General features: G+C 56.5%; 101 protein-coding genes, 1 tRNA gene and 1 pseudogene (1 of these 103 running past the window's edge). 45 read left to right on the top strand and 58 right to left on the bottom strand.

The features are described 5' to 3' along the window. The 8 genes from MQE22_RS09200 to MQE22_RS09165 all read right to left on the bottom strand — a co-directional run. Nucleotides 1-330, bottom strand: partial view of a glycosyltransferase family 2 protein gene (locus tag MQE22_RS09200; RefSeq protein ID WP_215870782.1) — the 5' portion only. It extends 675 nt beyond the left edge of the window; 330 of the gene's 1,005 nt are visible here — the first part of the coding sequence; the start codon lies at nucleotides 328-330; its stop codon lies off the left edge, out of view. Between the two features lie 203 nt (nucleotides 331-533). Further along, on the bottom strand, nucleotides 534-737 hold the full coding sequence (locus tag MQE22_RS09195; RefSeq protein ID WP_438266988.1) for a YgaP family membrane protein: 204 nt from the start codon (nucleotides 735-737) through the stop codon (nucleotides 534-536). Nucleotides 738-817: 80 nt separating this feature from the next. Beyond that, a complete protein-coding gene (locus MQE22_RS09190; protein ID WP_215870781.1) occupies nucleotides 818-1,483 on the bottom strand; it encodes a Crp/Fnr family transcriptional regulator in 666 nt (221 codons plus the stop codon). Between the two features lie 10 nt (nucleotides 1,484-1,493). Beyond that, nucleotides 1,494-4,535 (bottom strand): efflux RND transporter permease subunit, encoded by a 3,042-nt coding sequence (locus MQE22_RS09185; protein WP_215870780.1) that lies wholly within the window; start codon nucleotides 4,533-4,535, stop codon nucleotides 1,494-1,496. Beyond that, nucleotides 4,535-5,569 carry an efflux RND transporter periplasmic adaptor subunit gene (locus MQE22_RS09180; RefSeq protein ID WP_215870779.1) on the bottom strand — a complete coding sequence of 345 codons (1,035 nt, stop codon included), beginning with the start codon at nucleotides 5,567-5,569 and terminating at the stop codon, nucleotides 4,535-4,537. Before MQE22_RS09180 ends, MQE22_RS09185 begins: the two co-directional genes overlap by 1 nt. Next, nucleotides 5,566-6,909, bottom strand: a complete 1,344-nt coding sequence (locus tag MQE22_RS09175) for a TolC family protein (protein WP_215870778.1) — start codon at nucleotides 6,907-6,909, stop codon at nucleotides 5,566-5,568. The genes MQE22_RS09180 and MQE22_RS09175 overlap by 4 nt, the downstream gene beginning before the upstream one ends. Further along, on the bottom strand, nucleotides 6,897-8,261 hold the full coding sequence (locus MQE22_RS09170; RefSeq protein ID WP_215870777.1) for a sensor histidine kinase: 1,365 nt from the start codon (nucleotides 8,259-8,261) through the stop codon (nucleotides 6,897-6,899). The genes MQE22_RS09175 and MQE22_RS09170 overlap by 13 nt, the downstream gene beginning before the upstream one ends. After that, nucleotides 8,258-8,923: a response regulator gene (locus MQE22_RS09165; RefSeq protein ID WP_215870776.1), complete on the bottom strand. Its 666-nt coding sequence runs from the start codon at nucleotides 8,921-8,923 to the stop codon at nucleotides 8,258-8,260. The genes MQE22_RS09170 and MQE22_RS09165 overlap by 4 nt, the downstream gene beginning before the upstream one ends. 341 nt (nucleotides 8,924-9,264) lie before the next feature. Here MQE22_RS09165 and MQE22_RS09160 point away from each other — a divergent pair, with 341 nt between their 5' ends. From MQE22_RS09160 to MQE22_RS09135, 6 genes are all read left to right on the top strand, one after another. Further along, nucleotides 9,265-11,646 (top strand): TonB-dependent receptor, encoded by a 2,382-nt coding sequence (locus MQE22_RS09160; protein ID WP_255789672.1) that lies wholly within the window; start codon nucleotides 9,265-9,267, stop codon nucleotides 11,644-11,646. A 146-nt stretch (nucleotides 11,647-11,792) separates the two neighbouring features. Then, nucleotides 11,793-12,809 carry a YncE family protein gene (locus tag MQE22_RS09155; RefSeq protein ID WP_215870775.1) on the top strand — a complete coding sequence of 339 codons (1,017 nt, stop codon included), beginning with the start codon at nucleotides 11,793-11,795 and terminating at the stop codon, nucleotides 12,807-12,809. 199 nt (nucleotides 12,810-13,008) lie between these two features. Then, nucleotides 13,009-14,274 (top strand): TolC family protein, encoded by a 1,266-nt coding sequence (locus MQE22_RS09150; RefSeq protein ID WP_215870774.1) that lies wholly within the window; start codon nucleotides 13,009-13,011, stop codon nucleotides 14,272-14,274. After that, nucleotides 14,271-15,263, top strand: a complete 993-nt coding sequence (locus MQE22_RS09145) for an efflux RND transporter periplasmic adaptor subunit (RefSeq protein ID WP_215870773.1) — start codon at nucleotides 14,271-14,273, stop codon at nucleotides 15,261-15,263. The genes MQE22_RS09150 and MQE22_RS09145 overlap by 4 nt, the downstream gene beginning before the upstream one ends. Further along, the gene (locus MQE22_RS09140) at nucleotides 15,260-18,352 is read left to right on the top strand and encodes an efflux RND transporter permease subunit (RefSeq protein ID WP_226827030.1); all 3,093 of its coding nucleotides are present in this window, start codon (nucleotides 15,260-15,262) and stop codon (nucleotides 18,350-18,352) included. Before MQE22_RS09145 ends, MQE22_RS09140 begins: the two co-directional genes overlap by 4 nt. Then, a complete protein-coding gene (locus tag MQE22_RS09135) occupies nucleotides 18,322-18,903 on the top strand; it encodes a cytochrome b/b6 domain-containing protein (RefSeq protein ID WP_215870772.1) in 582 nt (193 codons plus the stop codon). Before MQE22_RS09140 ends, MQE22_RS09135 begins: the two co-directional genes overlap by 31 nt. A 162-nt stretch (nucleotides 18,904-19,065) precedes the next feature. Here the strand turns inward: MQE22_RS09135 and vapC are convergent, their stop codons facing one another. Continuing rightward, complete coding sequence (gene vapC, locus MQE22_RS09130; RefSeq protein WP_215870771.1) at nucleotides 19,066-19,467, bottom strand: type II toxin-antitoxin system tRNA(fMet)-specific endonuclease VapC; 402 nt, start codon at nucleotides 19,465-19,467, stop codon at nucleotides 19,066-19,068. Then, nucleotides 19,464-19,694: a type II toxin-antitoxin system VapB family antitoxin gene (vapB, locus tag MQE22_RS09125; protein WP_215870770.1), complete on the bottom strand. Its 231-nt coding sequence runs from the start codon at nucleotides 19,692-19,694 to the stop codon at nucleotides 19,464-19,466. The genes vapC and vapB overlap by 4 nt, the downstream gene beginning before the upstream one ends. A 422-nt stretch (nucleotides 19,695-20,116) precedes the next feature. Between vapB and MQE22_RS09120 the strand changes: the two genes are divergently transcribed. From MQE22_RS09120 to MQE22_RS09095, 6 genes are read left to right on the top strand one after another with little or no spacing between them, the layout of a single operon-like run. Then, nucleotides 20,117-21,988 carry a sensor domain-containing diguanylate cyclase gene (locus tag MQE22_RS09120; protein WP_215870769.1) on the top strand — a complete coding sequence of 624 codons (1,872 nt, stop codon included), beginning with the start codon at nucleotides 20,117-20,119 and terminating at the stop codon, nucleotides 21,986-21,988. Next, nucleotides 21,985-22,557 (top strand): heme NO-binding domain-containing protein, encoded by a 573-nt coding sequence (locus tag MQE22_RS09115; protein WP_215870768.1) that lies wholly within the window; start codon nucleotides 21,985-21,987, stop codon nucleotides 22,555-22,557. The genes MQE22_RS09120 and MQE22_RS09115 overlap by 4 nt, the downstream gene beginning before the upstream one ends. Continuing rightward, on the top strand, nucleotides 22,554-23,894 hold the full coding sequence (locus tag MQE22_RS09110; RefSeq protein ID WP_215885763.1) for a sensor histidine kinase: 1,341 nt from the start codon (nucleotides 22,554-22,556) through the stop codon (nucleotides 23,892-23,894). The genes MQE22_RS09115 and MQE22_RS09110 overlap by 4 nt, the downstream gene beginning before the upstream one ends. Continuing rightward, the gene (locus MQE22_RS09105; RefSeq protein ID WP_215872986.1) at nucleotides 23,891-24,247 is read left to right on the top strand and encodes a response regulator; all 357 of its coding nucleotides are present in this window, start codon (nucleotides 23,891-23,893) and stop codon (nucleotides 24,245-24,247) included. The genes MQE22_RS09110 and MQE22_RS09105 overlap by 4 nt, the downstream gene beginning before the upstream one ends. Then, nucleotides 24,244-26,319, top strand: a complete 2,076-nt coding sequence (locus MQE22_RS09100) for an EAL domain-containing protein (protein WP_215872985.1) — start codon at nucleotides 24,244-24,246, stop codon at nucleotides 26,317-26,319. Before MQE22_RS09105 ends, MQE22_RS09100 begins: the two co-directional genes overlap by 4 nt. After that, complete coding sequence (locus tag MQE22_RS09095) at nucleotides 26,316-26,969, top strand: thiopurine S-methyltransferase (RefSeq protein WP_215872984.1); 654 nt, start codon at nucleotides 26,316-26,318, stop codon at nucleotides 26,967-26,969. The genes MQE22_RS09100 and MQE22_RS09095 overlap by 4 nt, the downstream gene beginning before the upstream one ends. A gap of 75 nt (nucleotides 26,970-27,044) precedes the next feature. Here the strand turns inward: MQE22_RS09095 and MQE22_RS09090 are convergent. The 3 genes from MQE22_RS09090 to MQE22_RS09080 form a co-directional block, all read right to left on the bottom strand. After that, nucleotides 27,045-27,120, bottom strand: a tRNA-Asn gene (locus MQE22_RS09090). A 79-nt stretch (nucleotides 27,121-27,199) separates the two neighbouring features. After that, nucleotides 27,200-27,802, bottom strand: coding sequence for an NAD(P)H:quinone oxidoreductase (gene wrbA, locus MQE22_RS09085; RefSeq protein WP_215872662.1), 603 nt, complete (start codon nucleotides 27,800-27,802; stop codon nucleotides 27,200-27,202). A 19-nt stretch (nucleotides 27,803-27,821) separates the two neighbouring features. Continuing rightward, nucleotides 27,822-28,676 carry a pirin family protein gene (locus MQE22_RS09080; RefSeq protein WP_215872663.1) on the bottom strand — a complete coding sequence of 285 codons (855 nt, stop codon included), beginning with the start codon at nucleotides 28,674-28,676 and terminating at the stop codon, nucleotides 27,822-27,824. 125 nt (nucleotides 28,677-28,801) lie between these two features. Between MQE22_RS09080 and MQE22_RS09075 the strand changes: the two genes are divergently transcribed. The 3 genes from MQE22_RS09075 (at nucleotide 28,802) to MQE22_RS09065 (ending at nucleotide 31,489) form a co-directional block, all read left to right on the top strand. Beyond that, complete coding sequence (locus MQE22_RS09075) at nucleotides 28,802-29,113, top strand: winged helix-turn-helix transcriptional regulator (RefSeq protein WP_215872664.1); 312 nt, start codon at nucleotides 28,802-28,804, stop codon at nucleotides 29,111-29,113. Between the two features lie 64 nt (nucleotides 29,114-29,177). Further along, a complete protein-coding gene (locus MQE22_RS09070) occupies nucleotides 29,178-29,846 on the top strand; it encodes a putative quorum-sensing-regulated virulence factor (protein ID WP_215872665.1) in 669 nt (222 codons plus the stop codon). A 29-nt stretch (nucleotides 29,847-29,875) separates the two neighbouring features. Continuing rightward, nucleotides 29,876-31,489, top strand: a complete 1,614-nt coding sequence (locus MQE22_RS09065; protein WP_215872666.1) for a cation:proton antiporter — start codon at nucleotides 29,876-29,878, stop codon at nucleotides 31,487-31,489. Nucleotides 31,490-31,563: 74 nt separating this feature from the next. On the opposite strand, the gene MQE22_RS09060 is transcribed toward MQE22_RS09065, so the two are convergent. The 3 genes from MQE22_RS09060 to MQE22_RS09050 form a co-directional block, all read right to left on the bottom strand. Further along, nucleotides 31,564-31,824, bottom strand: coding sequence for a hypothetical protein (locus tag MQE22_RS09060; protein WP_215872667.1), 261 nt, complete (start codon nucleotides 31,822-31,824; stop codon nucleotides 31,564-31,566). Nucleotides 31,825-31,872: 48 nt separating this feature from the next. Next, nucleotides 31,873-32,895, bottom strand: a complete 1,023-nt coding sequence (locus MQE22_RS09055; RefSeq protein WP_438266991.1) for a cytochrome d ubiquinol oxidase subunit II — start codon at nucleotides 32,893-32,895, stop codon at nucleotides 31,873-31,875. A 117-nt stretch (nucleotides 32,896-33,012) separates the two neighbouring features. Continuing rightward, entirely contained in the window at nucleotides 33,013-34,485 is a 1,473-nt protein-coding gene (locus tag MQE22_RS09050; protein ID WP_215872669.1) for a cytochrome ubiquinol oxidase subunit I, read from the bottom strand. Between the two features lie 282 nt (nucleotides 34,486-34,767). Between MQE22_RS09050 and MQE22_RS09045 the strand changes: the two genes are divergently transcribed. After that, nucleotides 34,768-35,301: a TlpA disulfide reductase family protein gene (locus tag MQE22_RS09045; protein ID WP_255789671.1), complete on the top strand. Its 534-nt coding sequence runs from the start codon at nucleotides 34,768-34,770 to the stop codon at nucleotides 35,299-35,301. 13 nt (nucleotides 35,302-35,314) lie between these two features. Then, nucleotides 35,315-36,628: an ATP-binding protein gene (locus MQE22_RS09040; RefSeq protein ID WP_215872670.1), complete on the top strand. Its 1,314-nt coding sequence runs from the start codon at nucleotides 35,315-35,317 to the stop codon at nucleotides 36,626-36,628. 8 nt (nucleotides 36,629-36,636) lie between these two features. Here the strand turns inward: MQE22_RS09040 and MQE22_RS09035 are convergent, their stop codons facing one another. The 3 genes from MQE22_RS09035 to gnd all read right to left on the bottom strand — a co-directional run bounded on the left by MQE22_RS09035 (nucleotide 36,637) and on the right by gnd (nucleotide 39,519). Beyond that, entirely contained in the window at nucleotides 36,637-36,930 is a 294-nt protein-coding gene (locus tag MQE22_RS09035; RefSeq protein WP_215872671.1) for a metalloregulator ArsR/SmtB family transcription factor, read from the bottom strand. A gap of 202 nt (nucleotides 36,931-37,132) precedes the next feature. Further along, nucleotides 37,133-38,599: a glucose-6-phosphate dehydrogenase gene (zwf, locus tag MQE22_RS09030; RefSeq protein ID WP_215872672.1), complete on the bottom strand. Its 1,467-nt coding sequence runs from the start codon at nucleotides 38,597-38,599 to the stop codon at nucleotides 37,133-37,135. Next, entirely contained in the window at nucleotides 38,596-39,519 is a 924-nt protein-coding gene (gene gnd / locus MQE22_RS09025) for a phosphogluconate dehydrogenase (NAD(+)-dependent, decarboxylating) (RefSeq protein ID WP_255789670.1), read from the bottom strand. The genes zwf and gnd overlap by 4 nt, the downstream gene beginning before the upstream one ends. Before the next feature lie 73 nt (nucleotides 39,520-39,592). Here gnd and purT point away from each other — a divergent pair, with 73 nt between their 5' ends. Next, nucleotides 39,593-40,786: a formate-dependent phosphoribosylglycinamide formyltransferase gene (gene purT, locus MQE22_RS09020; RefSeq protein WP_255789662.1), complete on the top strand. Its 1,194-nt coding sequence runs from the start codon at nucleotides 39,593-39,595 to the stop codon at nucleotides 40,784-40,786. Nucleotides 40,787-40,795: 9 nt separating this feature from the next. Here purT and MQE22_RS09015 read toward each other — a convergent pair whose 3' ends face one another. Together MQE22_RS09015 and MQE22_RS09010 are read right to left on the bottom strand one after the other, a co-directional pair. Beyond that, complete coding sequence (locus MQE22_RS09015; protein ID WP_255789660.1) at nucleotides 40,796-41,059, bottom strand: hypothetical protein; 264 nt, start codon at nucleotides 41,057-41,059, stop codon at nucleotides 40,796-40,798. Between the two features lie 204 nt (nucleotides 41,060-41,263). Then, nucleotides 41,264-42,541 (bottom strand): hypothetical protein, encoded by a 1,278-nt coding sequence (locus tag MQE22_RS09010; RefSeq protein ID WP_215872675.1) that lies wholly within the window; start codon nucleotides 42,539-42,541, stop codon nucleotides 41,264-41,266. A gap of 197 nt (nucleotides 42,542-42,738) precedes the next feature. On the opposite strand from MQE22_RS09010, the gene MQE22_RS09005 reads away from it, so the two are divergent. Continuing rightward, complete coding sequence (locus MQE22_RS09005; RefSeq protein WP_215872676.1) at nucleotides 42,739-42,942, top strand: TOBE domain-containing protein; 204 nt, start codon at nucleotides 42,739-42,741, stop codon at nucleotides 42,940-42,942. A 1-nt stretch (nucleotide 42,943) separates the two neighbouring features. Here MQE22_RS09005 and MQE22_RS09000 read toward each other — a convergent pair whose 3' ends face one another. The 8 genes and pseudogenes from MQE22_RS09000 to MQE22_RS08965 form a co-directional block, all read right to left on the bottom strand. Then, nucleotides 42,944-44,275 (bottom strand): OprD family outer membrane porin, encoded by a 1,332-nt coding sequence (locus MQE22_RS09000; protein ID WP_215872677.1) that lies wholly within the window; start codon nucleotides 44,273-44,275, stop codon nucleotides 42,944-42,946. Nucleotides 44,276-44,385: 110 nt separating this feature from the next. Further along, on the bottom strand, nucleotides 44,386-45,291 hold the full coding sequence (locus MQE22_RS08995; protein WP_215872678.1) for an extracellular solute-binding protein: 906 nt from the start codon (nucleotides 45,289-45,291) through the stop codon (nucleotides 44,386-44,388). 1,528 nt (nucleotides 45,292-46,819) lie between these two features. Beyond that, nucleotides 46,820-47,776 carry a hypothetical protein gene (locus MQE22_RS08990; RefSeq protein WP_255789659.1) on the bottom strand — a complete coding sequence of 319 codons (957 nt, stop codon included), beginning with the start codon at nucleotides 47,774-47,776 and terminating at the stop codon, nucleotides 46,820-46,822. 295 nt (nucleotides 47,777-48,071) lie between these two features. After that, nucleotides 48,072-49,295 (bottom strand): hypothetical protein, encoded by a 1,224-nt coding sequence (locus tag MQE22_RS08985; RefSeq protein WP_215873106.1) that lies wholly within the window; start codon nucleotides 49,293-49,295, stop codon nucleotides 48,072-48,074. A 545-nt stretch (nucleotides 49,296-49,840) separates the two neighbouring features. Continuing rightward, nucleotides 49,841-50,119: pseudogene (locus MQE22_RS08980) on the bottom strand (DedA family protein); the annotation flags it as partial. 83 nt (nucleotides 50,120-50,202) lie between these two features. Then, nucleotides 50,203-51,329 (bottom strand): IS3 family transposase gene (locus MQE22_RS08975; RefSeq protein ID WP_404813819.1). Its coding sequence is split into 2 segments (ribosomal slippage): nucleotides 50,203-51,060 and nucleotides 51,063-51,329, totalling 1,125 coding nucleotides; the frame shifts between segments, so codons are not numbered across the junction. A gap of 60 nt (nucleotides 51,330-51,389) precedes the next feature. Then, on the bottom strand, nucleotides 51,390-51,629 hold the full coding sequence (locus MQE22_RS08970) for a hypothetical protein (RefSeq protein ID WP_215871758.1): 240 nt from the start codon (nucleotides 51,627-51,629) through the stop codon (nucleotides 51,390-51,392). 561 nt (nucleotides 51,630-52,190) lie between these two features. After that, nucleotides 52,191-52,865, bottom strand: coding sequence for a hypothetical protein (locus MQE22_RS08965; protein WP_215871757.1), 675 nt, complete (start codon nucleotides 52,863-52,865; stop codon nucleotides 52,191-52,193). 275 nt (nucleotides 52,866-53,140) lie between these two features. Between MQE22_RS08965 and MQE22_RS08960 the strand changes: the two genes are divergently transcribed. After that, nucleotides 53,141-53,473 carry a hypothetical protein gene (locus MQE22_RS08960; RefSeq protein WP_215871756.1) on the top strand — a complete coding sequence of 111 codons (333 nt, stop codon included), beginning with the start codon at nucleotides 53,141-53,143 and terminating at the stop codon, nucleotides 53,471-53,473. Nucleotides 53,474-53,700: 227 nt separating this feature from the next. Here the strand turns inward: MQE22_RS08960 and MQE22_RS08955 are convergent, their stop codons facing one another. Together MQE22_RS08955 and MQE22_RS08950 are read right to left on the bottom strand one after the other, a co-directional pair. Beyond that, a complete protein-coding gene (locus MQE22_RS08955) occupies nucleotides 53,701-54,159 on the bottom strand; it encodes a lytic transglycosylase domain-containing protein (protein ID WP_215871755.1) in 459 nt (152 codons plus the stop codon). Between the two features lie 577 nt (nucleotides 54,160-54,736). Further along, complete coding sequence (locus tag MQE22_RS08950) at nucleotides 54,737-55,027, bottom strand: YMGG-like glycine zipper-containing protein (RefSeq protein WP_215871754.1); 291 nt, start codon at nucleotides 55,025-55,027, stop codon at nucleotides 54,737-54,739. Nucleotides 55,028-55,183: 156 nt separating this feature from the next. On the opposite strand from MQE22_RS08950, the gene MQE22_RS08945 reads away from it, so the two are divergent. From MQE22_RS08945 to MQE22_RS08935, 3 genes are all read left to right on the top strand, one after another. Beyond that, complete coding sequence (locus MQE22_RS08945) at nucleotides 55,184-55,351, top strand: hypothetical protein (RefSeq protein ID WP_215871753.1); 168 nt, start codon at nucleotides 55,184-55,186, stop codon at nucleotides 55,349-55,351. Between the two features lie 758 nt (nucleotides 55,352-56,109). Next, entirely contained in the window at nucleotides 56,110-56,313 is a 204-nt protein-coding gene (locus MQE22_RS08940) for a toxin-antitoxin system TumE family protein (protein WP_226827504.1), read from the top strand. 71 nt (nucleotides 56,314-56,384) lie between these two features. After that, complete coding sequence (locus MQE22_RS08935; protein ID WP_226827502.1) at nucleotides 56,385-56,729, top strand: HVO_A0114 family putative DNA-binding protein; 345 nt, start codon at nucleotides 56,385-56,387, stop codon at nucleotides 56,727-56,729. Between the two features lie 464 nt (nucleotides 56,730-57,193). Here MQE22_RS08935 and MQE22_RS08930 read toward each other — a convergent pair whose 3' ends face one another. Next, nucleotides 57,194-57,748 (bottom strand): FUSC family protein, encoded by a 555-nt coding sequence (locus tag MQE22_RS08930; protein WP_215871751.1) that lies wholly within the window; start codon nucleotides 57,746-57,748, stop codon nucleotides 57,194-57,196. A 436-nt stretch (nucleotides 57,749-58,184) separates the two neighbouring features. Here MQE22_RS08930 and MQE22_RS08925 point away from each other — a divergent pair, with 436 nt between their 5' ends. Beyond that, entirely contained in the window at nucleotides 58,185-59,492 is a 1,308-nt protein-coding gene (locus MQE22_RS08925) for a DUF2779 domain-containing protein (RefSeq protein WP_255789656.1), read from the top strand. Nucleotides 59,493-59,563: 71 nt separating this feature from the next. Here the strand turns inward: MQE22_RS08925 and MQE22_RS08920 are convergent, their stop codons facing one another. From MQE22_RS08920 to MQE22_RS08910, 3 genes are all read right to left on the bottom strand, one after another. Beyond that, nucleotides 59,564-59,950 carry a hypothetical protein gene (locus MQE22_RS08920; RefSeq protein WP_215871749.1) on the bottom strand — a complete coding sequence of 129 codons (387 nt, stop codon included), beginning with the start codon at nucleotides 59,948-59,950 and terminating at the stop codon, nucleotides 59,564-59,566. A 32-nt stretch (nucleotides 59,951-59,982) separates the two neighbouring features. Beyond that, nucleotides 59,983-62,391, bottom strand: coding sequence for a DUF262 domain-containing protein (locus MQE22_RS08915; protein WP_215871748.1), 2,409 nt, complete (start codon nucleotides 62,389-62,391; stop codon nucleotides 59,983-59,985). A 183-nt stretch (nucleotides 62,392-62,574) separates the two neighbouring features. After that, entirely contained in the window at nucleotides 62,575-63,558 is a 984-nt protein-coding gene (locus MQE22_RS08910) for a helix-turn-helix transcriptional regulator (protein ID WP_215871747.1), read from the bottom strand. A 75-nt stretch (nucleotides 63,559-63,633) separates the two neighbouring features. On the opposite strand from MQE22_RS08910, the gene MQE22_RS08905 reads away from it, so the two are divergent. The 3 genes from MQE22_RS08905 to MQE22_RS08895 are packed head-to-tail and all read left to right on the top strand — an operon-like array spanning nucleotide 63,634 to nucleotide 66,734. Beyond that, nucleotides 63,634-65,709, top strand: coding sequence for an AAA family ATPase (locus MQE22_RS08905; RefSeq protein ID WP_215871746.1), 2,076 nt, complete (start codon nucleotides 63,634-63,636; stop codon nucleotides 65,707-65,709). 12 nt (nucleotides 65,710-65,721) lie between these two features. Next, entirely contained in the window at nucleotides 65,722-66,363 is a 642-nt protein-coding gene (locus MQE22_RS08900; protein WP_215871745.1) for a trypsin-like peptidase domain-containing protein, read from the top strand. Between the two features lie 38 nt (nucleotides 66,364-66,401). Beyond that, the gene (locus tag MQE22_RS08895; RefSeq protein WP_215871744.1) at nucleotides 66,402-66,734 is read left to right on the top strand and encodes a hypothetical protein; all 333 of its coding nucleotides are present in this window, start codon (nucleotides 66,402-66,404) and stop codon (nucleotides 66,732-66,734) included. Here MQE22_RS08895 and MQE22_RS08890 read toward each other — a convergent pair. Both MQE22_RS08890 and MQE22_RS08885 read right to left on the bottom strand, forming a co-directional pair. Beyond that, a complete protein-coding gene (locus MQE22_RS08890) occupies nucleotides 66,712-67,530 on the bottom strand; it encodes a hypothetical protein (protein WP_215871743.1) in 819 nt (272 codons plus the stop codon). The two genes, MQE22_RS08895 and MQE22_RS08890, sit on opposite strands and share 23 nt — an antisense overlap. A 233-nt stretch (nucleotides 67,531-67,763) precedes the next feature. After that, on the bottom strand, nucleotides 67,764-68,177 hold the full coding sequence (locus MQE22_RS08885) for a hypothetical protein (RefSeq protein WP_215871742.1): 414 nt from the start codon (nucleotides 68,175-68,177) through the stop codon (nucleotides 67,764-67,766). 336 nt (nucleotides 68,178-68,513) lie between these two features. Here MQE22_RS08885 and MQE22_RS08880 point away from each other — a divergent pair, with 336 nt between their 5' ends. Continuing rightward, nucleotides 68,514-69,884 (top strand): DUF2130 domain-containing protein, encoded by a 1,371-nt coding sequence (locus tag MQE22_RS08880; protein ID WP_215871741.1) that lies wholly within the window; start codon nucleotides 68,514-68,516, stop codon nucleotides 69,882-69,884. 161 nt (nucleotides 69,885-70,045) lie between these two features. Here MQE22_RS08880 and MQE22_RS08875 read toward each other — a convergent pair. Then, nucleotides 70,046-71,172 (bottom strand): IS3 family transposase gene (locus MQE22_RS08875; protein WP_404813819.1). Its coding sequence is split into 2 segments (ribosomal slippage): nucleotides 70,046-70,903 and nucleotides 70,906-71,172, totalling 1,125 coding nucleotides; the frame shifts between segments, so codons are not numbered across the junction. A gap of 37 nt (nucleotides 71,173-71,209) precedes the next feature. Between MQE22_RS08875 and MQE22_RS08870 the strand changes: the two genes are divergently transcribed. The 9 genes from MQE22_RS08870 (at nucleotide 71,210) to drmC (ending at nucleotide 87,352) form a co-directional block, all read left to right on the top strand. After that, a complete protein-coding gene (locus MQE22_RS08870; RefSeq protein WP_226827868.1) occupies nucleotides 71,210-71,458 on the top strand; it encodes a type IIL restriction-modification enzyme MmeI in 249 nt (82 codons plus the stop codon). A gap of 71 nt (nucleotides 71,459-71,529) precedes the next feature. Next, nucleotides 71,530-71,742 (top strand): AbrB/MazE/SpoVT family DNA-binding domain-containing protein, encoded by a 213-nt coding sequence (locus MQE22_RS08865; RefSeq protein WP_215871848.1) that lies wholly within the window; start codon nucleotides 71,530-71,532, stop codon nucleotides 71,740-71,742. 178 nt (nucleotides 71,743-71,920) lie between these two features. After that, the gene (locus tag MQE22_RS08860) at nucleotides 71,921-72,118 is read left to right on the top strand and encodes a hypothetical protein (protein WP_215871846.1); all 198 of its coding nucleotides are present in this window, start codon (nucleotides 71,921-71,923) and stop codon (nucleotides 72,116-72,118) included. Nucleotides 72,119-72,427: 309 nt separating this feature from the next. After that, on the top strand, nucleotides 72,428-73,435 hold the full coding sequence (locus tag MQE22_RS08855; RefSeq protein WP_255789653.1) for an integrase: 1,008 nt from the start codon (nucleotides 72,428-72,430) through the stop codon (nucleotides 73,433-73,435). A 405-nt stretch (nucleotides 73,436-73,840) separates the two neighbouring features. Next, a complete protein-coding gene (gene drmD, locus MQE22_RS08850) occupies nucleotides 73,841-77,002 on the top strand; it encodes a DISARM system SNF2-like helicase DrmD (protein WP_255789652.1) in 3,162 nt (1,053 codons plus the stop codon). Further along, the gene (locus MQE22_RS08845) at nucleotides 76,999-81,132 is read left to right on the top strand and encodes an Eco57I restriction-modification methylase domain-containing protein (protein WP_255789651.1); all 4,134 of its coding nucleotides are present in this window, start codon (nucleotides 76,999-77,001) and stop codon (nucleotides 81,130-81,132) included. Before drmD ends, MQE22_RS08845 begins: the two co-directional genes overlap by 4 nt. A 13-nt stretch (nucleotides 81,133-81,145) precedes the next feature. Further along, complete coding sequence (gene drmA / locus MQE22_RS08840; protein ID WP_255789650.1) at nucleotides 81,146-84,697, top strand: DISARM system helicase DrmA; 3,552 nt, start codon at nucleotides 81,146-81,148, stop codon at nucleotides 84,695-84,697. Between the two features lie 10 nt (nucleotides 84,698-84,707). Then, nucleotides 84,708-86,549, top strand: coding sequence for a DUF1998 domain-containing protein (gene drmB, locus MQE22_RS08835; protein WP_255789649.1), 1,842 nt, complete (start codon nucleotides 84,708-84,710; stop codon nucleotides 86,547-86,549). A gap of 5 nt (nucleotides 86,550-86,554) precedes the next feature. Continuing rightward, nucleotides 86,555-87,352, top strand: a complete 798-nt coding sequence (drmC, locus tag MQE22_RS08830) for a DISARM system phospholipase D-like protein DrmC (protein ID WP_255789647.1) — start codon at nucleotides 86,555-86,557, stop codon at nucleotides 87,350-87,352. A 460-nt stretch (nucleotides 87,353-87,812) separates the two neighbouring features. Here drmC and MQE22_RS08825 read toward each other — a convergent pair whose 3' ends face one another. After that, nucleotides 87,813-89,018 carry a carbon-nitrogen hydrolase family protein gene (locus MQE22_RS08825; protein WP_255789645.1) on the bottom strand — a complete coding sequence of 402 codons (1,206 nt, stop codon included), beginning with the start codon at nucleotides 89,016-89,018 and terminating at the stop codon, nucleotides 87,813-87,815. Nucleotides 89,019-89,156: 138 nt separating this feature from the next. On the opposite strand from MQE22_RS08825, the gene MQE22_RS08820 reads away from it, so the two are divergent. Next, complete coding sequence (locus tag MQE22_RS08820; RefSeq protein WP_255789643.1) at nucleotides 89,157-91,559, top strand: type IV secretory system conjugative DNA transfer family protein; 2,403 nt, start codon at nucleotides 89,157-89,159, stop codon at nucleotides 91,557-91,559. A gap of 2 nt (nucleotides 91,560-91,561) precedes the next feature. On the opposite strand, the gene MQE22_RS08815 is transcribed toward MQE22_RS08820, so the two are convergent. Next, nucleotides 91,562-92,146, bottom strand: a complete 585-nt coding sequence (locus tag MQE22_RS08815; protein WP_255789642.1) for a lytic transglycosylase domain-containing protein — start codon at nucleotides 92,144-92,146, stop codon at nucleotides 91,562-91,564. 11 nt (nucleotides 92,147-92,157) lie between these two features. Next, on the bottom strand, nucleotides 92,158-92,826 hold the full coding sequence (locus tag MQE22_RS08810) for a S24/S26 family peptidase (RefSeq protein ID WP_255789641.1): 669 nt from the start codon (nucleotides 92,824-92,826) through the stop codon (nucleotides 92,158-92,160). 152 nt (nucleotides 92,827-92,978) lie between these two features. Here MQE22_RS08810 and MQE22_RS08805 point away from each other — a divergent pair, with 152 nt between their 5' ends. Both MQE22_RS08805 and MQE22_RS08800 read left to right on the top strand, forming a co-directional pair. Then, entirely contained in the window at nucleotides 92,979-93,275 is a 297-nt protein-coding gene (locus tag MQE22_RS08805; RefSeq protein ID WP_255789639.1) for a toxin-antitoxin system TumE family protein, read from the top strand. Continuing rightward, nucleotides 93,253-93,597, top strand: coding sequence for an HVO_A0114 family putative DNA-binding protein (locus MQE22_RS08800; RefSeq protein ID WP_255789638.1), 345 nt, complete (start codon nucleotides 93,253-93,255; stop codon nucleotides 93,595-93,597). Before MQE22_RS08805 ends, MQE22_RS08800 begins: the two co-directional genes overlap by 23 nt. Before the next feature lies 1 nt (nucleotide 93,598). Here the strand turns inward: MQE22_RS08800 and MQE22_RS08795 are convergent, their stop codons facing one another. From MQE22_RS08795 to MQE22_RS13885, 9 genes are all read right to left on the bottom strand, one after another. Then, nucleotides 93,599-93,874, bottom strand: a complete 276-nt coding sequence (locus tag MQE22_RS08795) for a hypothetical protein (RefSeq protein WP_255789637.1) — start codon at nucleotides 93,872-93,874, stop codon at nucleotides 93,599-93,601. Then, nucleotides 93,871-95,010 carry a hypothetical protein gene (locus tag MQE22_RS08790; RefSeq protein WP_255789636.1) on the bottom strand — a complete coding sequence of 380 codons (1,140 nt, stop codon included), beginning with the start codon at nucleotides 95,008-95,010 and terminating at the stop codon, nucleotides 93,871-93,873. Before MQE22_RS08790 ends, MQE22_RS08795 begins: the two co-directional genes overlap by 4 nt. 12 nt (nucleotides 95,011-95,022) lie before the next feature. After that, nucleotides 95,023-96,258 carry an LPD7 domain-containing protein gene (locus MQE22_RS08785; protein ID WP_255789635.1) on the bottom strand — a complete coding sequence of 412 codons (1,236 nt, stop codon included), beginning with the start codon at nucleotides 96,256-96,258 and terminating at the stop codon, nucleotides 95,023-95,025. After that, entirely contained in the window at nucleotides 96,245-96,628 is a 384-nt protein-coding gene (locus MQE22_RS08780) for a hypothetical protein (RefSeq protein WP_255789634.1), read from the bottom strand. Before MQE22_RS08780 ends, MQE22_RS08785 begins: the two co-directional genes overlap by 14 nt. 4 nt (nucleotides 96,629-96,632) lie before the next feature. Further along, entirely contained in the window at nucleotides 96,633-100,955 is a 4,323-nt protein-coding gene (locus tag MQE22_RS08775) for a zincin-like metallopeptidase domain-containing protein (protein WP_255789633.1), read from the bottom strand. Nucleotides 100,956-101,047: 92 nt separating this feature from the next. Further along, complete coding sequence (locus MQE22_RS08770) at nucleotides 101,048-101,941, bottom strand: DNA adenine methylase (RefSeq protein WP_255789632.1); 894 nt, start codon at nucleotides 101,939-101,941, stop codon at nucleotides 101,048-101,050. Then, complete coding sequence (locus tag MQE22_RS13890; protein WP_483190450.1) at nucleotides 101,938-102,183, bottom strand: helix-turn-helix transcriptional regulator; 246 nt, start codon at nucleotides 102,181-102,183, stop codon at nucleotides 101,938-101,940. Before MQE22_RS13890 ends, MQE22_RS08770 begins: the two co-directional genes overlap by 4 nt. Nucleotides 102,184-102,203: 20 nt before the next feature. After that, nucleotides 102,204-103,694, bottom strand: a complete 1,491-nt coding sequence (locus MQE22_RS08765) for a hypothetical protein (RefSeq protein ID WP_255789631.1) — start codon at nucleotides 103,692-103,694, stop codon at nucleotides 102,204-102,206. Nucleotides 103,695-103,754: 60 nt separating this feature from the next. After that, nucleotides 103,755-104,027, bottom strand: coding sequence for a YdaS family helix-turn-helix protein (locus tag MQE22_RS13885; protein ID WP_483190449.1), 273 nt, complete (start codon nucleotides 104,025-104,027; stop codon nucleotides 103,755-103,757). A gap of 83 nt (nucleotides 104,028-104,110) precedes the next feature. On the opposite strand from MQE22_RS13885, the gene MQE22_RS08760 reads away from it, so the two are divergent. After that, nucleotides 104,111-104,737 (top strand): LexA family protein, encoded by a 627-nt coding sequence (locus MQE22_RS08760; protein ID WP_255789629.1) that lies wholly within the window; start codon nucleotides 104,111-104,113, stop codon nucleotides 104,735-104,737. A 263-nt stretch (nucleotides 104,738-105,000) separates the two neighbouring features. Next, entirely contained in the window at nucleotides 105,001-105,639 is a 639-nt protein-coding gene (locus tag MQE22_RS08755) for a J domain-containing protein (protein WP_255789627.1), read from the top strand. Nucleotides 105,640-105,664: 25 nt separating this feature from the next. Here the strand turns inward: MQE22_RS08755 and MQE22_RS08750 are convergent, their stop codons facing one another. The 7 genes from MQE22_RS08750 to MQE22_RS08720 all read right to left on the bottom strand — a co-directional run bounded on the left by MQE22_RS08750 (nucleotide 105,665) and on the right by MQE22_RS08720 (nucleotide 111,602). Then, on the bottom strand, nucleotides 105,665-106,624 hold the full coding sequence (locus MQE22_RS08750) for a 5'-nucleotidase (RefSeq protein ID WP_255789626.1): 960 nt from the start codon (nucleotides 106,622-106,624) through the stop codon (nucleotides 105,665-105,667). Between the two features lie 579 nt (nucleotides 106,625-107,203). Then, nucleotides 107,204-107,380, bottom strand: a complete 177-nt coding sequence (locus tag MQE22_RS08745) for a hypothetical protein (RefSeq protein WP_255789625.1) — start codon at nucleotides 107,378-107,380, stop codon at nucleotides 107,204-107,206. A gap of 266 nt (nucleotides 107,381-107,646) precedes the next feature. Next, nucleotides 107,647-108,408 carry a hypothetical protein gene (locus MQE22_RS08740; RefSeq protein ID WP_255789623.1) on the bottom strand — a complete coding sequence of 254 codons (762 nt, stop codon included), beginning with the start codon at nucleotides 108,406-108,408 and terminating at the stop codon, nucleotides 107,647-107,649. Between the two features lie 412 nt (nucleotides 108,409-108,820). Next, nucleotides 108,821-109,612 (bottom strand): hypothetical protein, encoded by a 792-nt coding sequence (locus MQE22_RS08735; protein ID WP_255789622.1) that lies wholly within the window; start codon nucleotides 109,610-109,612, stop codon nucleotides 108,821-108,823. A gap of 54 nt (nucleotides 109,613-109,666) precedes the next feature. Beyond that, complete coding sequence (locus tag MQE22_RS08730) at nucleotides 109,667-110,182, bottom strand: hypothetical protein (RefSeq protein ID WP_255789621.1); 516 nt, start codon at nucleotides 110,180-110,182, stop codon at nucleotides 109,667-109,669. A 212-nt stretch (nucleotides 110,183-110,394) separates the two neighbouring features. Then, nucleotides 110,395-110,937 carry a DedA family protein gene (locus MQE22_RS08725; protein WP_255789620.1) on the bottom strand — a complete coding sequence of 181 codons (543 nt, stop codon included), beginning with the start codon at nucleotides 110,935-110,937 and terminating at the stop codon, nucleotides 110,395-110,397. Nucleotides 110,938-110,942: 5 nt separating this feature from the next. Then, nucleotides 110,943-111,602, bottom strand: coding sequence for a hypothetical protein (locus tag MQE22_RS08720; protein ID WP_255789619.1), 660 nt, complete (start codon nucleotides 111,600-111,602; stop codon nucleotides 110,943-110,945). A gap of 218 nt (nucleotides 111,603-111,820) precedes the next feature. Here MQE22_RS08720 and MQE22_RS13775 point away from each other — a divergent pair, with 218 nt between their 5' ends. Next, nucleotides 111,821-112,180 (top strand): hypothetical protein, encoded by a 360-nt coding sequence (locus MQE22_RS13775; RefSeq protein WP_304665203.1) that lies wholly within the window; start codon nucleotides 111,821-111,823, stop codon nucleotides 112,178-112,180. A 156-nt stretch (nucleotides 112,181-112,336) separates the two neighbouring features. Here the strand turns inward: MQE22_RS13775 and MQE22_RS08705 are convergent, their stop codons facing one another. Beyond that, a complete protein-coding gene (locus MQE22_RS08705; RefSeq protein ID WP_255789617.1) occupies nucleotides 112,337-113,011 on the bottom strand; it encodes a hypothetical protein in 675 nt (224 codons plus the stop codon). 271 nt (nucleotides 113,012-113,282) lie between these two features. Here MQE22_RS08705 and MQE22_RS08700 point away from each other — a divergent pair, with 271 nt between their 5' ends. After that, nucleotides 113,283-113,633, top strand: coding sequence for a splicing factor U2AF large subunit (locus MQE22_RS08700; RefSeq protein ID WP_255789616.1), 351 nt, complete (start codon nucleotides 113,283-113,285; stop codon nucleotides 113,631-113,633). Between the two features lie 557 nt (nucleotides 113,634-114,190). Next, nucleotides 114,191-115,222: an IS110 family RNA-guided transposase gene (locus tag MQE22_RS08695; protein ID WP_255789396.1), complete on the top strand. Its 1,032-nt coding sequence runs from the start codon at nucleotides 114,191-114,193 to the stop codon at nucleotides 115,220-115,222. The last annotated feature ends 121 nt before the right edge of the window (nucleotides 115,223-115,343 follow it).

The raw sequence follows: 115,343 nt of genomic DNA, 5'->3' as shown, positions 1-115,343 counted from the left end.
GTCCAGAGGAATGGCTACATCGCCGGTAGCATGGTCCAGTCCTGCGGACAATGCCGCTTCTTTACCAAAATTGCGGGAGAGATTGATGATCGTTACCCGATCATCCCGATCTCGGAGCGCGAGCAATTGCAATAGGGTGTCGTCGCTACTGCCGTCGTTGACGAAGACGATCTCCCACCTTTGCGCTAATTTTTGCAGCACCGCCTGGGTACGGTCAAAGAGGGAACTGATATTGGCGGATTCGTTGTAGCAGGGAATCACCACCGATATTCTATAAAGCTCATTCTCTTGCTTTTTTTCATTTTTCAATGGGATGTTCTCTGATTCCATGTGGGCCAGCGGAAGACGCCAACGCTTACTGATCAGTAGAAGAGCGGCAGCAGAGCCTGTTCGACCACTTGAAAGAATAACGCGGCAAGCTTAGGCGAAAATTAGGGAGTCTCCGATCGTGGTGGGAGAAGTGTCGAAAAACGGTCCGTTTGACCTGGCTAGGCGCCCCCTCGACTTGCCGAGGGTGGCGCACCTTTTTGGCTTCAGCGATGCAACTTACAAGTCTTGATTCCAAACAGGGAATAGGCTGGGCACCAGCCAATCAGCCCGGTGACCAATGGGATCACTCCCAACCAACCCCAGGGACTTTGCGGCCCCCAAAATACGAGGCTGATGACTACCGCCCCGATAATGATGCGCATGCCGCGATCCACTCCGCCCTCATTGAGCAATGTTTGCATGTTCATGACCTTACCCTCATTGTCCTTGGAAAGGAGTTCCATGATGGCAGGCCAGGGAGCAATGCGTCGGTGACAATATCACAGAATTAGGAGCCGTTTGCCAGCTCTTTCAGTGCCTCACGGTTCAGTAAATGAATTTCTCGATGTTGCCGAAGAATCCAGCCGCGGGCCTCGAAATCCCGCAAGCTGCGGCTGATTACCTCACGGGCAGAACCCAGCTCGGCGGCAATGGCCTGGTGCGTAATGGATAGCGTATCCCCCTCTGCGCCCTGATGCAGTAGCAGGCGGGCCAGACGGATATCCAGGCGGGTAAAAAGCACTTCTTCGACCAGGGCAAATAGTTGTGTCAGGCGGTCGCCGTAGGCGCGAAACACGAAACTACGAAAATCCGGGTTGTCTGCGATTGCGGCCTGGAAGTGTTGGCGTGAAAACGCCACGGCGCGGCCCGCGCGCTCGCTGATCCCGGTTGCGGGATAGGCGTGCCCATTGAACAGGCAGGCGGTAGTCAGTATGCAGGACTCCCCTGGCCCAATTCGATACAGCACGATCTCCCGGCCACTGACAGAGACCTGCTGCACACGAATCTGACCCTCCTGCACCAGAAGATATTGCTCGCAAAGACTCCCGTTCTGAAAGATAAGGCTACCGGCGGTAAATCGCAGCTGTCTGGCTGCAGCCAACAGCACCGCACCACTTTTCGTCTGCTGCAAAGCACGAAGGTCTGGAAACTGCTCCAGCCAATCGGTGTTCATCTATCGATCGTCATTCATGACCCCTGGATTTGCGCAGCGGGAGAATCTTCTGCAGGGTGACATAGATTCCTGGCATCACCAACAGCACCAGGGGAATCTCGGCCAGCAGACCGGAAATGATGGCAACCGCCAGCGGTGCCTGCATTTCGGCACCGGCGCCAATGCCCAGGGCCAGAGGTAGCAGGGCGAGAATGGCGATAATGGCGGTCATGAGTACTGGGCGTAGGCGCGCGGCGCCGGCGCGCACGAGCTCTTCCAAATTATGGTTACGCAGCTCTGCGAAGTAAAAAATCGCCGTTTCGGTGACGATACCGACAATCATGGTCATACCGATCATGGCAGTGAGATTGCGCTCGGTGCCGGTGAGCCACAAGCCTATGAATACCGCCCCCAATGCCAGTAGCGCGGTGATCAGGATGCTGAACACGACGGCAAAGTTTTCATAAAGGAAGAGGAGTAGCGCCGCAACCAGAAGAATTGCCGCCAGCAGGACCAGGGCCAGGTCGTGCATGGCCTTTTGCTGCTCCTGATAGAGGCCGCCGTATTCCAGATACACTCCGGACGGCAGTTGGAGCTTGGCGAGACGCTGCCGGATTTGCGCGAGGACCGTACCCATTGCATGGCCGTTTTCGATACGTGCGGTGACGGCAACCATGGGCTGCAGGTTTTCTGCATCCAGCTCCGCCTGGCCGGGCTGGATGGAGATCGCCGCTACCTGATTGAGAAAAAAGGTCTGCCCGTTCGCTGCAATCAGCGGCAGGTGGCGCAACTGCTCGATCCGTTGTGCGAGGTCTCGCGGGGCACGCAGACGTACGCCGATCATTTCCTCGCCGTGTGGGATTTTGGTGACCACCTGCCCCTGCAGCAGGGTGCGCAGTTGTTGGGTGACCTCGGCGGGAGTCATGCCGGCAATGGCCTTTGCGCGCAGGGGATCGACGTGGATGTCGATGGCATCCCCGGCAATGGTGATGCCGTCAAAGGCCTCGGTAACTCCGGGGACGCCCTCGATCGACCGGGTGATCTGCCGCGCAATGGGTTCCAATTCCTGGGGATGATTGCCAAAGATCTTGATTTCGATGGGTTGCGGCACGGCGGTGAGGTCGCCGATCAGATCTTCCATGAGCTGCCCCGTTTCCACGCGCAAGCCCGGCACTTGGTCCTTGATCTGCTGCCGCACGCTGTCCATGACCTGCCAGATGTCGCGTTTGCGCTGGCTCTTCAGGCGGATGAAAAAGTCGCCGGCGTTGGCCTCGGTAATCCCGCCACCCAACTGCAGTCCGGTGCGTCGCGAGTAGGCGGCGACCTCCGGGGTCTGTGCCAGAATCTGCTGCACCTGCGCTAATAGGCGATCGGTCTCGGCCAGGGAGGTGCCCGGAGGTGCGCGATAGTCCAGTACAAAGCCGCCCTCGTCCATGGGGGGCAGAAAGCCGCTACCGACCTGGGTATAGGACCAACCGGACAGGGCGATCAACAGGCCCACGGACAGCAGGAGCCACACAGGTCTTTGCAGGAAACGGGCAAGAAACCGTCGATAGTGTTCGGTGGTCCAGCGCTGCAGCGATCCTTGATGCTCGGCCTTGTCGGCGTCTTTCTGCCGCAGCAGCAATTGCGCCAATACCGGGACCGCCAGGAAGGTAACGAGAAAGGAAATGAGGAGAGCAGCGGCAATGGCAATGGCCAAGGCCTGAAAAAACGCGCCGGTGACCCCGGACAGAAAGGCCAGGGGAAGGAAAATGATCAGCGTCGCCGCCGAGGAGCCGGCCAAGGGGGTGCTGAGCTCCTGGGCCAGATGCAGGATGGACCAGTTTTCGCGCTCTTCACTGATCCGGCGCATCAGATGCTCGAGCATGACGACCACGTCATCCACCACCAGCCCGACCGCTGCAGCCATACCGCCCAGGGTCATGATGTTGAAACTCTGGTGCAGCACATAGAGGACCAGTGCGCTGGCGATCAAGACACTGGGCAAGGTGATGGCGACGATCAGGGTAAGACGGAGATTGCGGAGAAAGGCGAAGAGCACCAGGGCGGCGAGGATGGCACCGATGATGATCGCATCGCGTACACTGCCCGCGGCGGCGGTGATGAGTTGGCTCTGGTCGTACCAGGTGCTGATCTGCACTCCCGCGGGCAGCGATGCCACGCTACTTTGCAAGAGTTTGCGCAGGGCCCGGTCGATGGCAACGGTGTTGCCGCCGGGTTGCTGCAGGATGTTGAGGAGTACGGCGTTTTTGCCGTTGGCGGTGACGGTGGTCCAGGCGGGACGTGTGCCCTGCGTGATCTTGGCCACATCGGCCAGATCGACAATGCCTTCGGGACCGCTTTTGAGGATGGTCTTGCCGATTTCCTCGCCATTGACCAGATGGCTCGTGCTGAGGATCTGATACAGGCGATAATGACGCTGACTGCGCCCCACCGCCTCGATGGTGTTGGAACCGGCCAGGGCCTTTTCGACATCGGCATAGGAGAGGCCGTAGTGTTGCAGAAGCCAGGGATCGACCACCACCTGGAATTCTTCTTGGGCGCCACCCTGTACCGTCACTTGCGCTACCCCAGGAATGCTCAGCAGGCGTGGACGCAGTTGATAGTAGGCAACCCGCCGCAAGGCCACGGGGTCCAGTTGAGACGAGGTCAGGGCGAGGCCCAGAATCGGATCGACGGTCGGGTCCATGCGACGAGCGCGGAATTGGGTATCGGCGGGGAGTTTGGGCAGCTCCTGGTTGATGGCGGCCTCGACCTGCAAGAGCGCGCGTTGCATGTCGCTACCCCAGGCGAATTGCACCGAGATATCGGCGGCGCCCCGCGCCGTGGTCGAACGGATCTTGCGGACCCCGGGAACCGCACGCAGGGCCTGCTCCAAGGGTAGGGTCAGGGCGATCTGGGTCTGACTGATGGGCATGTTGCCGGCATCCACCGAGACCTCGATGCGCGGAAAAGAGACTTGCGGAAACAGTGCCACCGGTAGTTTCTGCGCCGCCAGCAGACCACCGAGGGTGAGGAGCAGGAGCAGAAAAAGCAGAAAACGGCGGTGTCGAAGCAGCCAGTCACCCATCAGGCATTCCCCTCCAGACGCAGGGGCATACCCTCCTGCAATTCGTAATTGCCCAAGCTCACGACTGACTCTCCTGCCTGCAGACCCTGCCGCACCTCGATCCATTTTCCGTCCTGCCAACCGGTTTCGATCCAGCGTTTTTGCGCAATTCCGTGCTGATCGACAAAGCAGTAGGACCGTCCATGCTCGCTGAGGACGGCGGAATCAGGAATGGCCAGGGACTGCTGTTGGGCAAGGGTGATCTCGCCACTGAGCAGGGTACCGGGGAGGGCCTGGGCGTTCGCCGGCAGGGGCACGATCACCCCCGCCAGACGGGTGCTGGTATCGACCTGCGCCAAGACCTGTTGCACCTTGGCGGACCAGGGTTGCCTGCGATCTTCCAGGCTACGCAAGACGACCTCAGCTCCCGGATGTACCTGGGCGAGATCCTGCGGCTCCACGCCGAGGGCGACAACGCGTGCCTCCGCTGGATTGATGGTGAGAAAGGACTGCCCAGCCGCGACGGTGTTGCCCGCCTGTACCGGTACGGCGGTGATGACCCCGGAGATCGGGGCGCGGATAGCCCCTCCCTGCAAGGACTGCTGGCGTTGCTGCAGGCTCTGCAGTAGCGCCCTGGCCTTGGCGAGGTTCTGGGCCGCGCTCTGTACCTGGGCGTTGGTGGCCAGTTGTCGTTGCAGCAGATCCTCCTGACGCTGCCATTCGTTCTGCGCAAAACGCAGGTCGATTTTGGCCTGCTCGATCTGCAGTTGCTCGGCAGGCGAGGCGCTGACGCGCAGCAGCACCTGTCCTTTTTGTACCTTTTCCCCTGGGACCACCAGGACCTGTTGCACGACACTCTCACAGCGTGCACTAAGCAGGTCTGCCGCCTGGCTGGCAAAGGCTACCGTACCGTAGGCGCGCAGGGTGTGGGTGAATAGCCTGCTCTGCACCGGACTGACCTGCACCAGGGCCGAGGGCGCAGCGGCGCAGATCAGAGAAGCAAGACCAAGCACGGCGGTGAGGGCGCTGCGTTGCAGCGCGCGCTGCCAGTTCATGGGTTTTTTCTCCATCGTTCCCAGGGAATTCCTACAGCCAGCTCCAAGGCTGCCTGATCTTCTGCCGCTGCCCCTTCCAGGGTCAGAAGCTGCAATTTTTTGTCGAGCAACTGACTGCGTACGCTTTCGTATTCGACGAGGGTGGCATTGTGATCCGCTACCGCTTGGCGCAGCACCTTCTCCGCCTGCGCGAGCCCGGGCAACTGGGTGCGCAAAAGGGCGATTTCCGGATGCAAGCGCTGCAGGTCCTGCACCAGGCTGGCAATCTCCGCCCGCGTTTGGAAGAGCCGGGCGCTATAGGCGGCGTGCAGTTCGGCGCGGGTCGCCTCGCTTTGCCGGATGGCCGCACGATTGCGGTTCCACAGCGGCAGGTCGAAGCTAATGCTCGGTCCCCAGGTGTGGATGTTGGAGGTGTCGGCGGCGTGACTGACGCCGATACTGAAGCCCGGGTATTGACCGAGGATGGCGCGCCGCACCTGCGCCTCCTGGGCGTCGTATCCGGCGCGCAGCGCCGCGAGATCGAGACGATGCTTCAGTGCCTCGTGCACGAGTTCCGCCACTGGGGGCAATTTTGTCAGGGTCCGCGGTGCGGCCAGTTCGAGGTGAAAATCGGGGGGCAGGCCCAACTGTGCATTGAGTTCTTGTCGGGTCTTGGCCACCTGGCGGCGCAGTGCCAGTTCCCGATCCCGGCTGTCCACATAAGCGATCTGGCGTAAGGCATGGTTGGGCAGGGTCGTATCCCCGGCGCGCAGGTTGTCCGATGATTTTTGATAAAGCTCCAGACTCACTTGGGTAGCGGCAGCGGCAATGCCTTCCTGCTGCTGCAGAAAATAGAGTTTGCGCGCCAGAATACGGACCTGATTGGCCAGCAGCCATTCCTGCCAGGCCACGTCATAGCGGACAGAGGTCGCCTGGGCGCGGGCAATGGCAAGATTGGCAGAGCGGGTGAAGAGGCTCGCCAGACTCCATTGTAGGCCCATACTATAGGCGGAATAGTAGCCGGGGGTCGTGGGCAGGTCGGCACTGAGGGAAAGCTGCGGATCGGGCAACAATCCCGCGGCAAAGACCTGGGCGTTGGCTACTCCGAGCTTGGCGCGGGTGGCACGCAGATCTGGATTGAGCAAGACCGCGATTTGGGCGAGGGCGGTACCCGAAAGGGGGGCCTGCAGATCAATCTTGTCGCTGCGTATCGGCGCGCCGGCATCGGCCTGGGCCAGGGCTGTCTGCAGAGTTTTTGGCTGTGACAGCTGCTGGTCGAGGGGCAGGGGCCGGTAACTCGCGCAACCGGCGAGCAGAGTCAACAGAATCCCGCCACAAAATCTTTGCGTCAGCCAGTGCATGTGCCGTCCTCCTGGGTAGATTCCAGAGGCTGCTCATAATGGAATAACAGGCCTCTGCCGGCGCTGCCATCCAGCAGTTGCACCCGCCCTCCCAAGCGTTTTGCCGCCGCGGCAACGATGGTCAGACCTAGACCAGTACCTTCGCCCTGGGCATCAGCGGCACGATGGAAGGCGGAAAACGCCAGCTCGCGTTGGGCCGGAGGAATCCCCGGTCCGTCGTCTTCCACTTCCAGCGTCAGCTTTTCGCCATCGGCAATGGCACGCAGCACGACCGAGCCCTTCGCTGGCGTATAGCGCAGGGCGTTATCGAGGGCATTGCTGATGAGCACGCGCAGGGCCAAGGGATCGGCGGCCAACGGCAGACGGGTAGGGCTGAGCTGCAATTCCAGTTCGATATCCTTGCTTTCGGCCAGAGGGAGGCGCTCACTCAGGAGCTCCCGCAGCAGATCGCCCAGATTGATGCTTTCCTTTTTTGCTGGCCCGGCAAGCTGACGTTCGAGGGTGAGTAGTTGATCGAGCAAATGGCGACTGCGCGCCAAGCCCGTATCGACGGCGAGTAGGCGCTCGCGACAAGCGTACCAGCTTTCTGCATGTTGGGCGTTTTCCACTTGCAGGGAGAGGGCCGCCAGGGGTGTTCGTAACTCATGGGCGGCATCGGCAATGAAGCGACGCTCGCGCTGCAGTAAGTCGGCGACGCGCTGCAGCAATTGCTGGATGGCCAACCAGAAGGGCAGGAGCTCCTGCGGTACATGGGTTTCGGGCAGGTGAATCCGGCTACTCTCGGGCCGCAAAATTGCAAGCTCCCGGGCTAGGCGGCGGAGGGGGCGAAAGACCGCGTAGACCTGCCAGCGCAGGGCAAGCAGGAGTATGGGCAGCAAGATAAGGATGGGCCAGATACTGCGCTGGGCAGCATCCCAGGCGGCTTCCTGCAGAACGGAGGTGGGCTGGGCAACGACAAGTTGGTCACCATCCGGCAGGGCGGCGAGAAATACCCGCCACTGCTTGCCGTTCTTCTCAAGATGATGAAAGCCGGGCCGCCAGTCTCCGGAAATCGGCAAGGGATTTTCTGTTTGGCCAGGGCCGATGCGCTCGACGATGATCGTCCCGAATTCTTCATCGTGCCGGATATGCTTCCCTTTGCCATGAAACCAGGGCACCTCCAGCGGATGGTCGGGCAGGTGGCTGGGATCCACCCAGTTGGCCATTTCCGCCAAGGTAGCGTCCTGCAACTGTTTGGCATCTTCGTAGGCCAGGCCATAATCGACGCAAGCGGCGATAAAGCCACCAAGGAGCAACCAGAAGCTGAGGGTCCAGAACAGGCGTCTTTGCAGCGATGGAATGCGCTTTTTCATCCGTCCTTCTCTACCAGCCAACCCGCCCCGCGCAGGTTTTTGATGCTGTCCGCACCCAATTTCTTGCGCACGCTGTGAATGAGAAAGTCGATGCTGTTGCTCTCCACTTCCTCTCCCCAGCCATAGATGCGGGTTTCCAGTTCTTCGCGACTGAGAATGCGGCCAGGTCGTTGCAGTAAGGCGCTCAACAGGGCGAATTCCCGCGCCGACAGGCGTTGTGCTGGCCCGCCCTCGCGCCAGGCTTCGCGGGTGCTCGGGTCGAGGCTGAGTACGCCATTACTGAGCAGCGGCCCTGCCTGTCCCCCTTGGCGGCGCTGCACTGCCCGTAAGCGGGCGAGTAGTTCCCGCGCCGAAAACGGCTTGATGAGATAGTCATCGGCGCCGGCATCCAGACCGCGCAGGCGCTCCTCCAGGGCATCGCGAGCGCTGAGAATGAGTATGGGCAGGGTATGGCCTTCTGCCCGCAAATCGTGCAGGAGTTGGATGCCGTCGTCGTCGGGAAGGCCGAGATCCAGCAGCAGTACCTCATGTTCGCTGTGCGGAAGAGTGCTGCGGGCCGCCTGTCCACTGCTGACCCAGTCGACCGCATGACCGCCGTCGCGCAGGGCCAGCAAGAGTGCCTCGGCCAGCATCCGATCATCTTCGACTAGTAAGATACGCATCGTTCCTCCCCAGAGTCTCGCTCCTGCACCTGGGACCGAAGCTTAGCAGAGCATTCTTAGCTTGGGATGAGGAGCATGGTGTTGCGCAACGCAAGAGTTCGCCGGCTCGGTTTCCTAAATATAAACCAAATTTGGCCCGAGAACTTCTAATTCTTTCCTAAGAAAGCAGAGGTATTCTGCGGATCGTCTTGCTTTGGAAATTTAGCTCGGTTTTTGGAGGATTTGTCATAAAAGTGTCATAAAAAGTTCATCAAGCTGTAATATTCCTGTGCTACGATCCTAATTAGGTTGTTTAACAACCAGATTGTTCCTAACACGCAACTAGCTACAGGAGATACAACGTGACACCAAAGGACACATCGCGCCATTCTAAATGCGCCTATCCCCATTTTTCCATTCTGCGAGTGGCCTTATTAGCCGCTGGTGTTTTGAGCACCCCTGCCGCTTTCGCTACGGACTCGGTAACTGCCCCAACCCAGTCCGCCATTTCCATTGGTGAGGTCAGCGCCGCGGTAGAGGCATCCACCTACCTCGGCAGCAAAGAGGCCAAGAGTCTCACTCAAAAGCACAATTTCTACTCTGGGCAGTCCATCAAGGTATTGGATAAGGCGCAAATGGCCGCGACGGGCCCAATGGGTGGTAGTGCCCAGGCGCTGAGCTACGCGCCGGGTGTCGGCGTTTCTGGTTATGGTTCCAATGGTGCCACCAAAACCTCCATCAGCATCAATGGCGTCAAGCAGGGTTGGGGTGGTTTTTCCGGTGGCCAGATCGATAATGGTAGCCTTTCCGTCACCTTTGATGGTGTGCCCATGGTCGACCCCTCCACCGGTTTGTGGGAGTCGCCACAGGTGCCGCAGACCGGCATTTTGCAGGGCATCGGCATCACCTATGGCCCGGGAAATCCGCAGGAGCGTTGGTACAACAATATCGGTGGGCAGATCAATTTTGTGCCCTTGCAGCCGACGGCAAAGCCCGGTGGTGACATCAAGCTGACCTATGGCAGCTATGATTCTAAAAACCTGGTTTTCAATATTCGTACTGGTAATGTTGATGGCTGGTCCACCATCCTTGCCGGCGGCGCAGGTTCCTCCAATAGCTACCGCCAAAGTCCGGATGGCTTCAATAACCCCAGTTACAGTTACGCCTGGTTTTTGAAAACGCGCAAGACGTTCAGCAATGGTGATTTCTCGGTGGGAGCATATCTGGCGAAAGGTTCTGGCTATCGTCCGGTGCCTGTCCCAGTCAACCCCATTGCCGGGGTGACTATGGATGGCACCGCTGGCTCTGCGCTCTACAGCCAGGCCAGCAGTGGCTTTTACTCGTCCTTGCCCAAAGATGTCTGGTACAAGCAGGACAGCAACAGCACTTGGCTGCTCTACAGCAAACTGAATGTGGATCTGGACAAGACCTGGTCAGTACACAATATGATCTGGTACCGCTATGGCCATCGTCTGCACTTTCACTACAATAATTATGGATTGTCCAATCCTAGCAATCTGTACGAGTACAACAACCCCCATGACTCGGTCTATGGCGACAAGCTGTTTCTGACGGCCAAATTGCCCTACAACAAGGTCAGCTTTGGCGGCTTCTTCCTGAATAGTAACTACAACACGAGAAATGCCTTCTATAATACCAACGCTCCATATTTTGGCTCGCGTCTGGTTCCGAATGCACATTATCGGAGTGACTATTTCGACCAAACGGATTTGGCCGCGTTTTTCCAGGATCGTATCAGTCCTATAGCGACCCTCGATATCACCCCAGGGGTGCGGGTCATCAATTATCAGACCCGGTATACGCCAGCCGGCCAATCCGATTTTGCCGAGGCCTATGCTTTGTATCCGAAGAATGATCAGGGTGTATTGCCAGCGGCGAATACCAGTTTTACCCAGGTCGAGCCGTCCATCGATTTCAATTGGCGTCCCATGCCCTGGTTGGCGGTGTTTGCCAATTATGCGCAGGCCTACAAGGAACCGCAGGTGGGTGGTGGTGGTGGGCTGTATCAGAAAAAAGCGCCTATCTATAACTTGGAGCGCAGCGCAGATTACAACGCTGGCGTGAAAATCCATTTTGATCATGCGGCGTTCTTGCATCATTTTCTCTTTACTGCGAGCTTTTACCATTTGCATTACAGCAACCAGTACATCCCTCTGTATGACTCCAATGGCAACTATATTGGCGACGCCAATGGCGATTCGATCTATCAGGGTGTGAATCTGGCCCTGGATGACGAGATTTTGTACAACCTCGATCTCTTCATGAATGCCAACTTCGAGAAGGCTGTCTTCGCCCATTATGTGACCAGTGGCGTATCTTATGATGGCTTGCCGGTGTCGAATGTGCCGAACAAGACCTTCAATATTGGCGTGACCTACCGTATGCCGCTAGCCGGAACGGTATTGCAACCGCGCCTGTGGTATCAATATGTGGGAGCGCAGGGCATGTTCAACAACAATACCGGCGCCCCGAGTGCAGAAAAGATGCCGGCCTACGGCACTCTGAATCTAGGTGTTGACGAAAAAATCCCCACGGTAGGCATGGTGCCCTTCCTGCGCCATGTGGATTTGAGTCTCAATATCCTCAACCTCACCAACAACCATTACAACGAGTTCCAGTACATCAGTTCTGGTGGTTTGTTGGGTGGTGATTCGGCCGGTCAGGTGCTGGCGCTTCCAGGTGCGCCCATTACCGTTTACGGCAGTATCTCCGCACATTTCTGATCGCGGATAACTATAGTAGGGCGTCGGCGCAGTGGGTGCCGACGCTCGTTTTTTGCAATGAGGTGGCTGTGCTACGTCGTTGGCCTAACTGCCGGCCAAGAGTTTCTTGTCAAACTTAAAGCGTTATTCGCTATTGAGGATATAAAATGAAACCTTCGCTACTTTCCTGTTGTATGGCGATCGTCATCACCGTTCTACCATTGACATCGTTCGCGTTACCGATTCACTTCCATCTGGTAAGAATAATCACCTTGCCAACGAAGGACGGTCATGGTGATCTCCTTCGCTACGATCCTGGTAATCAAAAAATTTATGCTTCTATGGCGTACAGTGCTGGTGCTGTTATTAATTCAGAAACAAATAACATTGATCGCATCATTCGTGGAGGGATTGAGAATCCATCTGGTATGGCCTGGGATAAAAAATACATTTATTGGACCTCAAATGGTAAGGTTGATGGCCATCCGCATGATCAAGTCTATGTTATCTCCAAGCGCACGTGGAAAATTGTATACAGATTCCGACCTGTGGGATTGACCCCTGATGCCATCTACGCGGACTCGAAGAATCAGCGTCTGTACATCACTATGGATGACAGTAACTGGATAGATATTTATCATTTTGGGGAAAAACCTCGTTATCTCGGGAAAATTATTCTGTATCCAAGTTCTGGCAGCGGTCCCGATGTCGGCACTCTGCTTGCTGCGCAGGATCGGCTCTATGTGCCCGATGATTCCTGGGAAGAAATCGTTGATCTGAAGAATCATAAAATCGTCAATAAAGTCAATATGGATCTGCCCACAGTTGATGGTAAACCGTCGCATACCAAAGGTCAGGTATATGATGAAAAGACTGGAGATCTGTGGGTGGGAACGACCAACAGTGGCATGTTAGTCTTTCATGGGGATGATCTGAAACTTATCAAACGTATATCCTCGAGAAGTGGAATCGATGAGGTCGCTATTGATCCAGGGTATCAACTGATTTACGCCTTCGAAAGTAAAGGCCGAGGATTTGATGTATATAATGCCGTTACGCTACAACCGATCGCATTTGTTAAAACCGGTTACCTCAGTACCCATACGGGTGCAGTTAATCCTCGCAGCCATGAAGTCTATGCTTACGCTGGCATGGACCATGCGATATTCGTGTATAAACCGTAGTCGTTCTGGTTAGATCACCTGCTGCCTGGCGCAATACTTCTGGGCAGCCTCTATGTTGACTACGGGAAAGCGAGCCAGAATGTCGGCGCAGTGGGTGTCTACGCTGCGCTTGCGGCTAATTGTCGACTAAGAGTTACTTGTCATACTCTGAGCTATGATCCGCAAAACATCCCCTTCTGTTGCTTGGCGCCGTTGGGCCATGCCAATCGGTCTCGCCATGACCGCGTTCTGCATCGCGCCAGCGGTGCCGGCGGAGTCGTGGACACTATCGGCAGCGGTGCAGCGCGGGATTGCCGAGCAGGCGCAAGTGGCCGCAGCCAAAGACCGGGCAGAGGGTAGTCGGGATCTGGCCGACGCGGCAGCTACCAATCGCCTGCCGCAATTATCCCTGCGCTTGGGTAGCATCTGGACGGAAAGTCGTCAGGGCCGGCCACTTTTTGTTGCCGCCAATGGGCGTCGGGAGGCGATTGGCCAGCTTGTGATCACCGCCCCCGTGTTTGATGCGCAGTTGCAAGCGTTGGCAAAGGCGGCACGGGCCAGTGCCACCGCTGCTCGGTATCAGGTCCTGCTGACCCAATTACAGACGGCAGCGAGTGTTACCAATGTTTGGTATCAACTTGCCTTGGCGCAGGAGCAGGTCGCCTTTTGGCAGCAGACCGTAGCGTATGACCAGACGCTCGTTGCCCGCAGCGCTAAAGCCTTTCGAGCGGGCGCGGCGGCGCGCATCGACGTCGTGCAGACGCAACTACTGCTGACTCAGGCGCGCGCGCAACTGGATCAGGCCGAGGTGCAGCAGCAGACCGCAGCGCGAGAGCTCAACCTGCAGCTGGGGCTCTCTGCCGAGGAAGCTGCCGCGACGGTTGCAAATCAGCCGATCCCCGCTGCCGGCGCTTTTGGCTCCTTCGCCCAACTTTGGCAACAGATGCAGGCCCGTCAGCCCCTGTTACAGCTCGCCCAAAAACAGATTGGGGTGGCGCGGGCCGCGAAGGCTGTGCAAAAGGCCGCGTATCTGCCGGTAGTAAATGCTCAGCTTGCCTATGGGATTGATGCCAATGGGGTTCCCTCTGGTCACGACCTCGGGTGGCAGGCTGGACTGGGTCTGACGATGCCGTTGTATTCTTTTGGACAGCGTCAGGATCGAGTGGCGGCCGCCAATGCCAATGTGCAGGCACTGCGCGCCGACCGGACGGCATTGCTGTTGCAGATGCATTCGCGCCTCAACCAGGATTGGGGCGCGTATCGTGCCGCCCAGGAAAATGCCCAGCACACCAAAAAGATTGCCAGGGAAGCGAATGCGGTCTACCGCATGACCCAGGAGGGTTTCCGTGCGGGTGCGCTCAACGCCCTCAATCTTGCGCAGGCGCAGAATGCCTGGAATCAGGCACGACTGACGGCCTTACAGGCGAGATTACGTGTGAGTCTTGCGCGTCAGCAATTGCTCCTTGATACAGGGAAACTGCCATGAACTTCGACCGCCACCTCTGGCCCTGGTTGCTCCTCCTGTTGCTGATACCGTCGTCCGGCGTGCTGGCAGCGGAGATCACGGTACAGGTGGCCAGAGTAGAGGCTGGGACGGCGCAGGCCAACGTATCGGCGTTGGGGGAGGTACGCAGCCGTGCGGCTGTCACGCTGGTGGCTCCGGTCACGGGTCGGCTATGCGGGCCATTGCGCGCAGATGGCCCGGTTCGTCAGGGAGCGTTGTTGGGGCGGATACAGGTCGCAGGGTTTACGGCGCGGGTGGCGGCGGCACAGGAGCAGCAGGACTACGCCAAGAACGCGCTGCAACGGGCGCAAAAACTGTTTGACGATGGGGTCATCGCTCGGGAGCAAGTGGATGCGGCGCGCCTGGCGGCACGCCGGGCAGGAGACGCCCTGAGCGCTTTGCAGCAGGAGTCCGCACAACTACAGATCACGGCGCCGGTTGCAGGACTGCTGCAGTATCTGGTCCCGATGGGTACCCTGCTGGCGGCAGGAACACCCATCGCCCGCATCGAGGGACGTGGCAAGCCCTGGATACAGGCTCTGGTCCCACCCCAGGTGGCAGGGACCCTGGTCGTGGGCGATACGGTGCAGATCGAGGTTACGGGCCGCAAGCTTGCCGGCAGCGTGCGCAGCGTGGGGCAAAGCGCGCGCCAGTCGGGCTTGGTAGCGGTGCTCATCAATCTGCCCAGGCAGAGCCATCTGCTCCCGGGAGAATGGGTGGAGCTTCATTTGCCGGTTGCGGTTTCCCGTCCTGCGCGTTTCGCAGTGCCGGCACAAGCTGTCGTCATGCGCGGTGCTGAGGCCTATGTCTGGCGCGTAGATCAGGGCAGGGCGCAGGCAGTACCAGTACAGATCGTCGCGCGGACGGGAAACAGGGTACTGATCCGAGGTGCCTTGCAGAGCGGTCAATCGGTCGTCACCCGTGGCAATACCCGGCTCAGCCCAGGCGTAGCGGTAGCGGTACAACCATGATGCGCCGCTACTTGCAGTTTCTCTGGGAAACGCGCAGTACGCTCTTCCTTCTGGTACTGCTCTTGCTTGCCTCTGGCACTTACGCCTTCCTCAATATGCCCGAAAGTGTCTTCCCTCCCGTCGCCTTCCCCAAGGTGGCAGTGCTGGTGCATACCCAGGACCTGCCGGTGAAGGTCATGCTGCTGCAGGTAACGCGACCTCTGGAAGAGGCGGCCAAGGGGGAGCCCGGCGTTACCCTGGTACGCGCCCAGACCGGCAATGGCTTGAGCAAGCTGCATATCTATTTCCGCCGAGGAACATCCCCGGAACAAGCCTACCTCCTTCTGCAAGCGCGTCTGTCCCAGATCCCGCTCCCCCCGGGGGCGACCCTGTCCGTGCGCTTGATGACACCCAACATCTATCCCCTACTGGAATATGCCCTGGTTTCCCGTCACCTGGACAGCTCCGCGATGATGGCGACCTTTGCTTTCACCCTCCGGCCTGCCCTTCTGTCCCTTCCAGGTGTCTATCATGTCGACGCGACGGGGCGCGGATGGCCCGAGGTTCGGGTGACCCTCAGCCCGCGTCGTCTGGCGCAATACCACCTCAGCAGTACTACGGTCGTAAATGCCTTGCGGGCCTATCAGGGGCCGTATTTTTCCGGCGTCCTGCACGCCTATCACGAGCAATTTCTGCTGACGACGGCACCACGGCCGGAGAGTATCGCTGCTTTGGCCGCGCTTGCTTTGCCCATTGGACCGGCCAATGCCCAGGGTATCCGCGCGCCTCTCGCCTTGGGTAGCCTCGGCCAGATTCAGATTGGACCGCCGCCACGTATGCGCGATGCGGCCGTGCTGGGTTGGCCGCATGCACTGATTCTGGATGTTTCCGCGCAGCAGGGCGCAGATCAGGTCAAAGTGGCAAGCGCAGCGCAGGCAAAACTACGGGAGCTCGCACAGCATCTCCCAGCACAGATGCATCTGGTTCCTATCTATGACCTGAGTCATCTGATCCATTCCAGTCTGCGGGATGTCTGGATTGCACTGGCGTTGGGGACCGCCCTCGCTTTTCTGGTGGTACTGCTTTTTCTCGGGCGCCTGGACGCGGCCCTGTCGACCCTGGCGGTCGTGCCACTTGCGCTGGCGGCCACGTTGCTGACCTTGCATGCCCTCGGCTTTGGCATCGATATCATGACCTTGGGAGGGATTACCGCAGCCATTGGCGCGCTGGTGGACCATGCCATCGTCATCATCGAGCGCGGCATTCACGGCCTCCATGAGGAAGATGCCGAAGCCCGGCGAGCGCGTGCCCTGCAACGGATTCATGACATTCTGCCGCTGATGAGCTTTGCCACCCTCACCGCCTGCGTCGTATTTCTGCCGTTGGTTTTTCTGTCGGGGACCGTAGGGCTCTTGTTCCGCAGTATGGCGCTGGCGATTGTCATTGCCCTGGTTACCTCGCAGATCATTGCGTTGACGGTGACGCCCATTCTGGCCCTGTGGGTGGCGGGACGTGCGCGGCGGCAGCACCGGTTATGGGGCGAGCGCTGGTTGCGGCGCCACTATGGGCACCTGCTGCTTGCTGGCATGCGCCGTCCCTGGCTGGCGGTACCGCTGGTGCTCGCCCTTCTGCTGCTTGCCGGGGTAGGGGGCACGCAGCTTCCCACGGCCTTCCTGCCCCATTGGGATGAAGGAATCTTTGTCGTTCCGTTTCGGACACCCGTCGGTAGCAGTGTTCGCGAGACCACGCAGGTTGGCCGAAAGCTGATGACGATTGCCCAGCGCAACGTTAATGTGGAGCGGGTCTCCCTGGTGGTCGGACGGGGCTTGGGGAATGCCTACGCCACGCCCAACAAGGGTGGTTTGACGATCCTGCTCAAGAATGACCGCAGGCAAACAACCGAGCAGGTCATGCAGTCCCTGCGCCGGGAATTTCGCGCTGCAGAACCCAATCTGACCACGTTGGAAACGCAGCAGATCATGATCAATCGGCTGGGAAATCTGTCGGGGTCCCATGCCCCACTGGTTATCCAGCTATTTGGCAGTGACTCCCGCCAGTTACAGGTCGTGGCCGCTGCTCTGACCAAGAAACTGCAAGCCAGCAATGCGTTTCAGTCGATTGTTCTGAAGGCACCATCCGCCGGACCCGAGATCCAGATACGACCCACTGCACTCGCCTCGATGGAAGGACTTCCCCCGCAAGCGATCGCCAATGCTCTGAAGACGCGATTCTGGGGAGAAACGGCGGGCTTTCTGTTACACGGAGAGCAGATCCTGCCCATCGCTGTCCACGTGGCCCCCGCTCCGGGTACTACGCCGCAAACCCTGGGCAACACGCTCCTTGCCTTGCCGAACGGTACCTTGGCGCCGCTGGCGCTGAGTGCCGATACTTATCTGCGGGGAGTGGTGCCCTACGCCACCTATCAGAACCTGGTGCCGGATGCCGAAATCAAGTTCCAGCCCCGTGCCGGTGAGGGACTGTCGACGGCGGCCAGTCGCGCGCAATCCATCATTGCGCAGATGGGCCTGCCGGTGGGCGTGACCAGCCAGATCGCCGGCTATTATCAGGAACAGCAGCAGGGCTTTCGGCAGATGCTCATCATTCTGGGCGCGGCCTTGCTCATCCTCCTGGTCCTGCTGGGATTCCAGTTTGGCAGCCAGCGCGCGGCGTGGGTGGCGCTGGTCTCGGTGGCACTGTCCGCCCCCGGAGCGCTGCTCCTGTTGCTGCTTACCGGTACTGATCTGGATAGTACCGCGTTTTTGGGCATCCTCTTGGTCTTCGCCATCGCGGTGAACAACGTCATCCTTATCTTTGCCCGGGCTCGGCAGTTGGGAGGTAATCATCCACGGCCATCCCTGGTCGCACTGGCGGCGCGCCAGCGCCTGCGCCCCATTCTCATGACCATGCTGGCAGATGTCCTCGGTTTTCTGCCGCTGGCGCTGGGCATTGGGCACGGAACCGATCTTCTGCAAGCCTTGGCGCTCGCTGTCATGGGTGGATTGCTCGTCGCCACCCTGATGACGCTGTGGCTGGCGCCCGTTCTGTATTCCGGTTTTTCACAAGTCTCTGCGAGGATGATATGGAAGAAAGCGCCTGGCCATCGCAACTGAAATGGCTGCATGCCGCCTTAGCGGTTCTGGTGACGTTTCAGCTCTTCAGTCAGTTGAAAATGCATGCGATCTGGAAGCATGTGGGGGTGGCGCCGTATCAGCACGTTCTGTATTGGGCGCATATGCTTCTTGGTACCATGACCTTCTTGGTGATACTGCTCTTTTGGCACCAGATTTTTCTGTCCCGTGACTTGCGCCTGCATCTATTTCCCTATGTCGGGGTCCATCGCGGCCGCATCTGGGATGATCTCCGACACTCGCTCCGCGGCGTATTGCCCGAGGGTGGCATGCGCGGCGGGCTCCCCGGACTCGTACACGGCTTGGGGATTCTGGTGGTAACGGCCATGGGCCTGAGCGGGATCCTGATGTTCTATCTGATCCTTTCTGCGCATGGCGTGAAACCTGCGGCCACGTATTATGAATTCCCCAAGAGCATTCATTCCTTGGTAGCAAATCTCTTGTGGGCCTACTGGGGCGGGCATATCGCCATGGCCTTGCTGCACGCCCTGAAAAACCCGCGCATCCTGCGGATTTTTGTGCCAGGGATATAGTCTCGATACCCTGGTTCCAGTGTCTGACTGTAGGGTCACCCCTGCTGCTCGTCCGGAGAGCATTGCTCCGGCGAGTAGTCCCCGGCAGAGGTAATGGTTATCCCACAGGCTCAGAGACCTCTTTGCCGGGACGATTTTTTATAAACATCGCTGGGCATGTAATCAGGATACCCAATCCACGACGCGCAACCCGGGAACCCGTGCGAACTCCCGCAGGTTGTTGGTCACGACGATCAATCCCCGGCTTCGGGCGTGGCCCGCGATCATCTGATCATATGGACTGATAGGCTTACCAATCCGGGTTAGCTCGGCGCGGATCTGCCCGGTATGCTTCGCGGCCTCACTCCCGAATTCGAGAAGCTCCAATCTCGCCGTGAAATGTTCGATCTCCGCCAGGTTGCGCTCTGGTGCCTGTGACTTCTCCGCACCATAGATCAGCTCCATCAAGGTGATCGCGCTGATGGCCATTTGTCCGTGATGCCGGCGGAACTGTTCCCGAATCTCCGGCGGCTTGCGCTTGATGGTGAAAATGCAGATGTTGGTATCCAGCAGGTAGTTGATCACAAGGACTCGCGGGCCTGATCAGCGGGTTGCTCCCGATCTTCCATGAAATCTGCACTGACCCCTTCGTTATCGAACCAGCTGTCCCAGGACTCCCCTTCAGGGATCAGAATCCGCGTCCGGCCCACGGTGAGCACTTCCACGCGTTTCACATCAGCGGGAAAGGCGATGGCTTTGGGTAAACGTACCGCCTGACTGCGGTTACTCAGAAAGATAGTGGCTTTTTGCATGTTGAGCGACTCCATAGTATATGGCTAAGGGATATACAAATAATCCAGCAACGCGCGGGCGTCAATCGCTGCTCGTCGGGTCTGGAGCCGTTATTCCATACTGTCCTTGGGAGGGGGAGAAAATCAAACCAGACGTTTCTTGTTTCCCTTTCCGATGATGCGGATTCGTTCAATAAGATGTCGGACGCTTGCGTCATGTGGTTGATCGGTCCGTGCCGGTTTGTCCGTTGGGCTTGGCAGTGTCTCGAACATCGTCTATCTACACGGTAGGTCCGACGATAAATCAGGATGTACTCACATGTCTGCTTGTCAGCTTGGTCGAAACGCCCGGAATGAGGTGTTGGGATTTGTTAAGGATGGAAATGCGTTACCAAAATACGCATGATGCGGCGATTTCTCATCACTGAGGGTGCGGCCCGGCCATGACCATGAATGACTTTCTGCGGTATCTGGATGATTGCGACTGCCCCTCGCCGCCTCGGCTGGCGCTGGAACTCCTCGATCTACTCGATCGACCGGAGGTGTCCGTTCGCGATATTGCCGAGAGGGTGCGCCGCGATCCCATCCTTGCCGCCAAGACCCTGAAGCTCGCCAACTCGGCGTTATATCGAGGGCTACGACCGGTGGTTGCCATCGAAGATGCAGTCATGCGCATCGGGCTGGCGGTGCTCGCCAGACTGGCGATTGGCCTTTCTCTGACGCAACAGCGACCGGTCCTCTCCCGTTTCTTGGATTTGCCGCGCTACTGGAGCGCCGCCCTGGTTCGTGCCACTGCCATGCAGGCGCTCGCTCGGGCTGTCGGCTCCTGGTCGCCTCCGGAGCTTTTCACTATTGGGCTGCTGGCCGAAATCGGCACGCTGATTCTGGCCTGTGCCGCCCCCGAGCCCTATGGCCGTATCCTGAAGAACAGTAACGATCTGGTCGAACGGCTGGAAAAGGAGCAGACCGAATTTGGCTTCGACCACCGCCAGCTTAGTGCCGCACTGCTGGTACGTTGGGGGCTGCCCGGCTTTATGGCAGAGGCGGTAAGTTCTGATAACACCGGTGCCAGCAGTCATGTGGTGCGGAGTCAGGAACTGCGGGCCATGCTCAATATTGCACGTTGGTTTGGCGACTACGCGGACGGCAGTTGCGCGGAGAATGCCCCGCCACCGGAGCGGCTGCTGGCCAAACTCGGACAGCACGATGACCTGATGGACAGGATCCGCACGGAGATCGAGGGCGAGTGGCAAGATCTGAGCGATCTCTTCGACCTGGATCCGCCAGCCGATGTGCGCAGCCGATTGCAGCAGCTCACGCATCCCGAAGCTCTGCCCTTGGTCGGAAGCGCCCGCGATGCCTGTCGCACGGTCCGGGTGTTGGTCGTCGACGACGACGGCGACAGCCGCGCGCTACTTCGGCGCATCTTGGAGCCTGCCGGATATGAAGTGCTGGAAGCCACCGACGCGGAGTCGGCCATGGAGCTCATGCAACAGTTTCTGCCCCGAGTATTGATTCTGGACTGGGTATTGCCGGGTATGGATGGCCCCAGCCTCTGCCAGTGTCTGCGCCAAAAGTTTGGGGGACGTCTCTATATTTTGGTATTTTCGGCGATCATGGATGGTGGGCACGCGGTTGAGGCATTGGACGCGGGTGCGAATGACTTTCTGGAAAAGCCGGTTTCCCGAAAGTTTCTGCTGGCCAAGCTCAAAAATGCGCGTGCCGCCGTGGAACTCACCCAGTCGCTCGAAGATATTCAATACCAGAGTCGTGAAAGTCAGCGTGAACTCCTGCTGCTGAATGAGGCGCTGCGACAGGTGGCCGCCCACGATGATCTAACCGGTCTGCACAACCGGCGTAGTATCGACCAGTATCTCAAGGAAGCCTGGGAAACCGCATTGCGCTACGGTTCCCGTCTGGCCGTCATTATGCTCGATGTCGATCACTTCAAACGGGTTAATGATGAGCATGGTCACGACGCTGGCGACCGTGCTTTGTGTGCTCTGGCAAAAGTCCTCAAAGAGCATGTCCGTAGCAGTGATCGGGTGGCGCGCTGGGGTGGCGAAGAGTTCGTTATCGTGTGCAGCAATAGTGGTGCGGAAGAAGCCCAGCAGCTTGCCGAGCGGCTCCGCAGTGCGGCGGAAGGGCTGAACGGCGACTTCCCATCCATCACTCTCAGCGGCGGCGTGGCCGAGCGTGTACCGGAGATGTCCAGCCCGGACGATCTGCTGCGCGCGGCTGACCAAGCCCTGCTGCATGCCAAGCGTGACGGACGCAATCGCATCATTCTGCACGACAAAGGTGGCAGCATATGATTGGCCTCATTCAGAAAGTGCTGTTGGATATGGTCCAGCAGTTGGGTGGTGATGAGGCGCTGACGGAGGTCAAACGGCGCACTGGGCTCGCAGCGGACTTTCAGTATCGCCTCGATACCGATTACGATAACGAGGAAGTCGGCGAGCTCCTGAAAAATGCCTGCCTGGTGCTGGGCGTGGATCAGGAAGCAGCATTCCGAGCCTATGCGCGGTTTTTTCTTGCGGAAACCCTCACCCGCTTTCCAACTTTTTTTCGGCTATCGGCGGATGCCCGCGAGTTCCTGGCCCGTCAGCCAGCAATCCACAACATGCTGGCCTCGGGCCTGCGCGATACGGCAAAACGCGATGCGGTGAACGATAAATTTGCCGTGGAGGACGGTCCGGAAGGAAAGTTACTCGTCTATTATCGTTCTCCCAACCGCTTCTGCGGCCTGTACTTCGCCTTGGCCGAGGAGGTTGGCAATCACTATGGGCAACAGGTGCAAATCGACGTTCTCCAGTGTCGGAAGCGTGGCGACGCCGAATGTGCGTTTCAGCTGCAATTTAGCGCCAAGGACGGCTCGCTGTGACGGCAGGCAATCCGGACCCGTTGCGCCAAGCGCTACACGAAATCAGTAATCAGCTTTGCCTGGCTGTGGACGGTCGGGTGGATTTTACCATCCGCGCGCAAGCTGCCGACCCTGACATCGAACAACTAGTGCTGCTGATCAATTTTCTGCTAGATTCCGTAGCGCGGCTTCTCGATCGGGAACAGGCCAATGCCCGGGATCTCGATCAGCGCGTGGCTGAACGCTCTGCCCTATTGAAGGCCACCTGGGATACCCTGCTTGATGGTCTGATCGTGATCGACGCCCACGGTACCATTCTGGAAGCCAATCCTGCGGCCAGGCAATTGCTGGCAGCAGACGATAGTCTCATCGGTCGCAACATCAAGGCGTTCATGCCGGAGCCTTACGCCCGCGAGCATGATGACTACCTGCTTCGCTATCTGCAAACCGGTGAGAAGCGTATCATCGGCGTCGGGCGTGAGGTGGAGGTGCGGCGGCGCGATGGAACACAAATACCTGTGCGCCTTGCTGTCTCTGAAATTTGTGTCCACGAACAACGCCGTTTTGTCGGCTTATTGCGCGATATTCGTGAGCAACGGGCGCAAGAACGAGCTCTGGAAGAGCGTCGTCAGGCCGCCGAGGCGGCATCCTTGGCCAAAAGCCGTTTTCTTGCCAGCATGAGCCACGAACTGCGCACTCCCCTCAATGCTATCATCGGCTATAGCGAGCTGATCCTCGAGGAACTCGACGATGGTGTACCAGCCGAAAACAGCCGCAGCGATCTCCAGGCAATCCGCGACGCCGGCCGGCATCTGCTGGGGCTGATCAATGACGTTTTGGATATGAGCCGCATCGAGGCCGGCCAGACCCGAGTGCATAGAGAACCTATCCATCCCGCCGAACTGGCGCGGGCGGTAGGGGCTGTCGCTCGACCCTTGGTCGAGGGTAATGGCAATCGCTTTGCGCTGGAGTTGGATACGCAACTCCCCATACTCGCCACCGACAGTAGCAAACTGCGCCAGTGTCTGCTCAATTTGATCGGCAATGCGGCAAAGTTTACCCAGGATGGCGTGGTTACCTTACGCGTGCAGCGGGTAGATGACGCCGTTCTGTGGACGGTCTCGGACACCGGTATTGGTATTAGCCCCGAGGGACTGAACCGCATCTTCGATGCCTTTGTGCAGGCCGAGGACGACATCGATCGTCGCTTCGGTGGCACGGGTCTGGGCCTTGCCCTCACCCGCCAACTCATCGAATTGCTCGGGGGGCGGATTGAGGTGGAGAGCCGACTGGGAGCCGGCTCTACCTTCCATCTTTTTCTGCCGCTCTCGTCGACAGAGGAAGGAGAGGGGCAATGAAGCTGCTTCTCGCTGAGGATGACGCGCGAAATCGCGATATGCTGGGTCGTCGCTTACAGCGTCGCGGTTTTACCGTCATCGAGGCGGAAAATGGTCTCGTCGCTGTGCAGGCAACCAAGGCGCATGGCCCGCAGATCATCCTGATGGATCTGGCGATGCCCGAGATGAGTGGCTGGGAGGCAATCGAGCGCATTCGCGAGTATGATCCAACAGTACCGATCATCGTACTGAGTGCCCATTCCTTGGGGGGTGAACAGGAGAGGGCGTTAGCTCTGGGGGCGCAGGCCTACCTGAGTAAACCGATAGATTTTGAGCCGCTACTGGGGTCCATTAAGGAATTGATAAATTCGTGACTTTTGAAGAGATTTCGCCGCAGGCACCCATTCTGGTTGTTGAGGATGACTCCGCCAGCCGTGCCCTTTTGCTGCGCCGGCTTGCTCGAGAGGGCTGGGAGGCGCAGGGGGTAGCAGACGGTATGGCCGCCCTGACTTGGCTGGAAAAGCATCAAGCGGCGGCTATCCTGCTAGACATCGGCCTGCCGGGGCTGACTGGGCTTGAGGTTCTGGCGCGGATCCGCAGCACGCATGCGGCCAATGTCCTGCCTATTCTCATGGTGACAGCGTTTGATGAAGAGGACCGTCTCGCCGAGGCGCTCGACCTGGGTGCCAACGATTACGTTACCAAGCCCATCGACTTTGCTACCTTACGCGCCCGCCTTCGATCCTGTTTGAGCCTCAGCCATTCCCACCACAAGCTACAGAAAGCGCAAGCTCGCCAGGAGCTGATTTTGGCCGGGGCCAACGATGGCATCTGGGAGTGGTTTGTGCCGGAAGACCGTATGGAACATTCCGCCCGCTGGAACGAACTGCTCGGCGGCGCATCTGTGGCTCGTACGGATTCCTGCGCAGTGTGGTTGCAGCGCATTCACCCGGACGATCACCCTCGTGTAGAGGCTGAATGGGAGCGGTTTCTGCAGGCTCCCGGGCAGATCGACTTTCACTGCGAGTACCGGATTCTCGGAGCTGATGATCGGTATCGCTGGGTACTTACCCGCGGTGCCGCCCTACGGGCTGACGATGGATCGTGTCAGTATTGCGCTGGCACGCATACCAACATCAGTCGCCTGCGGTACAACAACCGACTGACTGGTTTGCCGAATCTCCAGCATCTTGCTGACGAGCTGGTTTCTCAGGCTATGCTCGCCAAGGCGGCGGGAGCGGGCGAGCAGGCGATAATCCTATTGCAGCTCACCAATCTCGGCGATTTTTCGGACAAACTCGAAGGGCGCCGCCGTACGGTCGCTGCGCTGGGTAGAGCTCTTGAGCAAGAGTTGCCGAGCTGCATGGTTGGCAGCGGAGAGCAATTGGAACAGCTGCTGCTTGTACCTCAGCACGAGCACTGCAGAGCGGCCTCCTGCGAAAGCCTGGCGCGCCAAGCCCTGGCCATTGCCAATGCAGGTTCCTCCGAATTTTTACCGTGTACTGCGGTGGTGGGCATCGCGACGAGGGTACTGAGCGATGTGCTTCCCTCTGCAGATGTGCTCTTTGCGGCTGCCCAGTTGGCGGCTCAGGAGGCAGATGCGCTTGGAGTGGATCTGTATCACTTCGATGAGGCCTTGCGGCAACGGAGCAAACGTCGTCGAGAACTGCGTGCGGAATTGGCGCCTGCGCTGCAAGGCCGCGCGTTTCAGCCCTGGTTGCAGCCTATCATCAATAGCCATGGGCAGCTTGTCGGTTTTGAGGCTCTCGCTCGCTGGCAGCGCGAGGAGGGCGAACGTGTTTCTCCAGGCGAGTTCATCCCCTTGCTGGAAGAAGCGGGATTGATTGGAAAGTTGACCGAGCAGATGCTCGACGGATCCCTGGCGATGATTCAGGAGTGGATCCACGGTGGCATGGTGCCAGCCGATGTCTATGTCGCTATCAACTTTCCGCCGGGACTTCTCCATGCGCAACTTCCGGCACAGCTCATTGGACATGTGCAGCAGCATGGACTCGCGCCGCACAATCTTTGCGTGGAAGTGACGGAGTCTACAGCCGTGAACAATCTGGAAACCGCTGGAGATTGCCTGCAACGTTTGGGAAAAGTCGGTTTTCATTTGGCGCTGGATGATTTTGGTACCGGGTATGCGTCGTTGAATGCCCTGCATCGCTTGCCGTTCGATACCCTCAAGATTGATCAAAGTTTTGTGCGCGATTTTGCTTCTCAAGCAGAAGTTTGGCATTTGATCGAAGCGATCATCGCGATTGCCCGCGCTCTACATTTGAAAGTGGTCGCCGAAGGCGTGGAAACCTTGGCTCAGGCCGAGGCCCTGCGCAGGGCAGGGGTGGATCGTCTGCAGGGTTACCTCTTTGCCAAGCCTATGCCGCGCGATGAATTGGCGGCCTGGCTGACAGCCAAAGCAACGAACAACGGAGTAGGATCATGAACGCGCAATCCTGGCTGCAGCGCTGGCAGGAAAATCGGATTGGTTTTCATCGCTCCGAATTTCACCCGCAATTATTGCGCTATTGGAGCCAGCTCGGCGCGAGTGGCGATGGCTGGGTCTTTGTACCCCTCTGTGGCAAGAGCCTGGATCTGCTGTGGCTGGCCAAACAAGGGCATAAGATACGGGGAGTCGAACTCAGCCCCATTGCTGTCGAGGCATTTTTTGCGGAGCACGGTCTGATACCCGAAGTTGAACAGCAAGGCGCTTTTCAGCGCTACCATTGCGAAGGTATCGAAATTCTCTGCGGAGATTTTTTTGCTCTCTCGCCAGCGGATCTGGCTGACACGGTGGCTGTTTACGATCGGGCAGCGCTTATTGCCCTGCCACCGGAGGTCCGTAGCGATTACGTCCGCAAGCTGCACGAACTGCTGCCAAATCGTCCGCCCATCCTGCTGATTACGCTGGATTATCCGCAAGACGCCCGAGATGGTCCGCCATTTGCTGTGGGGGAAGCGGAAGTTCATGCGTTATATGAACCGGCATGGATGGTACAAAAATTGGAAAGGCGAGACCTTCGTAGCCAGGAGGGCAGGGAGGAGCTTGCTCGCTTCGACGAACTCATTTTCCGGTTATGTCGGAGCAACGACTAGTAATATCATTTTCCCGATGATGGAGTAGGGTAAACAAAAAAGGCGCCTGGAAACATTTCCAAGCGCCTCGGTCATTGGCTCCCCGGGACAGGCTCGAACTGCCGACCTAGTGATTAACAGTCACCCGCTCTACCGACTGAGCTACCGGGGAAAAGTTCGCGTAGGATAGCGATGGAATGCGTTTGCGTCAACCAGCTGTAAGCCCATGTGTTAGTCAAAAGACGTACAGCTCAAGACGGAAAGAGTTTCTGGGTGATCTCTGCCACGTGTTTTCCCTGGAAGCGGGCAATGGCCAGCTCGTTGGTCGAGGGTTGGCGGCTACCATCGCTTTTGGCGAGGGTGCTGGCCCCATAGGGAGTACCGCCGCTGATCTCCTCCATGTTGTTCAGCTCGGGGCAGCTATAGGGCACACCCACGACGATCATCCCCTGATGGAAGAGGAAAGGATGAAAAGTTAGAATGGTGCTTTCCTGACCGCCATGCTGGGAAGCGGTACTGACAAACACGCTGCCGACCTTGCCCACCAGGGCGCCTTGTTGCCAGAGACCGCCGCTGCGATCGAGAAAATTCCGCATTTGGCCACTCATGTTGCCAAAGCGGGTGGGGGTGCCAAAGAGGATGGCGTCATAGTCCCCCAATTCATGGGGGTGTGCTTCCTCTGCCGTTTGCGCCTTGACGTGCATGGCCGTCTGCTTTTCCGCATCCAGGGTCTCCGGCACACGCTTGATGATCACCTCCACGCCGGGCACCGAGCGCGCACCCTCTGCTTCTGCTTCGGCCAACTGTTCTACGTGACCCCACAGGCTGTGATATAGCACCAAGATTTTGCTCATCTCCGATCTCCTTTTTCCATTACGCCAGTTGTCCGGCCCGATAGTCCGCGACCGCTTGCTGAATTTGCTCCTCGGTATTCATCACGAAAGGCCCATATTGGGCAATGGGTTCCCCCAACGGTCGCCCCGCGACCAGCAGGACCCGGCTGGCGGTCGACGCGGACAGCGCAACGCCAGAGCCGGCATCGTCCAGAATCGCCAAATGCTGCACCGGGACCTTGCGCGCACCGATCTGCACCTCCCCCTCATAGGACACGACAAAGGCGTGGTGGCTGGGGGGCAACTCCTGCCAGAAGCTTGCCCCCGCGCCTAATTCGAGATCGATGATCAAGGGTTCTGTTTGCGCCCGTTGTACGGCACCCTGCACGCCATGACTACTGCCGGCAATGACGGTCCAGTGGTTGCCCTGGGCATCGGCACCGCGCGGCAGATCTGCGGCCTGAAAGTCCCGATACCAGGGCGCGCAGAGTTTATCCGCGGCGGGCAGATTCAGCCAAAGCTGAAAGCCGGCCATCCGTCCCTCGGCCTGCTGCGGAATTTCGGAGTGAATCACCCCTTTGCCCGCTGTCATCCACTGCACCCCGCCCCTCTCCAGCAGGCCCTCATGTCCGGCGCTGTCGCGGTGCAGCATGCGGCCTGCCAGCATATAGGTAATGGTCTCGAAGCCGCGATGCGGGTGGTCGGGAAAACCCGCGATATAGTCGTCGGGTTCATCGCTGCCAAAGGCGTCGAGCATGAGGAAAGGGTCGAGCCGCTGTTGCAGCGAACGCTCGAAGAGACGGGTGAGTTTGACTCCGGCGCCGTCGCTGGTGACGCGGCCGGCGATGACGCTCTCAACGCCTCGGCTCTGGGCAGAAGACTGGGAAATGCTCATCGTATCGACTCCCTGCACGGTTTTGCGCGTAGTACCGATTTTGCATACTATGGTAATATATATTTTTGTAAAGTAGGTACTGATTAGTAACTATGAGAAAGACCATTCAGGAAAGTGCCTGCCCTATGGATAGCTTGTTGCGGCTCCTTATGGGCCCGTGGACCACATATATCCTTTGGACCCTACGCAATCAGGGACCGCTGCGTTTTGGTGCCCTGCAGCGTGCCGTAGGTAAGATATCCGCACGCATGCTCACCGAACGCCTCCGTTTGCTGGAAGAAGCAGGGATTATCTACCGCGATTATCGTCCCACCGTTCCACCGGAGGTCAGCTATGGCCTGACCGAACGTGGCCGGGAATTGGGAGTGGTGCTGGATGGGCTCGACGTCTTGGCGCGGAAGTGGGCGACTGAGGGATTTGTCGCCACGTCTCGATAAACTCCTCTTGCGAGGGGGACGGGGAGTCGATACCCTGCTCGTTGATTTCGGATAGGGTGAGAGTATGGCAGCGTTGATTTTTGATACGGAAACCACCGGGCGCAACGCGCCGCAACTGATTGAGGCAGCGTGGTTGCGGGTAAATGACCTGCGCACCCTGGAGGTGGAAGAGCAATTCGTGCAACGCTACCGTCCGGAAAAGAAAATCGAGCTGGGCGCCATTGCGGTGCATCACATCCTCGATGAAGATCTGGCTGATTGCCCGCCGGCAAGTACCTTCCAGTTGCCCGCCGATACCGAGTATCTGGTGGGGCACAGTATCGATTTCGACTGGGAGGTGGCAGGCCGGCCCGAGGTGAAGCGCATCTGCACCTATGCCATGAGCCGCCGGCTGTGGCCGGAAATCGACAGCTTCTCGCAGTCGGCCTTGCTATATCACTTCAGCAAAGACCGCAACAAGACCCGGGAAAACCTCAAAAATGCGCATTCTGCGCTGGCCGACGTGAAGTTTTGTCGGGTTATCCTCAACCGGATCGTCTTGGCGGTGCGGCCAGCCAGTTGGGAGGCGTTGTGGGAGTTCAGCGAGCGCGCCCGCATTCCCGAAACCATGCCCTTTGGCAAGCACAAGGGCGTCAAAATTTGTGATCTGCCGGATGATTATCGGCGTTGGGCATTGAATAACCTCACCGATATGGATCCGTACCTGCGCAAGGCCCTGGAGGGGGCGGCTTAGTCTCACTTCTCTCTGACCCAGGGGCTTCTGTGATACCCGAGAGTGCACTGCTTCTGCTCTTTGTGGCCGCCTCTTTGCTGGCAGTGATCGCCAATCGCTTGCGCCTGCCGTATACCGTTGCCCTGGTATTGGGTGGGCTGCTGCTGGGAAGTCTGCGTCTGTTCCAGACCCCGGTGCTGACCCATGATCTGGTGTTCAGCATCTTCCTGCCCGGGCTGATTTTCGAATCCGCCTATCACCTGTCCGCAAGTACTCTCTGGCGGGATCGCCTCGCGATTTTCGGCTTGGCCGTCCCGGGCGTTTTTCTGTCGATGATCGTTACCGCCTATGTTTTTTTGGCGGTATATCCCTATCTTCCCCATTTGGCCGGCATGAATCTGAGCCTGGGCGTGGCACTGGTCTTCGGCGCTGCGGTCGCTGCCACCGATCCGATCTCGGTGGTTTCCATTTTTCGCCAGCTCGGGGCGCCGGCGCGGCTGACCTTTTTGATTGAAAGTGAAAGTCTGCTCAACGATGGCACCGCCATCGTCTTTTTTACGCTTTTTCTGGGCATTGCATTGGGTAAAGGCGTCAGCCTGCCCGCTCTGGGACTGGAATTTGTCACCATGGTCGGTGGTGGGGCCTTGCTGGGCCTGGTCATCGGTTGGCTGAGTTCGGAAGTCATCAAGCGGGTAAACGACGGTATGGTAGAGATTACCATCACCATCCTGGCGGCTTACGGCAGTTTTTTGCTGGCCACTCAACTGGATTTTTCTGGTGTCATCGCCACCGTGGTGGCGGGCCTGCTCTGTGGCAATTATGCCGCCCAGCGAGGTATGAGCGCCTCGGTGCGCATGGCGGTAAATACCTTTTGGGAATATCTCGGCTTTGTCCTCAACTCCCTGATCTTTTTGTTGGTGGGCCTGACCATTCATCTTCAGGATTTGTTGAAGATCTGGGCGCTGGTTCTCGCCGCGTACCTGGCCGTCACGGTGGCACGCGCCGTGGTGGTCTATGGCATGGGTGCCATTCTGCGGCCTACCCGCGCGCGGATCCCTCTCAACTGGAACTTCATCCTGCTCTGGGGCGGAATTCGCGGGGCGCTATCGATGGTCCTGGCACTCAGTCTGCCGATGGATTTCCCTTCCCGCGACCTGCTCATCAATCTGGTTTTTGGCGTGGTCTTGCTGACGATTCTGGTGCAGGGATTGAGCATCTCGCCGTTGGGACGCCTCTTTGGCGTCCTCGCGGGCAAGAGCGATAATGAGAACTTTGAGAGGAACCGCTTGCGTCTAGCCCTCGCCGAGCACGACCTCAACGAGCTGAAGACCCTGGAACAGCAGGCTTTGCGCGACCCGAAGGTGCTGCAGCTATTGCAACGGCAATTTTCTCAGGAGCGTGCGCAGATACAAGAGACGCTTGCGCAGGAGGAGGTCGACAATGACTGGATTCGTCAGCGCGACTACGTTCGCCTGTATCGACGTCTGCTGCTGCAACGCAAGCAGAAAATTCTGGATGCGCGGCAAGAGGGGTTACTGAATGAAGCTGGTGCCGAGGAGTTGCTTGCGGATGTCGATGCGCAGCTGCTGGAGCTGGAATCGGCGCCTACCAAGGCTTTTCAACGGGCGAGCGAAGACGCTCAGGATCTTCCGCTGAAAGAGTGAATACTCCTGCAGATGGGTGTTCAGCCTCTACTGGCGCTCCATGGGTCTTCGCAGGGGGTACGGGTGCTCACCCTTCAGCTTGCAGAAGGTCGCTGATCGATGAAGTGACTTTTGAGAATATGAAAAAAGCGTCGATATCTGCGCAGTTCGCGGTCGAGAATAAGTACCTGGTCCATGATCTCGTCGGGATGGGCGTGATTGATACTGCCGAGAAGTTCTCGCAGCTTTTCCTGTACCATATCCTGTTTTTCCTCTAACGCTTCGAGGGCCTGCTGTAAATCTGTGGGCGGCGTGGCAGCCGGTCTGATGGCAGCCGGATGTTGTTTGATATTCATTTCGTTACTCCAGAGTAAAACGGGCCCCGAAAACGGGGCCTCTAATCATTAGTGACCTGCGTACATCGCTTTTTTAGTGTAGCGACCGCGGAATACCCAGATCTGGTACCAGTTGTACAGAATCATGATAGGCACAAAGCCGGTCATGAAGAGGGTGAACACCGCCAGGGAGTCTGCCGGATTCGATGCCTCTTGAATGCCCCAGGTATGCGGGACAATATATGGGAACATGGTCGCCCACATGGCAAACCACATCAGGGCAACCACGCCCTCGCCCCAAAGCAGAGCCACAAAGTCACGCGAGGCAGCGTGCGCTGTCATCGACTTGTAGGCAAAGCCCAGGATCACCAGAATCCAGATCAGCCATACCCACCAATTGGCGCCAGTCCATTTAGCGGCTGCCCAAGGGAAGATGGCATAGGACCAGATCAAGGTGATGACGATCGCTGCCAGAGCGATCATCGAGAAGGCATTGGTCCATTTCTTGGCACGCTCGTGAATGACATCGCCAGGAACGAATCGGGCACAGAGATACAAACCTCCGGCGAGACTCGCAGCAATGACTGCACCAAAGCCGGTCCAGATGCTGAAGGGACTCAGAAAGGTGAATGGCCCGCCGGCGAAGTGGGGAACGGCGTCGAAGGCATTGGCATGGGCACCTGCGACCCCTTCGGCCGCGATGTGGTGCGCCATGGGGAATCCTTGCAGGGCACCGCCCAATGCCACACCGGCACCAAAAGGCGCGAGGACACTGCCAAATGCAAACATCCAACCCCAGAAGCGCTTGGAACCGATAGCGTGCACATGAAACTCAAACGCAATGGCGCGCGAAATGATACCCCACAAGGCAAAGGCGAGAGGAATCAGTAGGTAATTGAAGGCGCTCCCGTAAACGGATGGAAAGGCGCCGAACAGGATACCGCCAGCGACGACCAGCCAGGTTTCGTTCCCATCCCAAAAACCTGCCATGGAAGCCATGATGGCACCACGTTCCTCTTCATCCGGCGAAAACAGTGCAAAGATGCCGGCACCCAAATCTGCCCCGTCCAGGGCAATATACAGAAGAAACATCAGACACAGAATCAACCACCACCAGGTGGAGAGTGCGCCGACGATTCGGGTTACGTCTTGAAAAAACATGTGGAAAGTCTCCGTGGCAAGGCCGGGGTTGCACCCCGGCTCATGGATTTACCGGCTCTTGTCGAGCATCGGCTTGCTGGCAAAGGTCGGCTTGGCAAAGCCACCACCTGCCTTCTCCTCGTCGTGCCCACTCTCTTCATCATGATGAGTGAAGAGGGTGTCGGAGTGCGGAATGTTGTCCACACCCTTGGCAATGACGCGACTGAAGAAGTACCAGGCCCCGGACCAGACGGTCAGCTCGAAGATGATGTAGCCAACGAACCAGAAGACCTCCTGACCGAGCGTCATGTGGCTGACACCCTGATAGGTCCGCATCAGGTTGAAAACCACCCATGGCTGACGGCCGATTTCCCGAGTCCACCAGCCACACCAGATGGCGAGGTAGGGAAGAAAGCCCGAGAAGACCACCGCGCGCAGGAACCAGGGATTCTTGCGTAGCGATTCGGCATTGAGCTTGCCGCGCAGGCGTAGCCAGTTACCCCAGAGCGCCACAAAAAATAGGAAGAAGCCGATCGCCACCATCACGCGGAAGGAGTAGAAAGGCACCCAGACATCTGGACGATCGTTGGCCGGGAACTGGTCCATACCCGTGACCTTACCGTTCAGGGTGTGGGTTTCCAACAGACTCAAGACATGCGGAATGGTGATGGCAAAGACGTTGCCGTCATTCTGGGCATTGGGAAAGGCAATCAGATGCCAGCCAGTATTGACTTTGCCGTCCGGCAAGTAGGTGTGGTAGTGCCCTTCCATGGCAGCCAGGGAGGTCGGTTGCGTCATGGCCACGTCCCGGCCGACGGAATCGCCCAACCAGATCTGCACGGGGGTGACGATCAGTAGCGCCAACAAAGTGGGCTTGAGCAGTTTGGTGAACAGATCGGCATTACGGTTCTTGAGAATGAACCAGGCGCTGACGCTGGCAAAAACGAAGAGGGCCAGCTCGACCGTCGCCACCCACATGTGCGGGAAGCCCCAGACAAAGTTGTCATTGAAGATGGCGTGCCACCAGTTGGTGACCTGAAAGAGACCATCTTTGAGTACGATGCCGTTGGGGGTCTGCATCCAGGAATTGGCCACTAAAATCCACATGGCCGAAAGACTGGAGGACAGACCGACATTGAAGGTGGCAAAGAGATGCATCCCCTTACTGATCTTGCCCCAGCCAAAGACCATCAGGCCGATGAAGCCGGCCTCATACATGAAGGCAGTAATGGTCTCGAAGCCCAGGATATTGCCGAAGAAGGGGCCGACGGCCTGGGAGAAGGGCCCGTAGAGGATACCGAAGGCCATTTCCATGGTGACACCGGTTGCGACACCGGCGCCAAAATTGATGATGAGAATCTTCTCGAAGAAGCGATTGAGCTTGTACCATCGCTCATCGCCCGTGCGCAGCCAAGCGACTTCCATAAAAAACAGCAGCCACGACATTCCGATGGTCAAGGGAGTCCAAAGGATGTGCATGGAGGTGATCCAGGCGAAGTCCATACGGCTGAGGAGCACGGGCAAAGTGTTTTCTAAAACCATGACTCACTCCTATGTCAGTTTTGCTAAATATACAGTACACAGTAATGTACGTATTTATATAAGCAAATGCTGTACCATCTGAAAAGTCCCGTAAGTTCCTGATCTTTGCCTTCATCGGAGCGGATGTGGTGGATATCACCCAATCTCGTGGGGCATATCCACAAGTTTTGTATATAGATAAAAAACTATTTTGATAGTTATCTGCCGTCGGAAATTTTCATTCCAAGGCTTGCCCGGCGGCGTGACTCGTGCGATTTTCTCGGCTTCTGGCAAGGAGAGACCGTGTTCCGATTTTTGCGCAAGAGACGTTTCTGGCTGGAGCTGGTGATCTGGATAGCGCTGCTTGCTGGAGTGTATTACTTCACCCAATGGCGCGGCAGCAGCGCCGCGCTGACAGTCCCCCGGCAACTGCCGCCCATCAGCGTCCGCTCCCTCTCCGGGCAGGTGCTGGCGCTGCCGAGGTCACCACAGCAAATGATGCTCATCAATTTCTGGTCTCCGGATTGCCCGCCCTGTCTGGCCGAGACCCCAGCTCTGGTGCAGTTGCAGAGCTGGCTTGGCGGCAAAAAATTCAGCATCGTGGGGATTGCGGTGGATGGTAGTAGCGCCAGTGCAGTGCGGGCGCGCGTGCGGGAGTTCGGCATCAATTACCCGGTCTACCTAGCAAGCGGGCAGGGCGCCAGCGAGGCGGTAGGGGGCGTGCTGCTGACACCCACGAGCTTGCTGGTGAATGCCAAAGGGCAAATCATCGGGCGCTATGTCGGCGCCATGGCGGTGCCCGTCATTCTTTGGCATCTGTTGTGGGCCTGGATATGAGAGGAGCCCGTTGATGCAGCGCAAGAGCCTCTTCCGCCAAACTGCCGGGACCCTGGCCCTGGGTATTGTCGCGTTGCAGATTTTTTCCGTGCTTTCCATCATCGTTACCGTCCTGCTGCCCCTGGGTCAGCGGTCTGCGGAAGATCTGGCTGGCCTCTTGATCATGACTGCTCAGACCTATCGACAACTGCCGGTAGAGCAGCGTGCCGTTTTCCTGCAGCGCGTTGCGCGTGATAATGGCATCTATATCGGTGCGCCACCGCCCGATTTTGACATTGGCAGCAGCCGCAGCCATCTCTACGGAAAAATTTTATCCGAGGTATTGCGTAAACGTCTGGGAAAGACGGTGCCGGTATTTTCGGCGCACGACCCAAAAGGCACTCTCTGGGTTGCTATCCCCACTCGCGGACAAGCCGTTTGGATGCATTTCGCACGTCGACGCCTTACCGCCACGTTGCCTCTCGGTCTGCTGGCGATTCTGGGAATCTCGACCCTGTCTCTGCTGGTGTTGACGATCATTCTGGTGCGCCGTGTATTGCGACCCCTGGCAGTTCTGGCGGATGCCCTGCGGCGCAAATGGAATGCCCCCCTGCCGCCGCTGCCGGCCAATGGTGCCAAAGAATTCTACGATCTTTTGGATGCCTTTGAGCGTATGCGTACCCGCCTGCAAGCGATGATCGACCACCAGTCCCTGCTGCTGGTGGGCATTTCCCACGACCTACGCTCACCCCTGACCCGTATCCAGATGGCGCTGGAATTCTTGCCGGAAGACACGCCCCAGGAGCTGCGCGAGGGTCTGGCTGAGGATACCCAGCGCATGACCGAGCTGCTGGCGCAGTCCCTTGCCATTGGTCGGGGGAGTTCCGCCCGCATTGCCGATCTCGACCTGGTTGCACTCCTGCAGGTGACGGGCGAGGCGTTTACTCGGGCCGGCGGCGTATGGCAGGCAAGCTTGCCACGCCGTTACCCATTTCGAGGGGATTACGAGGCGTTGCGCCGTCTCTTCGATAATCTGTTGGACAATGTGCGTCGCTATGCCGGCGACCGGGTGGAGGTGACCCTGCGCAAGCGCGACGGACGCGGGGTGCTGCTGTTCTGTGACCACGGACCCGGAATACCAGAGGATCGTCTGGAAGCGTTACTGGAGCCATTCAGTCGTGGGGACAGCGCGCGGGGGCACAGCGACGGCAGCGGTTTGGGCCTGGCAATTGCGCGGCAGATTGCCGAAGCGCAGGGCTTACAGTTACGTCTCTATAACCGCAGCGATGGGAGCGGACTCTGCGCGGAACTTTCCTGGGAGCTACGCGCAGAGCCAAAGCTACGATGATGGTAGGGTCAGGCGAGCACCTGACGGCTTCTGGCAAGAAGATCGAGGGTCCGGCGATCTGCGATCCGGTAATACACTCGGGTGGCCGCTTTGCGCATCATCACCAGACCCTGCGCCTGGAGCAGGGCAAGATGCTGGGCGGCGTTGCTGTGGCTGGTGTGCACGGCCCGCGCCAGGTGCTGCAGGTTCATCTCGCCGCGGCTGAGCAGGCAGAGCATGTGGTAACGCAAAGGATGGGCGAGCGCGCGCAGGGCACCCGCTAGGAGGTAGATTTCTGTTTCGTCGAGAACGGTTTTGGTCATGGCGATAGCCTCATGTGGAGATCGGTACCAAGGGCTGCAGCAATACCTGTGCCGGCCGCAAAATCCATGGTAACCATTTGATTTGTAATAATAGGAGAAATTCTCTGGTGGTCCACCTGTCGATCTGCGGCTACATTTCCGCGCGTGGGGACTCTTTCCCCCCAGAGGACAGGTGCTGACCCTGTCGTGGGTCAGCGACAGATCACAATTGGTTGCGCCAGAATTGATCTTCCTTATCCATGATACGGGTGGCCTCTTCCGGGCCCCAGGTACCCGCGGGGTAGGTGATGATGTAATCCATTTCCCGTGACCAGCGCTTGATGAAGGGATCGACAGCGCGCCATGCCCATTCGACCTCATCAAAGCGGATAAACAGGGCCTTGTCTCCCTCCAGCACGTCGAGCAGCAGCGCCTCGTAGGCATCCAGTTCTTTTTCTCCGTCGCGGCGATAACTGGCATTGAGCTGGGTAGGGCGGATGCGCATTTCCAGACCCGGCTCCTTGACGTGGAGCTCAATTTTCAGGCTCTCGGGCTCCAGCGATAGCAGAATCCAGTTGGGCTCAATGCGGTCGATGGGGGTCTCGCGGAAGAGCTGTTGCGGGGTATGACGAAAACGGATGGCGACGCTGGAGCTCTTGGTAGGCATGCGCTTACCGGTACGCAGATAGAAAGGGACACCACGCCAGCGCCAGTTGTCGATGTAGAATTTTGCGGCCACGAAGGTCTCGGTAATGGAATTGGGCGCCACTCCCGGCTCGTCGGCATAGCCGGGCACATGCTGGTGGTCGATGATGCCCGGTCCATACTGGGCGCGAATTGCGTGGGCATGGATGGCGGTCTTGGGAATCGGGCGGATGGAGCGCAGGACCTTGACCTTTTCGTCGCGCAGGGTGTCGGCCTCCAGGGAGGGCGGAGGTTCCATGGCCACCAGGGTGAGGATCTGCATCAGGTGGTTTTGTACCATATCGCGCAAGGCACCTGCCTGATCATAATAACCGGCGCGGTTCTCTACCCCCAGATCCTCGGCCACAGTAATTTGTACGTGATCGATGAAGTTGCGATTCCAGACGGCCTCGATGGGAAGATTGGCAAAACGGAATACCAACAGATTTTGCACGATCTCTTTGCCCAGGTAGTGATCGATGCGGTAGATCTGTTCCTCGCGAAAATGGCGATGGATTTGTTCGTTCAGTTGGATAGCGCTTTCCAGGTCATTGCCAAAGGGTTTTTCGATCACAATGCGGTAGTCGCCATCGCGGTGAAAGCCTGCCGCCGAGAGATTTTGCAGCACGGTAAAGAAGTCCTGCGGGCGGATGGCGAGATAAAAGATGCTGCGTTCGGGCTGCTGTGCGCCATCCTTAGTCAATTGTTTGGCAAGGTTTTGGTACAGATCGGCTTCGTGCAGTTCTCCCCGCACATAATGAAAGCGGGCGGCAAATTTCTCGAAGTGTTCTGGATGAAAGTCGCCGGCAAAGGATTCCAGTTGTTCGCGTAAAAATTCCAGCCAGCCGGAATCATCCCAGGGACGTCTGCCTACGGCGTGAATCTGCAGCTCTTCGGGAAGCAGGCCAGCGCATTGCAGGTGATAAAGAGAGGGCAGAAGCTTACGCGAGGCGAGATCGCCGGTGGCACCGAAGATGACAAACTGACAGATGCAATCTTCGCTCATTTTGCCTCCTGCACTACGGCGTGGCCACCGAATTGATTGCGCATCATGGCCAGTAGCTTGGCGGCATAGTCATCCTTGCCCTGACTGGCCCAGCGCATTTGCAGGGCGAGAGTGATTACCGGGGCGGGAACCTTTTGTTGCAACGCCGCCTGCGCGGTCCACAAGCCTTCGCCGGAGTCCGCAACGATGGGGGCGATGTCCGCCAAGACCTGATCCTTGTGCAGGGTAGCGGCAGTGAGGTCCAGCAACCAGGAGCGTACCACGCTGCCATAGCGCCACATCTCGGCCACTGCGGCCAGATCCAGATCGAACTCCGTCTTGCCCTGGAGGATGGCAAAGCCCTCGGCAAGGGCCTGCATCATGCCGTATTCGATACCGTTGTGGACCATCTTGATAAAATGCCCGCTACCGACCGGACCGCAGTGCAGCCATCCCTTATCAGGCCCCGGAGCAAGGATTTTCAGAAAGGGTTCGACCTTGGCCACTGCTTCTGGCTTGCCGCCTACCATCAGGGCGTAGCCTTCCTGCAGGCCCCAGACGCCGCCGGATACGCCAGCATCCACATACTCTACGCCATGGGCCTCGACTTCCTTGGCCTGCGTCATGGACTCACCATAAAAGGCATTGGCACCGTTGACGAGGATGTCGCCGGTGGCGAGGAGTGGCAGGATCTCGTGGATGTGCTCGGCGGTCGGGGCGCCTGCAGGCAGCATCAGCCAGACGACGCGCGGGGCGGGAAGTTTTTCGACCAGTTCTTGCAGGGTGCCAGCGGCCTGTATCCCCGTCTCCTGCGCCAGTTCCTGCGCCTTTTCAATATGTCGGTTGTAGGCGACCACCTCGGCACCATCGCGCTGCAGTCGGCGTGCCATATTGCCGCCCATACGCCCCAAACCCACCATCCCGATCTTACCCACGGCCATATTCCACCTCCTGACGAGTACCTGCTGACACTGCTATGCTCTCAGTATAGTCAGCTCATAAGGATCAGGACGGATGGCGATGGAAGTGTCTTTGGGTACGCCACTGGCAGCGGGGGCAACACGGATCCTGCTGCTGGGCGCCGGGGAGTTGGGGAAGGAGTTCGTCATCGCCGCCCAGCGTCTGGGGGTGGAGACCATTGCCGTCGACCGCTACGCCCATGCGCCTGCCATGCAGGTGGCGCATCGTAGCGAAGTGATCGATATGACCGATGCCGACGCGATCCTCGCCCTGGTGGCGCGGGAGCGGCCAGATTTTGTGGTCCCGGAAATCGAGGCCATCGCCACCCAGGCCCTGGCACAGATCGAAAAAAGAGGCTTGGCCACGGTCATCCCCACGGCGCGCGCGGTGCGCCTGACCATGGATCGCGAAGGCATCCGTCGCCTTGCTGCCGAAGAGCTCTCCCTGCGCACTTCCCCCTATGCCTTCGCTGCTTCTTTGGCGGAGCTGCAGGAGGCCAGCACGAAAATCGGTTTTCCCTGCGTCGTCAAGCCGGTGATGTCTTCCAGTGGTAAGGGGCAGTCGGTACTGCACTCTGCCGATGAAATTCCCGCGGCTTGGGAAGAGGCGCAGAGCGCCGGGCGGGTGCGTGGTCAGCGGGTCATTGTCGAGGGTTTTGTCGATTTCGATTTTGAAATTACCCTGCTGACAGTGCGGGGGGCGGCGGGAACGGTCTTTTGTGCGCCTATTGGCCATCGTCAGGAGGCGGGCGATTATATCGAATCCTGGCAGCCGCAGCCCATGTCCGATAAGGCGCTGGCTGCGGCGCAGGAGATGGCACGGCAGGTGACGGAGGCGCTGGGTGGTCGCGGCATCTTCGGGGTGGAATTTTTTGTGCGCGGCGAGGACGTGTATTTCAGTGAACTATCGCCCCGCCCCCACGACACCGGAATGGTGACGCTGATCAGTCAGCGCCAGAACGAATTTGAGCTGCACCTGCGCGCAATTCTGGGTTTGCCCCTAGACCCCGGCTTTCGCCGCCCCTCGGCCTCGGCCGTCATTCGCGCCGGCGAAGTTGGTTGGGGGCCCGTGTACAGCGGAATCGCTACGGCTCTCGCCGTCCCCGAAAGCGATCTGCGGCTGTTTGGTAAGCCGCAGGCGCAGAAGCTGCGCCGCCTGGGGGTGGCATTGGCCAGCGCAGACAGCATCGAGCTCGCTCGTGAGCGGGCGGAACGGGCGGCCGCAGAAATCCGCGTCGCCCGTGCTTGAGCGTTAGCCTCATTGCGCTTTGCTGGGAGGAAGCGTCTTCACCGTAACGGTGACGCTGTTTTGCTCTTGCGCCGGTGCTGCCGGTGATGAGCTGGACTTCTTTTCGTCCGGGCCAAAATGCCAGGTTTGCGGCACCGGTTGGGTGAACAAGGGATCTGCTGTGTCTTCTGGCGCGGTGACGGTAATATCGGCCATTGCCATTTGCGTCAGTGCCGCCAGGATAATCAGCGCCATAAGAGAATGTTTCACTACTTTGCGATTCGTGATGATCACCTCCATGGATATTGGGTAAAACAATTTTTCATTTGTTCGCTTGGTAAAGCAAAGAGAATCTTTTGTTGCCGTATTTTATTTTACAAATAATAATCAAAAATACTTTTTCTGATAATGATATGTAATCATGAATGGCAAATAAAAAGGCAGCGATACACTGCTGCCAAGAACCACACGCCACCATGTGGAGGAGGAGATATTCTCTTAGAAACTGTATTGCAACATCAGGCGATCATCGACGAAGGTGCCATGATAATTGGCAAACGGATTACTGTGATCAATGGCCAGAAGATTACGCAGAGATAGCCCTTTCCAGAATCCTCCTGGGGTATACGTTACATCAATATAGTTGGCGTCTACGTTGGGATAAAAAGGCGCAGTGTGATACCAGCTATAGGAATATTTGAAACGAAGATTGGGCAGTGGAAAGAACACGAATCCGGCTTTCCAGGCATGGCCAGATGCAGACGCTGAAACCAGCCCATAGTTCATAATGCTGGTGTAGAGGGGGTCAGCACTGTATTGTTGCGAGAAAGGCGAAATGAAGCCGCCGTTCATCAGTGTCTGGCTGTTGGGAAGAGTGGTGGCCCGCTGCGGGATATGGTTGTAAGCTGCAAAAATGCTGCCGCGCATACCGCCAAACTGCGCCTTGAGGCCCAGCATGCCACCAAACACCGTGGCATTCACCGGTCCTGCCAATTGGCCCCCGTCGGCCCATTCCCGCGCGTATTGAAAGTCCGCAAATGGCTGGAAATGTTGAAAGAGGACTGGCGTGGTGTAGTCTACTGTTCCGTAGAACATGTTCGTCAGGTCATAGAAACGGTAGAACCATGCCGCTGCTTTTATCCCTAGTTTCTGCCCCTTGATACCAAAGGCAAGGGTACCGTCGCTGTTGTCGGGCAAGTAGCTGTAATGCGCGTTGTAGTTGAGTAGCGTTTGCCGATGATAATCGGCTTGAATACGATTTTTATAGCGAAATTCGCGAATCGCAATAATGCTCAGATCAGGTAGGGGATGGAGGGTTGCGGTGACCGCCTGATAGGTATTGGGGATCATGAATGCGTCGGCGGGTCCCATCCACGGCGTATTGAGTAACAAATTGCCAACGTCTACTTTCAGCCAGGGATTCTGGTATTGCAGATAGGCTTGCCCCAGTACATTCAACGATGTTCTGGTGCCCATCAGTAAGGGGTCCAGACGTTTCTGATCGCCGCTCGTTTCATTGGCTCCGAGATCGTTGGCCGTGTAAAACGCGACTCCGGCGCTTACGCCGTAAAGAGGCGCCGTCTGTACTTTGATCATACCGCCAAGAGAAAAGGCATAACGGTTTTCTACGGCATCACCGGCAAACATCTGGTTGTAATAGTAGGAGCGAATATTGCCCGTGACCGTAGACTTCTCCAGGAACTGCTGAATTGTCTGACCATGGCTGATTGCTGGTAAGACCATCAGGCCGGCAATGAATAATGGTATTTTTTTCATTGATCACTCCTCTTCTCGTCTCTCTGCATGAAAACAAATTCTTTGTTCTTGCGAGAGAGAATAGGTGGTTCACAATCTGGGCGCCAATGCTTATTTATAATTGGTGAAATTATTTTTGGTAATCGCTGTAGCCTCGTCGTTGCCGGAGTTGTTGTTCTATTCGTGCTGCGAGCTTGTCAATAAGGGAGCATGTCAGGATGCAAACGAGTATTCGCAATCAGATCAGTGGAAAGGTGCTGGAGATCGTCGAGGACAAGGTGCTGACCGAGGTGGTCATGGAAACCGCTGCAGGCAAGATTGCTGCAGTGATTACTACCCGCAGTGCTCGGGAGATGAGTCTGCAGGTAGGGGACACGGTGGCCGCCATCATCAAAGCGACCAACGTTTCTATCGGCAAATAACTCAGAATTTGTAGGTAAACATCACCCGATTATAGACAAAGGAGTGCTGACCAGAGCCCGGATATAGTCCGGGCGCACCGCCATTGCCCACCTCGATCTGATCCCGCAGGCAGAAGCCCTGGAACATGCCCTGCGGGAAATAACTCAGGTTGAAGTGGGTCCAGTTGCTGTCCCCGGAAAAATAGGTGTTGAATTCAGAGAAGCCGGCAGTAAGTTGCAGTTGCTTCGGGATGGGCCAGTATGCGGCGCGCACCCGCCAGCCATGCCCTGGTCCCACCCCCACCAAACCCTGAATCATGGCGTCTACATACAAAGGGTCTGCCGTATAGCCGACGGTGTAAGGCGAGATGATGGCACCGCCGCCCAGGGCATGGGCGTGGAGCTCGGTGCTGTCGTAGGCATACCAGAGACTACCGTGGGGAAAGTGAATGCCCGCCTTGACCCCCCAACTGGTGCTGTTCACGCCTTGGCCAGGCTGTTCGAATAGCGTGGTTCCGGTACTCGCAAAGGCCTCGCCCGCCCCCCATTCCCGGGTGAACTGGGCGGCCACAAATGGCTGTACTGGAGCGGAAACCGGCAAACGGTAACTGCAGTCCCAATAGAACATGTTGGCAAACTGATCAAACTGGTAAAACCAGGCCTGGGTTTTGGCACTGTGCCAATGATACTTTGCGCCCAAGGCCAGGGCGCCGTTGCTCGGATGCTCTTCTGCGTAGCTTTGCGGCAAGACGTTGGAGCCACCATAGAGGTAATCGCCGTAGCTTGGGCCGTAATAGTAGAGGTTGTCGCGGGTGAACTGATTGTTGGTGCGATCCTTCCAGCGGAAGATGCGCAGTGCATCCAAGGTCAGACCGGATACTGGGTGCACGGCAAGGGTCACGCCCTGATACGTGACCGGAATGACCCGCCCGCCCACGCGATTGAGCCAGGGGGTGTCAACGAGCTGGTTACCGACCTTGGCGGTGAGCCAGTGGTCCTGGTATTCCAGGTAAGCCTGACCCAGGGCATTGACGGAGTTTTGATCTCCCATCAGGGTCTTGTCCACCCGGGCCGGATTGCTTGCCAGCGTGCCCATGGCATTCGCGGTGTAAAAGCTGACGCCCACGCGGAATCCTGACAGAAAAGGCGCCGTCAATACATTGATCCGGCCAGCCAGGGAATAGGCATAGGCGTTGACGGTGTCGGGGGTGCCATAGAGGCGGCTGAAGTAGTAGGAGCGAATCTGGCCGTCGATCTCGCTCTTGGCAAAGAATTGACTCAAGGTTTCCGCTTGAGCGCTGCCCGCAAGAGCGCAGGCGGCCAGGAGCGCTGCGGTGATGGTTTTGCGTTTCATGATCAAATTCCCTGTTATATATGATATATATTTGAATATAGCGATGCGGAGAAAGAAGGCCTGCAGTTTCCAGCAGGCCCTTTACCAGCTCTTGGTAGACAGCTGGCGAATCAGTTCAGAGGCTCACCCTTGGGCGCGCTGTAGCCGTCTTCGCGGAACATCTTCTGTCCTTCCGGACTGCGCAGGAAGGCGACGAAATCCTCACCCAATTTCGGGTTCGGAGCATTCTTGAGTACGGCAGCATAGAAGACCAAGGGCTTTGGGGTGACGGTCTTTTCCTTGCCGTCCACATTGATCTTGAAATTTGCCTTATCGTACCAGGACTTCGCGTAGGCAGGGTCACTCAAATTGATTTCGACCGGCAGGTTGACGTAGGGCAAATGCAGAGACTTCACCGCACTCAGATAGCCCGAGGATGCCGCCAACTGTCCGCTTTTGAGGCGTGCCAAAAGGGACATCTCGGTGTAGATCTGCTGCGGGTTTTCGATTGGGCCGAGGATCTTCTTCATTAGATCTGGCTGGTGATAATAGCGCTCAGCCAACTGCATGGTGAAGACGATGTTCTGCCCCTGGGGGTCGGTCTTCGGGTCGGTGCGCCCAAAGGTCGCGCCGGGCATCTGCAGTACTTTGTACCACGGTTTGCCGGCGGCAAAGTCCTTGGCGAAAGGACTGTTGGGACTGTAGGCGATAACCATCTGGGTACTGGCGACGGGGTAGGCGGTCTTGACCAGCCCTACCTTTTGCAGCACTTCGATGGGGCCGGGGGTAATAGAGATGAACACGTCAGGTGTGATCTGATGGCCAGCGATCAGATGCGCTAGTGCGTAAGCCCCTTGACCCTCGCCGCGGAATTCGACGTGATGGCTTTTGGCAAAGGCCGGGCCCAGATGCAGATTCATGACATTTCCCATGGATCCGGCGAAGGCAGCGAGCATGGTTTCGGCATTGGCAGCTACGGGCAGGATAAGGCCCAAGGCGAGGACGGCGGCAAGCGGGGTTTTGCGACGAACTTTCATCAGCGTGATCTCCAGTACAATATGATATTCGCAAGTATATAAAGCCTCGATCGAAATATAAACTAAAATATAGCGATAGGCGTATAAAATTGGTCAGACGTGTAGCAGTGATGAGTTCTACCTAGGAAAGACTATTTTGCCCATGCTGGCTGACTCTCTCCCCATGCCAGCAATCACTCTCGCATCCATGCGCCCAGGAATCGTGCCATGTCGCCATAGACGTGATCGTAAAGAGGGATGTCATCGTTGTTCCATCTACCAAGATCCCCGCAGCGTCTTTTTCATGGAGTTTAGTTATGAGGTACAAACTGAGCATCATGGGCTGTATGAGTGCTGGGATATTGCTTTTCACGGAAGGGGCTTTCCTTCCTGCGCTGGCAAGCACCATCGAGACGAACTTCGGGGCGATAACTCTGGTGCCAGGCTATGCAACATCAACGCTATTGCTGAATGGGAAGCCCATTGTAACCATAGATGGACCGGCTTCAATGGTCCGCTCCTACGCTTTCGGCGGTCACGAATATGTATTGATCGAGAATAGTGGTAACGGTGAGGGCTGTCCTCTTCAGTACAATATTGTCGATTTCAACAAAAGTGGGCACGAATCCACGAAGCAATTCGGATCCTGCGCAAGAGTATCCTCGATTACAGCCGATGGCCCCATCTGGAAAATATGTATGCCTGGCCTATGAATAATGGCAAGTATATCTATTACTGTCATGGAGGACGTAATATTCGGCTAGTTAAGGAGTCTATATCGTCTGACACGCACTCCGTTTAAATTTCCGACATGTCAAGAATTACACAAATGCGTGGCGTTGTAGAGATAGAAGAAGGGATACCGTATCTCGTTTTTAGCGAGAAAGTTAAGTTTTAGAGCGACAACGGCACGGTATATCTCGATAAGGTTGAAATCCTCACGTCAAAGTTCCCGATTCCAGGAAAGTATGGTCATTACACGGTTAAGATTGAAATGCCCATGGCTGGGCCAAAAAAAACCCGGTTCATTCACGGATAGTGGGGGAAGCCTTTTCACTATGGGCGGCAGAGCTAATGACAGGCGCCCGGACTTCCTGGTCATCGGCACGCCGTCCAGCCTTTGATGGTGGCCCAGACGGTGCACTTGTTTCGATGGCTCGACGGCCACCGTGCGGCACTACACGCGTCTGCATTCCCAGCTTACGCAATCGTTTCGACGGATGCAGGACACCGTGAGGCATCCTGGGGACTACTCGCTCCGGCTTCGCTCCAGGCTGGCAGCGGCCGCATTTAGCGGTGGCAAGTGGGGAGATTCATAAGGCCTTTGCGATCTCCAATCCGCCAACCTCTGGAGCGGCTACTGTCTCGGACTCTGGAAAGAGAGAGCGCTGTGGCGAAAGGCAAAGCGACGAATGTTCTCTCCTACTTGCAAGAGGGTGCGTTTGCCACACGACTCTGAGGGGAGTGAGGATTTATGAAAAGTCGCTTGCTCCCGTTTTACAGCCGTCAGGCGTGGGCTAAACCCATGCTTCAATGCCAAACAGGAACCTTACTTTACCTTGTGTGGCCGGAAATAGACCCACGCCGCCAGGAACAGGAAGGCAAAGATGTAGATATTGGTAGTGCCGAGGACGTCGCCCTTGTTGGCAGTGCTGCCCGGCAGATAGGGCGCACCCCAACCCTCGGCGGTGGTCCAGACACCAAAGCTATAGGCGATGCCGACGGGAATGATCCAGCGGAGCTGCTTGCCGCCGATCAGCAGAAAAAGGGCGATCACGCTCTCTGCCAGCGCCGCGAAAACCCCGAAGAGAAAAGGTCCCACGGCGTTGATGATGGTGATGAAGAAGGTGATGTAGGCGGCAATCCATGCCGGCTCCCCGGGCAAGGCTTGCTGCAGATACGTGACGGCGTTGTGCAGGAAAAAGGGCTGCCACTTCCAGAAGGCATCGAAGGCCCAGAGCAGGCCGAAGAGGATGCGTGCGGTGTGCATGGCCGCAGGGGAAAGACGCCCGTGGCGCGTGCCAGCCAGACTCCAGCAGTCCCAAGAGCGACTGGAAATGACAAAAACAAAGACCAGCGCGTAGATGATGGCGGTTCCCGGATCCGTGGCGCCTTGGGTGTAGGGGCCGCCGAAGCCGCCAACGGTACTCCATAGCCAAAGGTTGTAAAACACCCCGACGTAGGCAAAGAAGGGCAAAAAGAGTCCGCTGATCAGGCTGACAGCGAGAAGCACATCCAGCACAATGGTGATCCAGGCGACCAAGTTCGGGCCAATACCGGTGACCACTGATGCCATCCAGTGTCCATAGGTCATTACCCATGCGGGTTGCCCACTGACCCAGTCCGCACTGAAGGTACCCAGAAAATGCGCGCGGTAGGCTGGACTCAACTGCAGAGCGGTGTTGATCAGCCAGGCGAACCCAAAAAGGATGCGCACCGCAGCAAAGGCGCGTTGTTGTGGGGAATACTCGGCAATCGTGGGTTCTGCGGTAGTAGCAGTTGTCATTTATGCTCTCCTAAATTTGCGCAGCGGCAGACTCTTCTGCATGATGACATAGAGCAAGCACACTTGACAAAATCATGACGTTCCGTAACATTCGAGATCTCCATGGAGCTGGTCTGCAAATGCCCTCACATATTGACTATCAACTCATCTCTAGCGAGTTGTTTCCAGAAACCTACCGGCGAAGTACAGATGCGGACCAGACGAATGGAATTCAATGCATCTAGCAAAGAACCGTTGGGAAACTCGTTATTATTTTATCGTGCCAACTGAAAGTGTCGATAAAGTCAATATTATCCTAAAATCCAAGAACAATGAGATACATCTTACGCTCTGCCTCCAGAAATCGGTGTATTGATATTCTATACTCTTGACAGTAATGTTCAATCAATTTAACTTTCCGCGATAGGGTATAGGTAGTTCTATCCGAAACATTCGCGATATTCTTTTTATCTAATAACGACCTCGCCTTCCAATACTTTATTTCTTTCTCATAAATCGGGAGCTTGATCTTACGCTCCTGTGTTAACATTCTTTGCTTGATATTATCATCATTAAGCTTGATAATAATATTCTCTTTATCAAGAGCTAAACGGGAGTCTTCATGCTTTATAGCACCAAAGATGTTGAATGGAATATTGATATATGCCCCACCAATGACGGACCACTTCGTCTTTCCAGCGCTTGGATAATAAGAAGGCCTTAAAAATCCTTTAAATTTAACGTCAACGAATTTTAACCATCCAATCTTTTTTTGCGCATGATAATATCGGATTAAACCAGCAATACCAGGATGCTCGGAAAGCACGGATTTATTAAGGCTAGAGCTATTTGCTTCGGCAAGCGCAGATTTTGGTAAAATCGCCTTAAAATCCGGTAACTTCCTGTCTATTGCGACATTAATTCTAGTGATATATATTTTTGCCCGCATCTTGGCGAGATAGCTCTCTAGGCGCATTCTGCTGACAACAGTATTCAATTTATTCGCCAATCTTTTAAGTAAAGCGTTACTGTTTATCAGTTTATGAAATAAACTCTCTTTCTTTTTCTGGTACCAGTATTTCAGATAAAGAGCTGTCACTTTCTTTTTCTTATTAAATAACTCAGAATCATATCTGGAAATGGTCATGTAGTATTTTGGTTGCGCCTGGTCGATGACGTGACGCATGTATTTGTTACCGCCAAACATGTAATATTTAAATCCGATAGTTGGCTTGGCAACATAGTTCCGGGGATAACCATCATATGCAAATCTAGTATAATAACCTGCCTTTACTCGCCCCTGAAAAATCGCGGAAGATTCTGATCTCAGCATCTTGATCTTTTCCTTCTGAGATCTTATTGCATTACTAGCCTGACGAATCGTCCCGGAAGACTTGGCATAGTGTAAGATTTTAGATAGAGGAATGATCTCTTCGTCGGTGTCACCAAAAGAATGGTTTGCTCCAGCGAGAGAAATCAGAACCGCAATCACAGCAAATATAGATTCAGAGATTATTTCTTTACGTTTATCAAAAGCCATACTGATATATTTCCTTAATTTGGCGAAGGTTTGAAATCATTTTGCGCAGATACTTCCTTGCTCTGTTATATTCTCGTTCATGAATGTCATGATAAAAAATCCTTGCCTCGCTGAGAATGCGATCTGACCTTATCTTCGCCTGATAATGCGGGTTCGTCCAGTCATGATCTTCTGCTGCCATGGAGCCGGATGGAATGAAAGCTAAGATCATGAATAAAAATGATATACATATAATATATAATTTTGTCATTTTCTCTCCACAAGTGCGACAAGATTATTGAGCAAAATACGTGCCAAAGAAGAATCAGTGGGTTAGCTCAAGGGAGAAAAAATTGGTTAGAGTATTTGTCGCCCATCAACGACAGATGGTCAGATATCTGCATTGTTACGTGCCAGTCGTATCAAAGAGCATTGCATTTGTGTGGACTGACTATCTGTGAAGTGATATAAACCGGTCACTGCATATTTTTTTACTGATGACTTTGGTGTATCAATTAGCCAAATCTTAGACAGTCAACGAAAAACCAGGAACCCCCAGGCTCCGGCTAGAGCAAACCCAGCAGATACCCTGCACCACCCCAAAAACTGACCCAGGCGATGGCACCCAGCACATTCCAGAGATAGAAGTCCCGAAATGGCACTTCTGCAGATCCTGAAATATATCCCTGCAGCTGTCGCAGTGGCACCACAAAGCGACCGAACAGGACTATAATACTGCCGTATTTTTCAAGGAATCGGTGAGTTTTCTGTAAACGATCAGGAGTGACGCCGATCCACTTGCCATATTTGCGTAACCAGGAGATACCCACTTGCTCCGCAAGAAAATACGCGAGAAACCTGAGGTGGCCCCCCCTGGATTGGACAGCCTGCTGGAGTGATTAAGCTCTGAACCTGTTTCCATGGCGGGTCAGGCCACCAGCCTTTGTAAACCTTCTGCATAGACCACATCGGGTGTTCTGTCTCCCAGAGAGGAGTGCGGTCTTTCGGCATTATACCAGTCGAAGTAGGTCCTGAGGCCAGCTTTCAGCTCGGTTCCAGTTTCTGCTGGCCGTAGGTAGACGTGCTCGTATTTGACGGTGCGCCAAAGCCGTTCGACAAAGACGTTATCCAGGGCCCGGCCTTTGCCGTCCATACTGATTCGAATGCCGTGCTGGCGGAGTACAGAGAGGAAGGACTCCGCGGTGAACTGAGCGCCCTGATCCGTGTTGAAGATCTCGGGGGTGCCATAGCGGCGTATGGCCTCTTTCAGGGCCTCTACGCAGAAACCCGCGTCAAGACTGTTGGAAACCCGCCAGGACAACACCTTACGACTGAACCAGTCCACTACGGCTACGAGGTATTGAAATCCTCGTGCCATGGGCAGATAGGTCACATCCGCGGACCAGACCTGGTGGGGACGGTCCACCGTCACGCCACGCAACAGATAAGGATATTTTGGGTGCTGGGGGTGGGGCTTGCTGGTGTGTGGTCCGGGCGCCACCGCGGCAATGTCGAGGATACGCATGGCCCGGTGTACCGTTTTGCGGTTGACCACGACATTCTCCGCTTTCAGCATCCGATGGATCTGCCGCCTACCCATGAATGGAAAGGCGGTGTAGAGGCGATCGATCGCCCGCAACAGCCCGTCGCCCATCGGCCGAGGATGCGCGCGGTAATAGACCGTACTGCGGGGCACGCCCAAAAGAGCGCATTGCCGTTGCACAGAAACTGGGGTTTGGGCCCGGTCGATCATTTGGCGCCTTTCCCGATCCGGGACATGAGACCGGGCCTGGAGGCTAAAAAATCGCGTTCCATCTCCAGCTGTCCGATCTTCCGATACAAAGCCTGCACGTCCACGGGCTCCTCGGTCTGGGACTTTCCCCGTTCAAAGGCCGTGGCCGCATGCTCCACCAGCTGCCGGCGCCAGGCATTGATCATGGTGGGGTGTACCCCAAATTCTTGCGCCAGCTCGGCCATCGTCTTATCGCCCTGCAAGGCCACCAGGGCTACCTGCGCCTTGAATTCCGGCTTGTACTGCTTGCGTTTTCCCTTCATCCCTCGACTCCTTTCCTGAAGCCCAGAGCTTAACCCCTTGTCCAACTTTCGGGGGCCACTTCAAACATCCAGGTAAATATCGGTATTCGTTCCTGATAGGCGGTGTGCTTGCGCAAAGATCCTTCGGTTGTTAGCTGATGGTTGAAGCGAATTCTTGCGCAGCCATTGGCACGCCTTTAGAGAAGAAGTGATGACATGTGCTGATGAGTTCGGGCAGTAGACGCTGGCAGATAGACCCAAGGACACCACTACCAGTGCCAGAAGCTTCCTCCAAGCACACTTCACCGAAACTTTCTTCATGGCATATCTCCTTAAAGACAAAGCCCCCGAGTCGACAAAGGAGCGGGGGCAATTTTTGAGCCTACCCTGGTGGTGGCCCTCCCGGTGGCGGTCCTCCCGGTGGCGGTCCTCCCGGTGGCGGTCCTCCCGGTGGTGGAGGCGGCAGTGCCCCTGGCGGGGGCGGCGGTGGTGGAGGAACCCCTAAGCCCGCGAAATATGCTCCAGGCGGTGGCGGAGCACCGGCTGGTGGCGGAGGTGGCGGTGGTGCTCCCGGCGGAGGCGGCGGAGGTGGCGCCGTGTAGTACTCATAGTAATACTGCGGATAGTAGTACCACATCAGATACTGTGCGTAGAGTGGCTGTGGATAGTACTCCACATATGCTGGAGGCGGCACCCAGAAACTGTACTGAGGGTAATTGGAGAAGCCCACGGCATACCCCGGTCCGCCTAAATCCAAACTGAAGTTCAAAGGGTCAGCGTGCGCCGCCGCGACTACACCAAGCCCTGATGCGAGCAGCAGTGAGATCAGGGTTTTCTTTGCTGGCTGCAACATGAAAGATTCCTTATTCCATTACGGAATGCTTAAAACGCCGCCCCAATTCCGACCGTGCCCCGCAACAGGTTGGGTGCGCCGGCTTGGGTGAAGTCGTCATCGTGTAGGCCAACAAAAAAATTCAGATTGGCTACCAGAGGATAATAGGCAGTCACCCCCATCTGCAGCAGATTCGAGGATCGGTTATACCGCAGGGGCGGAAACCCTGTAACGTGACTGGTTTCCGAGACACCGCCTAGATATCCCAGATACCCGGTTACGTTCGCAAAAGGCAAGGAAGCTGCGGCGTACAAACCACCGCCAAGGTTGTCGAGGCTCTGAGACGATTGCGAATTCAGGTAGGCATCGTTCTCCGAAAAGCGGTTGTATTCGTAACCCAGATACGGTCCGACTGCGAGAATCGGGCTTGCTGGGAAGAGGTAACCGATTTTCAGACCAAGGGTGTTACTGTCACCGCCCGTATAGCCTTGGTAGGCTGCACCGAATTGATGGCGATACTTGGCGGTACCGAAAAGTCCATTCGAAAACAGGCTTCCCCGCAAGCCGAGGCCGCCGGTAGTGTTGCCATACTGGTTGGTGGTGCCCTGAACATTGCCGGACACGTCGATCTGATTCATGACGGAGTAAATAGATGCCTCTGCCGTTGCGGTAGCAGCGAGCAGGCCAGTGCTAATCAATACTGCGAACAACCGATTTCTTTTCATGGGATCACTCCTGTTTCACGGCTTGTGAGCAAACGCAGCAATCCTTGTGCCAATCGCAAAAACACATCTTATTTTCGATGGATACTGCGGGAGATGGTCAAGCCCTCTAGTGATTTCCTCCAAAAGTGTCGCCTGTAGGAGACGAGATCGGCTATTGATCTGTGTAAAGAGAGGCATCTCGGCGTTGAAGAGTAAGGATTTTCGCAGCCTGGCGGCAGATTTTACTGACTGGCATCTTTCCTGCTTTGGTTTGAACAGTACGATGGGAGGCAGCGATGAATAGCAAGCATTATAGCCGTACCGTTCTTTGGGGAATCCTGTTGGTCTTCTGGGCCTATTCCGCCACAAGTCTCAGTAGCGCGCGGGCCGATACGCTCAGTTTGGCTTTGGGAGTACCCCCTGCGGGTGTCTGGGTACAACCTGCAGGAGAGGATCTGTATACCGATGGCTACAGTCCGGCCTATTCCTGGCGGGCGTATCAACAGGAGAGGCGCTGGGAAAAGCGGCAACGAAAGGCGGAACATCGCTATTGGAAGGCGCGCCGTAAATATTACAAGAGGATGTACAAAGCAGAGCGAAAGTACGATCGCTCGATCTATGGGTATTGAAGGAGAACGCGAATGAACATCGATTGGCGCAAACGCAAGGGCGTGAGGCTAGTTGGTTGGTTGACCCTCCTCGGGTTGAGCCTGGGGCTCACAGGTTGTTATGCAGAAGTTTCACCACCGCCGCCGGGTCCAGGAGGAGTCTATGGGCCACCACCGCCTCCTCCTCCGCCCGGGCCAGGGGCACCTCCGTCATCCCCCCCGGGGCCACCACCACCGCCTCCCGGATACTACAACTGATGGAGAATGTGTTTCTGCGGCGACGCGGCGGTTCCAACCTCTGCCCGCCGTAGAAACGCTTCAACGGTTTTCGCGTAGGTGACTGCAGATGGTGGAAGCGGTTCTCCCGAGGCTACCCGAGTGGGGCCGGCGTTATACGCCTCCAAAGCCATAGTCAGGTTTCCGTGAAAGAGCTTGAGGAGGCTTTGCAGAAACTGCGCCCCACCCAGAATGTTCTGTTGCGTTTGCCAAGGGTTGACGTGCAAAACCTTCCATGCGGTGGCCGGCATCAGCTGCATGGGGCCAATGGCCCCAGCAAACTTGACCGCTCCAGCCTGTCCTCGACTCTCCACATAGACCACGGCAGCCAGCAACATTGGGGAAAGACCAGTCTTTTGGGATGCCAGTCTGATTGGCCTTGCAAATGACCCTGCCAAGCGATGCCACGCTTGATTCTGCTCCGACACCATAGCCTTCCATTGCAATGCAATAGGGATACCGGGTGGGGCGGGTTGCAAGGATTGGGGGAGAAAAAAGCAAAGCGGCAGCAGGACAAGCCCCTGGATTCATTGATTCCGCAGACGAAGCCTGGCCAAGCGCATGGTGATCAATCCCGAGCGCAAGAAGGAATCGTAAGGTCTGGTTCCCCGCAGATGCGATCAAAAACGGACTGCACATTTGCTGCCAGCTTGTGAAGAATAGGGTCTATAGCCCCATCTCTGGAATTTTTACTCGACACCTTGGGTATTGAGGTGTGTACCCAGACTCCCAGTGGATCCTCTCGCAGGAGCCACCGTACTGGAAGAAACATCGCCAGCACCTCTGACCGGTGAAAGAAGGTCCGGGAAATCCCCGGAAAATCCCAAAACATCACAAGAGAGTCGTTGGCAGGTCTGGCCGCTCTCCCTGACTCATCAGACGGAGGGGCATACACATAGAGGAGATGAGCTCCCCGACAGCTCATCTCTGTAATCAACGAGCCCTCGACATCCTTGATGGATCGCGGTACCTGACCCGCCAGCGGTAAACCCTCGAATGGGTGATTCATCATTGTTCATTTTGCGATAGCAAGGCCCCGGCGGCAGCTCCGGCTGCGCCGCCGACGGCAGCACCCACGGCAGGGCTCCCTCCAACCACGGCACCCATCACTGCACCGCCAGCCGCACCAATCGCCCCGCCACTCAGAGCAGATTGTTGGGTGGGGGTCATATTCGCGCATCCCGTGAGAGCGGTCAGGCACAATGCGAAAAGACAAGCCTTGCGACCATTGATGCTGATCCGGAAGGTGATGGAAGACTGAGGCCGCACCAGACCTCGCGATTTGGTAAAAGAAGACATGATGTACCCTCCTGCGTGCGTGTTGAGACATCTGTAGTCTCAGCATGTTTCGTGCCAAGATAAAAGATGCAACAATTGCCCGATGAACAGCGGAATAGGCGGCCAATATGCGAAGACAGACTGTAGCCAGATACCCACAGTAGCGAGATCACACTGATGATTTTTCGTCGTACATTGCGTCGGCTACTGCAAATCACCATTGTTCTTCTCTTGCTGATACCGCTCTCCGGATGTCTGGCTCTCATTGCACTCAATGGCGCGGGAACTGTCGCCTATTACAATCTGCCGAAGAAGGATCGCCCCTCGTTGCACATTGGGAAATAGGGAGAGTAAAATTTTTTCCAATTAACGCGAAATGACGCTATATCAAGGGACTTTATTTGACCCATTGAGTGACTGCTTTCAGTCTGTTGTCGATCACCAGCGTTTATCAGCAGCAGGCAGAGATTGCTCCACCTAATGTCGATAGGCCAACTCAGGTCAGGGTCGATTCCAGTCAATCGATCGTCGCTACAGTACGAGATCTTGACTAATAGTCCCCAATAAAAGTCGCGCAGACCGAAGCCTGGGACAACTATTATTAATAAAATCGGACCATTACAAATACTCACTCATGCACGAATATGTTCGTTTTTACTCCACATAGCGCTCGGTATGCGGCATGTCGGCTTTTGCTCTGAATCGACTGCCAACCTCCAGCAGCACCCCAGTGTTCCTTATTGTACACGGCCACGCCATCCACAAGGCCAAACTGGTCGGTGACTTCGTCGCTACCCAGGCAGGTGCGGTGTTGCCGTGGATGTGACCGTAGAGATGGATACTATCGTTCGATCTACCGGGATCCCCGCACAGCTGGTAGTAGTCAGTCTTTGACAAATTCCCCTGCAATTTAGTGCGAATTCGCATAATTCGCGTGAACTTTGGTGCAGGGATGTCCGTTTTTTGGCCTGGAGCCCAGCGTCCGTCCAAGATGCCTGGCTGAACGGATGCAGTGAAGCGCCTCTGTAATCGACAGTCAGATTCCTGATTATGCTCAATAGCATGTTGGTGTGTTTTACAACAATCGGCGGTATGATAAACCTATGGATGCCTTGCGTCTTGTAAAGCGGCGTGTCGTTCTCTCCGAGAACGCCTTTGCTGAGATCGTCATCTGGCAACTGCCAGAGCCGATGCCCGGCAGTGCCCATGCGTTCCAATATCGCTTGGCCCATGTCGTCGGCGGTCATTGTGTTCTGCGCTATGACAACGAGGCCGGCAAGGGAGACCATCGGCATGTGGGGGGATAGCGAAGAGCATTACCTGTTTTCTGATCCAGGCCAACTGATGGCAGATTTTTATGAAAGTATTGTGAGGTGGAATGATGAGCACCCTGACCATTGATGTGCGACCTTTGCGGGATGCCTTAATGGATTCGGTGCAAGCTATGGAAAGCGCGACACCCTCGGAACCCCGCCTGAGTTTCGACAGCCCGGAGTTGCTCTGGAAAGTCCTGACCGCAAAGCGCTGGGAGATCCTGAAGGTCATGACTGGGGTCGGGCCGCTGCCATTGCGGGAGATCGCCCGTCGGACAAATCGGGATGTGAAATCTGTCCACACGGATGTCCATGCCCTTCTCGATGCAGGCATCATCGACCGGGACGCGAGAGGCTTTCGGTTTCCGTATGATGCCGTGCATGTGGATTTTTTTTTGAAAGCGGGGTGAAGGATTCTGAAATCCGACGCCATGATCAACCTCCCACGAGGGAGATTCCGAAAAATTGGGCAACCGGGGTGTACCGACGTCTAGAGAGGCTTCTGCTACGTCTGCCTTTCTGTGGTTGATTCCCTGGATCGAAGGACGCCTCTTGCTGTCGTCTGCGGTAGGCTCGCCATCCGAGACTACCCCTATGCTAGGGTTCTCGCGCACCTGACATTCATGCATTCCTGCCCAAATATCCCTGCAATCGCATGCGAATTCGCATAATTCGCATACAAATTGGTGTGCGAAATGTCGGTTTTTCTCATTCTGAAGCCAATGCTTGTGGATGCCGCCTCCTTCAGATCCACGATGCTGCGGGAGGCTCTGCCCTGAACCTGACAATTTCTCTGGATAATTGTGAGGGATGGCAGCATCTGTGATGTAGACGTCCCTCTGCAGATCTGGCTGCCATACCGATGCCGAAGCAGTTACTCCTCGTCCAGTATCGAAGCCTTGCGGAGCATATAGCCCCCCACCAAGCCCACCAGAGCGCCAACCAAAACTTCCGCCAGACGCATCCCTGCGTTGAGCCACGGGGCACTGCTGTTCAAATGGGAAAAGATCACGATGAGCAGAACAGTGGAAACTACCTGCCTGCCACGGTCGTTAAATCCGACCAGCTGGCTGAAGAGCAGAGAAAGAGCCATAACCAGAGCCAGTGCGAGCATTTTCTGCGGGAAGTACAGCAGATACAGCAAGGCAGCAACGGCTCCGACCACAGTAGAACTGAGCGTCGACCAGAAACTCGCTCGCGTGTCTGCCCAATGGTCCTTGAAGACGGTGAGCACGGTAACCGCAGACCAGAGGGCACCAATCACTGCTGCTGTCACGTGTGTGGGTACCAGCTCATCCAAGCCGTAGCCCAGAAGATATCCAGCCAGCACCAGACCCGTCAAAGTGAGGCTATGTATGTATGGCCCTTTGTGATGGAGCTTTCGTCCTGCGTCGGTAAGTTGCTCCCGGGCTTGGGGGAGAAGATTCATACGGTAACCCTCTGCGGCTTGCTGCCCCCATCGTAGCGGAACAGGCACTGCCGCACGACCGGTTAGGGCTAGATCTGGCCTCACACCAACTTTTCCTGGAGAGATGGCGTCGTGCTGCTCTTGATTCCTCCTTGCTCGTGGATAGGGTCTCTGAATTCAGAGCGTTCTGAAAATCCTCGTTTTTTGGTCGTTGTCCAGTCTGCAGGTTTTTGGCTTGGATGATGGGGTAGAATAGGCTCAGACAGTGAGGGGGAATGTTGCTATGGTCGGTCTGTCAAAGTCCCGCATTCTGTTGAATCTCCAATGCCCGCGCCGGTTATGGCTCAAGTTGAATCGCCCAGAGCTCGAGCATGTAGATGAGGGGATGGATGGGCGCTTTAGGATTGGGGAAGAGGTAGGGAACACTGCCCGTCGTCAGTATCTTGACGGGGTGCTGATGGACGACGACCTCGTGATCGCCTTGCAGCAGACGCGAGTTGCAATGAACCAGCCGCCACGTCCATTGTTCGAGGCGACTTTTCAGTATGAAGGCGTTCTGGTTCGAGCCGATCTACTGCTACCGGATGAAACAGGATGGCGTATGGTCGAGGTCAAATCATCCACCAGCGTGAAGGGCTATCACCTCAACGATGCTGCCGTGCAGACCTGGGTGCTCCGACAACTGGAGATTCCGCTCGGCAAGGTGGAGTTGGCGCACATCAACAATCAGTTCGTCTATCCCGGTGGTGGCGATTACCAAGGGCTGTTTCACTATGCTGACATCACCGAGCAGGTATTGGCGTTGCAGGCAGACGTGCCCATGTGGATCGCAAACGCCCGTGTAACTGCCGGCCTTGACGCCGAACCCACGATCCAACCCGGCGCGCAGTGTACGAATCCCTTCGAGTGTTCTTTTCGCCATTATTGTGATCCGTCGGCTTTCGAGCCGATCCCGCCGCATTCCGTTCGCATCCTTCCCTACGGCGGCAATCTCGTCGAAAAGCTGCTCAGCGATGGCAAAGAAGACTTGCGGGAACTCAGCGAGGACATTTTCTCCAACTCCCGTCACCAGCGGATCTGGCGAACTATACAGCAGGGCAGGGCAGAACTCGCTCCTGAGGCCGGCGAGACCATCCGGCAACTGGACTGGCCGCGTTACTACATCGACTTCGAAACCCTGAACCCTGCCATTCCCCTCTGGGCGGGTACACGTCCCTACCAGCAGGTTCCTTTCCAGTGGTCATGCCACATCGAGACGAAAGACAACCTGAAACATACCGCCTTCCTGGCCGATGGTCTGGACGATCCGCGCCGGTCCTTCATCGAATCTTTGCTCGACACCGTAGGCAATGAAGGCCCCGTGATTGTCTACAACGCCTCGTTTGAGAGCTGTCGTCTCCAAGAGTGTGCAGAGGCCTTTCCTGATCTGGCCGAGCGCATCGAGTCCGTGATCGATCGTATCTTTGATCTGTTGCCCTTGTCCCACGACCACTACTACCACCCGGACATGCTCGGTTCCTGGTCCATCAAGGCCGTGTTGCCGACCATTGCCCCAGAACTTAGCTACGAAGGCATGACCGTGGCTCATGGCGGGGCGGCCCAGGACGCTTTTGCCGAGATCATGATGCCAGAAACGAATGAGGAGCGACGATCAGAGTTACGTCAGGCGCTATTGGACTACTGTGAGCGTGACACCCTGGCGATGGTCAGGATCGCCGATTTTTTCGCCCATCATGGGCAGCCTGTGGGGGGCACGTTGTGTTGAATCTTCCACGGCTCGTTCAGCTAAATCAACTTTCACCACGTCACCGAGAAGAATCGAAGCTCGTAGCCCCCCTAAACTGACTGGCTGCCAGAAGGAGCATGGTTATCGCAGCACGTCATGTACCAGCGACGATACACTCGTAGATGACCATCAGCACCGCAGACCTCACACGTGTGCCTGGATCGGCCACTGGCTTCATCAACCAATGCGCTCATAGCGTCGCTGAGATGTTCGCCATACCAGCGCAGCATGCCGAATTTGCTCTTGATCTGTGTTGCATAAGGATGGTGACCTGAGTCGTGCGAAATGCCTGCGGCCGTGGCCTCACCCTCTAAGACTGTAGAGAGTTGCCACAGAATATCGAACCAGCCATCATCGCACTCGAAGCCCCAGGGTAGCGCCACCCGATAGAGGGTGGGAAAAGCTTGGAGTAGGCGTCCAGTGTTGTCTTCGTTCAAGCAAACCCCTATCAAATTGCGTTATATTCTCGTCACTCGGAATCGCTTATCCCGGGAATGCCGCCATTCAGTTCACCGATGAGTAACTGCTCGTACCATTCCTGATAAATGTAAATAGTGCGGTCTATTGCTGTACGCCGGAAGATTTCAAAGTTCTTATGGCTGTCTTTATAGAAAGCAGCGCGATCATGTCCCCTGATTTCGCAGAACACGGAATTTTTCGGGATGGCGCTGGCATTGCGAATATCTTCAAAACCATTTAACTCATAATCCGTAAGCTTATCCTCAAGAAGTTCCGAATCGCCTTTGGACCTGTTCGCCTCAGCGGGCCAGAGTCGAAAATTTCCGTTGGCCTCCTTCCAGATTTTCATTGTGTTAGGTTTCTCCGTGTGTTCTCGATTTATACCCCAGAACCAAGAATTCGGGACGATGTGGTCAAAGTCCCATGGGACGTTGTGATCGGTGACGCGCTCCACCCGAGTCGGATCGAACCATGAAAAGGCTGTGCTGATGAACTTGCGTTGCGCATACATGAGTAGCCTTCTATCCGAGACCATCTTTTCCAATATTTTAGGAGCAGTATCGGGGTTGTGAGATTTGAATGCTTCTATTTGTTTATTCATCTCTTGCTTCTCGAAGTATAAATGCCAAAGTTTGTGATAGGTCGGCTCGCGCTCTGTGGAATTCAACAGCACTCTGAACTGATCAGGGCTTGGTAGACGAGCCATCGGAGCGGTTTTTCCGTTTTCTGTGTCGAGCAGTTCGCAAAAGCGTTTTTTATCAAAAAAATCTTTGAGCTCATCAGCATCTGTGTTTAAGAGCAATTTGCCAAGTATGCTTGCACAAACACTCGCGTCGTTGGCAAACCAATGGATGGCGGTGATAAAACCAAGCGTCCTTCTCCAGGATTTCCCAGCTGGTTCCTCCAACCCTGCGCACTTTAGTTTGCGCAGCCATAACAGTACGATCAGCACAAGTTCTTCATTGTGTCGCGTGATGTCAGCGGCGATTATCGGCGGCAAGGTCCACTCGCTGGCTTCTTCAGCCAACAGTCGCCACAGGTGTGCGACGATCCCGGAATTGATCAACTCCTTAACTTCTTCGGTAAATTTATTCTCAGTTTGTGCGGTAGGGTTTGACTCATTTCCCTTTTTATCTTCTGAGTCGTTATCCGCTATTACCTTTCTGAATTGAGCAATACTGAGCGCGTTTCGAACCGATGGCTCCTTGTCTTTTTCCGGATGCTCTGTCAATACGAGTCTCGTCAGCAAGGATGCCAAGCGCGCGGGGTAGGTTATCTGATGATCAGCGAGCACCTTATCGATGGTGTCAGAGGCACCGTTCCAGATCGATTTGAGCAGGGAATAGTTGATCTCCTCGCGGGTCAACGTTGTTCCGGCGGTGTTGATACGGGCGAACAGATTGTAGGCGGAATCGTTTTCGTCTTTTATATCTTCTCTAACAGCGGATCTCTGCTCCGGGCAATAAGTGCTTTGGATATGCAAAACCGGCGCAGGTAGTTCCAGCGTGGCCAGCCCATCGCGTAGTCCATTGACGAGCGCAGCGAAGACGTCGTCCACTTCTCCACTTTCTTGCAACAACATTATTACGCTCTCGAATTTACGCCTTGCTTCTTCGCTGAGATTATTGATGCACGTTACGGCGCGTAGCGACTTCACTTTCTCCCATACTGCGTTTCTGACTTCCACCACAGACGCGCCGGGAGAATCCAGCAGGACCTGCAGAATGAACGCTACGGGAACTGGGGCTTTTGCATCCCAAGGGAAAGCGATATGTGCCGGTACCTGGTGGGGCTTCAAACGATCGTTGCCCAGACAGGCTTTGAACGCCCTATGCGCCTCGCGCATGGCTGTAGCACTCAGTCTGCTGGGGCCCTCCGATGCGGCGGCGTCATCTCTGTAGCCCCAGGGGTGCGCAGTACTGGTCAAGCGGAATAAAAAGCGCCTGTCGTCGTTGAGTGTCTGTCCAATGTCCACCCAAAGGGCACGCCAGCCTTTCTTGCCTGTTTCCTGATTTTCTGTTGACGGATTTGTCCACACATCCTTGAAACCCAGAGCGATGGCAGTTGCCCGCTGCTGTCCGTCCAATAAGAAATATTGCTGTTCTCCTTTCTTTTTCTTCTGTCTTGATCCAAGGTTATCGTCTGCCCCAACCTTTCGATCTGTAGAAGATTGATATTTGTCGTTTTTCTCTTCTTGTAATTGCAACATCAGGGAGCCGATTGGGAACCCGGTGGCAATGGAGTCCCACAGTCTTTCGATCTTATTGGCATTCCAGACAAAACCGCGCTGAATGGCTGGAAGATCGGCCCATACGGAACCTTCGCTTTCAAGCAGGTGATCGAATAGTGGATCCCCGAGCCACCACCAAGCGATTTCCCTTAGCGAGAGAATTTTCGTTCTTGAGGTACCCTTATTCATATTAACTATCCTCCCAATGGATCTTGCCAGGCGCGTGCGGCGCTGCTGTATTTATCAACGCTCGAGTTGCCAACGGGCAGTAACGTTTTGGGTCTTCGGCAAATAGTGGAAGATGGGAAACAATCCAGTCACAACCACGTAGCCTGTTCCTTTGCGGGTCTCAGCGAGCTACCCAGTTTAGCGCTACCCATATAGCCTCGCCATCGACGCCGTAGTTTCTTTGAGGCGCAGCCGTAACGAGCGAGGTTCCAGCACTTTCATCTTGTCGCCAAAACTCAATATCCACCATTCCAGCGCAGGGGATGCCTCCACCTCGGCTTCCAGGGTACACCAGATCCGTCCCCGCTTGAGGATCTGTTGCTTTGTCCCGATGGGCCTTTCTTCGAACAAATGGATCAGGCCGCAATGCACTTGTAGCCGCAGCAGGATAGCCTGCCCAGGTTGGGAAAAGCGCAGTGCGGCGCGGGCAAAATCCTTCAGACAGAAGATGGCCGGCATTGGCAAGGCTGGCTCGTCCAGCAAGCGCAAGGATTGAATTCTCTGACCAGCAAACAGTAATGGATTGCCCTCCGAGGTCGCGCAGACACAGTAGAGAATACCGTCCTGCAAGACCAGTCCCCAGACACTCAGGGTATGTTCCTTGGCTTTCTGCCCGGGCGCCTGGTAGCGAAGCCATACCCGATGGTTCTGTTCGATGGCTTCCAACAGTTGCAGGAGCTGAGGCTCGGGCAATGTTGAAGCAGCCTGTATCCCGCTCGGCACCACGACGACCCGCCGTGGCCAGTCTGCCAGCGGCGAATGGGCCAGAGAGCGTTCTGCCGCCTCCCGGTAGTGCTCCCAATTGCGCAACAGACCAGAAGGAAGGAGGGGGCGAAGGACCTCGTGGCTGAGCAACAGCGTCATGGCCATCAGGCTGTCGACCCGCGGTGCTTGCAGGCCCGCAGTATCCCGGTGCCAGTACCAGCCGGGAGGATGCCCTTCGTCACAAGTGATAGGGAAGGCACTCGCTAGCCAGACCAGATCCCGCTGAACAGTGCGCACAGTGGTCTCTTCCCCCATCGATCGGAGATGATCGCGTAATTCCTGCACAGTTACTTTTCCGCGTCCCTGCAGCGGAAGCCGTTCCAGGATGCTAATCCTGCGAAAAAACTGGCCTTTTTCGCTCATATCCTCTCCTTATCACGGTGTACTGATCGCGACAGGTTTGGTCGCAGTAGGGTGGTATCGTAGCACCATCTTGGGTTGCTCAGAGAACGGGAGAACGCCACGGGCTTTGATCTATGTGAACGGGAATATTCCGGCGCCGATGTCTATCCAGGTGATCCGCTATGGCCGTGGATCCAGTATTTCGGGCTGAAGCTGTTTGTGCTGCGCGGTCGAGATCTCGGATACACTTGGTGGACGTTTGGAAAAGAAGATGCGCGTCAGCTTCTGGAGTTGGAGACCCCCAAGCAAGAGAACTGGTCGGATGAACGCAAACTGCGCCATGGCAGGCAACTCCTGTCCGAGCGGAGCAGACCTTCCAAAAAGCGCCATCCGCTGTTCAAAAATCTCTCACGGCTCGCATCTCGACTGGGGTTGAGCGAGGTGGAGCAAGACATCGTCTTGTTGGCGGCGCTATGCGACACCTATTCCCTGCTGGATAACTTACTGGAAGATACCATCGACTGGGGACTCGACCGCTTTGCTTCTCTTCTCGCCAGCGTGCTGGACAACGACATGGCGGCGATACATAGGGCACTCCTGCCAAATTCCGTGCTGCGCGGCAGTGGACTGTTGCTGGATGTCCAGCGCAAAGGCTTGGCCCTGTTGCCGGGACTCGGTGCACAACTGCTGCAGAAGCACGAAGAAGAAAGCGATCTGTTTGCACCCCTGTTTCAGACCGTTGCTCCTTCGGAACTGGGTCTCGATGCCTTCCCCCATCTCGAGCAGCACAGCGCCTTGCTGACTCGGCTCATCCAAGGCGCCTGGCGGGGAAAGCACCCAGGGGTCCATATCCATCTTCATGGCGCCCCGGGTACCGGCAAGACGGAATATGCCCGTGCACTGGCCAGTTCCCTTCAGGCAAGTCTGGTCGAGGTACGTAGCCAAAATATGCAGCAAGAGCCTATCGAGGGTGACGATCGCTTTCACGCCTATGCGTTGTGCCAGCGGATACTGGCGCGTCAGGTTCGTGGACTGATCCTATTCGATGAGGTAGAGGATGTCTTTTACGACTGGGCTCCGTGGGCGCCCCGGATCGGGCGGCACAAGGGATGGACCAATCGACTCCTGGAAGAGGCCCAGGTACCGACGATCTGGATTTCCAACAATCCGGAAGAGATCGATTCCGCCTATCGGCGGCGCATGATCTACGAAATTGCCTTTCGCCTGCCTCCCAAACGGGTGCGTCGGCAAATCCTCCGGCACCACTGGGAAAACCATGCACTCCCCGCCGATTCCCTGCCGGAATTTGTTCTCGAAGCCGATCTGCAACCCCGGGATCTCCGGCAATTGGCTACTGCGTTACAGCTCGTACAGCCCACGGCGGAAGAGCAGCTAAAGGTCATCACGCAGATGCTCCGACAACGGGGCCACCGGGTGCCGACTCCTTCGAAGATCCCGTTCGATCTGCATCTGATCGAGTGCGAGCAGGATCTGCCCAAGCTCTTGCAGGAGCTCTCGGATACCGAGGATGCCCGCATCCTGCTGCAAGGTCCGCCAGGGACAGGGAAAACGGCCTTCGCCCGGCACTTGTCGGAAAGACTCCATCGCGATCTGCATCACAAGACCGCCTCTGATCTCCTGAGCAAATATGTCGGTGGCACGGAACAGCGTCTGGCGGAAGCCTTTCAGACGGCAGAGGGGAATATCCTCTTTCTCGATGAGGCCGACAGCTTCCTCTCCCCCCGAGAGAGCGCGCAGCACTCCTGGGAAGTGAGCATGGTCAACGAGCTACTCCAGCAGATGGAGCGCTTCACCGGTATCCTGATCATGGCTACCAACCTGCGCGATCGCCTGGATCCCGCAGTGTTTCGGCGATTTGATTGGGAGCTGCATTTCGCATCACTGCGGCTAGAGAAACGAGCCGCACTCCTGCGCAGACTCGCGAAAGCATACGAAGTAGTGTTGGAAGAGCGCGATGCACAACGCGCAGCAGAGGAATTGGAGGGATTGGTACCCGCGGATCTGGCGGTCTTCCAGCGTCGCCACCGACAGCGCGGTATCGATACCGTGCAGGAACTGCTGCAAGAACTGAAAGTGCTGATCGCACAGCGCCACAGCAGTACCCAGCGCCCCGTTGGATTTACCGCAAAGGCCACGACTATTTGTCATTGAGGAGAAAGACCCATGGAAAGGAAAAGCAGTCATTCGGAATTAGTGGACAGCATCGTTGAGATTTATTGCCGAAAAGATGAAGTGACCCATCGCACTGGCTATGGAGTAATCATCAGGACCGGAGACAAGCCCCATGTCCTCACTGCCAGTCATGTGCTTGAGGAAGACGAGGAGGGCGAGGTTTGGGATGCGGTTCATCCAGAGGTTGCCCAAGACTTTGGCTTTCATAGCGCTGCGCGCATGCTCTGGAAAGGTGGCGGACGCGGGCTGCGCCGATCAGAGGAGAATGACTTGGTCCTCATGCCCCTTGCAGAAAGCGCCGGAATTGCGATCGACGTAGTCACGATCGCCGACCTGTTGACACCCGCATTCATTGCCTGTATTGCCTACGTACCGAAAGACGACTACTTGGTCAAACGGTTGGATGCCATGGCAGGGTTAATAGAGCAGGAAGACAGCAGAGGATATCGCCTCTCTTGCGAGGGACGAGAGGGTATGTCAGGAGCTCCAGTCTTTGTGCGCGACAGAGATAGCGGGGATTATCGTCTCCTCGGTATCTACACAGGGACACCGCGAACCACGCCGCTCACCCGGGCGAACATCGAGAAGCACGCCTTTGCAACCAAGATTGGCGAGTTTTTGCGCGGTGCGTAGTCAAATTGGTTTTTTCACGCATACAAGGAGAAACGGTTATGTTTAAAGGGAAGACAAATATTACTGCCACTTGGATCAGTAAAGATGGCGAAATGGAATTGGAAGGTTTTTATCATTCTGTGGGCAACCCTGTCGTTAATAAGGATAAGGAAGAAAATGAGACTTGCCGGTTTCACCTGGTAAATGTTCACGACCATGACGACAACTTTGATATTGTTATCTTGGATAAAAAAGAAAGAGTAACATTTAGGGCGGACTGCTATGAAGAGAATAAAGAATATCCTTTGAATAGATTTGATTCAAAGGATGGTAATGAAATAATTCTGGTTAGCCAGGATAAATCGGAGATCATATACTTTCATCTGTTTTGATAAAGTTTCTGAATGGATGAGCGATGAAGAAAATAGAATCATTTTGATCTGTAATAAAAATGATTGCGCTACCATCGTTGGTCAAGATAAAAGAATAAATTGAGTTGCAATAAGCCCTGAGAGCGTCACTACTGGCGCTCTTCATTGTGCTTACAGTATTCTTTAATCTACTCTTTCGCTGGAAAATGACAACGCCAGCGGCCCAGGCGCTGTCATCGATGACACTGATGTCACCATTCAAGAAGGTCTCAGAGCACTGAGCTTGTCCAGCGATAGTGGATGCGCAATCCTCAAGATCCTCGCCAAATTTTTCTAGGCTTTTCTTTGCGTTCAAAGTTGTTCTGTCTTCGAAAGAAGTATAAAATGAAAACATTGAAAATTGCATTGAGTTATTAGGATTTCCTCCAAGAGAATATGCCAGTCTTTCCAAGTCCTGTTTAACAACTCTTACTTGCCATGGCCTAACCTTTACTTCAATGGGCGCCACTGGTAAGAGTTCATCCTTGTCGTTCGTTTGGTTGCCCCAAAGAAGTATGTCGAACTTCCCTGCTGGCCGCAGCCTGTTTGGGATACGGCCGCGTTGTGTAGCGCCCGCATCCCTTAATGTATCTCTGACATTGCATTCCAGTTCGATGTAACTAACTTTTTCATGCTTAAATAATGCGTGCGCAATGGCTGTAGTGGTAAAATATTCGGGTGCCTCCCACAACCAGCTACCTCCACTCATTTCGAGATATTCTTGATGAGCGTTTTCAATAGCTGATACGACGATTCTGGCTAATTCCGTTGCTGACATATTTCTAAACTCCTTGATCAATTTGGGAGAAAAATAATGAGCGTGTCATTGGACTTTTTGACGGCAGGGGACAATGACCAATGTATATCTGGTCATATGGAACTGAAAAATCTTGCCAGATTGCCTCAGGCCACTGATGCGGAAATGTCATTTTTTGCCTGTACTGCTCGGGCTGTTCAGGAAAATTGGTAGATTGTGGGAGTTGACGAGCACGAGCATCAGTCAAAGTCTCCTTACAATACCAACTGTTTATAGCGGAAAAGCCACCTTCCGGGCATTGCAAAAATTCCTATATGCTCTGGTGTCGGATGGAATCGAAAGATGTAGCGTCCTGCGTACTTCCCATCAGCCTGAATACGATAGCCAACGATGACGCCACCATGGTGGGACGTTTCCGATTGCGCCATATGCAGGTAGAGATGGCCACCCACCAAGGCATCCGCATTCTTCTGACCAATGCGCCACCAGTATCCACTCTCAAAATCATCTGTGTTCGCTACAGGCCAGACATGCCCGATTTTATCGAGAAGATGTATCCTGGGGCGTGGAAGCATGGTCGTCTCCCTAGTTGTGCTATTGTTAGGTGCAGAAAATCTCATTGAAAATACAGCTTGATATGCAAGTTTACCAAAATGCATTTTGACCATTTGCGCTCTGGTTTAGGCGCTCGCGATGCTGCCATTCCATACGCTGCCATGCGTAACTCCTATTCAGTACTCTACATATGGCTTTATATCTACCAAAAGTCTTGCTTATACCAAGTATACCGCTCAGCAGGATCGGATAAAATCGCGATGGTGTAGACTGAGAGCTTGGAGCCGTCCTCCTCGCCCAGCATCCATGACAATCCGAGCCAAATTGGCTAACTCTTTAGGGTGCTTTGTCGGTGGAATGGCCAAGAGGCATCCTTGGGAGAGATCTGCCCTGCCAGCGCAGGGTAAAACCGGTAGAATGCCCTGGAAAGATTGCGGAGGTCTGTACGCATGGAAGAAATCATCTGTCCTCACTGCCACAAGGCATTTACCGTTGATGGTGCCGGCTATGCCGAGATTCTGCGGCAGGTTCGTGACAAGGACTTTGAGCGGCAGATACACGATCGTCTGGAAGCGGCCCAGCGCGAGAGCCGGATCGCCTTGTCCCTGGCAAAGCAGGAGGCCGAAGCAGCCAAACAACAATTGCTTGCCGGGAAAGAGCTGCAAGTGCAGCAATTGCGAGCGCAACTGGAGGCCAGCGTGGCCGAACAACGGCTGGCAATTTCCCAGGCAGTGGAATCTGCCAAGGAAGAGGTGCGTCAGTTGCAGTCGAAACTGGAGCAGCAGGAGGCAATCCGCCAGAGCGAGTTGGCCAAGGCAGTGCAGGAGGCGCTGGCAGAAAAGCAGCGTCTGCAATTACAACTGGAACAGCAGGAATTGCTGCGTCGACAGGCGGTGCTGGAGGCCGTGACCAAGGTGGAGAAGGAACGGGACGCCCTGCGTGCGGATCTGCAACGCATCGAGGTAGAAAAGAGCCTTTCGGAAAAGAGTCTGGCGGAGCAATACCGCCTGCAACTGCAAGAACGGGATGCGACCATCCTGCAACTGCGGGACATGAAGGCCAAGCTCTCCACCAAGATGCTTGGCGAGACCCTGGAACAGCATTGCGAGATCGAATTCAATCGGCTTCGTCCTGCTGCATTCCCCAACGCCTATTTCGAGAAGGACAACGATATCCGTACTGGCAGCAAGGGGGATTATATCTTTCGGGAGAACACCCCAGACGGGATAGAAATCCTCTCCATCATGTTTGAGATGAAGAACGAGGGCGACGAGACGGCCAGCAAGAAGCGCAATGAGGACTTCTTCAAAGAGCTGGACAAGGACCGGCGGGAGAAAGGCTGCGAATATGCCGTGCTGGTCTCCTTGCTGGAAGCTGATAGCGAGCTCTATAACGGCGGCATCGTTGACGTCAGCCATCGCTATCCCAAGATGTACGTCATTCGCCCACAGTTCTTCATTCCCATGATTACCCTGCTGCGCAATGCCGCGCAGAATGCTGTTCAGTACAAAACCGAGCTGGCGCTGGTCAGGGCCCAGGATATCGACGTCACGCATTTCGAAGAAAAGCTGGAGCAGTTCAAGGACGGATTCTCCAAGAACTACGAGCTGGCTTCTCGTCGCTTCCAGACTGCCATCGACGAAATCGACAAATCGATTGACCATCTGCAAAAAACCAAGGAAGCCCTGCTAGGTTCGGAGCGAAACCTGCGTCTCGCAAACGACAAGGCCCAGGACGTGACGGTCAAGAAGCTGACTCGGGGGAACCCCACCATGAAGGCGAAGTTTGCGGCACTGTCGGATGGTTCTGGCGAAGGTTGATCAGGATATACCAAGATAAGCAGCGTTGGGATCGGATGGCTCTGCGCGGAAGACATTTTACTCGCGCGTGAGCATCACTTCCCGGCCACCATTGAGGTGGCCCCCCCTGGATTGGACAGCCTGCTGGAGTGATTAAGCTCTGAACCTGTTTCCATGGCGGGTCAGGCCACCAGCCTTTGTAAACCTTCTGCATAGACCACATCGGGTGTTCTGTCTCCCAGAGAGGAGTGCGGTCTTTCGGCATTATACCAGTCGAAGTAGGTCCTGAGGCCAGCTTTCAGCTCGGTTCCAGTTTCTGCTGGCCGTAGGTAGACGTGCTCGTATTTGACGGTGCGCCAAAGCCGTTCGACAAAGACGTTATCCAGGGCCCGGCCTTTGCCGTCCATACTGATTCGAATGCCGTGCTGGCGGAGTACAGAGAGGAAGGACTCCGCGGTGAACTGAGCGCCCTGATCCGTGTTGAAGATCTCGGGGGTGCCATAGCGGCGTATGGCCTCTTTCAGGGCCTCTACGCAGAAACCCGCGTCAAGACTGTTGGAAACCCGCCAGGACAACACCTTACGACTGAACCAGTCCACTACGGCTACGAGGTATTGAAATCCTCGTGCCATGGGCAGATAGGTCACATCCGCGGACCAGACCTGGTGGGGACGGTCCACCGTCACGCCACGCAACAGATAAGGATATTTTGGGTGCTGGGGGTGGGGCTTGCTGGTGTGTGGTCCGGGCGCCACCGCGGCAATGTCGAGGATACGCATGGCCCGGTGTACCGTTTTGCGGTTGACCACGACATTCTCCGCTTTCAGCATCCGATGGATCTGCCGCCTACCCATGAATGGAAAGGCGGTGTAGAGGCGATCGATCGCCCGCAACAGCCCGTCGCCCATCGGCCGAGGATGCGCGCGGTAATAGACCGTACTGCGGGGCACGCCCAAAAGAGCGCATTGCCGTTGCACAGAAACTGGGGTTTGGGCCCGGTCGATCATTTGGCGCCTTTCCCGATCCGGGACATGAGACCGGGCCTGGAGGCTAAAAAATCGCGTTCCATCTCCAGCTGTCCGATCTTCCGATACAAAGCCTGCACGTCCACGGGCTCCTCGGTCTGGGACTTTCCCCGTTCAAAGGCCGTGGCCGCATGCTCCACCAGCTGCCGGCGCCAGGCATTGATCATGGTGGGGTGTACCCCAAATTCTTGCGCCAGCTCGGCCATCGTCTTATCGCCCTGCAAGGCCACCAGGGCTACCTGCGCCTTGAATTCCGGCTTGTACTGCTTGCGTTTTCCCTTCATCCCTCGACTCCTTTCCTGAAGCCCAGAGCTTAACCCCTTGTCCAACTTTCGGGGGCCACTTCACATCGCCGATCTTTATGCCCCGGACACCATGCCCGCTGACCTGCGCGCCACCCATGATCGTAATGACGAAGTGCTGGAGCGCATCTATATCGGTCGGCGCTTCAAGAACTACACCGAACGGCTGGAAAAGCTGTTTGAGCTCTATACGAAGATGACGGCCGGTGCTGCGACTCCTGTGGCAAGCAAGAGCAAGGCGCTCAAGCGCCGCAGTGCGGGTGCATAAGCGGTCTGGCCTTGTCGCCTGACGGTGGTTATTCTTACCAGAATCGTATCGATATTTCAGGAGCATGATCCATGGCAGCCAGCGCGACTTTATCGAGCAAGTTTCAGATTTCTCTGCCAAAGGCGGTGCGTGAGGCGCAGCACTGGCAGGCCGGGCAGGAGTTTGTGTTCATCCCCAAGGGCAAGGGCGTGTTGCTGATGCCGGTGCCAGAACTGGGGGATTTGGCGGGTATTGCCGAAGGTGCCCACACCGACGCCGTGCGTGACCGCGAGGATCGTTATTGATGGCGGCAACGTCCTGTGTGGTTGATACCTCGGCTTGGATCGAGTGGTTGGTCGGTTCTGCGCTTGGCCAGCGCTTGCGCCCGCATTTTCCGGTTGACGGGCTGGCCGGTGTGTCATTATTCAGCAAAACCGAAGCGCCGCGTGATTGAGAGATTCGCCATAAATCAGGGTATACCTGGTGATCGAGCGCCTGTCGCAGGACTGTGCTTTGATCCAGGGCGATCTGCCTGGCAGCCAATATCTGCCAAGCATTGCGAAGATGAAGCAGGAGAATGCCAAGGATCTCAAGGGACCACGTAACCGTGACACTCACAACAGCGCTACGTCCTGGCGTTGCTCGGGCGTCTTGCACCAAGCTTTCTTGCCTTGGCTCTAGTTTGATGCCAAGCATCTATTATTTGTCTACTAGCAAAGAAAAAGGCACTTGGGCGATATGCCTAAGTGCCTGTTTAACTTGGTGCCGTTGAGGGGAATCGAACCTCTGACCTACTGATTACGAATCTAATTATTGCTTTTCAAAAACAATTAGTTATAAAGTATTCAATGCATTACTTGTCTCTCTATGCCTCTGTTTGTCTCTGTCTGCCTCTGCGTAAAGTTTCTTTTTGCACCCTGTTTTTGCACCACTTCCAACAGACTGATACGCTATCAGTGAGTCATTCTTCTGGTGCAAAAGTGGTGCAGTATGGCGAGTATCTACAAGCGGGGCAAATACTGGCGAGCGCAGGTACGCCGAACTGGGTATCCCACTCTCAACGCCACATTCGATACCAAAGAAGATGCAGCCCTGTGGGCTGCGAAGAAAGAGAAGGAAATCGCAGAGCACGCACCAGAGCGCATCACGCAGCGAATCAAGGCACGGGAGTTCACTTTCCGGCAGGCACTGGAGCGATATGCGAGCCAAGTGTTGCCCAGTAAAAGTCCGAAGACCCAGAAGGTCGAGACCACATTCATTCGGAATTTGCTGGCCAGCGAGTTTGCCTCGCTTGCTCTAGTCGATATCGGCGGCGCCAGGCTTTCTGCACAGGTTCAACAGTGGCAGGAACAGAAGAGCTGGGGAGCCAACACGATCCGCTTACACCTCGCTGTGGTTTCTCATCTATTCAACATTGCGCGCAAAGAATGGGATATGCCAGCGCTGGTGAATCCGGTCGAGCTGATTCGCAAGCCCAGGTTGCCCAGAGGCCGAGAGCGCCGTTTGGTCGGAGATGAGGAAGAGCGACTCTTGGCCACGTGTGAGGCCACAAACCCGGAGCTTGCGGAAATCGTTCGCTTTGCCATTGAGACCGCGATGCGGCAGGGGGAAATTCTGGATCTCACCTGGAATAACATCGACCTGCGGGCGCACACGGCCTTCCTGGAAGATACGAAAAATGGAGAATCCCGGATTGTGCCGCTGTCCATGGTTGCGCAAGAGTGCCTGGAAAGGCAGCGGGTGCGCAATCCTGGCTCAGGCCGTGTCTGGACCTACACGGCAGATGGGTTACGCGCAAGCTACTTCAAGGCGGTCAGAAAGGCTGGAATTGTCGGGCTGACTTTCCATGATCTCCGTCATGAGGCCACCAGTCGTCTCTGTGAGAGGGGGTTGCCGATCATGACCGTACAGGCTATAACTGGTCACAAGTCAACGCAGATGCTGAAGCGGTATACCCATATTTCGGCGAAGGCGTTGGTGGAGGCGGTTCGAGCTTAGGATTTCGAGCTGCACTTTTTTAACTGACGCATTGGCCTCAATTAGCGAAAACTTTAGCTGGATGGAGGTGGCAGCAAGTGGTAGGCGTGCTGTGCAAGCGGTCGTTCACATGTGGGTTAGGAAAGGCTATTATGGGTTGTAAGCGGGTATTGAATCTTCGTTATTTTACGCTATTAGAGTGTTTGATAGTGTGCCTGCTTCTGAATGCGAAATAGCCTTATCAGAAAAACCTGGTGCGCCTCGAAACTTTGTAGAGAGCTGGTGGTGATTCAGCGAGAGTTGCTGCAACTCTGTTCATGACGGCACTACCTCATGGTATTTCCGGTGTTACATTGAGCCTTGGAGGCTTTAACGCCGCATGAAAAATGAGTTCGGCGTCGACTGATAATTCAGAAGGTAAATGCAGTGCCACACATACCAGCGATCGGCCAGCTTGTAATCGTTCGGCGCCGTCCACTTGTTGTCACGGAGGTCGTTTCGCCAGCTCCAGGAATCAGCCAGAACGCGACTCAGGGTCATCATCTGGTCAAGCTTTCCTCAGTCGAAGACGACGGTCTTGGCGAGGAGCTTCAGGTTATCTGGGAGCTGGAACCCGGAACCAAAGTCCATGAAAAATCTACGCTCCCCGATCCTGACCACTTCGATCAACCCAAGCGTTTGCAAGCGTTCCTGGATGCCGTGCGCTGGGGTGCTATTTCCCAGGCCGACGACAAGGCTCTGCAATCCCCCTTTCGTAGCAGCATAGAGGTCGATGACTACCAGCTCGACCCGTTAGTGCGAGCCCTGTCGATGCCGCGTGTCAATCTGCTGATCGCCGATGATGTGGGCCTCGGCAAGACCATCGAGGCGGGGTTGGTCGTGCAGGAGATGATCCTGCGTCACCGTGTCCGCTCGGTACTGATCGTCTGCCCATCCTCCCTGCAAGTGCAGTGGCAGGAGGAAATGCGTGACAAGTTCGGCCTGGAATTCCGCATCGTGGACAGCCAGGCCATCAGCCAGTTACGCCGCAAGCGTGGCATTCACGTCAATCCGTGGTCCCACTTCCCGCGGTTGATCACCTCCATCGACTTCCTCAAGCGCGAGCGTCCGCTACGCACCTTCCGCGAGACGCTGCCTACGGGCGACCAGCCGACCTACCCGCGGGCTTACGACCTGCTGATCGTCGACGAGGCCCATAACGTCGCCCCATCAGGTCGCGGCAAGTACGCCACCGACTCGATGCGCACCCTGGCCATGCGCTCTCTGGCCCCGCATTTCGAGCACAAGCTGTTCCTCTCGGCCACTCCTCACAACGGCTACCGGGAAAGTTTCGCCGCTCTCCTGGAGCTGCTCGATAGTCAACGCTTCGCCCGGGCGGTCACGCCAGACCGCAACCAGCTCAATGCCGTCATGGTTCGGCGCATGAAGGATGAACTCAAGTTGCGCTGGGACGGCAGCCGACGCTTTGCCGAGCGCATCGTTCGGTACCTGGAGGTGCCCTATAACGACGACGAGCGGCAGGCCCACCACACTCTGCAGGCCTACTCAGAATTACGCCTCAAGCAGGCCACCTCGGACGGCGAGCGCATGGCGGCAGAATTTGTCCTCAAGCTGCTCAAGAAACGCCTGTTCTCCTCGCCCGCGGCCTTTGGCATCACCCTAGAAAAGCACATTGCCACCGTCGGCGGCAAAAAGGGAGCCAGCATAGCCCGCCGGGCGATCGAAAACTTCTCCGACGACTACGCTGACGACGATGAATATGAAGCCGAGGTCGGCGAGGTCGTCGGGTCGGTCAGCCAGACTTTGTCGCCCATCTCCGGGGAAGAGAAGGCGCTGCTGCGTCAACTTAGTGAGTTTACGGTCAAGACCACTCAGCGCCCTGACTGCAAGGCTCAGACGCTGATCGACTGGCTCAAGCAGACGCTGCGTCCCGGCGGCAAATGGAACGAAGAGCGTGTCATCATCTTTACCGAGTACCGTGCGACCCAGAAATGGATGTTCGACCTCCTGGCACGGGAAGGCTTCGCCGAGGAAGGTCGGTTGGAGATGATCTACGGCGGCATGCCCAACGACCAGCGGGAGCCGATCAAGGCAGCCTTCCAGGCGCACCCGAAGGAATCCAAGGTTCGCATCCTGCTGGCTACCGATACTGCCTCTGAAGGGGTGAACCTGCAAAACCATTGTTCCAAGCTGATCCATCTGGAGATCCCGTGGAACCCGAACCGCATGGAGCAGCGCAATGGCCGAGTGGATCGCCACGGCCAGAAGGCGGACGAAGTGCATATCTACCACTTTGTCGGCAAGGGCTTCGATACCGCCAGGACCTCTGGAAAGGTCGGTGACCTAGAAGCCGATCTGGAATTCCTGATGCGGGCCGCCCTCAAGGTGGAGACCATCCGTGAAGACGTCGGCAAGGTTGGCCCCGTCATCGCCAGCCAAGTGGAAGAGGCCATGTTGGGGCGACGTACCGGCCTCGATACCACTCGCGCGGAGCAGGAGGCCGAACCAGTCCGCAAGATGCTCAAATTCGAGCGCAAGCTGCGCGAGCAACTGGAGAAGCTGGCCTCCCAACTACACGAAACCCAGAACGAACTGAACCTTGCGCCCGAGCACATCGAAAACGTCGTCCGCGTGGGCCTTGATCTGGCCGAACAACCGGCTCTGATCCCCGTCGAGGTCGACGGTATCTGGCCAGACCCAACGGGGGTGCGCAAATCCTGTCCCGTATTCCGTCTCCCGGCACTCACCAATAGCTGGGCTCTGTGTGCGGACGGCTTGGCGCACCCTCACACCAAGAAGACTCGCCCGATCGTCTTCGATGGCGCCCTCGCCGCGGGGCGGGACGACGTGGTGCTCGCCCACCTCAACCATCGTCTGGTTCAGATGTGTCTGCGCCTGTTGCGGGCCGAGATCTGGTCGCTCGGAACCCAGGCCGGGCACCTCTCCCGCGTATCGGCCTGCGTGGTCGACGACTCGGTACTGACTCACCCAGTGGTTATCGCCCATGGGCGCATCGTCGTACTGGGCGGCGACAACCACCGTCTGCACGAGGAAGTCATCACCGCCGGCGGCGCGCTCATTGAGGGTCGTTTCCAGCGCCTCAACGTGGTTGACACCAAGGCTGCCGTAGCCTCGGCTACCGACACTGAGGCCCCTGTGGCTATCGAGGCCCGCCTCCGGGCCCTCTGGCCCAAGCACAGCGAGTCTCTGATGAAGGCCCTTGAGGCGCGCAGGGCCGAGCGCACCAAGAACCTGGAAAGGAATCTCGACGAGCTGGCTGAAAAGGAAGTGAACAAGCTCATCACGGTAATGACTGAACTCCAGCGCGCCATCCAGGCCGAAGTCGACCGCAAGGATGCCCCACAGCTGCTGCTCGATCTCGGTGGTGACGAACCTGGAAAGCAGCAACGCGAACGCGACCTGGCCGCCTTACGGCGACGCCTCAAGGAAATCCCGGAGGAAATCCAGCGCGAGTCCGAGCACATCCGCTCCCGCTTCGCCAACCCCAGTGCCCGTCTGTTCCCGGTGGCCGTCACCTGGCTGATCCCGCGGCGAGCCGTGCTTGAAGTCACGGGAGGCAAGGCATGAGCGTCGCACGCCACCACGCCGACTGGCTCTCCCTCGTCGAGGTATCCGGCCCCTTCGTTTCGCTGTCGGTTCTGCAAAAGGTCTTCCCGCAGGGGCTGGAAGGCCGTGATCCTGCCCAGGCCAAGGTGCTGCGCGCTGCCTACGAAGAATGGCAGAACAACCCCACCGCCCCCGGCAAGCAGCTCGCCTGGGTCATGCACGTCCTCACCTCGGTATTGGGCTACCCGGAAAACCAGATCGCTGAAGGCCAGGCCCTGCCCGCGGGGCTGGAAGCCAACATGCCTGAAATGGGCGAAACCCTGCGCCCCGATTTCGCCCTGATCGCCCCCGCTGGCACCGAAACCGCTGACCAGCCCCAACTCCTCATTGCCAGCTATCCGGCAGAGCAAAGCCTCGGCAAGCCTGTCATTGGCAAGCACTGGAAGGCCACACCCGCCACCCGCACAATGGAGTTACTGCACGGGGCCAACGTGCCGCTTGGACTGGTCACCAACGGGGAGCACTGGATGCTGGTCTATGCACCCCGCGGCGAGACCACTGGCTATGCCTCCTGGTATGGATCGCTGTGGCTCGATGAACCGATCACCCTGCGTGCCTTCCGTTCCCTGCTCGGTGTGCGCCGCTTCTTCGGTGTGGCCGCCGACAGCACTCTGCTGGCACTGCTCAAGGAAAGCGTCAACGATCAGCAGGAAGTCACCGATCAGCTCGGGTATCAGGTACGCGAAGCCGTCGAGGTGCTTGTGCAGTCCTTCGATGCCCTCGACAAGGAAAGCAACCGAACGCTGCTGAAGGGCATCAAGCCCGCCAGCCTCTACGACTCGGCGCTCACCGTGATGATGCGCCTGGTCTTCCTGTTCTCGGCAGAAGAGCGTGGCCTGCTGCATCTGGGTAAGCCGCTCTACGACGACAACTACGCCGTCTCCACCTTGCAGGAGCAGTTGCAGGAAGTAGCCGACCGCTACGGCGAGGAAGTGCTGGAACGCCGCTACGACGCCTGGGCGCACCTGCTCGCCACTTTCCGTGCCGTGCATGGCGGCATCCAGCATCAGGACTTGCTCATGCAAGCCTATGGTGGCTCGTTGTTCGACCCTGATCGTTTTCCCTTCCTCGAAGGCCGTGCCGCGGGCAGCAAATGGCGCAGCACACCTGCCGAACCCTTGTCGGTGAATAACCGGGTCGTCCTGCACCTGCTCAACTCCCTGCAACGCCTGCGCACAAAAGTCGGCGCTGGCACGACGGCGGAAACCCGTCGTGTGTCCTTTCGGGCGCTGGGCGTGGAACAGATCGGCCACGTCTACGAGGGCCTGCTCGACCACACCGCCTTCCGCGCCGACGAAGTGGTGCTCGGCATCCGCGGCACCCGCAGCAAGGAACCAGAAATCGCCCTCGCCACGCTTGAATCCCTCCTGGGACAGAGCGAAGACAAGCTGATCGAGCACCTCAAGGACGAAACCGGGCGTTCCGTTTCTGCGCTGCGCAAGGAACTCAACAACGGCGATCTGCTCGACGAACACAAGTTGCTCATCGCCTGTGACCAGGATGAAGCCTTACTGGCTCGCCTGCGTCCCTTCGCCGGTCTGATCCGCGACGATTCCTTCGACCGGCCCTGGGTGGTGCTGCCCGGCAGCGTATTCGTCACCGCGGGCACCGCCCGTCGCAGCACCGGCACCCATTACACGCCACCCTCGCTCACCGAACCCATTGTCCAGTACACGCTGGAGCCGCTGGTCTATATCGGCCCTGCCGATGGCGCACCGAGGGAGCAGTGGAAGCTCAAGTCGCCGAAAGAGATTCTCGACCTCAGGGTCTGCGACATGGCCATGGGTTCCGGGGCCTTCCTGGTGCAAGCCTGCCGCTACCTGGCCGAGCGTTTAGTCGAAGCCTGGGAGAACGAAGAAAAGGCCCACCCCAGCCAGGTGCTGATCACGCCGGACGGCAAGTTCTCCGAAGGTTCGCCCAGCGAACGCCTGGTGCCTGCCGAGGCCGCGGAGCGCATTGCCATCGCCCGCCGCGTGGTGGCTGACCGCTGCCTCTACGGCGTGGACATCAACCCCATGGCGGTGGAGATGGCCAAGCTCTCCATGTGGCTCATCACCGTCGACGCCAACCGGCCCTTCACCTTCCTCGACCACGCCTTCAAGTGCGGCGACTCGCTGCTTGGCATCACCTCGCTGGAACAGTTGGTGAGCTTCAGTCTACGTCCCGGCGTAGGCAAATTGCAGGGCTTTAATGCTCCCGGCTTTGTGAAGCAAATCGAGGAGGCGAAGAAGAAGCGTGAGATGATGGAGGCAATGCCTTCAGATACGCCGGAGCAGATTGCAGCGAAGTCAGCGTTGTGTGCCGAGGCGGAGGAGGCGGTAGCTAAGCTCAGTGCGGCGGCGGATGTGCTACTGGCCTTAGAGTTAAAGGGTCGAAAGGGGAAGGCCTACGAGACAGAACGGGAAGCCACAGTAGAACGGATGATGGCTAACTGGACACATGGACTCTCGGAATTACAGGGTTTTGCTCGTGAAGCTCTCGGCGTAAGGCACTGCTTCCATTGGTCGCTGGCCTTCCCCGAAATCATCGAAGGCGGCGGATTCCACGCCTTCGTCGGCAACCCGCCGTTCGTCGGTGGCCAGAAAATTACCGGCGCTCTAGGTACAGATTATCGCGACTACCTTGTGGGCCACTTAGCGCAAGGCAGAAAAGGTAGTGCAGACCTTTGCGCCTATTTCTTCCTGCGCGTATCAGACCTCTTGCGACCAGAGGGCATGGCGGGCCTATTGGCCACAAACACAATCGCCCAAGGAGGTACCCGCGAAGTGGGTTTAGACGCCCTTGTTGCCGCGGGAATGGTGTTGCCTCGTGCCGTGCCCTCAGCCCCGTGGCCAGGTGTCGCTGCCCTCGAAGTTGCCCATGTGTGGCTGCGCAAGGGAAATTGGCTGGGTGGCTATGTGCTCAACGGGCAATTAGTGGCAGGCATTACCTCTCTACTTACTGAACCGGGCCTAATCAGTGGCAAGCCACTCAAGCTTGAGGCAAACGCCAACAAGTCATTTCAGGGTTCCATCGTGCTTGGCATGGGCTTCGTTCTCACGCCAGAAGAAGCCGCCACCCTTATCGCGCAAAACCCCAAAAACCGCGACTGCTTGTTCCCCTATCTTAACGGTGAAGACCTTAACTCTAACCCAGACCAGTCACCCAGTCGCTGGGTTATCAATTTCTTTGACTGGCCTTTGAATCGATCCGGTGATGGCAATTGGACAAGTTCTGACGATAAACAGCGTAAGGAATGGCTGCGCTCAGGCATTGTTCCTTCAGACTATGCGGATGCCGTAGCAGCAGATTACCCAGATTTACTAGCGATCATTGATGAGAAGGTGAAGCCCGAGCGGACAAGGAAGAACGGCGATGGTGAATATCAGCTTCGCTATCCGCTTTACCTCAAATGGTGGATTTACGGTGAAAAACGCCCTGCGTTGTATGCAAGTATTTCAGGAATGGAGCAGGTGCTGACTTGTTCGGAGGTATCCAAGCATTTGGCGTTTAGCTTTTCGAAAACAGGCATTGTTTTCTCAGCGAATCTTGATGTGTTTCCTTTGGGAGACTACTTTTCCTTTGCTTTGCTGCAATCTTCAATTCATGACACTTGGGCTAGAAAGCTAAGTTCTACGTTAGAAAACCGGCTTAAATATTCCCCAGGAAATGCATTCGAGACTTTACCTTTTCCAGCCCAAAGTCAACGCTTGGTGACTGTAGGAAACGGCTATTATCGACATCGGCAGGAGATCATGGAATCGAGGAATGAGGGCTTAACTCAAATATACAACCGATTCCATAACCCCGACGAGACAGCTTCCGACATCATCGAGTTGCGCCGCCTACACGTCGAAATGGATCAAGCCGTAATGGATGCATATGACTGGCAAGACTTCGACCTCGGCCACGGTTTCCACGAAACCAAGCAAGGTATCCGCTTCACCCTCTCCGAGGCCGCCCGCCGCGAAGTCCTCGACCGTCTGTTGGCCCTGAATCATCAGCGCCACGCCGAGGAAGTCGCTACCGAAGCCACCCAAGCACCCGCAATACCCGCCAAACAAGGCCGAAAGAATCAGGCCGCTAGCGGCCAGGCGACCATGGATTTCTGACTCGGAGTAACGTATGACCACAACCCCAACCACTGCGACTCCCAATCCGCCTGCGTTGGCGAACAAAACGCCCAGCGACATCCGCGACGAACTCACTGATATGATCATCCGTGACCTACTTGGCCCGGCAGGTGGCCCGGATGAGGAGCTGAGCCAATACGAGGACCATGCCTACAACCGTTATCTGGTAGGCATGCTGGCCCCCAAAGGGAGCGAGGTGGACGGCGGCGAGCTGGACGAACTGGCCGCGGGCGATGGCGACGACGGCGAGGAAGGCGCATCGGAATCCGGTGTTCCCGCGGGCAGCACCTATTTCCCATCGTCGATGGGACTGAGCTTCGTCGTGAGTCCGGAGGCCGAGGAGATCGTCGTTGAGGCCGAGTGGGGGCAATACCTGCGGACCAAGAGCGCAGTGCAGAAAAAAAAGGACGGCAACGAGGCCAACGTCTGGCAACGGCATCCGGTGGTGGCACCAAGCCTGATCCTCGCGCTAAAAGATGGCGTCATCAACCCCACCGAGCTGCACAAGGATCACCCACTGGTGCAGTTGCAGGGCCGCATGCGTCAGACTCCCGATGGCTGGATAGTGACGCTGTTCATGGTCAATCAGCAGCCAGAACGCACCCGCCGCGGCGAGCCGAAGGACGAGGTCTGGATATTCCAGCCCAAGCTGCGGGTGCATGGCCACGATAATCTGCCCATCTTCGTGCAGCGCAAGAATGCCAAGGCCGACCTCTCGAAGATGGATCCGCTGACCCGCGAGGAATCGGAAACCCTGGAGATGCTTTATCGCCACAATCGCGAGTTCGCTGTCGGTCACGGCATCTCGATACACGCCACGCTGCCGGAACCCTTGACCGAGCATGCCTCCAAGGTGGAGACCGAATGGGTGCCGCAATTCGAGGTGCCGCAGCAGACCCCACGCTCCGTTGCCGACGACGAGAATCTCGATGGCGTGGTGATGGATATGCAGGAACTGGCCGAACTGCCGAAGTCCGGCCTGATTACCAGCCTGCGCCACATCGAGACCGCCTACCGGGTCTGGATCAAGATGGAGGCGGCCAAGCTGAGCCTGCCCACCGAAAAGCTGGCCGGGCACGAAGAAGCCGCCAAGCGGGCGGTGGATCGCTGCGCACGGGCGCTCCAGCGCATTAAGGCGGGCATCGACCTCATCGAGAAGGATGCGTTGGCCGAGGAAGCCTTCCGCTTTGCCAACCGGGCGATGTGGCAGCAGCGGATTCACTCCACCTTTGCGCGCAAGGTGCGCAAGAAGGAGCTGAAGATCGAGGACGGCGTGGCCACCGTGGACGAAGTGAAGAACCGCAGCTGGCGTCTGTTCCAGATGGCCTTCGTGTTGCTCAACCTGCCCAGCCTCACCGACCTGCATCACCCCGACCGCAGCCACGAAACCGATGCCGTGGCCGACTTGCTGTGGTTTGCCACCGGCGGCGGCAAGACCGAAGCCTACCTGGGCCTGACCGCCTATACGGTGGCCTTGCGACGCCTCCAGGGCGTGGTTGAAGGCCGCCGCGGCGATCATGGCGTTGCCGTACTGATGCGCTACACCTTGCGCCTGCTTACCTTGCAGCAGTTCCAGCGTGCCGCAGCCTTGATGTGCGCCTGCGAGACCATCCGCCGTGCCGATGTGGCCAAGTGGGGCGAGACACCATTCCGTCTGGGTTTATGGGTCGGCAACAAGACAACCCCCGGCACCCTGGCCGCGGCAGCCAATGCGCTGCGCCAACGCAATGTGGGCGGCAAGCCTTCATCGAGCGGCACGCCGCATCAGATCACTTCCTGCCCCTGGTGCGGCAGCGAGATCAAGGAAAAGCACCTCAAGGTCTATGAAGCCCCCAGCGACATCGGGCGCTGCATTACCTACTGCGGCGACGACCTGGGCCGCTGCGAGTTCTCGGAAGCGAAAGCGCCCGCGGACAAGACTAAGCCGGACTACCGCGAAGGCTTGCCGGTGATGGTGGTGGATGAGGAAATCTACCGTCGCCCACCGTCACTGTTGATCGCCACCGTAGACAAGTTCGCGCAGATGCCCTGGAACGGCAAAACACAGATGCTGTTTGGTAAGGTGACGGAGGTTTGTGATCGGCACGGTTTTCTGTCACCAGAAGTGGAGGATGGGCAATCGCATCCTTCCCGCAATGGCTTGCCTTCGGTGAAAAATCGTCCGCACGGGTTCCTACGTCCGCCTGACCTGATCATCCAGGATGAACTGCACCTTATCAGCGGGCCACTCGGTTCGATGGTGGGGCTTTATGAGTCTGCGGTTGATGAGTTGTGTTCTTGGGAGGTCGATGGCAAGAAGGTGCGGCCCAAGGTGGTGGCCTCCACCGCGACGATCCGCCGAGCCCCCGACCAGGTGCAGAAACTCTTCGTACGCAAGCTGGGGGTGTTCCCGCCCCAGGGCACGAGCATCCGCGACAGCTTCTTCGCCATCCAGCGTCAGACCGGGCCGCAGTATCCGGGGCGGCGCTATCTCGGCATTACGGCGTTCGGTCGACGCTACCCGTTTGCCATGATCCGCAGCTATGTCGCCCACATGTCAGCGGCCCAGACGCTCTACGAGAAATACGACCGCCTGGCCGATCCCTGGATGACGGTGACTGGCTACTTCAACTCGATCCGCGAGCTGGCGGGTACGCGACGCCTGGTGGAAGACGACATCCGTGCCCGTCTGCGCGATGCCGATCAGCGCGGCATGGCCAAGCGCCGTGTGCGCATGGGTGCCGTAGAAGAGCTGACCTCGCGCAAGTCAGGCACGGATATCCCCAAGATCCTCGAACGGCTAGAGGCAACCTTCGACAAGTCGCTGGAAGCCCAGCGGGCCGCGGAGCGCAAGGCAAACCAGCCCCAGACCTCATCGGTGCCTTACGACGTGATCCTGGCCACCAACATGATCTCGGTCGGCGTTGATATTGACCGTCTGGGTTTGATGCTGGTCGCCGGCCAGCCCAAGAACACCTCCGAGTACATCCAGGCCACCAGCCGCGTTGGACGCTCCAGTGACGGCCCCGGTCTGGTCACGACGGTATTCAACTGGGCGCGTCCGCGGGACTTGTCCCATTACGAACGCTTTGAGCACTACCACGAGACCTTCTATAAACACGTTGAAGCGCTGTCGGTGACGCCGTTCTCGGTCCGGGCACTCGATCGCGGCCTGTCGGGTGTGTTGGTCGGCCTGATGCGGCTCTGGGATGAGCACCTGAATGCGAACCTGAAGGCCGGCGAAGTCACTGATATTGATCCGATATGGGGCGAGGTGTTTGATCTGCTCGCCAAGCGGGGGGAGAACGCCACCCACGATCCGGCAGTGGCTGCGCGTATTACGGACATGCTGAATCGCCGCCGTGACGAGTGGCTAGCCCGTGTGCACAACCAGAGGGATCACCGGCTCAGCTACAAGCCTGAGGGCGGAGCGACGGTTGGGTTGTTGGAACAGGCCGGCGAAAACGACTGGGAGATGTTCACCTGTCTGAACTCGCTGCGCGATGTGGAGGGCACGGTAGACCTGGTGCTCGATCAGAGGCCAACTGGCCTGCGCGTCAACTGAGGGACAAACAATGAATGAACTTGGCGAACTCCGCCCCAGCCAACTGATTTTTACCTTCGGCATAGGCTCGCTGGTTGATCTGCCCAACATGTCAGTCTTGGTAATGGGCCTGGATGACTGGGACACCCGTTACTGCAAGGAGGTTGAGGAAGACCGTCTGGTCGCCGCGGTGCAGAAGCGCTTTGGGACACAAACAGCCAAGCTTTACCTGCCACCGATCAAGCTCGACGGCATGGATAAGGACCCGGCAGCGCCGGCAATTGGCGTACCGGTGGTGCCGTTTCCTCGCTGGATGCGTTGCTCTCTGTGCGATATCTTGGCGACAGTCGAATCCGGCGTCTTTAAGTTGCATCAGGACATGTACCGTCCCGACAGGACGGAATATGTCCATCAGGGCTGTCTGAAAGCCCGGGGCGGTAGATCACCCTCAGCGATCTCGGTGCGTTTCCTTCTTGCCTGCCGAGAAGGTCATTTGACCGACTTCCCGTGGCTGGAATTCGTGCACAAAGGCAATGTTTCCTGCAAATCCGCCACATTGACCCTTCGTGAGTTTGGCGCGTCTGGCGATGCGTCGGACATCGTGGTGAAGTGTCATACCTGCGGCACCGAACGGCGTATGGCGGATGCCTTTGATCCGGATTCGGCCTTCAGGTGTCATGGCCACCATCCGCATCTCCGTCTTATTGAAGGCAACTGTCAAGAGCCTGCCAAAACCATCCTGTTAGGCGCATCGAATAGCTGGTTCCCCACTGTCTTGTCGGCACTGTCGATTCCGCGAGCAATGGACAAGTTGAGCAAGATGGTCGAGGAGCAATGGGCCGAATTAAAGGATACGGATGACATTGATGAGTTGCGCCTTCTACGCAAAAAACAACACAAATTTCAGTCACTAATCCCGCTATTTTCCGAGTTTTCTAACGAGGAAATCTGGGCCGTCATCGAGTCCAAAAAGGCCGGTGGTGAGCAGGGCAGAATGCCCGCCGAAGACCTCAAGCTACCGGAGTGGGAGGTGTTCTCAAATCCGGAGTCTGCCAGTGCCAACCGTGACTTCAAGCTGAAACGAGTTGAACCGCCAAAGGGATTCGAGGCCCTCTTCGAAGATACCGTGTTGGTCGAGCGTGTTCGTGAGGTGCGCGCATTGCTGGGTTTCACCCGCATCGAGTCAAATGCTGACTTTACTGAGGCTACACTCCTGAGAGATGGGCGGCTGACCAAGATCAGCCGCGAAAGCCCGACGTGGCTGCCCGCCTCGGAAGTCCGCGGTGAAGGCATATTCCTGCGCATCCGCGAAGAGCAGTTGCTGGCTTGGCAGGACAAGCCAGAAGTACAGCAGCTCCAGCAGGAATTTCTGGGCGCACATAAAGCCTGGCGCAAGTTACGCAATCTTGAACCGTCTGAAGTAGGGTTCCCCGGGATCCGGCTGGTGCTCCTGCATTCGCTGGCTCATGCGTTGATGCGCCAGATCGTTCTGGACTGCGGTTACACCGCAGCAAGCGTGCGAGAACGCCTCTACTCACGTCAGCCCGGTGAGGACGGTGGCCCCATGGCGGGCATCCTGCTTTACACCGCGGCACCCGACAGCGAAGGAACGCTTGGTGGCCTTGTTGAGCTTGGTGACCCGATGACATTGGGGCGTCATATGCAACAGGCGCTGGAAAGTATGCGCATTTGTGCATCCGATCCACTCTGCTCGGAGCATCAACCGGACCCTCTTGGGCGAGGGATTCATGGTGCCTGTTGTCACGCGTGCCAGTTCGTACCGGAAACCTCGTGTGAGCGCGGCAACCGGTATCTGGATCGTTCAACATTGGTGAATACCTTCTCCGCACGTGGTGCGGCATTCTTCGATTAACCGCCATGCCCGACGATCTGATTTCCGCGCTGGATAGTCTGATACGCAAGGGGCCGGATGTGTGGCTGACATCGGCGATTGAGGCGCTTCGCAGTCTCCCGGCGACCGCGACTGCTGAGTTTGCGTTTGATCAATTGCCAGAGACGAACAACCCTGGGCTGTCCTCTCTGGCAAGGGAAGCCATACGGCTGTCGACCGGCCAGCTGTCTTGGGAGGCTTTGAGCTGGGCGCTTCAGGCTACCCATGCCAGTCAGCGATGTTCCGAAGCGGAACATCGCACTGAATTCCTTTGGTCTGGCCCACCACCAGCAGGCTCAATTACTGCTCGACGAATTGATCAGGCGCTCTATGACCTGATTGCTCAAGCCAGACGAGAAATTTTGTTGGTGACCTTCGCTGCGACGAGGATTGAACGACTCTCAGGGGAACTTCTTAAGGCAGTTCAAAGGGGTGTCAAAATTAGGCTGGTGCTTGAGTTCACGGGAACATCTGAAGGGCAGCTATCTTTCGATGCAATGAAAGCATTCCCCAGCGGGCTGATCGAATCGGTTGAGATATTTCACTGGCCCACGAGCAAGCGCGACCGCAACCAGAGAGGAAAGCCAGGAAGACTGCACGCCAAATTGGCAATCGTCGACGGTGTGGCGTTGGTGTCCAGCGCAAACCTTACAGATGATGCTTTTAGTAGAAACCTTGAGTTAGGTGCTTTGATCCAAGATTCGCGGTTCGTCTCGAACGCACAATCGCATGTCGACAGGCTCATAACCGATGGGATTTTTTTGCAAACGCCGGCATCAGCCTAACTCTGGCTTCACCCACTTTAAGATGATCCATGGGGCTGGATTCGGCTGACTGAGGCGCATTTCTATGGCTTTGGGCGCCAACATCGATGATGGTCGAGCGACTAAGTTGTCGTTAGACGTGCAAAATATTCGCATTATGTATTGAAGACATCCTCTCTCCTGTAGATTCAGGAGCCGACAGCGGGTTGCCGATGCACGAATGCCCGGAGAGGGTCGGAAGCTGCCACCTGACCATCGGTGACGAACGGCCTCTTCTGGTCTGGAACCGCCGTTGGAGAGCGTAGAACCGTTTGGTTCAGGTCGGGTTTAGCTTTATGCTGGCTCGTGTCCTTCACCCTGCTCTGATCCAGAGTTGCAGGCAGCAGACGGTAGTTACTCTATCTTGATCATTGCTTACTTCTTGAACTTCCGGATGTGAAGCCGAACGGAGCATAATTCCAACCACTTTTGCGTATGGCTGTCAATTATTCTCCGCCTCAATCTCCGGCGCCCCCAGGAGCTTTCCCCACACCCATGCCGTGTTTCGTTGAATCTGCGGGATGCCTGTTCCCTGCGCCCACCATTCGTTATTGGTAAGCAATACGACTTGCGGGCTCTGTAACGCGCCCTCGATCCAGACGAATGGTAGCAGCTGGTCGTAGCAGATATTGGCCCAGACCTTCATGCCTGCAATTTTCCTGGCAGGTGTCCACCAAGCAGCCTCATAGTCCACGTTCTGGCTATCCACGTAGCCCGTCCCCCTTGACCAGGGATGCCACATGGATACGGGTACCGGAAACGTGGAATTGAAAAGGTCGGTAGGCTTTCGGTTACGCCGTAACTCCACGATCGAATCGGTCAGGATGCCGACCTGCCGTGGTACCGACATGCCCATGAGCCAAGTCTGCCCTTTGGGGATGGCCTGCCGGATAGCCCAAAGATTCCCTGCCCAGGCAGTTTCCAGGGTCTCCGGGAGCAGAACGACCTTCGCCCCTTTGGATTGCGCCAGGGTCTGGCGAAGAATCGCATTATGCCGAGCCTGATTGGTCAGCACATTGGGTACTGCCGGCCCTACGTGCAAGGAAACTCCTACCCAATGGTGGAGACCATGGAGCCTCGGACTACTCGTCGAAGGGAACATCCATGCTCCTATGTTGGCTACCAAGGCAAGAAACAGAGCCGCATCTGTCAGAAATAACCGGAGAGAGAAGGGCGCTTCCAGCCGTGGTTTTCTGGAGAGTCCTGCTATCAAGAGAAGGAAAAGCAGGATGCCGGCCATGCCCAACCCGGGGTAGAACAGTCCGGCAGCCGAAAGGGGAGATAGCCAGTCGAAGAGGGAGAGGGGCGGGACCAGTGCGTCGAATAGTAGGACCAGAGCGACCTTCCAGGGACGATTGGCAAAGAACCAGCCCAGGGACAGTAAGGTCGCCGACCCCAGCCACAGAAAAGCGCCCTCCCACCACGGCGCATGCGCGCCAAAAAAGACTGCCACCCCGCGGAGCAGACCCTGGGAACCGGCAGCATAGTAGGCCAATGCTACCCCGTAGCGGTCGAGGCCTCGGCGCTGAAACAGTATCAGTAGTGCAAAGACCAGAGAGAGCAGGGGGCCGACCCAGTGGATGGGCAGCATCCAGGATGCCCCGCAGGCGGCAGAGAGCAACAGGGAAAAGATGACGCGACGATACATGGCGTTTCTCGGCGAAGATGAACTTGCCGAGGTATAGCGCCAGATCGTTGCAGCGCCGGTGCCGTGAACCCGTCTACTGCCGATCGGGCGCGACGTCGGGTATACCGAAAGAGACCCTTTTCTCGGAGGATAAACTTCATGGCCCTACGAGTGCATCAGCCTGAGCAGAGTATTCTCGATTACCGCAAGCAGCAACAGATCCGTAACGCCCCGGCGCTCGCCATGGCCGCCACGGTAATGACGGCCGTTGCTTCCGCTTACCTGGGCGCGAGTCTGGGAGTGCATTGGGAGATTGGCGCCTATGCCCCAAACTTCTTTCCCGATTACCTTGCCAAGCCGCTCTTTGGGCTGCCGGTCTATTCCCCCTGGGAGCTTGGCAAAATGGCTGTGACCTACTGGCACTATCCGATGATGCAACGCACGGTAGAACTGGCGGGGGGGATTGCGGCACTACCCACCCTGCTCATGGCTGGCTGGCAGTTTGCCCGCATTGGGCGGCTACAGCGAAGCCTATACAAGACCGACCTGCATGGCTCCGCCCATTGGGCCACCGAAAAGGAAATCCGCCGCATGGGGCTGCTGCCCAAGGGGCGTCAGGACAGCAAGCGCGTCTGTTATGTGGGGGGTGTCGTCGACAAGAAAGGAAACACCCTCTACCTGCAGCATTCTGGTGCAGAGCACATCATCGTTTTTGCGCCAACGCGCTCCGGCAAAGGCGTGGGCTTTGTGTTGCCTACGCTGCTTGGAGGGTGGCAGGAAAGTGTGGTCACCAATGATATCAAGGGTGAAAACTATCTGCTGAGCGCCGGGTGGCGGCAGTCCATCGGCCAAACCATCCTGAAATTCAATCCGGGCTTTGGCATGGATGCCGACCCAGACGACAATTTCGAGGCCAACAATGGCGACCTCGGCTCCGAAGACCAGTGCTGCCACTTCAATCCACTCGACGAAGTGCGCGTAGGCACGGCCTTCGAGGTCAAGGACGTCATGAACATTGCCACCATGATCGTCGATCCGGACGGCAAGGGACTCAATGACCACTGGCAAAAGACCGGCTTCGCGCTGCTGACCTGCGTCATCTTGCATGTGCTCTATGCAGAGGAAGACAAGACCCTGCGCGGGGTTGCTGCCTTTTTGAACGACCCGAACCTGCAAAACGTCGATCAGGCCTTCCAGAAAATGATCGATACAGAGCATAACCCGAACGGGAAGTTCACCCAGAAGTGGATCGAGCAATACAAGCTGACACCAGAAACCGCCAAGGTGCATCCGGTCATCGCCCAATCCGCCAAGGAGATGCTGAACAAAGCGCCGAATGAGAAGTCCGGCGTGATCTCCACCATGATGAGTTTTCTGAGCCTCTATCGAGACCCGATCGTGGCCAAGTGGACGGCCTACTCGGATTTCCGGATCAAAGACCTGCAGGACGCAAAGAATCCCGTCTCGCTGTATCTGGTAACTTCTCCCGAGGACAAGAATCGCCTGAAGCCACTGATCCGCCTCGTGCTGAACCTCATCGCCTCGAAGTTTACCAGTGAAGATCGTCTGGTGCAGGAGAACGGGCGCATGGTCTGCAAAGGCAGGCATCCCCTCCTGCTCCTCCTCGACGAGTTTCCGAGTCTGGGCAAGATGGATATCTTTCAGGACGCCATCGCGTTCTTTGCTGGCTACAACGTCAAGCTCGCGCTGATCGCCCAAAGCAAGTCCCAGCTCGAGGACGAGGCACATGGGTACGGAAAGGCCGGTGGCTCGGTCATCATCGAAAACTGCCATGTGCGGTACTTCTATGCGCCAAACGACGTGACGACAGCAGAGTGGCTTTCCAAAAATCTTGGCAACAAGACGGTGGCCATGGAAAATACCACCCAGAGCCTGGAGGGATCGATCATGCCTTCCCCGAAAGGCCAGAGTCGATCTCTCTCGTACCATCCACGGCCACTGCTCACTCCTGATGAGGTTCTGCGTCTGCGCGGGCCGGTCAAGCGCGGCTCGGATATCGTGCAAGCCGGTGACATAATCGTCATGGTGACAGGCTTTTCCCCCATCTATGGCCGACAGATCTTGTACTTCAAGAACCCAGTGTTTCTCGAGCGGGCAAAGATCGATCCGCCGGCAAGCTTTGAGCCCCTTCGTAAAGAGAAGGATTACTCCAGGACGTTGGGGCATACCGGCGTGTTGAAAGCCAAGGCACCAGATCAACCAAGTGCGCTTGAGGATGCTGATTTCACCGACGCCACCGAAACAACACCGCCGGTGTTGCCTGCAGACACAGCACCTGAGCAGCCCCAATCCTCATTGGACGCCCTGGAGGCCGAAAATGCCGAGGCAGAAGGGGGCGACGCTCTGGCAGACCCAGACGCGCAGGACGCGCAAATTGCACTGGATCGGTTGGCTCAATTGCACCGACTGGCCGCCAATGGTTTGCCTCCAGAGATGATTGCCGCATCTGGTGGCGAGGATGGATGGCGGGCAAGTCAGAAACGAATCGATCGGGAAGCGTTCAAGCAGTCCGTGCAGGGACTTGCCAAAGGAGCGGCGTAAAATCACCAGCGAAAATCATAAGCCGCTGATCCGGTCGGATTGGATCTCTTCTGGGGTAGGCTGTGTTTTGTCCAACTGACCGAGAAGACAAGCGGTGCGGAGGCGCGCGGCCGATAGGCCAAGGATCCTGCAGTGACCAAAACGGGAATCCCAGCCGAGCGCAGTACGGCGTTTGCGTAGTGCGCATCCCCCCAGAGGTGGCCCGAATTGTAGGCCTCGAAGGCATGATAGAGGGCATATTGCCCCGGGCCGTAGCGTAACACCGCTTTCTGATAATCCGCCTGGAGAATCTCGCCGCCCGCATGCAGGTTTGTGCAGGCCTGAAAAGCATTTTGTGGGGTAAGCCCAAAGGCGGCAAAGTTCTCGGTATCCACCTGTGCAAGACCGACATCGACCTTTTGTCCGAGATCGATGGCCCGCTTCAGGTAGGCTCGAGCGGCTGTCAGGCTCCGTGGCAGGATGCGTTGACGTGTGGTGTTGTTCCACATCGCGAGGGGATCACCGCCAGACTCCACCCGAACGATGGCAGCCATGGTCTGTGGCGCCACCATGGGGGCGCACTGCTGGGCAAGTGTCGTGAGTATCATGGGTGGTTTCCTCATTGCTTTTCGGTTGTCGGGGTGTACCAGTACTGGCTGCCAGGGATGACCAGGGCGGGGCGCAAGCTGCCAAGGATGTTTTTGACTGGGACAGGGCCGTAATAGGCACTGGTGAAGGCAAAGTCTCCGGGAGCATAGTCCCAGAAATAGTCTCTCGGGATGACCATGTGGAATCCAATGGGCAAATGCACAACAGGGATGCCGTCCACATGGGTCACGATCCGGCTGTTGGGGAGAAGCTTGCCGTTGGCAACCACACCTGCGCGGGTAATTTCCACCGTCTGGCCAGCGGTGGCTGCGACGATCTTGGCAAAGGGCATGAGATGGTCTGGACAGGACCATTTTCCCTGCGGGGTGAAGTCGAGCCAGCGCCCGGTAATTGCCTCGCGCATTGCCGGATTGATTCCAGTTTGTGCGCTGCGTAACAGCCATGTTGGCCCAATGAAGGGCAGGGTAAGTCTCTCGTGAACCGGAGGACACAGGAATATCCTGTCGCCATCGCGGAGGTTCTTCGGTGCCGGCCCGCGTTGGTAGAAGCCTATGGGCATGCAGGTCGTTTCATTGAGCGACCAGTGCTCCAATCTGCCGATGGCAAACACCGAAGATATGAGCAGCATGACCGCAGCCAGGGTGATCATGAGCAAGGTGGAAAGTTTAGGAAGTCGCATACCAGAACCTCGCGAGAGTGGCTGTTCTGGTATAGCCAAGGGTAGTGGGGATCGGTAGCGCCTCCCCCTCTTCGGGTAACTTCACCTGAAGGTGAAACGAGTCAAGTGTTGGTTAATTTGCCAACAGGTAGGCATCATGATAGCTTCCACTCATGAAAGCCCGAAAGTTGGTGGTGCGGCGCGTCGTTTTGTCTGAGTCGAGCTTTGCGGAAATAGTCGTCTGGCATGTTCCGGAGGCCGTTTCAGGAAGTATGCACTTGTTCAAATATCGCCTCGCATACGTAGTGAACGGTAATTGTGTTCTGCGCTTCGATAACGAGGCAGGCAAAGGCGATCATCTGCATGTTTCGGGAACCGAGAAACCCTATAGGTTTTCCAGCCCTCGACAATTACTGGCGGATTTCTTTGAAGAGATAGCGAGATGGAATGATGAGCACATTGACGATTGATGTATGCCCCCTGCGCAGTGTTTTGGCGGAGGCCGCCGAAACCATGGAAGATTTGGTGCCCACGGAACCTCGTATCAGTTTTGATACGCCAGAGTTGCTCTGGAGCGTCCTTACCCCGAGTCGGTGGACCATTTTGCGGGCGATGACCAATGCAGGGCCAATCGCCTTGAGAGAAATTGCTCGTAGAGTAGATCGCGACGTGAAATCTGTCCATGGAGACGTGCATGCCTTGTTGAATGCCGGAATCGTCGAGCGCAATGCAAAAGGATTCTTGTTCCCGTATGATGCAGTGCACGTCGATTTTCTGCTCAAGGCGGGGTGACCTAGAGCCCCAACCCCAGCTCCACCCCCAAATGTAGGCCAAGCTCTTTGAGGACCTGCTCCGGGGGCTCATAGCCCAGATCCATGGCGGACTGCATTACTTTTCGCTCGTGCGACTCTACCAGCAGCCGCTGCGAGGAGCCCGCAGGAAGTGATCGGCTGTCTGGGTGCTGGTGGATCTCCGCCAGGAGCTTTTTGAGCTTCGCCCGGCGGTTCTCCTCCCGACTTCTCTCCAGATCGGCAGTGACCCAGTGTTCCAGCGCCTCGCCGTGTTTCATCGTTCCAATCCTTGGGATTGCTCGCGGCTTTTTGCCAGGACGTCTACGCCAAGCTTGTCCCGGACCAGCTGCACTGTCCGGTCCTTGTCACCCAGCTGCAGCATGGCTTCATTGGGCTTGAGGCCTCCGCCTTGCCCCTCGATCTGCCGGAAGGTTCCCTCGGGGTTGCGCTCCCCAAAGGCCGCAGAAACGAATTTCTCCCCCGTTGTGCGGTTCTCGTTGGGTAGGATGTTGACGTAGAGCTTGCTCCCGTCCTCGCGGGTGACTGACGTCGAGAGCATGGGAATGCCCGACTTCGACGTGCGTTCCGCAAATTCCACGCTGTGTCGCTCTTTCAGTCCCTGCTCCTTGTTCTCTACGACCAGCACGCCCCGAGCCTTTCCATTTTGGTCTACATAGAGCCCAACGCTCCGCCAGGTACCTTGTGGGTCTTTCTGGTGTGCCTCGAGGCGAGGGAGGACCTGGGTGGGGGCAATCCCTTTCTCTTTCAGCCGTTCTCCGATCTCCTGTACGACGGTTGCGAAATAGGCTTCCCGCGTCGTCGCCGCGACCTCGTTCAGAATTTTCTTGTTGTCCCCCATGCCGGCCTGTTTCAGGGGTTCCTGCTTGGCGGCAACCTGTTCCTGCGCCTTTTCGAAATGGCCCGGTACCGCAGGAATCTCCTTGCCTTCGGCATCCTTCATCGTGGCGACATGATTGGTGAAGCTTTTGCCATCTCGCTCTACGGTCTCTGCAAACCCGCCGATGGTGACGACCTGGCCGGCATGCTCTTGCGAGGCCCGGTCGAGCTTGGCAAGGAGACGCTGGGCGAATTCACTGTCCAGGTCGGCGCTCAGGATCAGCTTGTCGTCCTCTTTTTCCAGGGTAACGCGCAGCTTCTGGAAGGTGGAGCCATTGGCATGTGTCTCGGCCAACGCTACACCTGTGAGCTTGCCGGTGAGTTCTGTTTCATAGCGGGCACCATGAGACTTCATGGCGGCGCGGACGACTTTTTCTGTCTCCGGTGAGTGCCCCTGTTTCCAGGTGGCGTCGCCTACCTCAGCCTTGGCCTCGGCCAAGGCCTCGTTGGTCTGGCCATCATTGATAGTGACAAATCCATTGACCAGATTGTTGCGTTGCATCATACGTACGGGCATGACCATTCTCCTTTACCGTTCCAAACCAAGATCCATTGCTTGGGGGATTTGCTGCTGTTGTGGTGCTTTTCGTGCGAAGCCGAGGATATTTCCTCGTAGTTGCTGCTCCCGTTCCTGCACCTCCCGATAAATTTGCTCGGCTAGCTTGCTCCCGGGCTCGAGCTCGATGCCGAGCTTTACCGCAAGCTCTGCCGTCTGCCGCAGGAATGCCGGATTGCCCTCGAAATGAATCGGCTGGCCAAAGCGTTGTACGGCCGCCTGCAGGGCGTAGCCGACCGCTTGTTCGCGCTTCTCCTGTGCCCGGCGACCTACCCCAAACATTGCCCGGCGCGTGACGACGATGTGATCTCCATAATCCAGTACCCAGGGCCGATTCTTCTGTGCCAGGAGCGGTACCGGTTTTTGCCGCTGGTACGTGGGCCGCTCGGGTTCCTGTGTCGGGGATGGATTCGGCGGGGTAGGGGCCTTGGGCCAGTCTTTCGTGAGGTCCTGATCCAGAGACTTTGCAGGCTCTTTTTCCGGATTCTCCTGCGGCTGCGCTTCTATCCCTTTCTCAGGCTCTTTCCATCCGTCGAGCGCATTGCGGAAAGCAGAGTGGAGAAGCTTCTCCTGATTTTCCGGGGTTGCCTTGCTGAAGCCTGCAATCAGGTCGTCCATGGTGAGTTTTTGCGCCGCCAGTTCCTGTGCCTTCTGCAATGCCTTTTCCAGGGCATTGGAGTCCTGCCGGGCATCAAAGCGTAGCCGGTCCAGCGTGGGCGAGAACTGCGGATGCAATCCTTCCAGCTCGTTTCCCCGCCGAAGCACCTCATAGGCTATGGGCTTTTCGCCAGGTTTGAGCTCGGCTCGGGCAACCTGTGTACCCTCGTCGAGAACGATCGGTACGACTTCGACGTGGTATTCCATCGCCTGCGCCACAGCCGGGAGAAGTTCCTGCTCGCGGATGGGCAGGAATATCTTTTTCTTGAGAACCTTGGGCGCCAGGCGCCCAGATTGCTCAGGCTCCTCCTGGGACGGGGCCTTCTCGTGCTTCGCAGCGCGCTCGCGGAATTGCTCTTGTGCCTCTTCGAGGCTGTCGAAGCGCTCCGAGATCTGCTGCAATTTTTGGTCGGTACCACCGCGGTTGGCGAGATAGTAGAAAGGCTCCAGTCCATAATTCTCATAGCCGAGCTGCACAATCTCGGCATCCTCGACCAGTGCAAGGTTGCCCGACGTCGCCAGAATCTTTTTCTCTTCCTCAACGAGCGGCATGGCACACCTCCCCGATCAGGATCAGGGGGGCATCTGGATCCTGAAGAGCTTCGCGGTAGCTGGCTATGTCCACGCCAAAAATCGCCGCAACCTCCTCTTCGGGGAGCTGTGTGGCTACTCCCACCTCTCCGCCGAATTCCGACAGGTAGGACAGCGCCTTGCGGAGCATCGAGAAGTCCTCTGGATCGTCGGAATAGACATGAACCAGCGCTGGAGACTGCTCCCGAATCAGCCGATCGAGGGCCAGGCGATATCCGCCAAGCCCCTCCGGGTCATTCACCGCCTCCCAGTGCTGGCCATCACCGCTGATCCAGAGTTTGCAGGCTGCTTTACTCTTCCCTGCTCCAAATGAGATTCGTCGAAGGTTCATACGATTATCTCTCCCATTCCAAATCGGCTTTTTGCCGCTCGACGGACTGAATTGCCCGCACGATATTCGTGTCTACTGCGAGAGCCGCCCGCAGGGTGCTGGCCAGCCGTTCATCGGTAATGGTCTTCCGTAGCGCGCCGCGATCCGTCCAGATGAGCTTGCCGTCCTGCTCCTCGATCTCCGTCATGCCCAATTGCAGGCCATGGTCGAGATAGGCTCGGGCGTTGACCGTCTTGTGGCTGCCATCGGCTTTGTTGATCGTGAATTGGTGACTTGCAAGGGTTTCCAGCGCCTCTCCCAGACGCTCGGCGGCAGATCTATCCATGACCGCAGGACTTTTTTCTGGCTCATTGGCCAGCGTCTTGGGAGCCAGCTCCAGCGGTATCTTTGCCGTTTCCATGGCCTTCACCAGGTCTCCAGACGGCTCCAACTCCTGCACCGCCTTGCAAAAACCCTGAAAACGCGAGTCACTTAACCAGGTGACTTGTTCCGACTCCGGGTTCCGTAGACGGCGTTCGATGACCGCGCCCTTTTTGCGGCTCGAAACTTGGGTGAACCCATCCCTCGCCTTGGCCTCGATGAACTTCTGACCGTCCACAGTCTCCGCGCCCATATTCACTCGCAGGGTGGACAGACCATCAAAGGCGACACGAAGAGCCTTGCGCGGGGCCTCCTCGGCTCGTGCCCGCGCCTTTTCTTCCTCTTTCTTCTTCAACGTCGCGACAATCTCGGGCCCCGCCCATTCTTCCAGTTGGGAAACACGCTCTTTATGGGTATTACCCAACGGAACACCTGTCAGTCGAGAAAACGCTTCCTGCGAATCTGGGTTTTGACTGTTATGGCCGATCAGAGAAAGCATTCTCTTTAAGTCTTTTTGCTCTACCGCCTGAACGAAACCCTTGACGTGTTCGCTGTCTGGTAAAGCCAAGTTGCCCTGCTTCCAGTGGCAGGCCGCAACGATCTCCTCGCGGATTAGCTTGCTGGTATCGCGGAGAACCTCTCTGCCATGCTCTTTGAGACGTTCCTTCATTTGTTCCTGGGCATGCTTTACTGCATTCCGATAACGGTTGCTCTGCGCTTCGATTACCGGATAGTGCTGATGGAACAGTTCAGAGCGCTTTTCCAACTCAAGGACAGCCTTTTCAAGGGCAAGTTCCGGGTTGGACGACCCACGATCCGGCCCTTCACGGATGATTCCAAAGACATCATCCGCCTGGATTTGCGTATCACGCATTGCCTTGGCAAACCCGTCCTGGTCCGTGGGATGAAGCGCTGAAAAACGCTTCTCCAAGTCCTCGATCAACTTGTCTACGTTTTCTGGCAACTCCTGATAGAAGCGTCCATACTCTGCAATCGCCTGTTCTTTGGGGTCCACCTCGGTGAGTGGCGGTGGCAAGCTCTCTCCGCGATCGCGCAAGGCATACTCTATCCCTCTGGAAAGGTTGCGAACCTGATATTCGCCAAGACCTGCGGCCTTTGCATAGTCGGAAGAACGATCCCGCAACTCAACGGCATCACGGGCAAGCCGATCTGGCTCCTCTGTCGCCCATTCCTGAATCAGCTGGGCCGTATCAGGACCAGAATAGTCCACATAGTCGAGGGTGCTGCTGTCTAGCACTCTTGCATACGTCCGCAAGCGAGAAACAGCCGGGGGTTCCAGCCCCGCATCCAGATCAGGTAATTCCTTGCCCTCGATAAGGCTACGGAGATTTTCCTGCAAGCGATCAGGAGACACGTCAGCCAGCAATTCACCGTTGGGTACTGCACCGACGGTTACTTCCCTATGCCACAACGCTTCCAGCCGAGATTTTTGTTCTGAATATCCTGTGCCTATAAGACCATCAGTATCCATCACCGATTCGGCAACGACAGCTTTCTCCGTACCATCGCGCAAGGTCAACCGCAGCACATGACCGCCACGCTCGATACTTTTCAGATATCCGGTCATGGTTTCCGAAGGCAAAAACTCGCCATTGCGGATTTCCGCTGGCTTGAGAGCTCTCGCGCTCAGGGTAACATCCTCAGACAACGCAAACTCTCCACCCACCGAGATGCGTACTTGCGCGACGATCGTACTGGAAATTTTTTGCTCGGTTGTCATGCGCAGGGGAGAAGGACCAAGAACCCGCTCCGTAGACATGGGATCAAGCGGATCTTTCGATACCTCCCTGGTGCGAATACGCAAGCTTGCCTGAATCTTTCCTCGCGCATCCTTGTTGATTTCCACGATGGCAAATTTCAACTGGTCCTGATCCATCGGCACGCCATAGTTGCGCAGGGTGCCCGGACCAGCCGTATCGTCATCGAGGGCAAAAGGCAGGCGAGACGCACGGCCATCTGGTCCACTGACGAACGTGCCTCTGACAAACCCGTCTTTCCGTTCATTGAGCTCGATTCGATATCCTTCTGGGAGTCTTGCTGCCAGAACGGCATCTGGACTGACGGGAGATGGTCGCTGTGGATCCTGAAAGGCCAGCGACTGTTCTTCACGTTCCAGCGAAAGAGAACGCTTTACCTCTAGCAGCGTCGTGGGCTCGAAGTGATAGTCGATCTCCGCCCCGGTACGGGTAATCTCCTCGATATTGATGTACCCCATTTCTGGGAACCCCATGCCAAGGTCGGCAAGACCATAGGCCTGCGTCTGACGAAAGTCCGCGTTTTCTGGATCACCACTGTCTTTTTCGATGATGAACCACTGCTGGTTACCAGGACCAAAGTAACGCAGAGAAACCGGACGTTGCTCATCCGGCAGCCCATCCGTCTGGTACGTTTCGGGCATGGCGCGGATGATGTCGCGCAGCTCCCGCATCTTGTCGGAGTAGAACTCACGCTCCTCGCTATTACGCAACAGATATTCCGTGACCTCCCCTTGTTTGGCCCCCAGGAAGGGAACGACTTCACTGGGCACGCGGGTCAACGGAGGCTCATCGACGATTCCCGCCTCCCTTTCCTGTTGAGATGCTTTCTCAGGCATTGTCTGTGCAATTGCAGGCTCCATTACCTGCCCGCGGACCGCAGATACTGCGCGCAAAATGGCAATTTCCGCATCGTTTCGAGCCCCCTCGTTGCCCATCGTCAATTGGTATGCCTTTGTGTTGGGATCGATTGCATCCACCAGCTCCAGGGGCTGAACAGCACCGGGAACATGCTCATCGAACCCGGAAGGCAATACAGTGGGCGTAATCTCATCCTCTGCTGTCATGGAATACCGCCCATTGCCGAACTGGTAAAAATACCGTAGACGTGTCGGCTCCCCCGGCTTTGCGTCATCCAGAACGACGCCTTCCAGTTCGCGTCCATCTTTCTGAAACCGGACATAATCGCCACGGGACACCGCCACCTGTGGATCCGGTTCCATTGCCTGCCCTGGTGCCACCAGTTCGATCTCCGGCGTGCGCTCGATGAGATAATCCGAGATCCTCTGGGCATCCCGGATCGCTCCCATGATGGCCTGCTTGCGATCTTTTTCCGGAAGAGCACCAAGCCAACTGGCAAGATAGGCTGCGCTGTTTTCCGTCTCCCGCCCTTCTTCTACGTTCTGTGCCTCGGGATCAAAGCCAATACCGAGGCTTGCCGCCGTCATGGCAGCAGACATTTCTGCCCGCAGCTCCTCGATCGCATACCTCGGGCTACCAAACTTGTTGGCAAGATCACGATTCAGGCGTGATTCATGACCCGTAGAGTGGGAAAGCTCATGCAGGAGGGTGGTATCGTGTCCGGTGGCGCTCACAAAGGTCTCGACCGGTGGCATTTGAACCCGGTCTTCCGAGGGACGGTAAAGGGCGCGACTGCCACCGTAGGCCAAGGTCACACCCAAGGCTTCTGCCAGCTTTGGCAGTTTTTGGTCTGGTTTGCCCTCAATTCCCGGCAAATCTGCTTCTCGCTCGAGCGGCGGGATGCCGTCGATCTGGGAGGCATGGAAGACGGTATAGTATTTCGCCCGAAGACGCTTTTCCGTTGGCTCCGGATTTTCTACGCCCTGGCGTCGTAGCTCCTCCAGTTCCTGCTGGGTGCGCTCATGTTCATATTCGAGCCACTTCTCGACGGCAACCCCCCGCGATCCGCCACGTACCTGCCAGCCTTTCTCCTTGGCCTGGCGGTAGGTACACCAGCGTGGATCCGAGGGGTCTGGAGACTCCAGCAAGAGTTGCTGCCGGTTCACTCCGGAGTAGGGTTTGCCCGTGACTGCATTGATTGGTAAACGAACAGCGCCGGCCACCCAGGGTCGTTGCCAGGGGGCAGTGCCCTGTTCCATGCGTTCAATCAGTCGATTGGCGACTTCCAGGCGCAGATCACGCCTCTCTTTGTTGGTTCCCCGGTCCGCCATGGCCATCCCCCGCGCAGCTTGCCTGCAAGGGTATAGCCGGGCTTGCGTGGTATAGCTTTACATCCTGCAAAGGCGGTGACCTCTATATTCATTTACACCGCAAGTAATTCCAGAGTTGATTGCCGGGATTGCATTTCCTCGTGGTATAGCACGAGCCGCGGATTGAGCCACAAACACTCGGTTCGCTCCGCTTCCAGTTTGGGGTCAGCCCTACCGGTGGCATTGCGGACCGTACTGCAGTGCCAGGCAAACTCCTTACGCTCCCAGCCATGCTCCTCCAGGAGCTCTGCATAGATCGAATTGGCATAGCCGGAAATGGCTACATATCCCGGACTCTCACGAAGGCGCTCGAGAAGGTGGCGATGATCCTCGTCACTGTACTCATGCGCGTAGCCACCACCTTTGCGCGTCTCTGCGACGTAGGGTGGATCGCAGTAAATCACGGCGTACTCGCTGTCGTAGCGATCGATGATGGTCAGGGCGTCCCCCTGCTCGATGATCACGTTGCGCAGACGGTCCCGGACGAGGAGTAGCTCCTCATCCACTTTGTTACGCATGGATCTGGCGCGATTATCGAGATACCTGGCCACCGCAAATCCTGCCGGGGAGCGGTCATCCTCTCGTTGCGTGTTGGCCATGAAGGTGGCCCGGGCCAGAAAAAAGGTACGTGCTGCCCGCTCGATGTCATCGGCACAGACATACCGAGGGTCGGACCATTGCTCATACATGGACCGGGCATAGGGAGTGTTCTGCAGATACTCTCGCAACTCTTCCCCGCGCAGACGCAATGAGGTGAAAAAATCCACCACGTCCCCGTTCAGGTCATTGATCACCTCAATCCCCAGCGGCGGTCGCGCAAAGAGCAGACTGGCTCCTCCGCAAAACGGCTCGACGTAGGTCTGGAACCGATCTGCGGCTGGAAGGAGCGGCAAAATCTTGTCGGCCAGCCGGCCTTTGCCACCCAGATAGGGCAGGGGGCTTTTCATTGTCCCCTCCGCTTTGGGCCGGGACGGTTGGTACGCTGCGGAGCTGCAGTGCGAATTTCTGCTTGCCCGGGGGCAGGTAAACCGGCCAGCCATGCGCGAACGTCGCTCTCCCGCCAGCGGCGACGACGCTCACCAGGCAATACCACTGCTTCAGGCAGCCGTTCAGGAGAGCGACACCGTATCGTTTTTGGGGCAAGACCCAAAATTGCCGCCAATTCTGTTATGTCCAATAAGCGATCCATGGTTTTTGCTCCATAATCGATTACAGAAATGCTCCCATACCTGGCTGTAGGCGAGTGGAGAGAAAATGTAGCCGCCGGCTATTCGTTCCGGCAGGACTACCGCTTGCCCCATGGGAGCGGTTTTCGCTCTCCCAGGAACTCCTGGCGTTCCTGCAAAGCGCCGGTTCCCGTGTTGGAGGTGGCCATTCATCCAGCGGCGGGGGATCGCCATGCGGCTCTTCTGGCGGCTGGTCCACGACGACATACCGGGGCTTGGGGGGAGGTACCCGTCCATGCCGAAGATCTCCCGTATCAATGAGTAGACCGAGGTCTGCATCCTCCAGGGCGATAGCCTCTGGCAGCTGCGTATCAATGGGGCTGTCCAAAATGAGCGAGGGCTCTCCTGCAATGGAAGGGGCAGGAATGTCCTCCTTTGTAGTCTCTGTAGCGATCTCGACCTGTGTGTCGCCGGGCGCGAACGGCGTCGACTCGGCCACCGGGGTAGCCAGAGCCGTTTCTATGAGTCGGATGGTCTGCACCTGCTTCTCGGGATGCAGTCCCGCCAACAGTGCCCGGAGAAGGGTGGTGGCGATGTCACAGCCATGATTTGCGCGCACGATGAGACGTTTGGCGATGTCTGTCATCCGGGCGCCGCTGACTTCCCGCAGCTTCTCGAGGATCGCGGGTGCGCGCTCGTGCAGTGCTGCCGCAGATAGGTGCCCAAGCTGCACCTGATCAATGGTGCGGTCTACCCAGCCACTCAAGGTTGCGTGTTCCTGCGGGGTGACCAGGTCCTCGGAGATCGTATCGAACGAATGCTCCTCAGCAGACGCAAGCAAGTCGAGGGGATCGACCGATTGGCTTTGCTGCCAGTCCTCCGCAAAAAGAGGGTCGGAATCTGCGATGTCGAAGGAGTCCAGCACATCCCGTCGGTCATCCTCTTCACTCGTCTCCCGGATGGTGCGGTGGCCAGAGGATGGCTTGTCATACATGGCCGTCAGAACATCCCGGTGGTCACCGGTTTCATACCCAACCCCAGCCATCCGGCGGGAGAAGGTCTGAAAGTTGCGATGGATCCGCAGGTAGTGATAGGCCATCGCCTTGAGATATGCAGAGAAAGACTTGCCTCGCTGCTCGTCATACCGACGCGCACAGAAATCCACCAGCGCCGTGGCGCAGTCGGTGATGAGCTCTGCATCATCGAGGCCGACACGGCGGGCAATGTATGCCACTACTTCATGCGCTACGAGGTATGCGCCAGAATAGGCGGCAGAGAGTTCTGCTTCTTCCAACGCAGAACGGGCGGTCTTGCAGTACAGCGCGCAAAACCGAATGCCCTTTGCAAATTCGGTTTCGCTTCCTGCAACACCCCAAGTATACCATTCCCGGCGAGAGTGCCTGGGGTGAGGCCCACCTTTTGTCTCCGGATCCAGGGCCTCGACGTCGATCTCCGGAATTCGAGTACGAGACTCTCGAAGAGCCATGAGACGGAACGATGATTCGGACAATACAGACTGTGTGGAAACGCTCATAAGTACCTCCCAATGATCGGGTGGTGTGGAAATGTGCGGAATCGGTGCATGATGGCTCCCCTATTCATCAGCGGAGGCCTCGGGGGTGGTGGTAGGAACACTCGGTACCGGTTTTGGTGTGGTCTCCGGCGGCCAGATGTCTGGGCGGAGGTCAGAGCGGCTGACCTCACCGTTAGTGGCGGCCTCGATGCAGAGGGCGCTGATAGCACTTGGTCTTTTTTCGCCCTTTATCCAGCAAGAAACCGCGGGCTGTGAAACTCCGACAAGCTTGCCCAATGCTCTCTGAGAACCAAAGAGTTGCAAGGCACGGAGAATGTGGATGCGACAGTTCATGGGCCCAAAATATAACCTTGGTTGTCGCGTGTCAATAACCAAGGTCGGTTCCAAGTGCATAACTCTGGTTATAGAGTGAAAACATGAATTTTTCTGATCGACTACGCGCCGCTAGGGCTCATGCAGGACTTTCGCAAAGGGTGCTTGCGGAGAGAGTAGGCATTTCACAGCCCGGCTATCAAAAACTGGAACGCGGAGCCAGTGGCTCAAAATTTGTAACGCAGATTGCATACGCGTGTGGCGTGAATCCCGAATGGCTGGCTACTGGAAAGGGAGAGATGCTTCCTGCCACCAGAATCGTGGACACCGTGAGCCTAGGTCCTGATATTAGGTCTTGGCATCCATTGATAGGTTCAATTCCCTGCGGGTCGCCAACTCTGATTACTGAGAAGGCCAGGCAATCGCCGGATACGGTGTGGTTACCAAGCCCAAAAGCTGTTCCTGCGTCCTGTTTTTACCTACGAGTTTCGGGTAATAGCATGTCACCGACCGTCCGTGACGGTGACCTTGTACTTATAAATCCAGAGCGGACGCCGCAACACCGAGACATCGTTGCAGTACGCAATGGCGACAACGAATCCACGCTCAAGCGTTTGATTGTTGATGGAGGAGACTTCTTGCTGGTTCCGGACAACCCACAGTACCCAACGAAAGCTCTTGATGGCTATGATATTATTGGAGTTGCCATTCACTCATATAGAGAGCTGTGATAACCCTGGTTATTGACTTTGTAATAACCCAAGATATAGTGTTCTCACACACGCGCTATGCCGTGCTTGATTTGTGGGAGAATGAAAATGGCAATCAAGAAGATACCCCGTAAGGCTGCAAATTTGCCTCCAAGCTATACCACGCTCTCGGTCCAGTACCGGGACGGACTGGTATTGACCTACCTTTTCGAGCGTAGCGCTCGGGTCTCGGAATTGATGGCTGCTATCCGACGCGCTGGCCAGGTGCGTAAAGTGGTTCTGCAATGACGGTCAGATTTGTCGACCTCGGCGAACGGGATCCGCAAGCGCTGAAAAAGCTACTAGATCAGTTCTGCGGCGGCGAGAACTGTGGATTCGCCTGGGCACGTCGGCTACTCCGCGGGGATGGGTACCTCTATGCTTCCAACGGCCACATCGTAGTGCGTGTACCCGATCATCCCGCCATACTGGCGGAGGAATTGACAGAGATACCCCCAAATATCCACGCAAACCTCAAGCGCTATTTCTCCATCCCCTACGATCCCTCGTGCCCATTTCCCTTCCCAAAACTACCAAAGATTCAACCATGCCCAGTCTGCAAGGGAATGAAACGCTTGCAGTATGAGGTTTGCCCAGACTGCGACGGGGAAGGGGAGTGTGGTGACGAGGAGTGCACCCGCTGCAAAGGCTGGGGAAGGATCAACCAGCGCCCCGCCAAAGTGGGTGATCATCTTTGTGACTACTGCGATGGCTATGGGGAAGATCCGGCTTGCAAGACAGCGATCGGAGGAATTACCTACGCAAACCGATATCTGCGCCTGATCAAGAAGTCACCCGGGGTGAAACTGTTTCCCACAGGGCCGGAGACACCTATGGTCTGCCTGTTCGAGGGTGGTGAACTGCTGCTGATGCCGATGAGGTAATAGAGGGCGATTAAATATGCTCATCTCATTTATTCCCTTTACTTAATGGAGATGATGACTTATATGGCACTTTTCCTGCAGGGTATGCCTTCGAAATTTCTTCTAAATGGAGATCTTGGTCATCAAAGAAGATGTGAGGTCTGAACGCTTTTAAGATTTTTGCTTTATCCATACCTCCTAAGAAGAAAAGCTCATCTACATATACACCCCAATGGCGAAGCGTTTTTATAACACGCATTTCTGCTGGAGCATTTCGTGCCGTTACGATCGCGATCCTGACGGGAGAGAACTCTACAGTTTCGGGGAGCCGCTCTTGAAGCCGAGCCAGCTTGCGTAGCAGCGTTGCATACGGTCCATCTCCCATTGGAATGTCTTGGTTGTCGTTTTCAGTTCGATAAAACTCTTCCATTCCTTCTGCCTTAAACACTAACTCGCTGGAGTCGTCAAACAGAACAGCGTCTCCATCAAAGGCGATTCTGACCTGCCCAGTTGGCATAACACTCGGAGTCTGTGGAGGTGGCTTTACTATTGCAGCAGGACACTGTCCCCCGTCAATTACACGCTGAGCATCCTTTACGTTCGTCGTAAGAAATAAATCCACGTCGAATGCATCTAGATAGTCGGTCACCGACTCTCCTCCGGTAAAAGCATGGCGCGAGATGGCTAGCCCCTTAGTTCGGATATTGTTCAGTACGCGAACACCAGTCTCAGGGCTATTTCTCGACATAACAACAAGTTCAACGAGCGGGCTCTTCCCCGCTGGAGTATGCTGGTTCAAGTCAAGAAGAGCTTCTATAAGTGGCATGCCAGTTCCAGCATCAAGAGGATCGTTTTCTCTTTCCAACATGTAATCGCGATACAGCTTGATTGCCGTGGCTCGATCAGAGCCGTAACTTTCTCTGAAAATCTTATCTGCCTCGCGGAGATCGAAAAGGGCCGTGGCAGAGATGCCAACCACCAAGGTATCTGAAAAGTCCGTTGGCATATATGAGGAGCCTAAAATGAATTCAAAAGTGCCAATAGCGCAGCATTGCACGCAATGTTACGGCCCAACCTAACTACGTGTACCTCATGCGGGGTGCTATAAAATAACATCATAATACATAAAAGTTGCGGAGAGACCACCGAAGGGCGAGGTATGATGTACCGATCCTTTCGTTTTTTCTGTCGCGGCATGTCTACGAGCAAGGCGATGATTGTAGGGTTGCTGAGCATGTGACCCCATGTACCACTACCAAACAAGCATCTGAAGCTACTCACTTCCTGAATTAACGGTTGCCTTTCCATGTGATTTCATTGATAAGCCACACTATATTGTTGGCATACCATACTGTCAAATCATAGCGCGATACGCGCCGGCCATGCTACCTTTTGGATTAGCCCAGTATATTTAGCGCTCGGGACGGCGCCTGGGCGATGATGGTGGTGTTGTAGGCGATGCCCCGAAAAAAAACGAAGCCACCAGCAAAGCAGGATTACAACGACCGGTTCTGGAATGCCTTTCTCCGGGGATCCCCAATACCGGAGAGATGACGGGGGTGGCCTCGCATCCCGTTAGTTTTGGCTAGTGAGGGATGGCGGGGCAGGGGTTGCCACTCCTTGCATCATGCGCAGCCCAGAGCATGCCTAAGGCGTTGCCGTAGCTTTCCAACATCGAGTCCACCACAAGAATCTCCGGCTGCGGACTGCGCCAGATGTCACCAGGACCGAATGTGCTGGGCACGGCAGTCGCTGATCGCATTGCACCCCCTGTCCCTCAACGAGGCGGTACCCATGACAATACAAGCCGCAAGCACGGGAACAAAACCACCGTCGCCATTGGCCTGCATGGAAATGGTATAGCTTTCCCATGCACCCTTTATCTTGCATTCCCTTCTCGCGGTTGTATGATCCTAAAAATTCGCTACTACTCGCCCGGAGAAACGCTGAGAAAGGAGAGCAACGACAGGTGTGCAGCGGAAGCAGTCATTCGACGGTATCCGATTTTTTAGAAAATGTCTGTTTCTGTCAGCCCGGCGGATTGAGGAATATTGGCTCTCCCCAGTCTCGATAGTGTACGATCTCCAGTAGAGGGTATTGGAGACCATCAATTGTGACTGACTCTTTTAAAATAGCCTCTATTGGTAGATATGGTTCTGATTTTTGCAGATAAATTGTTCCATGTGCGCTTTGTATTGTTCCTATTGGCAGAGAAGAATCTTCGCGCGCAATGAAATTCAATCCTGGCTGGCTAATATTGAAGCGATAAGCACTCGCCTCTTTTCCATCTATCCCAGCTCCCGAAATTTCTTCTATATTGGTAAGGTAAGGAAGAATTTCGTGCCAAGGAATTGATCTGGGGATATGAATAGGCAATATTCCTTCTTGATAGCCTCCTCCAGGTGGAGACGTTCGATACCACGTGTGATTTCCGATTGTTATGGTGCTCGCGCTAGCGGAGATGCCGCCGAGAAAGTACGTTTGTGCTGTAGCTTCAGTTTCTCTATTTTGCGGGTCTACAGCGCCCTTGGCAGAAATACTTGCGGGAAAAAAGGTGCTAGAGATGTTAATCTGGAAATGAAATGGAGTGGTTATCAGATTTCGTAATCCGAATCGTAATTTTGAGGGAATTGCCTGATGGATGCTTGGTGGCATGGTGGGCGATATCTCATCGCGTACCGGTATCTTTCCGGAGGCGAACGCCTCCGGGATAAGAGCCATCAGGAACAGTACAACGAACTTGCTAACTTCGCGCGCTGCATCTGATATTCCAATATTCTTCCAGAGCATAGCCTTGCGGCCTCCTTATCACAAGACTGGATTCAAAGTCCTATGATATGGGTGCTGCGTCACTCTCAGTGCCGCCAAACACCGGCCCATGGCGGTGGTCCCCGCCTAGGACCTGGAGCGTAATAAACTGGTGCGGCTGGCTCGTATACCACCGCTGGAGGCGGTGGGGGCGGGGGTGGTGCGTACACCACCGGTGGTGGAGGCGCATAGTACCCAGGAGCCGCGTAATACGCGCCTTGATTGCTTACCTCTGCGCTGAGGCCTGGTAACGCCAATCCAAGGGTAACACCTAGCCCATCGTCATCGTCAGCATAGGCGCCAGTAGCACACGCTAAAAACACGCTGGCGGCCAGCACGGCGAGCAAACTTCTCTTGGTTCTTGCTTTCATCAAAGCACCTCCTGTTCAACCAGTCAGGAAAAAACGTACTGCGCACCGATCCCAATGCCATAGTCCGGGCTCCCGTTGCTGAGTCCCTTGTCTACAAACACCTGAAAACCAGAACCAGACGTAGTCACGTTGTAGTTCCAGGCGACGATCAAATCTGCCGGCCCGTTGTATCCGGGCTGCTCCGATTGGGCCCCCGCGAACATACCCGTCAGGATGTTCCTAGAATTGACCTCAAAGCTCGAACCGATGTTGTAGGTCCAGATATTCTGCAGATCGTCACCCGGCGGATTGCCAACGATGCGGTAGGCCACGTGCAGGAAGGGGAAGATGCGGGGCCCGATGTTGTCGTCAAGACCCACGCCAAACTCATAGTCGTTTCTTCCCGTTCCCAAGCCCTGGGAGGCAGATGCTGTGCCAAATTTCACTTTCACAAAAGGCACGACCGACGGGACAATACCCTGGTTGGAGATGGCGGTGTAATGGGCAGCCAGCCAGATGTCCCCAATGCCGCTGGCACTATGGGTGCCCGTACTCTGCTTGCCACGGCTGGCAATCCCACCACCCGACAAGGTGGCTCCGTTGGGTAGCCCCGATACGGAAAGTTCAGGAACCGTAAGCTTCAACCGCAAGGTAGAGTTCTGGTACTGCAGGTACGTCGAATTGTAGAAAATATTCAGGGTGCTGTTCGTCCCGAAAGAGCCCTGATAGAAAGCCGGCAAGTCGCCAATGGTAAATTGACTGGTAGCGTTGGCTGTACCCTCCAGGCCTGGGATCAGTACCAGCAAACAGGCGGTGGTTATCCTCTTTGTTCTCATGGATGTCCTTTGTAGGGTATCCAGGAGATTGCTCTCCTGGATGATGGGCTAGCCTCAGTGATTGAAGTGAGGAACCTGGATATGCGGCCTTTCAATGTTTGGGCGCTCGATGTTCGGACGCTCGATATTCGGTCGCATAACCATTGGACGGGCCATCATGCTCGGACGCATCGGCCCAGGTCCGAAGTGATGGCCGTGCATCATTCCCGCATTGTCGTCATACCCGCGACGATGCTGCATGACCTGGTTGTACGCCTGAGGGTTGCCGGGTGTGGCTGGCGTAGCGGGAGTCCCTGGTCCATTGGGCTGCGCTGGAGTCGCTGCATAGGGATAGGCTGGCGTGACTGGTGCCGGGGCGGGGCCAGACGGCGCCGGTAGGGGTGCAGCGCCTCCTGGAGCAGGGGCAGTTGGTTGTGGTGCCGTCGTCCCAGGCGCTGGGGGCGGTGGCGGGGTCTCCGGAGCAGGAGCTGTCCCACTCGGTGGCGGAGGCGGAGGAAGCGCCGCATCGGCATAGCCAGCCAATAAAGACAAACTCAACCCCAGCATTGCGGTTTTCAGTATTCGATTCATCGTCGAGACTCCTTTTTGATGTTCGGCAGTTACCCCCAAGCACAAACCTTGCCAACTCTTCACCGCCCGATTTTGCTGGAGCAATCCGAGGGACATGTAGGAAAATGGCGACAGCCGATCTCTTTCACGAGGCATCTGGAGAGTCCACTGGCGCTACCAGCTCGAAAATCATTGATCAATAGGGTTGTCGTTTATCAACCACGCACCCAACACTACAACAATCCAAGAAGATAGCCTGCACCGCCCCAGAAGCCCACCCATGCAGTTGCGCCGAGAAGATTCCATAGGTAGAAATCCCGGAAGGAGGATTCCGCAGATCCAGAAATGTACCCTTGGAGCTGGCGAAGTGGCACGACAAAGCGCCCAAAGAGCACCACCACGCTGCCGTATTTTTTCAAGAAGCGGTGCGTTTTCAACAACCGATCAGGCGTCACCCCGATCCATTTACCATGTCTCCGTAGCCAAGAAATGCCAATCTTCTCGCCAAGAAAATACGCAAAAAACCATCCCAGAGAGGTACCTGCTACCGCTAACAGAAACAGTAGCTCGAGGTTCAAGGTTCCTTGCGCCGCCAGGAACCCAGCTGCAATCAAGAAGGTTTCTCCCGGGGCAAAAATGACACCCGCACTCTCAATGAACAGGCTTCCAAACACCATCCAGACGCCATACTGCCGAATCACCCCCGCTCCAGCCTGCACTGTCGCATGCAGCTCCTGGAGATACGCTAGCCCTTCATGCTGAAGCCATTGCATCATCGTCATTATCCTTGTTGGGCCGCACGCGTCTGTGCCGCTACCGAGGGTAGCCAATGATCAGAGGCAAAGGCTGGTAACGTTTGCAAGCGAACCAGGGCGGCTTTCGCAGAACTTCGTTGGTCGGCTGGTAACCACTGCGTCGCCTGCCTTTCTGAGGAGAGGATAGCGTGGTCTGCTGTTCTTCGTCCCCACCAGCGAGCGAGTCCGGAGAATATCCCTGACGGCGGATGCTCGGCAGCCGAAAGCATCATCTGATAGGTGTGGTGATGTTGTAGGACACCAATTCCGACTAGCAAGAGCCACAGCTTCTCGTTTGCGCGCAACGGAGTAAACCACGCAGGACTGACTGCTACGCAGCGATCCTGTTTGCCGGCAATAGCGGTGAGGTAGGGGGCATCTGGAATATGGGCGACCTTGCTGATTGCTTTGGCAGGAGCCAGAAAGATGTTGGTCCTATTTCCGGATAATTTTTGCGCTTCCCCAAAAATCTGGTGATCAGTGGATGAGAGCTGCAGGGACTCTTTGGCAAGCCAGTGACAAGCTAAACGCGATGAGGTGATCACGTGTGCAGAGGCATTGGCACACCCGAGAGCCAAGCACAGGCACAAAGTCGCAGCAAGTCCAGTGCAGCGTTGATGACGAAAACGGTGGGTTTTGATCTCCATATTTTCTCTCAAAGAAAATGCCCCCACGGCTTGCTATGGCGTGGAGGCAGACAGAATGAACTACCTGGGCGGTCCTCCCGGCGGCGGTCCTCCCGGTGGCGGTCCTCCAGGCGGCGGTCCTCCAGGCGGCGGTCCTCCAGGCGGCGGTCCTCCCGGCGGCGGTCCTCCCGGCGGCGGTCCTCCCGGCGGCGGTCCTCCCGGCGGCGGTCCTCCCGGCGGTGGTCGTCCCGGCGGTGGTCCTCCCGGCGGTGGTCCTCCCGGCGGCGGTCCTCCCGGCGGCGGTCCTCCCGGCGGCGGTCCTCCCGGCGGTGGCTGCGGCGCGCCCGGAGGAGCCGGTGGCGGCGGAGGCACTCCCAAGCCCGCGAAATAGGCCCCTGGAGGCGGGGGTGGTGGTGCCCCTGGCGGCGGCGGTGGCGGTGGCGGCGCGCCCGGTGGCGGGGGTGGTGGCGGCGCTGGATAGTACTCATAGTAGTACTGCGGGTAGTAATACCACATCAGATACTGCGCATAGAGCGGCTGCTGATAATACTCCACATATCCTGGTGGTGGTGTCCAGAAACTATACTGCGGGTAGTTAGAAAACCCCACAGCATAGCCGGGTCCACCCAAATCCAGGCTGAAGTTCAACGGATCCGCCTGAGCGGATGCCGCAAAACCCATCGCGGAAGTCGCGAGCGCTATAAAAACTGCTTTCTTCAACTGTCGAGGCATCACAGACCTCCTCTGTTCGCTGCTCAGAACTCCGCTCCGATCCCGACATCGCCCCGCAAAAGGTTGGGCGCACCAGACTCGGTAAAGTCATCGTCGTGAAGACCAACATAAAAATCCAGGTTGGCTACCAAGGGATAGTAGACGTTCACCCCCATCTGCAGGAGATCGGAGGCGCGGTTGTAACTGAGCGGAGGGAATCCACTGACATGGCTGGTTTCTGAAACACCTCCCAGATACCCCAGATAACCCGTCACGTTAGCAAAGGGTAATGAAGCTGCCGCATATACCCCGCCACCAAGGTTGTCGAGCGCCTGGGAGGCATGATAGCCAGCGTAGGCATCCGTCTCGCCAAAATGATTGTATTCATAGCCAAGGTATGGACCCACAGCCAAAACTGGGCTTGTCGGAAACAAATAGCCTACTTTCAAGCCAAAGGTATTGCTGTCGCCGCCGGTGTAGCCGTCAAAGGCCGGGCCAAACTGATGACGAAACTTGGCGGTTCCGAAGAATCCCTGGGAAAAGAGGCTACCCCGCAGCCCGAGGCCACCGGTGGTATTCCCATAGTGATTCGATGTCCCCTGCACATTTCCCGACACGTCCGCTTGATTCATGGCGGAGTAGACCGAAGCACTGGCGCTTGCTGCAGCCAATAGCAAGGCAACGCTGATACTGAGGGAAATCAGCTCATTCTTTTTCATGGCACTTCTCCTGTTTTGCGACTGTGGGGATTCCTGAGCAAACCCCGTGCCAGAGAGCGAGATATCATCATTGTAGGGGCTTGGTAGCGTTGCCCGGAATTGGCAGCAGTATTTCTGTCGCCTGCAGAAGACAAAATGGCTTCATGCATACCATCTGTTGCCCTTGTTGGACTACCGATCGCGGCCGAAATCGAGCATTTCTGGCGAGTAAAGAGGCTTGGCATCGATTCTGCTTAGACAGCTTTGATCATGTAGTAGAGGAGACACAATTATGGGTACCGGTACGTATTCCAAAACAAGTCGTTCCATTTTGGTCTCGATTGCCCTTGCTCTCGTCGGTTGCATCGCCTGTCCTTCCGCAGCAAATGCCGAGGCGATGGCAGGGGTTTGGTATGGCACCTCGGCGACAAACTGGACTCTGCCTGCTGCTGATCAGCTGTATGCGTATGGCTACAGCCCGCAAAATTCCCGGCGCGCCTATCGCCGGGAGGCGAAGTGGGAGCGCCATTGGCAAAAACGGCAACGAAAGGAGGATCGCCGCTACTGGAAAGCAAGACGGAAATATTATCGCCGTATGTACAAAGCCGAACGTCAGTACGATCGTTCCGTGTATGGACAATGAGGAGAACAGCAATGAACGAGAAATCAGCAAGCCGCCTACCGCTGCGGATCCTGGGCTGGGCGGTTGTTGCCAGTCTGAGTCTGGGGCTGATGGGGTGTTACGCAGAAGTTTCTCCACCACCTCCAGGTCCAGGAGGTGTCTATGGACCTCCGCCGCCACCGCCACCACCAGGACCGGGAGCACCGCCGCCGCCACCGCCGGGTCCTCCACCTCCACCACCTCCTGGCTATTACAACTGAGTCGTGAATTTCTTCGCGTGATCCTGCCCGTATCTCCCCCGCTGGGGAGGTGCGGGCATCTGTAGCCATTTTTCTACATTTTTTGCATACTGCACCGATGCTGCCGGTATGGGTTCATGCAAGGCGATTCTTGTTGGTCCAGCGTTATAGGCTTCCAGCGCCAGGGTCAGTCGTCCATCAAAGATGTAATGGATGCCTCCCCTTATAGGATCGGCAGCGGGGAGCTCCACGAGTAGGCAGGGAGCCCTCGCTTGAACCGAACGGCATCAAAGTGCCAAGGTGGAAGTTCATCCACAAATGGGTCAAGGAGGACTCACGATGCAGAATACAATTTATGGGCTGGATTTGGCAAAACGGGTGATGCAGTTGCACTGGGTAGATTGGGAGACGGGCGAGATTCATCGCAAGCAAGTGCGACGTGGCAAATTGCTCGAGTTCTTTGTGAACCGCGAGCCCGGCATTGTCGCCATGGAAGCTTGTGGTAGTGCCCACTACTGGGCGCGGGAACTGGGCAAGCTAGGGCACGAGGTGCGCTTGATCGCGGCGCAGTTTGTGCGCCCTTTCGTCAAGACCAACAAGACCGATGCGGCAGACGCAGCGGCGATCTGGGAAACTGTTCAGCGTCCTGGTATGCGCTTTGTCGCCGTCAAAAGCGAGGAGCAGCAGTCCGTTCTGGCCTTGCATCGCATGCGGGAACAGTTGGTCAAGATCCGGACCATGCAGGTGAATGAGATTCGGGGGCTGCTCTATGAATTTGGTATAGATCTTCCCCAAGGCCGCGAGAAAGGTCTCAAGGAGATCCCCGATGCTCTCTCGACGTTGGAGGACAGGCTATCGGCCGTGGCACTAGAGACCTTCCGGCGTCAGATCCAGCGGCTGGCAGAATTCGACAAAGACATAGCCGATATAGAGAAACGGCTGAGGCTATGGAAAAAGGACCAGGAAGCGGTGGCCCGTTTGATGGCGATCCCTGGCGTGGGGCTACTCACTGCCACAGCTATCGTGGCTACAGTAGGGGATATGAAGTCCTTTCGCTCTGGCCGGGAGTTCGCGTCGTTCTTGGGGTTGGTTCCACGGCAGACCGGTACTGGCGGGAAGATTCGCCTGTTGGGTATCAGCAAGCGCGGAGATACCTATCTCCGAACCCTATTGGCCCATGGGGCGCGAGCCGTGGTGAATTGCCAGACCAGGGATCGAAATCCCTGGATCGACAAATTACGCTGTCGGCGGCCCCACAATGTGGTCGTCGTAGCACAAGCCAATAAAATGGCTCGAACGATCTGGGCGTTGCTGGCCAAAAACCGCCAGTATGACCCGAATTACAAGCCAATAGCGGTAGCCGTCGCATGATTACAGGACGATAGTCGAATAGCATGTTTATAGTTTCACAGTTGCGCAGGTAGGCACGATTGATGGCGTAACAGGTCAGACCGGGGAAGGGAGAGCCTGGATCAATCTTGTCCCAAAAAAG

Source organism: Acidithiobacillus sp. YTS05 (assembly GCF_024396695.1).
Taxonomy (GTDB): Bacteria; Pseudomonadota; Gammaproteobacteria; order Acidithiobacillales; family Acidithiobacillaceae; genus Igneacidithiobacillus; species Igneacidithiobacillus copahuensis.
This window is presented reverse-complemented; position numbering and strand designations above follow the sequence as displayed.

Coding starts and splice junctions, on each gene's coding strand:
- MQE22_RS09195 (WP_438266988.1), bottom strand. CDS start 737: ATGAACATGCAAACATTGCTCAATGAGGGCGGAGTGGATCGCGGCATG.
- MQE22_RS09190 (WP_215870781.1), bottom strand. CDS start 1,483: ATGAACACCGATTGGCTGGAGCAGTTTCCAGACCTTCGTGCTTTGCAG.
- MQE22_RS09185 (WP_215870780.1), bottom strand. CDS start 4,535: ATGGGTGACTGGCTGCTTCGACACCGCCGTTTTCTGCTTTTTCTGCTC.
- MQE22_RS09180 (WP_215870779.1), bottom strand. CDS start 5,569: ATGAACTGGCAGCGCGCGCTGCAACGCAGCGCCCTCACCGCCGTGCTT.
- MQE22_RS09175 (WP_215870778.1), bottom strand. CDS start 6,909: ATGCACTGGCTGACGCAAAGATTTTGTGGCGGGATTCTGTTGACTCTG.
- MQE22_RS09170 (WP_215870777.1), bottom strand. CDS start 8,261: ATGAAAAAGCGCATTCCATCGCTGCAAAGACGCCTGTTCTGGACCCTC.
- MQE22_RS09165 (WP_215870776.1), bottom strand. CDS start 8,923: ATGCGTATCTTACTAGTCGAAGATGATCGGATGCTGGCCGAGGCACTC.
- MQE22_RS09155 (WP_215870775.1), top strand. CDS start 11,793: ATGAAACCTTCGCTACTTTCCTGTTGTATGGCGATCGTCATCACCGTT.
- MQE22_RS09150 (WP_215870774.1), top strand. CDS start 13,009: ATGCCAATCGGTCTCGCCATGACCGCGTTCTGCATCGCGCCAGCGGTG.
- MQE22_RS09145 (WP_215870773.1), top strand. CDS start 14,271: ATGAACTTCGACCGCCACCTCTGGCCCTGGTTGCTCCTCCTGTTGCTG.
- MQE22_RS09140 (WP_226827030.1), top strand. CDS start 15,260: ATGATGCGCCGCTACTTGCAGTTTCTCTGGGAAACGCGCAGTACGCTC.
- MQE22_RS09135 (WP_215870772.1), top strand. CDS start 18,322: ATGGAAGAAAGCGCCTGGCCATCGCAACTGAAATGGCTGCATGCCGCC.
- vapB (WP_215870770.1), bottom strand. CDS start 19,694: ATGCAAAAAGCCACTATCTTTCTGAGTAACCGCAGTCAGGCGGTACGT.
- MQE22_RS09120 (WP_215870769.1), top strand. CDS start 20,117: ATGACCATGAATGACTTTCTGCGGTATCTGGATGATTGCGACTGCCCC.
- MQE22_RS09115 (WP_215870768.1), top strand. CDS start 21,985: ATGATTGGCCTCATTCAGAAAGTGCTGTTGGATATGGTCCAGCAGTTG.
- MQE22_RS09105 (WP_215872986.1), top strand. CDS start 23,891: ATGAAGCTGCTTCTCGCTGAGGATGACGCGCGAAATCGCGATATGCTG.
- MQE22_RS09095 (WP_215872984.1), top strand. CDS start 26,316: ATGAACGCGCAATCCTGGCTGCAGCGCTGGCAGGAAAATCGGATTGGT.
- wrbA (WP_215872662.1), bottom strand. CDS start 27,802: ATGAGCAAAATCTTGGTGCTATATCACAGCCTGTGGGGTCACGTAGAA.
- MQE22_RS09080 (WP_215872663.1), bottom strand. CDS start 28,676: ATGAGCATTTCCCAGTCTTCTGCCCAGAGCCGAGGCGTTGAGAGCGTC.
- MQE22_RS09075 (WP_215872664.1), top strand. CDS start 28,802: ATGGATAGCTTGTTGCGGCTCCTTATGGGCCCGTGGACCACATATATC.
- MQE22_RS09070 (WP_215872665.1), top strand. CDS start 29,178: ATGGCAGCGTTGATTTTTGATACGGAAACCACCGGGCGCAACGCGCCG.
- MQE22_RS09060 (WP_215872667.1), bottom strand. CDS start 31,824: ATGAATATCAAACAACATCCGGCTGCCATCAGACCGGCTGCCACGCCG.
- MQE22_RS09055 (WP_438266991.1), bottom strand. CDS start 32,895: ATGTTTCTTCTGTATATTGCCCTGGACGGGGCAGATTTGGGTGCCGGC.
- MQE22_RS09050 (WP_215872669.1), bottom strand. CDS start 34,485: ATGGTTTTAGAAAACACTTTGCCCGTGCTCCTCAGCCGTATGGACTTC.
- MQE22_RS09040 (WP_215872670.1), top strand. CDS start 35,315: ATGCAGCGCAAGAGCCTCTTCCGCCAAACTGCCGGGACCCTGGCCCTG.
- MQE22_RS09035 (WP_215872671.1), bottom strand. CDS start 36,930: ATGACCAAAACCGTTCTCGACGAAACAGAAATCTACCTCCTAGCGGGT.
- zwf (WP_215872672.1), bottom strand. CDS start 38,599: ATGAGCGAAGATTGCATCTGTCAGTTTGTCATCTTCGGTGCCACCGGC.
- gnd (WP_255789670.1), bottom strand. CDS start 39,519: ATGGCCGTGGGTAAGATCGGGATGGTGGGTTTGGGGCGTATGGGCGGC.
- purT (WP_255789662.1), top strand. CDS start 39,593: ATGGCGATGGAAGTGTCTTTGGGTACGCCACTGGCAGCGGGGGCAACA.
- MQE22_RS09010 (WP_215872675.1), bottom strand. CDS start 42,541: ATGAAAAAAATACCATTATTCATTGCCGGCCTGATGGTCTTACCAGCA.
- MQE22_RS09005 (WP_215872676.1), top strand. CDS start 42,739: ATGCAAACGAGTATTCGCAATCAGATCAGTGGAAAGGTGCTGGAGATC.
- MQE22_RS09000 (WP_215872677.1), bottom strand. CDS start 44,275: ATGAAACGCAAAACCATCACCGCAGCGCTCCTGGCCGCCTGCGCTCTT.
- MQE22_RS08995 (WP_215872678.1), bottom strand. CDS start 45,291: ATGAAAGTTCGTCGCAAAACCCCGCTTGCCGCCGTCCTCGCCTTGGGC.
- MQE22_RS08990 (WP_255789659.1), bottom strand. CDS start 47,776: ATGACAACTGCTACTACCGCAGAACCCACGATTGCCGAGTATTCCCCA.
- MQE22_RS08985 (WP_215873106.1), bottom strand. CDS start 49,295: ATGGCTTTTGATAAACGTAAAGAAATAATCTCTGAATCTATATTTGCT.
- MQE22_RS08970 (WP_215871758.1), bottom strand. CDS start 51,629: ATGAAGAAAGTTTCGGTGAAGTGTGCTTGGAGGAAGCTTCTGGCACTG.
- MQE22_RS08965 (WP_215871757.1), bottom strand. CDS start 52,865: ATGAAAAGAAATCGGTTGTTCGCAGTATTGATTAGCACTGGCCTGCTC.
- MQE22_RS08960 (WP_215871756.1), top strand. CDS start 53,141: ATGAATAGCAAGCATTATAGCCGTACCGTTCTTTGGGGAATCCTGTTG.
- MQE22_RS08955 (WP_215871755.1), bottom strand. CDS start 54,159: ATGGTGTCGGAGCAGAATCAAGCGTGGCATCGCTTGGCAGGGTCATTT.
- MQE22_RS08950 (WP_215871754.1), bottom strand. CDS start 55,027: ATGTCTTCTTTTACCAAATCGCGAGGTCTGGTGCGGCCTCAGTCTTCC.
- MQE22_RS08945 (WP_215871753.1), top strand. CDS start 55,184: ATGATTTTTCGTCGTACATTGCGTCGGCTACTGCAAATCACCATTGTT.
- MQE22_RS08940 (WP_226827504.1), top strand. CDS start 56,110: ATGGATGCCTTGCGTCTTGTAAAGCGGCGTGTCGTTCTCTCCGAGAAC.
- MQE22_RS08935 (WP_226827502.1), top strand. CDS start 56,385: ATGATGAGCACCCTGACCATTGATGTGCGACCTTTGCGGGATGCCTTA.
- MQE22_RS08930 (WP_215871751.1), bottom strand. CDS start 57,748: ATGAATCTTCTCCCCCAAGCCCGGGAGCAACTTACCGACGCAGGACGA.
- MQE22_RS08925 (WP_255789656.1), top strand. CDS start 58,185: ATGGACGACGACCTCGTGATCGCCTTGCAGCAGACGCGAGTTGCAATG.
- MQE22_RS08915 (WP_215871748.1), bottom strand. CDS start 62,391: ATGAATAAGGGTACCTCAAGAACGAAAATTCTCTCGCTAAGGGAAATC.
- MQE22_RS08910 (WP_215871747.1), bottom strand. CDS start 63,558: ATGAGCGAAAAAGGCCAGTTTTTTCGCAGGATTAGCATCCTGGAACGG.
- MQE22_RS08900 (WP_215871745.1), top strand. CDS start 65,722: ATGGAAAGGAAAAGCAGTCATTCGGAATTAGTGGACAGCATCGTTGAG.
- MQE22_RS08895 (WP_215871744.1), top strand. CDS start 66,402: ATGTTTAAAGGGAAGACAAATATTACTGCCACTTGGATCAGTAAAGAT.
- MQE22_RS08890 (WP_215871743.1), bottom strand. CDS start 67,530: ATGTCAGCAACGGAATTAGCCAGAATCGTCGTATCAGCTATTGAAAAC.
- MQE22_RS08885 (WP_215871742.1), bottom strand. CDS start 68,177: ATGGTCAAAATGCATTTTGGTAAACTTGCATATCAAGCTGTATTTTCA.
- MQE22_RS08880 (WP_215871741.1), top strand. CDS start 68,514: ATGGAAGAAATCATCTGTCCTCACTGCCACAAGGCATTTACCGTTGAT.
- MQE22_RS08865 (WP_215871848.1), top strand. CDS start 71,530: ATGGCAGCCAGCGCGACTTTATCGAGCAAGTTTCAGATTTCTCTGCCA.
- MQE22_RS08855 (WP_255789653.1), top strand. CDS start 72,428: ATGGCGAGTATCTACAAGCGGGGCAAATACTGGCGAGCGCAGGTACGC.
- MQE22_RS08845 (WP_255789651.1), top strand. CDS start 76,999: ATGAGCGTCGCACGCCACCACGCCGACTGGCTCTCCCTCGTCGAGGTA.
- drmA (WP_255789650.1), top strand. CDS start 81,146: ATGACCACAACCCCAACCACTGCGACTCCCAATCCGCCTGCGTTGGCG.
- drmB (WP_255789649.1), top strand. CDS start 84,708: ATGAATGAACTTGGCGAACTCCGCCCCAGCCAACTGATTTTTACCTTC.
- drmC (WP_255789647.1), top strand. CDS start 86,555: ATGCCCGACGATCTGATTTCCGCGCTGGATAGTCTGATACGCAAGGGG.
- MQE22_RS08825 (WP_255789645.1), bottom strand. CDS start 89,018: ATGTATCGTCGCGTCATCTTTTCCCTGTTGCTCTCTGCCGCCTGCGGG.
- MQE22_RS08820 (WP_255789643.1), top strand. CDS start 89,157: ATGGCCCTACGAGTGCATCAGCCTGAGCAGAGTATTCTCGATTACCGC.
- MQE22_RS08815 (WP_255789642.1), bottom strand. CDS start 92,146: ATGATACTCACGACACTTGCCCAGCAGTGCGCCCCCATGGTGGCGCCA.
- MQE22_RS08810 (WP_255789641.1), bottom strand. CDS start 92,826: ATGCGACTTCCTAAACTTTCCACCTTGCTCATGATCACCCTGGCTGCG.
- MQE22_RS08805 (WP_255789639.1), top strand. CDS start 92,979: ATGAAAGCCCGAAAGTTGGTGGTGCGGCGCGTCGTTTTGTCTGAGTCG.
- MQE22_RS08800 (WP_255789638.1), top strand. CDS start 93,253: ATGATGAGCACATTGACGATTGATGTATGCCCCCTGCGCAGTGTTTTG.
- MQE22_RS08795 (WP_255789637.1), bottom strand. CDS start 93,874: ATGAAACACGGCGAGGCGCTGGAACACTGGGTCACTGCCGATCTGGAG.
- MQE22_RS08790 (WP_255789636.1), bottom strand. CDS start 95,010: ATGCCCGTACGTATGATGCAACGCAACAATCTGGTCAATGGATTTGTC.
- MQE22_RS08785 (WP_255789635.1), bottom strand. CDS start 96,258: ATGCCGCTCGTTGAGGAAGAGAAAAAGATTCTGGCGACGTCGGGCAAC.
- MQE22_RS08780 (WP_255789634.1), bottom strand. CDS start 96,628: ATGAACCTTCGACGAATCTCATTTGGAGCAGGGAAGAGTAAAGCAGCC.
- MQE22_RS08775 (WP_255789633.1), bottom strand. CDS start 100,955: ATGGCGGACCGGGGAACCAACAAAGAGAGGCGTGATCTGCGCCTGGAA.
- MQE22_RS08770 (WP_255789632.1), bottom strand. CDS start 101,941: ATGAAAAGCCCCCTGCCCTATCTGGGTGGCAAAGGCCGGCTGGCCGAC.
- MQE22_RS13890 (WP_483190450.1), bottom strand. CDS start 102,183: ATGGATCGCTTATTGGACATAACAGAATTGGCGGCAATTTTGGGTCTT.
- MQE22_RS08765 (WP_255789631.1), bottom strand. CDS start 103,694: ATGAGCGTTTCCACACAGTCTGTATTGTCCGAATCATCGTTCCGTCTC.
- MQE22_RS13885 (WP_483190449.1), bottom strand. CDS start 104,027: ATGAACTGTCGCATCCACATTCTCCGTGCCTTGCAACTCTTTGGTTCT.
- MQE22_RS08760 (WP_255789629.1), top strand. CDS start 104,111: ATGAATTTTTCTGATCGACTACGCGCCGCTAGGGCTCATGCAGGACTT.
- MQE22_RS08755 (WP_255789627.1), top strand. CDS start 105,001: ATGACGGTCAGATTTGTCGACCTCGGCGAACGGGATCCGCAAGCGCTG.
- MQE22_RS08750 (WP_255789626.1), bottom strand. CDS start 106,624: ATGCCAACGGACTTTTCAGATACCTTGGTGGTTGGCATCTCTGCCACG.
- MQE22_RS08745 (WP_255789625.1), bottom strand. CDS start 107,380: ATGCGATCAGCGACTGCCGTGCCCAGCACATTCGGTCCTGGTGACATC.
- MQE22_RS08740 (WP_255789623.1), bottom strand. CDS start 108,408: ATGCTCTGGAAGAATATTGGAATATCAGATGCAGCGCGCGAAGTTAGC.
- MQE22_RS08735 (WP_255789622.1), bottom strand. CDS start 109,612: ATGAGAACAAAGAGGATAACCACCGCCTGTTTGCTGGTACTGATCCCA.
- MQE22_RS08730 (WP_255789621.1), bottom strand. CDS start 110,182: ATGAATCGAATACTGAAAACCGCAATGCTGGGGTTGAGTTTGTCTTTA.
- MQE22_RS08725 (WP_255789620.1), bottom strand. CDS start 110,937: ATGATGCAATGGCTTCAGCATGAAGGGCTAGCGTATCTCCAGGAGCTG.
- MQE22_RS08720 (WP_255789619.1), bottom strand. CDS start 111,602: ATGGAGATCAAAACCCACCGTTTTCGTCATCAACGCTGCACTGGACTT.
- MQE22_RS08705 (WP_255789617.1), bottom strand. CDS start 113,011: ATGAAAAAGAATGAGCTGATTTCCCTCAGTATCAGCGTTGCCTTGCTA.
- MQE22_RS08700 (WP_255789616.1), top strand. CDS start 113,283: ATGGGTACCGGTACGTATTCCAAAACAAGTCGTTCCATTTTGGTCTCG.
- MQE22_RS08695 (WP_255789396.1), top strand. CDS start 114,191: ATGCAGAATACAATTTATGGGCTGGATTTGGCAAAACGGGTGATGCAG.